Source organism: Promicromonospora thailandica, assembly GCF_024171955.1.
GTDB lineage: Bacteria > Actinomycetota > Actinomycetes > Actinomycetales > Cellulomonadaceae > Promicromonospora > Promicromonospora thailandica.
The window spans coordinates 282,165-396,119 of record NZ_JAMTCS010000001.1; the positions used below are offsets into that span (position 1 = coordinate 282,165).

At 73.0% G+C, this 113,955-nt stretch carries 104 protein-coding genes, 1 other RNA gene and 2 pseudogenes (2 of these 107 running past the window's edge); 33 read left to right on the plus strand and 74 right to left on the minus strand.

The annotated features are described in order from the left end of the window. The 14 genes from APR03_RS01345 to APR03_RS01410 all read right to left on the minus strand — a co-directional run. Positions 1 to 22 carry the 5' portion of a hypothetical protein gene (locus tag APR03_RS01345; protein WP_253832004.1) on the minus strand. The gene continues 353 nt to the left of window position 1, outside the view, so the window shows 22 of its 375 coding nt (coding positions 1–22); its start codon is at positions 20 to 22; the stop codon falls past the left edge of the window. A 485-nt stretch (positions 23 to 507) separates the two neighbouring features. Further along, entirely contained in the window at positions 508 to 912 is a 405-nt protein-coding gene (locus APR03_RS01350) for a RidA family protein (RefSeq protein WP_253832006.1), read from the minus strand. Between the two features lie 44 nt (positions 913 to 956). Next, positions 957 to 2,153, minus strand: coding sequence for a type III PLP-dependent enzyme domain-containing protein (locus tag APR03_RS01355; protein WP_253832008.1), 1,197 nt, complete (start codon positions 2,151 to 2,153; stop codon positions 957 to 959). 17 nt (positions 2,154 to 2,170) lie between these two features. Next, positions 2,171 to 3,952: a beta-N-acetylhexosaminidase gene (locus APR03_RS01360; protein WP_253832010.1), complete on the minus strand. Its 1,782-nt coding sequence runs from the start codon at positions 3,950 to 3,952 to the stop codon at positions 2,171 to 2,173. Positions 3,953 to 4,114: 162 nt separating this feature from the next. Then, complete coding sequence (locus APR03_RS01365; protein WP_253832012.1) at positions 4,115 to 4,801, minus strand: hypothetical protein; 687 nt, start codon at positions 4,799 to 4,801, stop codon at positions 4,115 to 4,117. A 56-nt stretch (positions 4,802 to 4,857) separates the two neighbouring features. After that, entirely contained in the window at positions 4,858 to 6,513 is a 1,656-nt protein-coding gene (locus APR03_RS01370; protein ID WP_253832014.1) for an alpha/beta hydrolase, read from the minus strand. Positions 6,514 to 6,680: 167 nt separating this feature from the next. Beyond that, positions 6,681 to 7,049, minus strand: a transfer-messenger RNA (tmRNA) gene (gene ssrA / locus APR03_RS01375). Between the two features lie 104 nt (positions 7,050 to 7,153). Further along, a complete protein-coding gene (gene smpB, locus APR03_RS01380) occupies positions 7,154 to 7,636 on the minus strand; it encodes an SsrA-binding protein SmpB (RefSeq protein ID WP_253832016.1) in 483 nt (160 codons plus the stop codon). A 142-nt stretch (positions 7,637 to 7,778) separates the two neighbouring features. After that, positions 7,779 to 9,161 (minus strand): M23 family metallopeptidase, encoded by a 1,383-nt coding sequence (locus tag APR03_RS01385; protein WP_253832018.1) that lies wholly within the window; start codon positions 9,159 to 9,161, stop codon positions 7,779 to 7,781. Then, the gene (gene ftsX, locus APR03_RS01390; RefSeq protein ID WP_253832020.1) at positions 9,161 to 10,075 is read right to left on the minus strand and encodes a permease-like cell division protein FtsX; all 915 of its coding nucleotides are present in this window, start codon (positions 10,073 to 10,075) and stop codon (positions 9,161 to 9,163) included. The genes APR03_RS01385 and ftsX overlap by 1 nt, the downstream gene beginning before the upstream one ends. 1 nt (position 10,076) lies before the next feature. Continuing rightward, positions 10,077 to 10,853: a cell division ATP-binding protein FtsE gene (gene ftsE / locus APR03_RS01395; protein ID WP_253832022.1), complete on the minus strand. Its 777-nt coding sequence runs from the start codon at positions 10,851 to 10,853 to the stop codon at positions 10,077 to 10,079. 145 nt (positions 10,854 to 10,998) lie between these two features. After that, positions 10,999 to 12,108: a peptide chain release factor 2 gene (gene prfB / locus APR03_RS01400; protein WP_253832024.1), complete on the minus strand. Its 1,110-nt coding sequence runs from the start codon at positions 12,106 to 12,108 to the stop codon at positions 10,999 to 11,001. Positions 12,109 to 12,185: 77 nt separating this feature from the next. Then, on the minus strand, positions 12,186 to 12,575 hold the full coding sequence (locus APR03_RS01405) for an ankyrin repeat domain-containing protein (RefSeq protein WP_253832026.1): 390 nt from the start codon (positions 12,573 to 12,575) through the stop codon (positions 12,186 to 12,188). Between the two features lie 118 nt (positions 12,576 to 12,693). After that, positions 12,694 to 13,104: a hypothetical protein gene (locus APR03_RS01410; RefSeq protein ID WP_253832028.1), complete on the minus strand. Its 411-nt coding sequence runs from the start codon at positions 13,102 to 13,104 to the stop codon at positions 12,694 to 12,696. Between the two features lie 266 nt (positions 13,105 to 13,370). Between APR03_RS01410 and APR03_RS01415 the strand changes: the two genes are divergently transcribed. Then, on the plus strand, positions 13,371 to 14,702 hold the full coding sequence (locus tag APR03_RS01415) for a glycoside hydrolase family 10 protein (RefSeq protein ID WP_253832031.1): 1,332 nt from the start codon (positions 13,371 to 13,373) through the stop codon (positions 14,700 to 14,702). 75 nt (positions 14,703 to 14,777) lie between these two features. On the opposite strand, the gene APR03_RS01420 is transcribed toward APR03_RS01415, so the two are convergent. The 6 genes and pseudogenes from APR03_RS01420 to APR03_RS01445 all read right to left on the minus strand — a co-directional run. After that, complete coding sequence (locus APR03_RS01420) at positions 14,778 to 15,215, minus strand: pilus assembly protein (RefSeq protein WP_253832032.1); 438 nt, start codon at positions 15,213 to 15,215, stop codon at positions 14,778 to 14,780. Further along, positions 15,212 to 15,607: a TadE/TadG family type IV pilus assembly protein gene (locus tag APR03_RS01425; protein WP_253832034.1), complete on the minus strand. Its 396-nt coding sequence runs from the start codon at positions 15,605 to 15,607 to the stop codon at positions 15,212 to 15,214. The genes APR03_RS01420 and APR03_RS01425 overlap by 4 nt, the downstream gene beginning before the upstream one ends. Continuing rightward, on the minus strand, positions 15,604 to 15,801 hold the full coding sequence (locus APR03_RS01430; protein ID WP_253832036.1) for a hypothetical protein: 198 nt from the start codon (positions 15,799 to 15,801) through the stop codon (positions 15,604 to 15,606). Before APR03_RS01430 ends, APR03_RS01425 begins: the two co-directional genes overlap by 4 nt. A gap of 40 nt (positions 15,802 to 15,841) precedes the next feature. Then, positions 15,842 to 16,759 (minus strand): type II secretion system F family protein, encoded by a 918-nt coding sequence (locus tag APR03_RS01435; RefSeq protein ID WP_253832038.1) that lies wholly within the window; start codon positions 16,757 to 16,759, stop codon positions 15,842 to 15,844. Continuing rightward, positions 16,756 to 17,613 carry a type II secretion system F family protein gene (locus APR03_RS01440; protein WP_253832040.1) on the minus strand — a complete coding sequence of 286 codons (858 nt, stop codon included), beginning with the start codon at positions 17,611 to 17,613 and terminating at the stop codon, positions 16,756 to 16,758. The genes APR03_RS01435 and APR03_RS01440 overlap by 4 nt, the downstream gene beginning before the upstream one ends. A gap of 509 nt (positions 17,614 to 18,122) precedes the next feature. Next, positions 18,123 to 19,361, minus strand: a pseudogene (locus APR03_RS01445) (TadA family conjugal transfer-associated ATPase); the annotation flags it as partial. Between the two features lie 177 nt (positions 19,362 to 19,538). Between APR03_RS01445 and APR03_RS01450 the strand changes: the two are divergent. Then, positions 19,539 to 20,795 (plus strand): pyridoxal phosphate-dependent aminotransferase, encoded by a 1,257-nt coding sequence (locus APR03_RS01450; protein ID WP_253832042.1) that lies wholly within the window; start codon positions 19,539 to 19,541, stop codon positions 20,793 to 20,795. Between the two features lie 4 nt (positions 20,796 to 20,799). Here APR03_RS01450 and APR03_RS01455 read toward each other — a convergent pair whose 3' ends face one another. Continuing rightward, positions 20,800 to 21,420, minus strand: coding sequence for a LysE/ArgO family amino acid transporter (locus tag APR03_RS01455; RefSeq protein ID WP_253832044.1), 621 nt, complete (start codon positions 21,418 to 21,420; stop codon positions 20,800 to 20,802). Between the two features lie 90 nt (positions 21,421 to 21,510). On the opposite strand from APR03_RS01455, the gene APR03_RS01460 reads away from it, so the two are divergent. Further along, on the plus strand, positions 21,511 to 22,419 hold the full coding sequence (locus APR03_RS01460; RefSeq protein WP_253832045.1) for a LysR family transcriptional regulator ArgP: 909 nt from the start codon (positions 21,511 to 21,513) through the stop codon (positions 22,417 to 22,419). A gap of 97 nt (positions 22,420 to 22,516) precedes the next feature. Further along, on the plus strand, positions 22,517 to 23,122 hold the full coding sequence (locus APR03_RS01465) for a LysE/ArgO family amino acid transporter (protein WP_253832047.1): 606 nt from the start codon (positions 22,517 to 22,519) through the stop codon (positions 23,120 to 23,122). A gap of 109 nt (positions 23,123 to 23,231) precedes the next feature. Here the strand turns inward: APR03_RS01465 and APR03_RS01470 are convergent, their stop codons facing one another. The 4 genes from APR03_RS01470 to APR03_RS01485 all read right to left on the minus strand — a co-directional run bounded on the left by APR03_RS01470 (position 23,232) and on the right by APR03_RS01485 (position 29,650). Continuing rightward, positions 23,232 to 24,659, minus strand: coding sequence for an LCP family protein (locus APR03_RS01470; RefSeq protein ID WP_253832049.1), 1,428 nt, complete (start codon positions 24,657 to 24,659; stop codon positions 23,232 to 23,234). A 116-nt stretch (positions 24,660 to 24,775) separates the two neighbouring features. After that, positions 24,776 to 26,020, minus strand: coding sequence for an LCP family protein (locus APR03_RS01475; protein ID WP_253832051.1), 1,245 nt, complete (start codon positions 26,018 to 26,020; stop codon positions 24,776 to 24,778). Positions 26,021 to 26,073: 53 nt separating this feature from the next. Then, the gene (locus tag APR03_RS01480; RefSeq protein ID WP_253832053.1) at positions 26,074 to 28,329 is read right to left on the minus strand and encodes an esterase-like activity of phytase family protein; all 2,256 of its coding nucleotides are present in this window, start codon (positions 28,327 to 28,329) and stop codon (positions 26,074 to 26,076) included. 64 nt (positions 28,330 to 28,393) lie between these two features. Continuing rightward, entirely contained in the window at positions 28,394 to 29,650 is a 1,257-nt protein-coding gene (locus APR03_RS01485; protein ID WP_253832055.1) for a multidrug effflux MFS transporter, read from the minus strand. Between the two features lie 122 nt (positions 29,651 to 29,772). Between APR03_RS01485 and APR03_RS01490 the strand changes: the two genes are divergently transcribed. Continuing rightward, the gene (locus tag APR03_RS01490; protein WP_253832057.1) at positions 29,773 to 30,528 is read left to right on the plus strand and encodes an SOS response-associated peptidase; all 756 of its coding nucleotides are present in this window, start codon (positions 29,773 to 29,775) and stop codon (positions 30,526 to 30,528) included. Between the two features lie 69 nt (positions 30,529 to 30,597). Continuing rightward, positions 30,598 to 31,665: a PDDEXK nuclease domain-containing protein gene (locus APR03_RS01495; protein WP_253832059.1), complete on the plus strand. Its 1,068-nt coding sequence runs from the start codon at positions 30,598 to 30,600 to the stop codon at positions 31,663 to 31,665. Here the strand turns inward: APR03_RS01495 and APR03_RS01500 are convergent. Beyond that, a complete protein-coding gene (locus APR03_RS01500; protein WP_253832060.1) occupies positions 31,662 to 32,333 on the minus strand; it encodes an HAD family hydrolase in 672 nt (223 codons plus the stop codon). The two genes, APR03_RS01495 and APR03_RS01500, sit on opposite strands and share 4 nt — an antisense overlap. Before the next feature lie 164 nt (positions 32,334 to 32,497). Between APR03_RS01500 and APR03_RS01505 the strand changes: the two genes are divergently transcribed. The 3 genes from APR03_RS01505 to APR03_RS01515 all read left to right on the plus strand — a co-directional run bounded on the left by APR03_RS01505 (position 32,498) and on the right by APR03_RS01515 (position 35,031). Continuing rightward, positions 32,498 to 33,745, plus strand: a complete 1,248-nt coding sequence (locus APR03_RS01505) for a hypothetical protein (RefSeq protein ID WP_253832061.1) — start codon at positions 32,498 to 32,500, stop codon at positions 33,743 to 33,745. A 6-nt stretch (positions 33,746 to 33,751) separates the two neighbouring features. Beyond that, complete coding sequence (locus tag APR03_RS01510) at positions 33,752 to 34,189, plus strand: lysyl oxidase family protein (protein ID WP_275977015.1); 438 nt, start codon at positions 33,752 to 33,754, stop codon at positions 34,187 to 34,189. 65 nt (positions 34,190 to 34,254) lie between these two features. Beyond that, positions 34,255 to 35,031, plus strand: a complete 777-nt coding sequence (locus APR03_RS01515; protein WP_253832063.1) for a crotonase/enoyl-CoA hydratase family protein — start codon at positions 34,255 to 34,257, stop codon at positions 35,029 to 35,031. A 10-nt stretch (positions 35,032 to 35,041) separates the two neighbouring features. Here the strand turns inward: APR03_RS01515 and APR03_RS25125 are convergent, their stop codons facing one another. From APR03_RS25125 to APR03_RS01530, 3 genes are all read right to left on the minus strand, one after another. Further along, entirely contained in the window at positions 35,042 to 36,109 is a 1,068-nt protein-coding gene (locus tag APR03_RS25125; protein WP_253832064.1) for an adenylate/guanylate cyclase domain-containing protein, read from the minus strand. A gap of 57 nt (positions 36,110 to 36,166) precedes the next feature. Continuing rightward, positions 36,167 to 36,463 (minus strand): hypothetical protein, encoded by a 297-nt coding sequence (locus tag APR03_RS01525; RefSeq protein ID WP_253832065.1) that lies wholly within the window; start codon positions 36,461 to 36,463, stop codon positions 36,167 to 36,169. Between the two features lie 165 nt (positions 36,464 to 36,628). Continuing rightward, on the minus strand, positions 36,629 to 37,471 hold the full coding sequence (locus APR03_RS01530) for a biotin--[acetyl-CoA-carboxylase] ligase (RefSeq protein ID WP_253832066.1): 843 nt from the start codon (positions 37,469 to 37,471) through the stop codon (positions 36,629 to 36,631). 120 nt (positions 37,472 to 37,591) lie between these two features. Here APR03_RS01530 and APR03_RS01535 point away from each other — a divergent pair, with 120 nt between their 5' ends. The 5 genes from APR03_RS01535 (at position 37,592) to APR03_RS01555 (ending at position 42,972) form a co-directional block, all read left to right on the plus strand. After that, positions 37,592 to 39,190 (plus strand): acyl-CoA carboxylase subunit beta, encoded by a 1,599-nt coding sequence (locus APR03_RS01535; RefSeq protein ID WP_253832067.1) that lies wholly within the window; start codon positions 37,592 to 37,594, stop codon positions 39,188 to 39,190. 28 nt (positions 39,191 to 39,218) lie between these two features. Beyond that, positions 39,219 to 39,743, plus strand: coding sequence for a hypothetical protein (locus APR03_RS01540; RefSeq protein WP_253832068.1), 525 nt, complete (start codon positions 39,219 to 39,221; stop codon positions 39,741 to 39,743). Further along, a complete protein-coding gene (locus APR03_RS01545; RefSeq protein ID WP_253832069.1) occupies positions 39,740 to 39,979 on the plus strand; it encodes an acyl-CoA carboxylase epsilon subunit in 240 nt (79 codons plus the stop codon). Before APR03_RS01540 ends, APR03_RS01545 begins: the two co-directional genes overlap by 4 nt. 48 nt (positions 39,980 to 40,027) lie before the next feature. Then, positions 40,028 to 41,728 (plus strand): DUF885 domain-containing protein, encoded by a 1,701-nt coding sequence (locus tag APR03_RS01550; RefSeq protein ID WP_253832070.1) that lies wholly within the window; start codon positions 40,028 to 40,030, stop codon positions 41,726 to 41,728. 197 nt (positions 41,729 to 41,925) lie between these two features. Continuing rightward, on the plus strand, positions 41,926 to 42,972 hold the full coding sequence (locus APR03_RS01555) for a putative endonuclease domain-containing protein (protein WP_253832071.1): 1,047 nt from the start codon (positions 41,926 to 41,928) through the stop codon (positions 42,970 to 42,972). Here the strand turns inward: APR03_RS01555 and APR03_RS01560 are convergent. Further along, on the minus strand, positions 42,969 to 43,637 hold the full coding sequence (locus APR03_RS01560) for a Maf family protein (RefSeq protein WP_253832072.1): 669 nt from the start codon (positions 43,635 to 43,637) through the stop codon (positions 42,969 to 42,971). The genes APR03_RS01555 and APR03_RS01560 overlap by 4 nt on opposite strands. A 349-nt stretch (positions 43,638 to 43,986) precedes the next feature. Between APR03_RS01560 and APR03_RS01565 the strand changes: the two genes are divergently transcribed. The 4 genes from APR03_RS01565 (at position 43,987) to APR03_RS01580 (ending at position 49,022) form a co-directional block, all read left to right on the plus strand. Then, the gene (locus APR03_RS01565; protein ID WP_372494727.1) at positions 43,987 to 45,789 is read left to right on the plus strand and encodes an acetyl/propionyl/methylcrotonyl-CoA carboxylase subunit alpha; all 1,803 of its coding nucleotides are present in this window, start codon (positions 43,987 to 43,989) and stop codon (positions 45,787 to 45,789) included. A 45-nt stretch (positions 45,790 to 45,834) separates the two neighbouring features. Then, entirely contained in the window at positions 45,835 to 46,335 is a 501-nt protein-coding gene (locus APR03_RS01570; protein WP_253832073.1) for an NUDIX domain-containing protein, read from the plus strand. Between the two features lie 127 nt (positions 46,336 to 46,462). Continuing rightward, positions 46,463 to 48,535 carry an acyltransferase family protein gene (locus tag APR03_RS25130; protein WP_253832074.1) on the plus strand — a complete coding sequence of 691 codons (2,073 nt, stop codon included), beginning with the start codon at positions 46,463 to 46,465 and terminating at the stop codon, positions 48,533 to 48,535. A 22-nt stretch (positions 48,536 to 48,557) separates the two neighbouring features. Further along, complete coding sequence (locus tag APR03_RS01580) at positions 48,558 to 49,022, plus strand: hypothetical protein (RefSeq protein WP_253832075.1); 465 nt, start codon at positions 48,558 to 48,560, stop codon at positions 49,020 to 49,022. 10 nt (positions 49,023 to 49,032) lie between these two features. Here APR03_RS01580 and APR03_RS01585 read toward each other — a convergent pair whose 3' ends face one another. Beyond that, positions 49,033 to 50,571 (minus strand): NAD(P)H-quinone dehydrogenase, encoded by a 1,539-nt coding sequence (locus APR03_RS01585; protein ID WP_253832076.1) that lies wholly within the window; start codon positions 50,569 to 50,571, stop codon positions 49,033 to 49,035. 88 nt (positions 50,572 to 50,659) lie between these two features. Here APR03_RS01585 and APR03_RS01590 point away from each other — a divergent pair, with 88 nt between their 5' ends. Together APR03_RS01590 and APR03_RS01595 are read left to right on the plus strand one after the other, a co-directional pair. After that, a complete protein-coding gene (locus APR03_RS01590; RefSeq protein WP_253832077.1) occupies positions 50,660 to 51,499 on the plus strand; it encodes a purine-nucleoside phosphorylase in 840 nt (279 codons plus the stop codon). Then, a complete protein-coding gene (locus tag APR03_RS01595) occupies positions 51,499 to 53,280 on the plus strand; it encodes a phospho-sugar mutase (RefSeq protein WP_372494729.1) in 1,782 nt (593 codons plus the stop codon). The genes APR03_RS01590 and APR03_RS01595 overlap by 1 nt, the downstream gene beginning before the upstream one ends. Before the next feature lie 12 nt (positions 53,281 to 53,292). Here the strand turns inward: APR03_RS01595 and APR03_RS01600 are convergent, their stop codons facing one another. Next, positions 53,293 to 54,354, minus strand: coding sequence for an LCP family protein (locus tag APR03_RS01600; RefSeq protein ID WP_253832078.1), 1,062 nt, complete (start codon positions 54,352 to 54,354; stop codon positions 53,293 to 53,295). Between the two features lie 118 nt (positions 54,355 to 54,472). On the opposite strand from APR03_RS01600, the gene rfbA reads away from it, so the two are divergent. Beyond that, positions 54,473 to 55,336 carry a glucose-1-phosphate thymidylyltransferase RfbA gene (gene rfbA / locus APR03_RS01605; protein WP_253832079.1) on the plus strand — a complete coding sequence of 288 codons (864 nt, stop codon included), beginning with the start codon at positions 54,473 to 54,475 and terminating at the stop codon, positions 55,334 to 55,336. Between the two features lie 13 nt (positions 55,337 to 55,349). Here the strand turns inward: rfbA and rfbD are convergent, their stop codons facing one another. Continuing rightward, positions 55,350 to 56,255, minus strand: coding sequence for a dTDP-4-dehydrorhamnose reductase (gene rfbD / locus APR03_RS01610; protein WP_308216417.1), 906 nt, complete (start codon positions 56,253 to 56,255; stop codon positions 55,350 to 55,352). Between the two features lie 41 nt (positions 56,256 to 56,296). Between rfbD and APR03_RS01615 the strand changes: the two genes are divergently transcribed. Continuing rightward, positions 56,297 to 56,917 carry a dTDP-4-dehydrorhamnose 3,5-epimerase family protein gene (locus tag APR03_RS01615; protein WP_253832080.1) on the plus strand — a complete coding sequence of 207 codons (621 nt, stop codon included), beginning with the start codon at positions 56,297 to 56,299 and terminating at the stop codon, positions 56,915 to 56,917. 63 nt (positions 56,918 to 56,980) lie between these two features. On the opposite strand, the gene rfbB is transcribed toward APR03_RS01615, so the two are convergent. Next, the gene (gene rfbB, locus APR03_RS01620; RefSeq protein WP_253832081.1) at positions 56,981 to 57,976 is read right to left on the minus strand and encodes a dTDP-glucose 4,6-dehydratase; all 996 of its coding nucleotides are present in this window, start codon (positions 57,974 to 57,976) and stop codon (positions 56,981 to 56,983) included. 3 nt (positions 57,977 to 57,979) lie between these two features. Beyond that, positions 57,980 to 59,146, minus strand: a complete 1,167-nt coding sequence (locus tag APR03_RS01625) for a nucleotide sugar dehydrogenase (protein WP_253832082.1) — start codon at positions 59,144 to 59,146, stop codon at positions 57,980 to 57,982. Between the two features lie 171 nt (positions 59,147 to 59,317). Between APR03_RS01625 and APR03_RS01630 the strand changes: the two genes are divergently transcribed. Then, positions 59,318 to 60,130 (plus strand): siderophore-interacting protein, encoded by an 813-nt coding sequence (locus APR03_RS01630; protein ID WP_253832083.1) that lies wholly within the window; start codon positions 59,318 to 59,320, stop codon positions 60,128 to 60,130. Positions 60,131 to 60,214: 84 nt separating this feature from the next. On the opposite strand, the pseudogene APR03_RS25510 reads toward APR03_RS01630, so the two are convergent. Further along, positions 60,215 to 60,754 (minus strand): annotated as a pseudogene (locus tag APR03_RS25510) (DUF402 domain-containing protein); the annotation flags it as partial. Positions 60,755 to 60,892: 138 nt separating this feature from the next. Here APR03_RS25510 and APR03_RS01635 point away from each other — a divergent pair. Then, entirely contained in the window at positions 60,893 to 63,613 is a 2,721-nt protein-coding gene (locus APR03_RS01635) for a glycosyltransferase (RefSeq protein WP_253832084.1), read from the plus strand. A 72-nt stretch (positions 63,614 to 63,685) separates the two neighbouring features. On the opposite strand, the gene deoC is transcribed toward APR03_RS01635, so the two are convergent. The 12 genes from deoC to APR03_RS01695 all read right to left on the minus strand — a co-directional run bounded on the left by deoC (position 63,686) and on the right by APR03_RS01695 (position 76,770). Continuing rightward, complete coding sequence (gene deoC / locus APR03_RS01640; protein WP_253832085.1) at positions 63,686 to 64,411, minus strand: deoxyribose-phosphate aldolase; 726 nt, start codon at positions 64,409 to 64,411, stop codon at positions 63,686 to 63,688. Continuing rightward, a complete protein-coding gene (locus APR03_RS01645; RefSeq protein ID WP_253832086.1) occupies positions 64,408 to 65,559 on the minus strand; it encodes an adenosine deaminase in 1,152 nt (383 codons plus the stop codon). Before APR03_RS01645 ends, deoC begins: the two co-directional genes overlap by 4 nt. A gap of 48 nt (positions 65,560 to 65,607) precedes the next feature. Continuing rightward, the gene (locus tag APR03_RS01650) at positions 65,608 to 65,817 is read right to left on the minus strand and encodes a hypothetical protein (protein WP_253832087.1); all 210 of its coding nucleotides are present in this window, start codon (positions 65,815 to 65,817) and stop codon (positions 65,608 to 65,610) included. Positions 65,818 to 65,841: 24 nt separating this feature from the next. After that, on the minus strand, positions 65,842 to 66,759 hold the full coding sequence (locus APR03_RS01655) for a hypothetical protein (RefSeq protein WP_253832089.1): 918 nt from the start codon (positions 66,757 to 66,759) through the stop codon (positions 65,842 to 65,844). Positions 66,760 to 66,844: 85 nt separating this feature from the next. Further along, complete coding sequence (locus APR03_RS01660) at positions 66,845 to 68,242, minus strand: thymidine phosphorylase (RefSeq protein ID WP_253832091.1); 1,398 nt, start codon at positions 68,240 to 68,242, stop codon at positions 66,845 to 66,847. After that, positions 68,239 to 68,667, minus strand: a complete 429-nt coding sequence (locus APR03_RS01665) for a cytidine deaminase (RefSeq protein ID WP_253832093.1) — start codon at positions 68,665 to 68,667, stop codon at positions 68,239 to 68,241. Before APR03_RS01665 ends, APR03_RS01660 begins: the two co-directional genes overlap by 4 nt. Positions 68,668 to 68,678: 11 nt before the next feature. Further along, positions 68,679 to 69,977 (minus strand): ABC transporter permease, encoded by a 1,299-nt coding sequence (locus tag APR03_RS01670; protein ID WP_253832095.1) that lies wholly within the window; start codon positions 69,975 to 69,977, stop codon positions 68,679 to 68,681. Beyond that, positions 69,974 to 71,326 (minus strand): ABC transporter permease, encoded by a 1,353-nt coding sequence (locus APR03_RS01675; protein WP_253832097.1) that lies wholly within the window; start codon positions 71,324 to 71,326, stop codon positions 69,974 to 69,976. The genes APR03_RS01670 and APR03_RS01675 overlap by 4 nt, the downstream gene beginning before the upstream one ends. Next, positions 71,323 to 72,849, minus strand: a complete 1,527-nt coding sequence (locus APR03_RS01680; protein WP_253832099.1) for an ABC transporter ATP-binding protein — start codon at positions 72,847 to 72,849, stop codon at positions 71,323 to 71,325. The genes APR03_RS01675 and APR03_RS01680 overlap by 4 nt, the downstream gene beginning before the upstream one ends. A gap of 133 nt (positions 72,850 to 72,982) precedes the next feature. Next, on the minus strand, positions 72,983 to 74,065 hold the full coding sequence (locus tag APR03_RS01685; RefSeq protein WP_253832101.1) for a BMP family lipoprotein: 1,083 nt from the start codon (positions 74,063 to 74,065) through the stop codon (positions 72,983 to 72,985). A 174-nt stretch (positions 74,066 to 74,239) separates the two neighbouring features. After that, the gene (locus APR03_RS01690; RefSeq protein WP_253832103.1) at positions 74,240 to 75,478 is read right to left on the minus strand and encodes an amidohydrolase; all 1,239 of its coding nucleotides are present in this window, start codon (positions 75,476 to 75,478) and stop codon (positions 74,240 to 74,242) included. Positions 75,479 to 75,636: 158 nt separating this feature from the next. Further along, the gene (locus APR03_RS01695) at positions 75,637 to 76,770 is read right to left on the minus strand and encodes a mannose-1-phosphate guanylyltransferase (protein WP_253832105.1); all 1,134 of its coding nucleotides are present in this window, start codon (positions 76,768 to 76,770) and stop codon (positions 75,637 to 75,639) included. 269 nt (positions 76,771 to 77,039) lie between these two features. On the opposite strand from APR03_RS01695, the gene sdhC reads away from it, so the two are divergent. From sdhC to APR03_RS01715, 4 genes are all read left to right on the plus strand, one after another. Next, positions 77,040 to 77,423 carry a succinate dehydrogenase, cytochrome b556 subunit gene (gene sdhC / locus APR03_RS01700; protein WP_171105088.1) on the plus strand — a complete coding sequence of 128 codons (384 nt, stop codon included), beginning with the start codon at positions 77,040 to 77,042 and terminating at the stop codon, positions 77,421 to 77,423. Continuing rightward, positions 77,423 to 77,887 (plus strand): succinate dehydrogenase hydrophobic membrane anchor subunit, encoded by a 465-nt coding sequence (locus tag APR03_RS01705; RefSeq protein WP_253832107.1) that lies wholly within the window; start codon positions 77,423 to 77,425, stop codon positions 77,885 to 77,887. The genes sdhC and APR03_RS01705 overlap by 1 nt, the downstream gene beginning before the upstream one ends. A gap of 73 nt (positions 77,888 to 77,960) precedes the next feature. Further along, positions 77,961 to 79,793: a succinate dehydrogenase flavoprotein subunit gene (gene sdhA, locus APR03_RS01710; protein ID WP_253832109.1), complete on the plus strand. Its 1,833-nt coding sequence runs from the start codon at positions 77,961 to 77,963 to the stop codon at positions 79,791 to 79,793. Next, a complete protein-coding gene (locus APR03_RS01715) occupies positions 79,793 to 80,548 on the plus strand; it encodes a succinate dehydrogenase iron-sulfur subunit (protein WP_253832111.1) in 756 nt (251 codons plus the stop codon). Before sdhA ends, APR03_RS01715 begins: the two co-directional genes overlap by 1 nt. Positions 80,549 to 80,651: 103 nt before the next feature. Here the strand turns inward: APR03_RS01715 and APR03_RS01720 are convergent, their stop codons facing one another. The 7 genes from APR03_RS01720 to sigE are packed head-to-tail and all read right to left on the minus strand — an operon-like array spanning position 80,652 to position 86,500. Continuing rightward, positions 80,652 to 81,530: a YihY/virulence factor BrkB family protein gene (locus APR03_RS01720; RefSeq protein ID WP_253832114.1), complete on the minus strand. Its 879-nt coding sequence runs from the start codon at positions 81,528 to 81,530 to the stop codon at positions 80,652 to 80,654. 48 nt (positions 81,531 to 81,578) lie between these two features. Then, positions 81,579 to 82,115, minus strand: coding sequence for a 2'-5' RNA ligase family protein (locus APR03_RS01725; protein WP_253832116.1), 537 nt, complete (start codon positions 82,113 to 82,115; stop codon positions 81,579 to 81,581). Beyond that, positions 82,112 to 83,185 (minus strand): tryptophan--tRNA ligase, encoded by a 1,074-nt coding sequence (trpS, locus tag APR03_RS01730; protein WP_275976943.1) that lies wholly within the window; start codon positions 83,183 to 83,185, stop codon positions 82,112 to 82,114. The genes APR03_RS01725 and trpS overlap by 4 nt, the downstream gene beginning before the upstream one ends. 40 nt (positions 83,186 to 83,225) lie before the next feature. Continuing rightward, entirely contained in the window at positions 83,226 to 83,579 is a 354-nt protein-coding gene (locus APR03_RS01735) for a twin-arginine translocase TatA/TatE family subunit (RefSeq protein WP_253832118.1), read from the minus strand. 55 nt (positions 83,580 to 83,634) lie between these two features. Continuing rightward, the gene (locus tag APR03_RS01740) at positions 83,635 to 85,011 is read right to left on the minus strand and encodes a S1C family serine protease (protein ID WP_253832120.1); all 1,377 of its coding nucleotides are present in this window, start codon (positions 85,009 to 85,011) and stop codon (positions 83,635 to 83,637) included. Continuing rightward, positions 85,008 to 85,970 (minus strand): anti-sigma factor, encoded by a 963-nt coding sequence (locus APR03_RS01745; protein ID WP_253832122.1) that lies wholly within the window; start codon positions 85,968 to 85,970, stop codon positions 85,008 to 85,010. The genes APR03_RS01740 and APR03_RS01745 overlap by 4 nt, the downstream gene beginning before the upstream one ends. Next, positions 85,970 to 86,500 (minus strand): RNA polymerase sigma factor SigE, encoded by a 531-nt coding sequence (gene sigE / locus APR03_RS01750; protein WP_253832681.1) that lies wholly within the window; start codon positions 86,498 to 86,500, stop codon positions 85,970 to 85,972. The genes APR03_RS01745 and sigE overlap by 1 nt, the downstream gene beginning before the upstream one ends. 245 nt (positions 86,501 to 86,745) lie before the next feature. On the opposite strand from sigE, the gene APR03_RS01755 reads away from it, so the two are divergent. Continuing rightward, positions 86,746 to 87,318, plus strand: a complete 573-nt coding sequence (locus APR03_RS01755) for an O-methyltransferase (protein ID WP_308216418.1) — start codon at positions 86,746 to 86,748, stop codon at positions 87,316 to 87,318. Between the two features lie 117 nt (positions 87,319 to 87,435). Here the strand turns inward: APR03_RS01755 and APR03_RS01760 are convergent, their stop codons facing one another. The 4 genes from APR03_RS01760 to dapE all read right to left on the minus strand — a co-directional run bounded on the left by APR03_RS01760 (position 87,436) and on the right by dapE (position 90,632). After that, positions 87,436 to 87,603, minus strand: coding sequence for a DUF3117 domain-containing protein (locus tag APR03_RS01760; RefSeq protein ID WP_119138860.1), 168 nt, complete (start codon positions 87,601 to 87,603; stop codon positions 87,436 to 87,438). 119 nt (positions 87,604 to 87,722) lie between these two features. Beyond that, positions 87,723 to 88,640 (minus strand): dihydropteroate synthase, encoded by a 918-nt coding sequence (gene folP, locus APR03_RS01765; RefSeq protein ID WP_253832124.1) that lies wholly within the window; start codon positions 88,638 to 88,640, stop codon positions 87,723 to 87,725. After that, on the minus strand, positions 88,641 to 89,495 hold the full coding sequence (locus tag APR03_RS01770) for an LOG family protein (RefSeq protein ID WP_253832126.1): 855 nt from the start codon (positions 89,493 to 89,495) through the stop codon (positions 88,641 to 88,643). 9 nt (positions 89,496 to 89,504) lie between these two features. Further along, positions 89,505 to 90,632 (minus strand): succinyl-diaminopimelate desuccinylase, encoded by a 1,128-nt coding sequence (dapE, locus tag APR03_RS01775; protein WP_253832128.1) that lies wholly within the window; start codon positions 90,630 to 90,632, stop codon positions 89,505 to 89,507. A gap of 42 nt (positions 90,633 to 90,674) precedes the next feature. Here dapE and dapD point away from each other — a divergent pair, with 42 nt between their 5' ends. Together dapD and APR03_RS01785 are read left to right on the plus strand one after the other, a co-directional pair. Next, positions 90,675 to 91,622 carry a 2,3,4,5-tetrahydropyridine-2,6-dicarboxylate N-succinyltransferase gene (gene dapD / locus APR03_RS01780; RefSeq protein ID WP_253832130.1) on the plus strand — a complete coding sequence of 316 codons (948 nt, stop codon included), beginning with the start codon at positions 90,675 to 90,677 and terminating at the stop codon, positions 91,620 to 91,622. Positions 91,623 to 91,681: 59 nt separating this feature from the next. Then, positions 91,682 to 92,638 (plus strand): hypothetical protein, encoded by a 957-nt coding sequence (locus tag APR03_RS01785; RefSeq protein WP_253832132.1) that lies wholly within the window; start codon positions 91,682 to 91,684, stop codon positions 92,636 to 92,638. 47 nt (positions 92,639 to 92,685) lie between these two features. Here the strand turns inward: APR03_RS01785 and APR03_RS01790 are convergent, their stop codons facing one another. From APR03_RS01790 to APR03_RS01810, 5 genes are all read right to left on the minus strand, one after another. Next, positions 92,686 to 94,503, minus strand: coding sequence for an ABC transporter ATP-binding protein (locus APR03_RS01790; RefSeq protein ID WP_253832133.1), 1,818 nt, complete (start codon positions 94,501 to 94,503; stop codon positions 92,686 to 92,688). A gap of 2 nt (positions 94,504 to 94,505) precedes the next feature. Further along, positions 94,506 to 95,504 (minus strand): ABC transporter permease, encoded by a 999-nt coding sequence (locus tag APR03_RS01795; protein WP_253832136.1) that lies wholly within the window; start codon positions 95,502 to 95,504, stop codon positions 94,506 to 94,508. 27 nt (positions 95,505 to 95,531) lie between these two features. Then, entirely contained in the window at positions 95,532 to 97,052 is a 1,521-nt protein-coding gene (locus APR03_RS01800) for an ABC transporter permease (protein WP_253832139.1), read from the minus strand. A gap of 195 nt (positions 97,053 to 97,247) precedes the next feature. After that, on the minus strand, positions 97,248 to 99,062 hold the full coding sequence (locus APR03_RS01805; RefSeq protein ID WP_253832141.1) for an ABC transporter family substrate-binding protein: 1,815 nt from the start codon (positions 99,060 to 99,062) through the stop codon (positions 97,248 to 97,250). A 232-nt stretch (positions 99,063 to 99,294) separates the two neighbouring features. Continuing rightward, positions 99,295 to 99,735 (minus strand): cold-shock protein, encoded by a 441-nt coding sequence (locus APR03_RS01810; RefSeq protein ID WP_253832143.1) that lies wholly within the window; start codon positions 99,733 to 99,735, stop codon positions 99,295 to 99,297. A 106-nt stretch (positions 99,736 to 99,841) separates the two neighbouring features. On the opposite strand from APR03_RS01810, the gene APR03_RS01815 reads away from it, so the two are divergent. After that, positions 99,842 to 100,375 carry a GNAT family N-acetyltransferase gene (locus tag APR03_RS01815; RefSeq protein ID WP_253832145.1) on the plus strand — a complete coding sequence of 178 codons (534 nt, stop codon included), beginning with the start codon at positions 99,842 to 99,844 and terminating at the stop codon, positions 100,373 to 100,375. Here the strand turns inward: APR03_RS01815 and APR03_RS01820 are convergent. The 8 genes from APR03_RS01820 to APR03_RS01855 all read right to left on the minus strand — a co-directional run bounded on the left by APR03_RS01820 (position 100,357) and on the right by APR03_RS01855 (position 110,596). After that, entirely contained in the window at positions 100,357 to 101,145 is a 789-nt protein-coding gene (locus tag APR03_RS01820) for a GNAT family N-acetyltransferase (RefSeq protein WP_253832147.1), read from the minus strand. The two genes, APR03_RS01815 and APR03_RS01820, sit on opposite strands and share 19 nt — an antisense overlap. A 52-nt stretch (positions 101,146 to 101,197) precedes the next feature. Then, a complete protein-coding gene (locus APR03_RS01825; RefSeq protein ID WP_253832149.1) occupies positions 101,198 to 103,027 on the minus strand; it encodes a BCCT family transporter in 1,830 nt (609 codons plus the stop codon). 136 nt (positions 103,028 to 103,163) lie between these two features. Further along, positions 103,164 to 104,036: a carbohydrate ABC transporter permease gene (locus tag APR03_RS01830; RefSeq protein WP_253832151.1), complete on the minus strand. Its 873-nt coding sequence runs from the start codon at positions 104,034 to 104,036 to the stop codon at positions 103,164 to 103,166. Further along, entirely contained in the window at positions 104,026 to 104,916 is an 891-nt protein-coding gene (locus tag APR03_RS01835) for a carbohydrate ABC transporter permease (RefSeq protein ID WP_253832153.1), read from the minus strand. Before APR03_RS01835 ends, APR03_RS01830 begins: the two co-directional genes overlap by 11 nt. 3 nt (positions 104,917 to 104,919) lie before the next feature. Next, positions 104,920 to 106,233 carry an ABC transporter substrate-binding protein gene (locus APR03_RS01840; RefSeq protein ID WP_253832155.1) on the minus strand — a complete coding sequence of 438 codons (1,314 nt, stop codon included), beginning with the start codon at positions 106,231 to 106,233 and terminating at the stop codon, positions 104,920 to 104,922. 31 nt (positions 106,234 to 106,264) lie between these two features. Further along, positions 106,265 to 107,887, minus strand: coding sequence for an FAD-dependent oxidoreductase (locus tag APR03_RS01845; protein ID WP_253832157.1), 1,623 nt, complete (start codon positions 107,885 to 107,887; stop codon positions 106,265 to 106,267). 52 nt (positions 107,888 to 107,939) lie between these two features. Then, positions 107,940 to 109,022, minus strand: a complete 1,083-nt coding sequence (locus APR03_RS01850) for a LacI family DNA-binding transcriptional regulator (protein ID WP_253832159.1) — start codon at positions 109,020 to 109,022, stop codon at positions 107,940 to 107,942. Between the two features lie 176 nt (positions 109,023 to 109,198). After that, positions 109,199 to 110,596, minus strand: coding sequence for a threonine/serine exporter family protein (locus APR03_RS01855; RefSeq protein ID WP_253832161.1), 1,398 nt, complete (start codon positions 110,594 to 110,596; stop codon positions 109,199 to 109,201). Between the two features lie 128 nt (positions 110,597 to 110,724). On the opposite strand from APR03_RS01855, the gene APR03_RS01860 reads away from it, so the two are divergent. Beyond that, a complete protein-coding gene (locus APR03_RS01860) occupies positions 110,725 to 111,549 on the plus strand; it encodes a phosphotransferase (RefSeq protein WP_253832163.1) in 825 nt (274 codons plus the stop codon). A 10-nt stretch (positions 111,550 to 111,559) separates the two neighbouring features. Here APR03_RS01860 and APR03_RS01865 read toward each other — a convergent pair whose 3' ends face one another. Beyond that, a complete protein-coding gene (locus APR03_RS01865; RefSeq protein WP_253832165.1) occupies positions 111,560 to 113,335 on the minus strand; it encodes a copper resistance CopC/CopD family protein in 1,776 nt (591 codons plus the stop codon). After that, positions 113,332 to 113,955: the 3' portion of a YcnI family copper-binding membrane protein gene (locus APR03_RS01870; protein WP_253832167.1), read on the minus strand. 93 nt of this gene lie beyond the right edge of the window; only the last 624 of its 717 coding nucleotides appear in the window; its start codon lies off the right edge, out of view — the gene reads right to left on this strand; its stop codon occupies positions 113,332 to 113,334. Before APR03_RS01870 ends, APR03_RS01865 begins: the two co-directional genes overlap by 4 nt.

The window sequence follows — 113,955 nt, forward strand, 5'->3', positions numbered from 1 at the left end:
TGCCTTTCTTGGACAGCCTCATGCCACACCTTTCGCACGTCGAACATGGTTAGGAACACGGTACGAAGACCACTGAAACATGGATCCCGAGCCGCTTGTGGAGAACGTTAGCGGCCCTGCGCAATCCGGACAACCCCCACACTCAGATCGTCTCCGCCTTATTTCGCCTTTCTGAAATCAGCTCTGCCACTGGTGGTCGGATGCGGCGAACCGGATCGGGGCTACAGGATGCCGTGACAGAGCATGTCGAAGCTGGAGCGGCCGCACATCTGCCGCTTGATCGTCATGGCCCAAGTGTTGACGCCCTCGCTGCGCCCCTGTGTGGCGCTCAGAGTCGGCCCGGCCACGACGACGTTAATGGGCCTTGTGCCAACCCGCGGGCGAAGGAACGCAAACACCGCAGGTCAGGAGCGCGGGACGGGTGGTGCCGCCTGCTAGCGTTCTGGCTTGGGCGTCGCCGGGTGGGGCGAGCGGAGAAACGTCAGCCTCAAAGGTGAGACAAAGCCGTCAGTCGGCGATCGCGAGGGCGTCGATCTCCACCAGCATCTCCTCGCGCGGCAGGCCCGTGAAGACGGTGGTCCTGCTCGGCAGCACGCCGCCGGGGCAGTGCTTCGTGACGAACTTGCCGTACGCCTCGTTCATGACGGCGAAGTCCTCGCGCTTGGTCAGGTAGACCCGCAGCATCACGACGTCGTCGAACGTGGCGCCGCCGGCCTCGACGATCGCCCGGACGTTTTCCAGCGTGCGGGTCGTCTGCGCCGCGACGTCGCCGGGGTACAGGTACTCCCCTGACGCCGGGTCCACGGGCCCCTGCCCCGACACCTGCACGAACGGGCCCTTGCGCACACCCTGGTGGAACGTGTGCGCGGGCGCGGGGGCGTCGGGGGTGGAAATGGCGGTCTTGGTGGTCATCGGTTCTCCTTGCTCGGGGTCGTGCGGTGGGTCGGTACTGCCGGTCAGAAGTCGAGCGCGACCTGCTCGACGACGTCGTCGCCGCGGGTCACCAGGGCGGTCCGGTACTTGTCGAGCGTGGTGCACGGGTGCGAGATGCCGAACCCGATCACGTCACCGGGCTGGAGCACGCCGTCGGACGCCGCGTCGAGGGACAGGTAGGCGTGCTGGTCGTTGAGCGCGGTCACCCGCACGCCGGTGAGCTCGCGGTACGCGCCGAGCCGGCCCGCGGCGTCCAGGGTCCGGGCGACGAGCGGCGTCGGCAGGTCGATGTCGAACGAGACGTCGCGGCGTCCCAGGGCCACGATGACGAGGCCGGGCTCCGGCGCGGAGAGCACCGTGGCCCACACCCGGATCGCGGGACGCAGGGCCTCGGCTCCGAGCCGCGTCCACGGGTCGGCGTGCAGGTAGTGACCGTGGTCGTGCGTCACGTACGCGCCGGACCGCAGCACCGCCCGGGTCGGCACGTCGGCGCCCGCGGCGTCCCGCAGCGGTGCGCCGAGGTGCCGCGCGACGACGTCGGCGAACGCGCTGCCGCCCGCGCTCAGCACGAGCGGGCCGTCCACGAGCCCGGCCACGCCCAGCCCCGTCTCCCGCAGCTCGTCGCACCATCGGCCGACGGCGGCCAGCTCCTCCTCGCTGGTTCCGCTCGCCACCGGGCCCTCGTAGCCGGCCACGCCCACGAGCCGCAGCCCGGCGTCGTGCACCCGGCCGGCGAGCGCCACGACGTCGGCCCGGGTCCGCAGGCCGGTGCGGCCGCCCGGGACGCCCAGCTCGACGAGCACCCCGAGGCGCGCGACGACCTCGGGAGCCGCCCCGGCGAAGCCGGTGACGAGCAGGTCCAGCCCGCGGTCGGAGTCGACGTAGACCCACACCTCGTCGAGGGTCCCGGACCCGTCGAGCGCCGAGCGCAGCCATGCGATGTCGCGGGGGTCCACGATCTCGTTCGCGAGGAAGACGCGCGGGACGCCCCAGCCGGCCACGGACCGCAGCTGGCCCGGGGTGGCCACGGTGGCACCCCAGACGCCCACCGCGGACTGCCGCTCCCACACCCGGCGCGCCATGTGCGTCTTGACGTGCGGGGCGTGCTCCACGCCCGCGGCTGCGAAGGCTCCCGCAACCGTCGTGATGTTGTGCTCCAGCGCCGCCTCGTCGAGCGTCAGCAGGGGCCAGAGGAACGTGGGGTCGTCGATGCGCAGCACGTCTCCATCCTGCCTTGTCAGCGACCCTGCTCGCACACCCCGGAACCGTCGGCCGGGGTGCGCTCCGGCAGGTTCTCCGCGCCGCCGTCCTCCCGCCAGCCGCCCATCCCCGCCCAGCCGCCCGCGACGGTCTCGGCGGCCAGGTCGCGGGGGTAGCCCTGGACGCCGGGCCGCGTCTGCCACGGGTGAGGACCGGCGAGGGGCCGGTACTCGACGCCGTACGCGTCCAGGCGCGGCAGGTGGCAGGCCTCCAGGCGCTCCAGGAACTCCTTCGACGCGGCGCTGCCGGGCTCCCGGTCGGCCGCGGGCGACCACGCGACCTCCGCGAAGGCGGCCAGGCGCGGGAAGGTCGCGTAGTCGACGCGCCGCGCGCTGTCGAGGTGCTCGCTCCACACCTGCGCCTGGACGCCCAGCAGCCGGCCCGGCGTCCGCCCGCTGTCCGGGACCGTCAGCGCGGCCGGGAACGGGTCGAAGCCGTACACGTCCTCGACCGTGCGCAGGAAGCCGACCGAGATCGGCTCCGCGGGGTGGTCGCCCGCGCGGTGGTCGAGATAGACGGCCTGCTCGGGCGCCATGACCACGTCGTGCCCGGCCGCGAGCGCCGCGGCGCCCTGGGCGTGCCCGCGCCAGGACGTGACGACGACGTCGCGGGGCAGCAGGGGTGAGACGGCCTCGTCCCAGACGACGGCGCGGCGGCCGGCGTCGGACACGTGCCGGGCGAGCCGGGCGACGAACCAGCCGTGGAGCTGGGCGACGTCGGGCTCGCCGTCCTCGGTGAGCAGGCCGAGCGTGCGGGCGCGGTCGACGATCCGGGGCGAGTCGCGCCAGAGCGTGGTCGGTACCTCGTCGCCGCCCAGGCCGATCCAGGGGGTGTCGAAGACGTCGAGGACCTCGTCCAGCACGTGCCGGAAGAAGGCGAGCGACCCCTCGGAGGGGTCGAGCACGTCCTGGCTGATGCCCCAGGTGGTGCGGACCTCCTGGCGGGCCTTGCGCGTGCCGAGCTCGGGGTAGGCGGCCACGGCGGCCTCGACGTGCCCGGGCACGTCGATCTCGGGCACCACGGTGATGCCGCGGTCGCGGGCGTAGGCGACGATCTCGCGCAGGTCGTCCTGCGTGTAGAAGCCGCCGTGCGGGCGGCCGTCGCGGGAGCCGGTACGCCAGGTGCCGACGGTGGACTCGCGGCGCCAGGCGCCGGTGCGGGTCAGCTCGGGGTAGCGGTGCACCTGCACGCGCCAGCCCTGGTCGTCGGTGAGGTGGAGCTGCAGCACGTTGAGCCGGTGCGCGGCGGCCAGGTCGACGAACCGGAGCACGTCGTGCTTGGGCAGGAAGTGGCGGGCGACGTCGAGCAGCACGCCGCGCCACTCGAACCGCGGGTGGTCCTCGATCCGGACCGCGGGGAGGGTGGGCGCGGCTGCCGCGCCGGACCGGGCCGTGGACGCGCGGCGGTACGCGTCCGGGCCGGCGAGCTGGCGCAGGGTCTGCGCCGCGGCGTGCGCGCCGGCGAGGTCGGCGGCCGCGATCCGCACCGCGGCGCCGTGGGTCTCCGCGCCGACCTCGAGGCGGTAGCCACCGGCGGCCAGGCTCTCGTCGAGCGCGAGGACGACGTCGGCCGCCGGGCCGGCCACGGGCACCAGGTCGATGCCGAACGCCTCCTCGGTGACGTGGCGCCACCAGCGCGCGGCGGGTCGCAGGTCCGGGTCGGCCAGCACGGTCGCGCCGTCGGCGAGCCGCACCGGTGCACCGCCGGCCTGCGTCGTCGCAGGTTCGGGGACGAGTCCGGGTCCGTGGGGGTGAAGCACGGCTGCCACACTAGCGGCCGGCGCCGCGCCTGACCGTGTCCGGCCTGCGTGACGCGTCAGATCCAGCCGTGCTCCGCCGCGATCCGGGCTGCCTCGTGGCGGTTGGCGTCGCGGATGAGACGCTCGTCGTCGGCGAGCGCCGCGGGCCGCCTGCCCGCCCGGTCAGTTCCCGACACCGTCGAGCAGCCAGTGGTAACGCAGGCGCAGGGCCCGCTCCGTGCTGGCCGCGGCCGCGGCCAGCGTGAGACCGATGTTGAGCCAGAAGGGCAGCGCGACGGGCGACGTGAACGTCCCGACCCGCGCGGCGACCGGCGGCAGCCCCGTGACCACCTCTACCAGCTGCGGCACGACCAGCAGCACCGACACGATCAGCACGACGACCGAGCACGCGCTGACCACGCGGCTGATCCCCGGCCTCTCCCGGTCGAGCCGGGCCCGGCGCCCCTCGGCCGACGCCGGGTCCGGCACCAGCTGGTGCGCGGTCCCGGCGTCGGTCACGTAGTGGCAGCGCCGGAGGCCGAAGGTCGTCGCGACCACCTCGATGGTGCCGCCCTCGACCGGGAACGCCGCGGGGAGCCGCGACGCGGCCCGGTGCCGCCCGTCGACGTACAGGTCGGCGCGGCCGTCGCTGTCGTCCGCCGACATCCCCTGCAGGTAGTGCACGTCGACGGTGTAGGTCACGCCACCGCCGTCCGCCCGCACGAGCTCCAGGTGGAGCAGCGCCCTGCTGAGGAGCTGCCACCAGCGGAACGGCTTGAGCGGGTGACCGTCGCCGGGCTTGACCCGCCGGGCCGCGCGCCGCATCGTCCAGCTCGTGCGGCGCCCCTCGGGCGTACCGTCCCTGCCCATGCCGTCCTCCTGTGTGCTGTCGAACCGGTGTCGTCGAACCGATGCTGCCTGCGCGGTCAGGATGCCCGGCAGGACGTGTCGCGTGCCGGCAGCTCGCCGTCCACGAGGTAGCGGGTGCCGATGTTCAGCGCGCAGGCGTTGCCGCCCAGCACGTAGACCCCGTGGCCGCTCCCGTCGACGGTCACCAGCCGGGACCGGTCACCGAGCTTCTCCCGCAGGAGCTGCCCGCCGGCGAGCGGCGTGACCGGGTCGCGGCGATTCTGCAGGATGAGCACGTCGCCCGGACCCTCGTCGCTGATCTGGACCGGCCCCTCGGCCGGCTCGGGCCAGTACGCGCACGGGAGCATGTTGGCCGCCGCCGCGCCGAACAGCGGGAACTTCTTGCGGTCCTCGGCCACCGCCGCGCGGTAGACGTCCACGTCCTCCTCCCAGTCGCTGTCGTTGCAGGTCGAGGCGAGGAACACCGACAGGGCGTTGGAGAGCGGGTGCACGGCAGCGTTCGTGGTGTCGCGCGCCGCCTGCTCCGCCGGTGCCGCACCGCCGGGCACCAGCGCGGGCAGCACCTCGGCGTCCAGCAGGTCGCGGGCCGCGGCGCCGTCGCCGTCGCGCAGCCACTGCCAGGTCTGCGCCGTGCGGCCGTACGTGCGCTCGCTGTAGAGGCCGCCGAAGATCACCTGCCGGAACAGGCCGCCGTCCACCCCCTCGACGGGGTGTCCGTCCAGGCGCTCCGCCGTCTCGAAGTACGTCGCGCGCACCTGCGCCGGCGTGCGGCCCAGGCCGTAGGCGTCGTGCCGCTGCGCGGCCCACCGCGCGAAGTCACCGAACGTCTGCTCCATCCCCAGCGCGAAGCGCCGCAGGCCCTCCCGGTTCAGGTGCGAGTCGCCGACGTTGCTGTCGAGCACCACCCGGTCCACCGTGTCGGGGAACATCGACACGTAGGCCGCGCCCAGCGCCGTGCCGTACGAGTACCCGAGGAAGCTGGCCTTCTCCTCGCCCAGCGCGGCACGGATGCTGTCCAGGTCACGCGCCGTGTTCGCCGTCGAGAGGTGGTAGAGCCCGCCGTTGTCGTCGTTGCGGGCGCACTGCTCGGCCGCCTCGCGGACCACCTCGGCCCGCTCGAGCACCGCCGCGTCGTCCACCGCGTACGGCGGGACGTTGCCGTAGTAGGCGCTGTCCGCCGGGAACTGGCAGTCCACCCGCGTCGAGTGGCCGACACCGCGGGTGTCCATGCCGATGAGGTCGTAGGCGCGCAGCACGCTGTCGGGCAGGCCCTGGGACTCCAGCAGCGTCGACTGGGTCAGCCCGGAGCCGCCCGGCCCGCCGGGGTTGAGCAGCAGGATGCCGCGCCGGGCGGCGGGGTCGGTGCTGGCCAGGCGCGAGATCATGAGATCGGTGCGTGCACCGTCCGGCTCGGCGTAGTCGAGCGGCACGGAGACCGTCGCGCAGTCCAGCGTGGTCGGCAGCGCCTCCGCGACGACGTCCGCGGGGCACTCGCCCCACTCGACCGAGGGCTGGGACGCCGGCTGAGCCGTGGCGACGCCCGTACCCGGTGCGGCGTCGGCGTCCTGCACGTCGGCCGCGGCCGGGACGGCGAGCGTGCCGGCCAGCCCCAGGACGGCGAACAGCGCCACGGCGCGGCCCGGTGCGCGGCGTGGCCGTCCGGGGCGGTGGGACGGTCGCGACGGTGCGGTGCTGAGCTGTTCTCGGTTCATGACACCAGCCTCGGGTTCCGGGTGGGGCTACCGACAGTGCCGACGGTCATCGATCCCCGTGAGAAGCGCACGACCGACCGGTGACAGGTGTCATGCCCGTCCCGGGCGGGTCGGGCGTCGGACACAGCACAGCGCCGTGACCCCGAGGGGCCACGGCGCTGCGTGAAGGGTGGAGCTGCCGGGAATCGAACCCGGGTCCGGTATCGGTTTTCGAGGACTTCTCCGGGCGCAGTCTGCTATGGATTTTCTCGGCCCCCGCGCTCGCGCAGACACGTTCGCGGACAGGCCCAGTCACCTGAGAGTCCCCGCAGCCCCGATGACGAGGGCTACGAGCAGTGGCTTTCTAGATGACGCGGGTTACCGGAGCGAAAGCAGACTCCGGGCCCACGGACTTCGGGCTCGCTCAGGCGGCGAGGGCGAAGTCGTTGCGCGAGTTATCGGCAACTATTGGTTTACAGGCATCGTTAACGAGATAAGCCTGCATCCTCGGCCCGCTTCTCCTCGAAGCACGACCACCGTCGAAACCGATCAGCCCCTATGGTGTTGTCAACCAGCTCCGGCCGGGCCCTTCGCCCGCCCGGAGTGCACCCAGTCTAGGGGATCAACACCCTGACCGGGAACGTTATTTCCGCGACAGGGCTCAGCCGAGCATCTCCTTGTGCCGGATCGCCCGCTGCGCCTCGCGCATGTCCTGCTTCTCGCGCAGGGTCTGCCGCTTGTCGTACTCCTTCTTGCCTCGGGCGAGCGCGATCTCGACCTTGGCCCGCCCGTCCAGGAAGTACAGCCGCAGCGGCACGAGGGTGTGCCCCTTCTCGCGCGACTTCGACTCCAGCCGCTCGATCTCGTGGCGGTGCAGCAGCAGCTTGCGACGCCGGCGCGGCGCGTGGTTGTTCCACGTGCCCTGGAAGTACGCCGGGATGTGCACGTTCTCCAGCCACGCCTCGCCACGGTCGATCGCGGCGTAGCCGTCCGTGAGCGACGCGCGTCCCATCCGCAGCGCCTTGACCTCGGTGCCCGACAGCACGAGCCCGGCCTCGAAGACGTCCTCGATCACGTAGTCATGACGGGCCTTCTTGTTGTTCGCCACGATCTTGCGCGGATCGTCCACGTTCTTCTTGGCCATGGTCTCCCTCCGGGGTACTCGCTCCTCGGCGTGCCCCGTGCAGGCAGCGCGACGTCCCAGTTTACGCGCCGGACCATGGCGGACCAGGCTTTAACGGGCCGCGTTCGCTCAGGGCCGTCGCCAGTTCCTCAGGGCCAGTTCCTCAGAGCCAGGTCATCGGGTCCACGGTCGAGCCGTTCACGTACAGCTCGAAGTGGAGGTGGCAGGCCGTGGACGTGCCGGTGGTGCCCGAGTACCCGATCACCTGGCCCCGCGAGACGTGCTGGCCCGAGGAGACCGCGAACGACGTGAGGTGGTTCGCGCTCGACATGACGCTCGTACCGCTGGACGTGTACCCGTGGTCGATGAGCACCTGGTTGCCCAGTCCCGCGAGGGTGCGCGCGTAGAGCACGGTGCCGTCGGCGGCGGCCAGGATCGGCGTGCCGCAGTACGCCCGGAAGTCGGTGCCGGCGTGCAGCCGCGAGTAGTTGAGCACCGGGTGGAACCGCATCCCGTACGACGAGGTGATGTACGGGTTCGCCGTCGGATAGCTGAGGAACGACAGCGTGCCGCCGCCCGACCCCCCGGACGAGCCGCCCGAGCTCCCGCCGGACGACCCGCCCGATCCGCCCGACGACCCGCCGGACGCCGCCTCCCGCTCGGCCCGCTCGCGGGCCAGCCGCTCGTCCCGCTCCTTCTGCTGGGCGATGATGCCCTTCAGGTCCGCCTCGATCGAGCTGAGCTCCTGCTCGTTGTCCCGCATGCTCGCCAGTGCGGCGTCCTTGCGCCGTTCGATGCGGGCCTTGAGCCGCTCCTGCTCGGCGATGAGCCGCTCGATCTCCGCCTTGCGCTCGACGGCGGCCTGCTTGGCCTGTTCCTTCGAGCGCACGTTCTCGTCGGCCAGGCGCTTGAGCTCCGTGACCACCTCGCGGATCGCCGTGAGCCGGGCCTGCAGGTTGCGGGCGGTCGCCTCGGCGTCCTGCAGCTCGGCGAGCGTACGCGCCCGGATGCGCGCGGCCGACGACGACACGGAGTAGCCGTCGATGAACTCCTCGGTGCTCTCCGCGCCGGTCACCAGGCCGATCGTCGACCCGGTGCCGGCACCGCGCAGCTCCTCGCGCGCCATCTGCGCGATGTCCTCGCGCGCGCCGTCGACCTTCCCCGCGCCCGCCTGGAGCTGCTGGCTGACCTTGGCCTCCTCCACCTGGGCGTCGGCGAGCCGCTGGGCCAGGATCGCGGCCTCCCGCTCGGCGCGCTCGAGCTCGGCCTCGGCGACGGCCAGCTCCGCCTCCGCCACGGGCAGCCGCCCCTCGACCTTGTCGAGCGCCAGCACCGCGTCGGCCAGCTGGGCGTCCGTGTGCTCCAGCTCGGACTCCAGGCCCTCGCGCTCCCGCTCCTTGGCCGCTTGCGCGCGCTCGGCGGCGGCGCGGCGGTCGTCGAGGTCGTCGGCATGGACGGCGGCCGAGCCGCCCACGAGCAGCAGCAGGGCGAGCGCCGCGGCCAGCGGGCCGCGCGCGCGGGTCAGGGGGTGTCGGTGCGCAGTCATCAGATCCTCGTGTACCGGTTCAGGGTGAAGAAGGACGAGAGCGCGGCCAGCGCGACGGCGACGACCACGAGCAGGGGCGCGACGCGGAACACGTCCACCTCGGAGACGTACGCGACCCAGTCGACCGACCGCTCCAGCCAGTCGGTGACCATGAAGCGCACCGCGAGCCACAGCCCGCCGCCTGCCAGGAGCGACCCGAGCACGGCGGCCAGGGCGCCCTCCAGCAGGAAGGGCAGCTGGATGAACAGGTTGGACGCGCCCACCAGGCGCATGATCTCGGTCTCCTTGCGGCGGGAGACCGCGCTCAGCCGGATGGTGGTGGTGATGAGCAGCACCGCGGCGAGGAGCATGACGCCGGCCAGCCCGGCCGCGAGCAGGGTGGCGACGTTGAGGGTGCGGAACAGCGGCTCGAACACGGCGCGCTGGTCGGCGACGACCTCGACGCCGTCGCGCCCGGACAGCACGTCGCTGACGACGGCGACCTGCTCGGCGTCGGTCAGCTTGAGCCGCAGCGAGGCCTGCATGTCCTCCTCGGTGAGCTGCGTGCCCTGGAAACCGTCCGGGTAGCGCTCCTCGAAGGCGGCGAACGCCTGCTGCTTCGACTCGAACCACACCTTGCTGACCTCGCCGGACAGCTCGGTGCGGATCACCTCGCGCAGCGCCTCGATCTGGTCCTCGGTGGCCTCGCCGCCCGCGCACGACGGCGCCGCCGTCGTGCCCTGCGGGCAGAGGAACACGGAGACCTCGACCTTGTCGTACCAGTCGTCCTTGAGCTTGCCGATCTGGGCCTGGAGCAGAGCGCCCGCGCCCACGAACGTCAGGGACACGAACGTCACGAGCACCACGGCCACGACCATGGTGGTGTTCCGGCGCAGGCCCGAGAAGACCTCGCCGAGCACGAACTGGAAGCGCACGTCACGACCCCCGGACCGGCTGGGCGGGCACGCGGGTCCCGCTGCCCGGGGCGTCGAGCACGGGGGACGCCCCGACGTCGGGCAGGATCGCCTCCCGCTCGCCGTACCCGCCGCGCGCCTCGTCGCGCACGACGACGCCGTCCGACAGCTCCACCACGCGGCGGCGCATCTCGTTGACGATCTCGTCGTCGTGCGTGGCCATGACGACCGTGGTGCCGGTGCGGTTGATGCGGTCCAGCAGGCGCATGATGCCGAGCGAGGTGGTGGGGTCGAGGTTGCCCGTGGGCTCGTCGGCGAGCAGGATCTGCGGCCGGTTCACGATGGCGCGCGCGATGGCGGCGCGCTGCTGCTCACCGCCCGAGAGCTCGGTGGGCATCCGCTTGCCCTTGCCGGCCAGGCCGACCATCTCCAGCACCTCGGGCACGGTGTCCCGGATGACGTGCCGCGGCTTGCCGATCACCTGCAGGGCGAACGCCACGTTCTCGTGCACGGTCTTGTTCTGCAGCAGCCGGAAGTCCTGGAACACCACACCGAGCTGGCGGCGCAGGGTCGGCACGCGCCACCCGGACAGGTTGGCGACGTCCCGGCCAGCCACGTACACGCGGCCGCGCGTGGGCCGCTGCTCCCGCAGCACCAGCGACAGGAACGTCGACTTGCCCGAGCCCGAGGCCCCCACGAGGAACACGAACTCGCCACGCTCGACGTCCACGGAGACCCGGTCGAGGGCAGGTCGGGCGCCTCGCGCATAGACCTTCGACACGTTCTCGAACCTGATCACGTGGCCGACACTAGGGGTGACATCACCTGGCGTGTCGGGCAGACACGCCGGGGAACATCACCGTGCCACGCAAAGAACGGCCTGGAAATCAGCCAATACAGGCACTAACAAGGGCAATTCGACCGGAGTTCGTCGCCGGCAACGATCAGCTTCCCGAGCCGCCGCGACGCCAGCGGATGCCGGCCTCGATGAAGTCGTCGATGGCGCCGTCGAACACGGCCTGCGGGTTGCCCGACTCGTGCTCGGTGCGCAGGTCCTTGACCATCTGGTACGGCTGCAGCACGTACGAGCGCATCTGGTCGCCCCAGCTGGCCTTGATGTCGCCCGCCATCTCCTTCTTCTTCGCGGCCTCCTCGGCCTTGCGCAGCAGGAGCAGGCGCGACTGCAGCACGCGGTAGGCGGCCGCACGGTTCTGGATCTGCGACTTCTCGTTCTGCATCGCGACGACGACGCCCGTGGGGATGTGCGTCATGCGGACGGCGGAGTCCGTGGTGTTGACCGACTGACCACCCGGGCCCGAGGACCGGTACACGTCGATCTTGAGCTCCGACTCCGGGATCTCGATGTGATCGGTCTGCTCGATGAGCGGGATCACCTCGACCGCGGCGAACGACGTCTGCCGACGGCCCTGGTTGTCGAACGGCGAGATGCGCACCAGGCGGTGGGTGCCCGCCTCGACCGACAGGGTGCCGAATGCGTACGGCGCGTTGACCTCGAACGTCGCCGACTTCAGGCCCGCCTCCTCCGCGTAGGAGGTGTCGCCCACCTTGGTGGGGTACCCGTGCCGCTCGGCCCAGCGCAGGTACATGCGCATGAGCATCTCCGCGAAGTCGGCGGCGTCCACGCCGCCCGCACCCGCGCGGATGGTGACGACGGCCTCGCGGGCGTCGTACTCGCCGTTCAGCAGGGTGCGGACCTCGAGCGCGTCGAGGTCCTTGCGGATCTTGGCGACCTCCTCCTCGGCCTCGGTGAGCGAGTCGGCGTCGTCCATCTCCTGGCCCAGCTCGACGAGCGTCTCGACGTCGTCGATGCGGGCCCCGAGCTTCTCGACGCGGCTCAGCTCGGCCTGGGCGGCCGACAGAGCGGAGGTGACCTTCTGGCCCTCCTCCGGGTCGTCCCACAGGTTCGGCGCGGACGCCTGCTCCGACAGCTCGGCGATCTTCGCCTCGAGCACGGTGCGGTCGCTCACGGCCTCGATGGACTCGAGGGTGGCGCGAAGCGCCTTGATCTCTGCGGGGAAGTCGTTGGTTGCCACGATGTTCAAGGTTACCCGCGCACGGCGGTGCCCGACGCCGGGACACCCGGCCGGGCGCCCCGCACGGGTGCCGCCGGTCAGGCCCCGCCCGGCTCCGGGAGCTCGCGGCCGAACATCTGCGCCGTCGCGCGGGCGCTGGGCGTGCCCGCCTCGGGGTCGGCGCCGTGCTCGAGCAGCGCCCGCACCACGTCGGCGGAGTCCTTGAAGACGGCACCCGCGAGCGGCGACTGGTGGCGACCGTTGAGCCGGTTCACGTCGGCGCCGCGCTCCGCGAGGCCCGCCGTCAGGGCGGCGTGCCCGTGGTACGCCGCCAGCATCAGCAGGGTGTTGCCCGCCTCGTCGGCCAGGTCGACCGGCAGACCGGCGTCCACCAGGTCCAGCAGCACGTCGCCGCCGTGCCGGGCCAGGTCGAAGATCTGCTCCGGCTCCAGGCGCGTGCCGCCCTGCTCGCTACCGCTCTCGCTCATGCCCCCAACCTAGGTGCTCCCACCCCGGCCCCACACCTCGAGGTCGGTCCGCCGTCGCGAGATCGGTCCAGGCCTGTGCCGATCTCGAGACGACGGACCGACCTCGGCGCGCGACCGTTCACCAGGCACGGGCCGTCGCCGACGCGCTCAGCGGGATGCCGGCCCGGAAGGCGTCCGTGAACCAGCGCAGCAGCGGCGGCCGGGACACCCCGGTGAGCACGACACGCGCCGAGCGCCCGTCGGGCGACGACGCCTCCGCGACCGCCACCGGCAGGCCGGGCGGGTGCTCGGCGAGGTAGCGCTCGACGGCGGCGCGCACCTCGGCGTCGGACAACGTGAGCGGCGCGCCCTCGGCCGGCGTACCGCCGCCCGCGTAGAAGTCGTCCGGCGAGATCGCGTCCGCGGCGTCGGCGGCAGCGAGGTCCGCGACGTCGTACAGGGCCTTGCGGTCGAGGTGCACCGCGCTCGCGGAGGCGACGACGGCGACCAGCATGAGCGCGAACGCCACGAACGCGGCGGTCAGGAGCATGATCCGGCCGGCCTCGGGGTCTCCCCCACGTGCTGCGCCGCGTGTTCGGACGTTTCCGCAGGTGGGTGGGGTTGTGGGCCGGTCGACGAAGGTCACCGGACCAGTCTGCGGCCGAAGACGACGGTCCGCCCGGGCTGTTCCGGCTCCTGTGGAGAACTTCTTCGAAAACGTTTAGCGAAAACCCTTGACACTGTCGGGTCGGCTTCGAAATCCTTTTCGACGCACGGCGGGCCAACGACGGCCCGTCACGAGAGAGAGGATCGACGATGACCCGAACTCGCACCTCACAGCACTCCCGGCGCTCACTCCGCGCCATCTCGTTCGGCACCCTGGCTGCGGTGGTTCTCACCTCAGCGGTCTCGGTCGGCGTCGCGGCGACGTCCGCCCAGGCCGCCGGCAGCACGCTGCAGGCGGCGGCCGCCGAGTCCGGCCGGTACTTCGGTACCGCGATCGCGGCGAACAAGCTGTCCGACTCGCAGTACACGACCATCGCGAACCGTGAGTTCAACATGGTCACGGCCGAGAACGAGATGAAGCTCGACGCCACCGAGCCGAACCAGAACCAGTTCAACTTCACGAACGGCGACCGGATCGTCAGCTGGGCGCGCAGCAACGGCAAGCAGGTGCGCGGGCACACGCTGGCCTGGCACTCGCAGCAGCCGGGCTGGATGCAGAACATGAGCGGCACGGCCCTGCGCAACGCGATGCTCAACCACGTGACCCAGGTCGCCACCCACTACCGGGGCCAGATCCACTCCTGGGACGTGGTGAACGAGGCCTTCGCCGACGGCTCGTCCGGTGCCCGCCGCGACTCGAACCTGCAGCGCACCGGCAACGACTGGATCGAGGCGGCCTTCCGCGCCGCCCGGGCCGCCGACCCGAACGCCAAGCTCTGCTACAACGACTACAACACCGACAACTGGTCCCACGCCAAGACCCAGGCCGTGTACAACATGGTGCGCGACTTCAAGTCGCGCGGGGTGCCGATCGACTGCGTGGGCTTCCAGGCCCACTTCAACAGCGGCAACCCGGTGCCCAGCAACTACCACACCACGCTCGGCAACTTCGCGGCGCTCGGGGTCGACGTCCAGATCACCGAGCTCGACATCGCCGGCTCCGGCACGTCGCAGGCGGAGCAGTACCGCGGCATCATGCAGGCCTGCCTGGCCGTCGCGCGCTGCACCGGCGTCAGCGTCTGGGGCGTCCGCGACAGCGACTCCTGGCGGGCCGGGGACACGCCGCTGCTCTTCGACGGCAACGGCAACAAGAAGCTCGCCTACAACTACACGCTCGACGCGCTGAACGCCGGGGGCAACGGCGGCAACCCGGGCGCCGGCGACTGCACCGTCACCGTGACCCGTGCCGAGGAGTGGAACGACCGGTTCAACGTCACCTTCGCGGTCTCGGGCACGTCGTCCTGGCGCGTGTCCATCGGGCTGCAGGGCGGGCAGAGCCTGCAGAACTCGTGGAACGCCGCGATCTCCGGCACCTCGGGGACGCTGACCGCGACACCGAACGGCAACGGCAACTCGTTCGGCATCACGCTCTACAAGAACGGCAGCACGGGTCTGCCGAGCGCCACCTGCTCGACCACCTGACCCCCACCCGCTGAGTGCTGGACATCCGCCCTCCCGCCACGCGCAGGAGGGCGGATGTCCAGCACTCACCCGGGTTCAGGGGCGGGGTTCGACGTAGGCGTCCAGCGGCGCGGTGCGGGACGCCTCGACCGGCACCGCCAGCGGCAGCCAACGCTCCAGAGCCTCGGGCACCAGGGGCAACGACACCTCCACGCGGACGACGGCCCCCACCGTGCCGCCCGGCTTCAGGCAGGGCGCCGCGGAGCACTCCAGGGTGAGCGTGCCGTCCTCCCGCGCGAAGCCCTGGTCCGCGAGGGCGATCCCCACCGCGAGGTCGGCCCGGGCCGCACCCGTCGCCGACGACTCGGCGGACACCATCGCCCGCACCGCCTCCCGTGCCGCCCCCTCGGCGGCGAACGCCCCCGCCTGCACGCGGCCGAGCGTGACCACGAGGTAGACCAGCGGGACCAGCAGGATCAGCGTCGCGCCGAGGAACTCGACCATGGCGGACCCGCGCTCGTCCGCCGCGCTCACTGTTCTTCCAGGGCATGGCCTCGCACCGTCAGCGCCCCGGCCGGCCCCAGCAGGCCGACGACGGGCAGCGGCGCACGCACCGTCACCTGCGCCACCGCGACGCCGTCGAGCACGGTGCGCCCGGCGGTCACGTCGCGGGCGTACGCACCGGTCAGCGCCTCGGTCAGGAGAGCCCGGGTCCGGACCGCACCGTCGGCCGGGCCACGGTCCGCGCGCGCGGCCACACGGGCGCCCTCGGCCGCCGCGTCCGTCGCGAGCGACCGCACGTGCACCGCGAGCGCCACCTGCACCACACCGAGGAACAGCGCCAGGACCAGTACGGACACCAGGAGGAACTCGACCGCGGCGGAACCGTCCTGCGACGCGCCCGGCGCGCGGCGCGATCGGCTCACCCCTGACCCGTGACGCTGCTGATCGCCTGCCGGAAGGCGTTCTCCAGGAGTGGTCCGGCGACGGCCCAGAGCGCGACGACGAGACCCGCGGTCATCAACGTGACGAGCACCCAGCCGGGCACGTCGCCGCGCTCGTCCGGTCCCTCGCTCGGGTCCTGGTCGGGGGTGGGGTCGGGCGTGTTGTCATGGCGCATGGCGCTTCCTTTCGTCGGCCGTGCCGTCCGGCGGGCCGTCTCAGAGCCCGATCCGCAGGGTGGCCAGGCTGGGGAACACTGCGAAGACGACCGTCACGGGCAGGCAGAGGAACACCACCGGGACCATCATCAGGATCTCCTTGCGGCCGCCTGCTTCCAGGAGCGCGCGACGTCCGGCCTCGCGGACGTCGCCGGCCTGCGCGCGCAGGACGGCGGCCAGCGGCGTGCCGTGCTCCAGCGCGACGACGATTCCCTCGGCGAACCGCGTCAGGGGCGGCAGCCCGGTGCGGTCGGCGAGTGCCGTGAGCGCGGCCGACACCGTCGCACCCGCGCGGACCTCGGCCACCAGGCGCCGGATCTCGCCGGCGAGGTCCCCGCGCGCGGTGGCCGCGACGCGTTCGAGCGCGGCGGGCGGGCTCTCTCCCGCGGCGACCGCGAGGGCGAGCAGCTCGGCGACGGTCGGGAGCTCGGCGAGCAGCCGTTCCTCCCGGCGCCGGACCCGTGCCGTGAGCGCCTGGTCGCAGGCCACGTAGCCGCAGGCACCGGAGAGGACCACCAGGGCGGCGAGCGGCACCGCCGCCGCCCCGCGGGTCGCGGCCAGGAGCAGGGCCGTCCCGAGCCCGACGGCGAGCCCGGCGACCGTCCAGACGATCTGCCGGGCCCGGAAGTGGTCCACGGTCTCCGCGGAGCCGGCGCGGTCGAGCCGCCGCCGGACGTCCTCTGCCGGTGAGCCGAACCGCGCGAGCCGGGCGCCGACGTCGTGCAGACCCAGCAGGCGGACCACCGTGGACGCCCGGCCGTCCTCGCGCAGCAGGGTCGACGTCGCGTCGCGCGGGCGGAGGTAGGGCGCGAGCCGTTCGTCGAGCGTGACGGCGCGGGCCCGCAGCCGGGACAGCACGACCAGGAGGCCGACGGCGACACCGAGCCCGGACAGCGCGCCCGCGGCCCACCCGCTCATCGCAGCACCCGGCGCTCGGCGGGCAGACGCCCGATGCGGAGCATCACGCGGTAGGCGACCAGGGCGCACGCGCCGCCCACCACGAGCACCGCGATGCCGGCGGGCGTGTCGTAGGCCGCGGCCGTGCCCGGCCGCGTGCACAGGAGCGCCAGCACCACCCACGGCCCGGCGACGGCCACCCGGGCCCCGTTCACGGTCCAGCTCTGCCGGGCCTCCAGCTCGCCGCGGGTCGCGGCGTCCTCCCGGAGGAACCCGCTGAGCGTGCGCAGGAGCCTGCCCAGGTCCTGGCCGCCGACCTCGCGCGTGAGGCGCAGCGCCTCGACGATGCGGTCGGCGACCGGGTCGGCCAGACGTTCCTTGAGGGCGTCGAGGGCGTCCCCGAACCGCCCGTCGGTCCGGTAGTCGTGGGCGAAGCGCGCGAAGGGCTCGCGCAGCTCCGCCGGGCCGCGCCGGCCGAGCAGTGCCAGCGCCTCGGGCAGGGACAACCCGGCCCGCACGCCGGACGCGAGATGGTCCACCACCTCGGGCCACACCTCCCGCAACGCCCGACGGCGGCGCCGGGCGCGGGCGCGCACCAGGACGACCGGCCCGGGCGCGGCGAGCAGCGCGAAGCAGCAGGCGATGGCGGGCGAGCGGGTCAGCGCGAGGCCCAGCAGCAGCGTCACGGTGCCGAGTGCGACGCAGGAGCCCACGAGCATCGCGGGAGTCACCGTCGGGGCGCCGGCCTGGACGAGGAGGTCGCGCGTGCGCATCTGCCACGTCACGCGACCGGCAGGTCGTGGCGTGGGTGCCCAGAACGACCACCAGACGCAGAACGCGCCGGCTCCCAGGAGCAGGCCGAGGGCGACGCCCATCAGCGGGCCGCCCCTGCGCCCGCGTCCGTGCCCGTCCCTGCGCCCGTCCCCGCGCCGGGCCCTGCGTCCGTCCCTGCGTCCGTCCACGGCCCGGCCCCCGTCCACCGCTCCGCACCCGACCACGGCCCAGCGGCTGCACGGGGCGCGATCCCTGCCCAGGGACCGGTCGTCGCCCCGTGCGCGGCGGCGGGCGGCACGGCGGCGGGCTCGGCGGCGGCCGGCTCTGCGGGCGCCGGCTCTGCGGCAGCGGGCAGCACGGCGGCGGGCTCCGCGGCAGCGGGCGGCACGGCAGCGGGCTCCGCCGCGGCCGGCTCCACGGCAGCGGGCCACACCGGCGAGCCGCCCGGCACCGTCCCCTTCCCGCGCGATCCGGCCGGGCCACCCGGGACAACCGCTGCGGCCAGACCGGCCAGACCGGCCGGACCAGCCGGCACGGCCGGCCGGACCGGGCCACCCCACCCGGCCGGGCCGGCCGGGTCCGCGCCGCCCGCCAGGACCGGAACACCCCGCCCCGCGAGCAGCGCCCGTACGTCGAACCCCGCCCGCTCGAACCGGTCCTCCCCCGGTGGCATGCCGTCCCCGCGCCGCAGGTCCCCGTCGGGCGACCGGTCGTAGATCCCGGCGGTCTCGATACGTCCTTCCTCGACCCGGCCGGTCACCGCGACGATCTCCCGCACCTGCCGCCGCACCACGCCGTCCGCCGAACGGCTCAGGCCGAGGTGCACCACGAGGTCCACGGCCGACGCGACGGTCGGCACCACGAACCGGTCCGAGACGTTCTCGCCGGCCAGCAGCGGCAGCGTCGTCATCTTGGCCACGGCCTCACGCGCGGTGTTGGCGTGCAGCGTGCACATGCCGGGCACGCCGCTGTTCAGCGCGATGAGCAGGTCGAACGCCTCGGCCTCACGGACCTCGCCGATCACCAGCCGGTCGGGACGCATCCGCAGCGCCTCCTTGACCAGCCGCCGCAGGGGCACCTCGCCCGTGCCCTCCAGGCTCGGCGGCCGCGTCTGCAGCGCCACGTGGTCGCGGACCGGCAGGCGCAGCTCCCAGACCTCCTCGGCCGAGATGACCCGCTCCGTGCCCGGGATCGACCCGGCGAGGGCGTTGAGCATCGTCGTCTTGCCGGCCTGGGTCTGGCCGGACACGAGCACGTTGAGGCCCGCTCGCACCGCGGCGTCGAGGAAGGCCGCCGCCTGGGCGGTCAGCGACCCGAGCCGCACAATGTCCGCGAGCGAGTGCGCGCGCACCACGTGCTTGCGGATGTTCACCGCCATCTCGCCCCCGGTCATCTCGGGGATCACGACGTGCAGCCGCTCCCCGCCCGGCAGGCGCGCGTCGACGAACGGGCTCGACAGGTCGAGGCGGCGACCGGAGGTCTTGAGCATGCGTTCCACCAGGTCGCGCACCTGCTCGCGGGTGAGCACGGTGCTCGTCAGCTCCGCGGCGCCCCGCCGCGCGACGTACACGTGGGTCGGGGCGTTGAGCCAGATCTCCTCGATCTCCGGGTCGTCGAGGTACGGCTGCAGCGGCCCGAAGCCGCCGACGGCGTCGCTCACCGCCCGGGCCGCCGCCTCCGGGTCCGCGAGCGGCGGTACCACGCCCGCGCTCGCCCGCGTCGCGTAGTCGCCCACCGCGTCCGTCACGAGGCTCGACAGCCCCGCCCGGTCACCCACCGGGTCCAGCCCCCTGCGCCGCACCAGCTCGCGCACCTCGTGCTCGAGGATGCGCGCCCCCTCATCGCCCATGGCCGACAACGCTAGAGCCAAATGTTCACCCGCGCAGGCCACCCTGTGGATAACTTTCCCCACGAGGCAGGGTTATCCACCGAATCCACAGCGTTGTCCACAAAAGCGCAGGTCAACCGGGTTGCCCGGGATGTCGGGACCCGGTCGCGTGTGGGAGGCGGTGGCTATGGTCGTCCCATGGAAGACTCCCCCGCACCCCGCACCGACCCGGCAGGCCGCGGCCCCGACCGCTGGCAGCACACCGCGAGCGCCGCCGGTCTGCTGGCCGACGACGGCAGCGTCGCCGTGACGATCTTCGCCGAGATGTCGGCCCTCGCCGTGCGCACCGGTGCGATCAACCTCGGCCAGGGTTTCCCCGACGTCGACGGCCCGGAGTACGTCAAGCAGGCGGCGGTCCGCGCGATCGAGGAGGGCCGCAACCAGTACGCCCCGGGCGACGGCGTGCCCGAGCTGCGTCGTGCGGTGGCCGCGCACCAGAAGCGGCACTACGGCCTCGACGTCGACCCGGACACCGAGGTGCTGGTGACCACGGGGGCCACCGAGGCGCTCACGGCGTCGATCCTGGCGCTGACCCGGCCCGGTGACGAGGTGCTCACGCTGGAGCCGTTCTACGACTCGCACGCGGCGGCGATCGGCATGTCGGGCGCCACCCACGTGACCGCGCCCCTCGTGCCCGGACCGGACGGCTTCCGCCTCGACGTCGAGGCGCTGCGGGCCGCCGCCTCGCCGCGGCTGCGGATGATCGTGCTCAACTCGCCGCACAACCCCACGGGCACGGTGCTCACGCCCGGTGAGCTGGCGGCCGTCGCCGCGGTGGCCCGCGAGCGGGACGCGATCGTCGTGACCGACGAGGTCTACGAGCACCTCACCTTCGGCGCGGAGCACGTCCCGATGGCCACGCTGCCCGGCATGGCGGAGCGGACGCTGACCATCTCGTCTTCGGGCAAGACGTTCTCGTTCACCGGCTGGAAGGTGGGCTGGGTGCACGGTCCCGCCACCCTGGTCACGGCGGTGCGCACCGTCAAGCAGTTCCTCACCTACACCTCGGGCGCACCGTTCCAGCCCGCGATCGCCCTCGCCCTGGACGACGACGAGACGCCGCGCGCCCTCGCCGCGTCGCTGGCCGAACGCCGCGACCTGCTGTGCGCGGGCCTGGAGGCCGCCGGGTTCACGGTCACGCGCCCGGCCGGCACGTACTTCGTGATGGCCGATGCCACGGAGCTCCTGCCCCGCCTCGGCCTGCGCGACGGGGTGGAGCTGTGCCGCAGGCTGCCCGAGCTCGCGGGCGTCGTGGCCATCCCCGCCACGGCCTTCTGCCGCGCGGGTTCTCCGACTGCGCGGGCCCTGGCGAACCACGTGCGCCTCACGTTCGTCAAGCGTGAGGACGTGCTGCGCGAGGCGGTCACGCGGCTCGCGGCGCTGCGGCAGGCGTGACGGGTCAGCCGCCGGCCAGGAGCGAGACGGCCACCGCGAGCATGATCAGGGCGATCACGCCGTCCAGCACTCGCCACGCGCCAGGGCGCCGCAGCACGGGGGCCAGCAGGCGCGCGCCGTAGGCGAGCCCGGCGAACCACGCGACGCTGGACGCCATGGCGCCCGCGGCGAACCACCACCGGGCGTCGCCGTAGGTCGCGGCGACCGACCCCTGCAGCACCACGGTGTCGAGGTACACGTGGGGGTTGAGCCAGGTCAGCGCGAGCGCCGTGAGCACCACCGGCTTGAGGCGGCGGCCGGGCCGGTCGCCGAGGTCGCCGTCCTGCGCCGCGGTCAGCGCGGCGGCGCCCCGCACGGCTCGCCACGCGGCCATGGCGCCGTACCCGAGCACGACGGCGGCGCCCAGCCAGCGCACGACGACGACGGCGTCGGGCCAGCGCTCGACGAGCGGACCGAACCCGGCAGCACCCGCGGCGTACAGAGCCACGTCGGACACCGCGCAGATGCCGGCCACGACGCCCACGTGCTCACGGCGCAGGCCCTGACGGAGCACGAACGCGTTCTGGGCTCCGATGGCGACGATGAGCGAGAGACCGAACCCGAGTCCGGCGAGCAGGGTGAGCATGTCCGCCACGCTAGGCAGGCCACCGACCTGAAGACCAGTTCATGTTTCTACGTCGGCCTAAGCAGAACTGAAGATGGTAGACACTGGGGCATGCGATGGGACTCCCGACAGCTCGAGGCACTGGCCGCCGTCGTCGCCGAAGGGTCGTTCGACGCCGCGGCCCGGGTGCTGCACGTGACGCCGTCGGCCGTCAGCCAGCGCATCCGGTCGCTGGAGAGCGCGGCCGGCAGCGTGCTGGTGCGGCGCGCCCGGCCCGTCGTGGCCACGGCGTCCGGCCAGACGCTGCTGCGCCTGGCGCGGCAGACCGAGCTGCTCGGCGCGGAGGTGGCCGCCGAGCTCGGGGCCGACGACGCTGCCCCGCACCGGTCCGGCGGTTTCGTCACCGTGCCCCTGGCGGTCAGCGCCGACTCGCTGGCCACGTGGGTGCTGCCCGCCCTGGCCCAGGTCGAGGGCGTCACGTTCGACCTGCACCGCGCCGACGACAGCCGCACCGCGGACCTGCTCCGCGAGGGTGTGGTGATGGCCGCCGTGACCTCACAGACCGCCCAGGTGCAAGGCTGCCGCAGCACCCCGCTGGGCATCATGCGCTACCGCCCCGCGTGCACCCGGGCCTTCGCGCGGCGCTGGTTCCCGCACGGGCCCACGCCCGCCGCCCTGGGACGGGCGCCCGTGGTGGTCTTCGACCGGGCCGACGACCTGCAGGACACCTACCTGCGCGAACGGGCGCCGTCCGCCCGCCCGCCGCGGCACCACGTACCGAGCACCGTCGAGTACGAGGAGATGATCCGCCTCGGACTGGGCTGGGGCATGCTGCTGGAGCGGCCGTCCGTGGGCGGGCTCCCGGACGACGGTGGAGACCGCGGGATCACGCCCCTGGAGCCGCGCAAGGTACTCGACATCACGCTGCACCTGCAGCAGTGGAAGCTGCGCTCCGCGGTGCTCGACCGAGTGGCCCACGCGCTGCGAAAAGAAGCAACACGGGAACTGCTTCCGGCGTGAAATCTGGACGTACCCCCATCATTAACCCTGATCCAGTCGTTCTGCACTTCCGAATCATGAACCGGACATCCGCTGCCCGACTTCTTACCGTTCGAGCATGCTTTCCGCGCTCGCCGGCATGGCTTTCGGTCTGTCGCTCATCGTCGCAGTGGGGGCACAGAACATCTTCGTGCTCCGTCAGGGCCTGCGCCGCGAACACGTGGGGCTGGTCGCCGGGATCTGCGCGGTCAGCGACTTCGTGCTCATCTCCGCGGGGGTCGGCGGGCTGGGCTCGCTGATCCAGAGCGCGCCCCTCGTGGTCGAGATCGCCCGGTGGGCTGGAGCCGTCGTGGTGCTGGCGTACGGCGCCATGGCCGCCACCCGCGCGGTGCGGGGTCAGCGCGTGGTGATGGGCCGGCACAGCGTCACCAACCGGACCGTCCGCGCCGCCGTGGCCACCACGCTCGCCCTGACCTGGCTCAACCCGCACGTGTACCTCGACACCGTGGTGCTGGTGGGCGGGCTCGCCGCCACGCACGGCGACGACCGTTGGTGGTTCGGCCTCGGCGCCTGCGTGGCGAGCACGGTCTGGTTCGTCGCGCTGGGCTACGGCGCCCGGTACCTGGCGCCGCTCCTGGAGCGGCCGGGCGCCTGGCGGGTGCTGGACAGCGTCGTCGCGGTCACCATGGTGCTGGTCGCGGCGTCCCTGATCCTGTCGGCCTGACCGCCCTCTGCGCCTGACCCGCTGAGCCTCCCCTTCGAGACCGAGGTTGCTTCTCTTTCAGGCGGCTGAAAGAGAAGCAACCTCGGTCTCGAAGGGGATCGGGGGCGGGTCAGGCGCAGACGCCGTCGAGCAGGACCTCGGGGCTCGGGCTCGGCTTGGGGGTCGTGGGCTGGTCGCCAGTCGTGGCGGTCTCGCCGCCAGCGGTCTCGCCGCCAGCGGTCTCGCCACCCCCGGTCTCGCCACCCCCGGTCTCGCCACCGCCGGTCTCGCCACCGCCGGTCTCGCCGGAGCCGTCCGGGGTCGTGGGGTCACCGCTGGCGTCAGCCCCGGTGTCAGAGTAGCCCGCACCGCCGCTCGCGCTGGGCGCGCCGGACGGCTCGGCGTCGGGCAGCACGACCTTCTCCGGCGGCTGGTCCGCGGCCATGCGCTGGAAGATCTCGGTGGCCTCCGGCGACCAGCCGAGCCCGCCCACGCCGTTCTCCTCGGTGTCGTAGACCGGCACCTTGGTCATGATGATGTTGCGCTTCTCGATCTCCCGCAGCGACCACGCCAGGCCCGCGACCTTGCCCGGGTCGGCGATGTCGGGGTCGGCGCTCAGCGAGCCGAGGGCCGCGTTGATCAGGCGGAACGTCTTGGTCGGGTCGGCGAGCGTCTCGGCGGACAGGATCTGGCGCAGGGTCGCGTTGATGAAGGCCTGCTGCCGCTCGATGCGGGTCAGGTCGCTGCCCATCTCGAGCCCCATGCCCGTGCCCTTGCGCACGCGCAGGAACTGGATGGCCGTCTTGCCGTCGAGCCGGTTCTCGCCCGCGGGCAGGTCGATGCGTGCCGACCGCGGGTCGCCGTGCAGCGCCTCGGGCAGGCACATCTTCACGCCGCCGACGGCGTCGACGACGTCGATCACGCCGTTCATCTTCACGACGGCGTGGTTGGTCACGGTCACGCCCGTGATCGCGTTGACCGTGTTGATCGTGCACGCGGCGGCGTGCATGAGCGAGGTGTCACCGCTGCCCACCTCGAACGAGGCGTTGAACTTGTCGCGGTACGGCTGGGTCTGGCTGCCGTCGGGCAGCTGGCACGACGGGATGTCCACGAACGTGTCGCGCGGCAGCGACACGATCTCGATCCACTTCCGGTCCGCCGAGATGTGCACCAGCATCGTCGTGTCCGACCGCATGCCGCTGACGGTGCCGCCGATGTCGGCGTTCGAGCCGTCGCGGATGTCGGTGCCCATGAGGAGCAGGTTGACCGGCGTGCCCTTGAACGGGTCGGACGGGTCCTTGGGCTTCACCTGCTCCGCGACCAGGCCGTCCAGGTCCTGCACCTCGATCTGCGAGATCGCGGTGTGGTACGCCGTCGCCACCGCCGCCGACCCGAACGCCATCGCCCCGACGACGGTCATCGTCACGCCGCGGAACACGAGCGTCTTGCGCCAGCTACGGACGTGACGCGGCTGCCTCCGGCCCGACCGGGCATGCCGTGGAACGCCGCGCAGCACCTCACCGACAGGTCGAACCGCCGTCCAGAAGTCACTCGCCACGCACCGGAGACTAGAGCCTCGGTGCGACATTCGTGTAAATAAGTCGCCCGCTCTCAGGTGACATCCAGGCGGTACCGTGGCCGGTCAGGCGTCCTGCGGCGCTCCGGCCAGCGGATTCAGTCCACGCAGACGCCCGGCAGCAGCGAGGGTGAAGACGACGGGTCCGGCGTGCGCGACGGCGTCGTCCCACCCTCCCCCGGGGACGAGCCCGACGACGAACCCGGGGACGAACCCGGGGACGAACCCGGGGACGATGCCGACGGCGCACCCGACGACGAGCCCGCGGACGGCTCCGGCGTCCCCGGCGGCGCCTCGTCGGCCGCGATGCGCGCCCAGATCGCGTCGGCCTCCTGCGTCCAGACCACCCGGTTCGCGTCGGACGGCGCGGCCACCACGGGCAGCTCCGTGAACACGATCCGGGCGGGGTCGATGTTCCGGATGCTGAACGCGAGGCCCGCGAGCGCCGTCGGGTCGGCCAGGCCCGGGTCGGCGGAGATGGCGCCCAGCACGGCCTGGACGGTGCGGTAGAGGCGCGGCGAGTCCGTGACGACGTTCTGGGCGAGCACCTGGCGCACGAGCGCGTCGACGAAGGCCTGCTGCCGGGTGATCCGGGTGAGGTCGCTGCCCTGGTCCAGGCCCAGTCCGGTGCCGTGCCGCGCCCGGAGGAACCCGATCGCCTGCCGTCCGTCGAGGGTCTGCTCGCCGGCGGGCAGCTCGAAGCGTCCGTAGTCGGGGTCCTGGACCAGGGGTTCGGGCAGGCACATGCGCACGCCGCCGAGGGCGTCGACGACGTCGACCACGCCGTCCATCTTGACGACCATGTGGTTGGTGACCGGCACGTTCGTCAGGGTCTGCACCGTGGAGATGGTGCAGGCGGCGGCGTAGGTGAGGTCTTCGGTGGCGCCGCCGCCGATGGTGAAGGCGCTGTTGAACATGCCGTACCGGTCGCCCGACTCGGAGCCGTCGGGCAGCTCGCAGGACGGGATGTCGACGAGCGAGTCGCGCGGGATCGAGACGACCTCGATGCGGGAGCGGTCGCCGGAGACGTGCACGAGCATCGTGGTGTCGGAGCGCATGCCGCCGTCGCCCTCGCCTGCGATCTCGGTGTTCTCGCCGCCGCGCAGGTCGGTGCCCATGACGAGGATGTTGAGGCTGCGCCCGGTGAACGGGTCGTCGGGGTCGGCGGACGGCGTCGGGCCGCCGCGGACGAGGCCCGAGACGTCGCTGACGCCGATCTGCCCCCGCAGGTCGAGGTAGGCCGCCGCCCCGCCCGCTGCCACGAGGGCCAGCGCGCCGACGACGAAGAGCGCCGCAGCCCGTGCGACGCGATGACTGCGCTGGTGACGAAGGTGCCGGGGCACATGCGGAGCATAGGCACGTGCCCCGGCACGGGGCTCGTTAAGTCACCCGGGACTCACCCGGCCGCGGTGGCGCCCAGGTCCGGGTTGTCCGAGAAGAACCCGTCCAGGCCCGCGTGAAGGAACACGCGGATCTCCCCCACGAGGTCGCCGGGCTCGTCCGGGTCGGACGACGAGCGGAACTCGGCGGGCAGGAACTGGTTCTCCCGCCGGAAGGTCCACGCGTGCACGTCCAGGCCGGCCCGGTGCGCGTCACGGATCACCTGGCTCGGCCGCCCGAGGGTGCCGTCGGCGTCGCGCGGGATCAGCACGTTCTTCTCTGCACCGATGCCGTCCGCATAGCGCGCGATGTCGCGCAGCCCGTTGCGGGTGACGAGGTCGGCGTAGGTGCGCGGGTCGCCGTCGGCCACGAGGTCGTAGGGTGCGCCGCTGCTGCTGACGAGCTGGGCGAGGCGCACGTCGGTGAGCCGGTCGAGCTCCCGCAGGTTGCCGACCTCGAAGGACTGGACGATCACGGGCGCCTGCCGGTGGTCGAGGCCGTTGCGTCGCAGCTCGCGCACCAGCGGCTCCTCCAGCGACAGACCGACCGAGTCGAAGTAGGTCGGGTGCTTGGTCTCGGGGTAGACGCCCACGGGCGCGCCGTCGCACGTGCGGCTGTTCCGGGCCAGGTCGAGCACCTCGTCCAGCGTGGGCACCTGGTAGAGGCCGTCGAACGCGGTGTTCTGCGGGCGCACCTGCGGCAGGCGCTCGGTGGCGCGCAGGGTGCGCAGCTCGGCGAGCGTGAAGTCCTCGGTGAACCAGCCCGTGACCGGGGCACCGTCGATGGTCTTGGTGGTGCGGCGCCCGGCGAACTCGGGGTGCGCGGCGACGTCCGTGGTCCCGCTGATCTCGTTCTCGTGCCGGGCCACGAGCACGCCGTCCCTGGTGGAGACCACGTCGGGCTCGATGTAGTCCGCGCACTGGTTGATGGCCGTCTCGTACGCGGCGAGCGTGTGCTCGGGCCGGTACCCGGAGGCGCCACGGTGCCCGACGACGGTCACTCCGTCGTCGGTCACGCGCTTCCTGGTCAGGTCGACCAGCGCCATCTCGGTGTCGTCCGGGGTGCCGGTGACGCGCGCGTCGTTGCCCGGGTAGTTGTTGTCGTTGCCGATCAGCAGGGTGTCCTCGTCGACGAACAGGACCGTCTCGAAGGACTGCACGGGCAGGCTGAACGTGTCGCCCAGGCCGTAGCCCTCGCCCGCGTCGATGCCCCGCGGGTTGTCGATGCGCAGCGTGTCCACGACGAGCTCCTTGCGCACGTAGCCGTCGCGGTCGCGCTCACCCAGGTCGATCTCGTAGACGCGCTTGGTGACCGCCTGGTCACCTTCGAAGTCGTCGCGCTCGATGAGCAGCATCGAGTCGCGGCCCGTCGCGAACGCGTCCCCGATCACGTTCGCCACCTGGTCCGTCTGGTACGCCCAGCGCCTGCCGGTGTACTCGCCGCGGCGGGTGTCGAACTGGTAGATCCAGCGGCGGCGCGCGTCGGCGTCGTCGGCCAGGGCGCCCTCGACCACCGGGTAGAGGTAGCGTCCGCTGCCCGCCATGGCCTCGAAGCCGCGGCTGCTGCCGACGTTCGTGGTCTCGCCGGGCTCGAGGTACGGGTTGCCGGGCGACCTGCCGTCGGGGAACTCGTACGGGGCCTCCAGCAGCGTGCCGTCGGCGCCGAAGTGCAGCAGGAACGGGCCGAACTCCTCGCCCACCCAGAACGTGCCGTCGGCGGCGCGCACGAGGGACTCGATGTCGAAGTCGGCACCCGTGAGCAGCCGGTCGGTGGTGCCCTCGTGGACGATGTCGAAGTCGAGCACGTCGTTGCGGTCGTTGTACTCGACGACGTCGAGCACCTCGATCTCGCCGGAGCCCGAGCCGCGGCGGCCCGTGTCCCAGTGCGGGCGCACCAGGTAGCTGCGCAGCAGGAAGTCGGCGGAGTTGCCCTTGGCGCCGAAGCCGTTGTCGGGCTGGGCCCAGAACGTGCCGTCGTGGTTGTCGACCATCGCGGAGAAGCCGGGGATCACCTGGCCGTCCCAGGGTCCCTGGCGCCCGTTGGCGGGGCTCGCCTGGGCGCCCGACGGCGGCCCGTCGGCCAGGAAGTCCGCCGACAGGGTGGCGCGGCCGGCGAGGCTCGCGGCCAGGTAGGTGCCGGGGTGCTTTCCGGGCGCGTGCTGCTCAGGTGCCGGGCGCGGCCCGGCGACGGCGGCCGCGGCGGGCAGCAGCAGCGACGCCGCCGCCGTGGCGGCCACCACGCGGGCGAGGCGGGAACGCAGGGGTGTGCTCATGGGAGCGAGCCAAGTGGGCGCACGGGAAGTCCCGGTGAACCGTCGGCCACCTCCCGGTGAACTCTCAGACGGGCATGTGCCAGCCGCCGCGCCGGAAGGCCGGCGTCGCGACGGCCAGGACGCCGATCGCCAGCACGACCGCCGCGAGCATCACCAGGGCCATCGCCACGGCGTCGCCGCCGAGGAAGCCGCCCAGCGAGCTCACCGAGCCCGCCACGAGGGACTGGATCGCGCCGATCATGGCCGCGGCGGTGCCCGCGATCTCACCGTGCCGCGACAGGGCCATGGCCGAGGCATTGGCCGGGACGAGCCCCTGGAAGGCGAGCACGCACCACAGGGCCACCAGCAGTCCGATCAGCCCGCCCGCTCCGGTCAGCACCACGACCAGCAGGACGACGACGAGCACCGCCTGGGCGACCACGCCGAACCGCAGCAGCCGCACCGGCGCGACCCTGCGCACCAGCGCCGCGTTGACCTGCGCCGACAGCACGAGCCCGATGCCGTTGACGGCGAACAGCAGCGCGAACTGCCCCTCGCTGAGCCCGAACTCCTGCTGGAAGATGATGGGCGAGCCCACCACGTAGCTCATGAGCACACCGAAGCCCAGCCCGGGGATCACGGCCAGGGCGACGAAGTGCTTGTCGCGCAGCAGCTTCCCGTACCCGCCCGCCACGGTGCGCACGCCGCCGGTCAGACGACGGCGCGGCGGGTGCGTCTCGGGCATCTTCAGGAGCACCACGAGCACCAGCGCGGCGCCCATGACGGCCAGCACGGCGAAGACCCAGCGCCACGTCGCGTGCGCCAGCACGAACGAGCCCAGCGTCGGCGCGAACATCGGCGCCACGCCGATCACGAGCATGAGCCGCGACAGGATGCGGGCCGCCTCCGCGCCGACGAACCGGTCCCGCACCACGGCGACCGAGGCCACGCCGGCCGCCGCGTTGAAGAAGCCCTGCGCGAGCCGCAGGCCGATCAGCACCGGCATGCTCGTCACGACCGCGCAGAGCAGCGAGATGACGACGTGCAGCGCGAGGCCCACGAGCAGCGGGGCGCGGCGCCCGAACCGGTCCGACAGCGGGCCGATGACGAGCTGGCCGACGCCACCGCCGATGAGCATGCACGACACGGTGAGCTGCGCCAGCGCCTCGGTGGAGCCCAGGTCGAGGGCCACCTGCGGCAGCGCGGGCAGGTACATGTCGACGGTGAAGGCGGGCAGCGCCGACAGCGCCCCGAGCATGAGGACCCACTTGACGGTGGACCGGGAGGACGCGCGGCGTGCGGGCACGGCTGAGGAGACGCCCGACGGCGCAGCGGATGGCATGGGCACGATGCTATCGAATCGATACGACGCTGAGAAGTGGTGGACGCGGACCGGACCCGGGACGGCCGTGTGATCTCGCTCTCCGGCCCCGGTGTGTCAGTGGCTCGGTGCATGCTGGTCCCATGTGCGGACGCTTCGCCTCCTTCACCCAGGACCAGGACCTCGCCGACGAGCTCGCGATCGCGGAGATCGCCGACGACGCGCGGCTCCTGCCGCCGTCGTGGAACGTGGCGCCCACCGATCCCGTGCGGGTCGTCGTGGAGCGGGCGGCCCGCGGAAGCTCCGACGTCACGCGGTCGATGCGCGTCGCCCGCTGGGGCCTGGTGCCGTCCTGGGCCAAGGACCCGGGCGTGGGTGCACGCATGATCAACGCCCGCTCCGAGACCTTGCTCGACAAGCCGGCGTTCGCCAAGCCCTTCGCGGCCCGGCGGTGCCTCGTGCTCGCGGACGGGTACTACGAGTGGCGCAAGCTGGGACCGGCCGCACCCGGTTCGAAGAAGGTCGCGAAGCAGCCCTACTGGATCCACCCGGCGGGGTCCGGCGTCGCGGCGCTCGCCGGGCTGTACGAGTTCTGGCGCAACCCGGCCGCGAGCGAGACCGACCCCGACCGCTGGCTGGTGTCCACCACCGTGGTCACCCGGGCCGCCTCCGAGGCGATGACCGCGATCCACGACCGCATGCCGCTGGTGCTCCCACCCAGCGCCTGGGACCAGTGGCTCGACCCGTCGGTCACCGATGCGTCGGACCTGCTCGAGATCGACAACGCGCCGCTCACGACCCGCCCGGTGCGCGACGCCGTCGGGTCCGTGCGGAACGACGGGCCGGAGCTCATCGAGGAGGACCCGGCCCCGCGCGACCCGCAGCCGGTGCTGCTCTGAGGCTGACCACTTTCCCGCTCATGACACATTCGAGTCGCGGATGGCACCGTTCCTCTACACACTTGGTCGGTGACGACCGAGATCGACGTTCCCGATCGACCCGACGGCTACGCGACCTTCATCGCAGATCTGAAGCGGCGGGTCCGCGGCACCCAGCTTCGCGCCGTCCGCGCGGCGAACACCGAGGTGCTCCGGTTGTACTGGTCGGTCGGTCGCGACATCCTCGACCGACAACGCGACGAGGGCTGGGGCGCCAAGGTCGTAGGCCAGATATCCGCAGATCTGCGACGCGAGTTTCCTGGTCAGCGAGGCTGGTCGCCCCGCAGCCTGCACTACATGCGCAAGCTGGCTGACGCGTGGCCGCTGGAGGAGGAATTCGTGCAGCAAGCTGCTGCACACATTCCGTGGGGGCATGTGATGGTTCTCCTCGACAGGCTCGAGGACCGTGCGGAGCGCGAGTGGTACGCGACCGAGGCAGCCCGATACGGGTGGTCTCGCGCAAGCCTCGAGTTCGAGATCAAGACCGATCTCAGAGGTCGCCAGGGTTCGGCCCCCTCCAACTTCACCGCGACGCTGGAGGACTTCGACTCCGACCTCGCTCGGCAAGCAGTCAAGGACCGGTACGTCTTCGAGCACCTGGATCCCCGCGAGCATCGCGCCGAACGTGATCGCGAGCAGGTGCTCACGGACCGCATCCAGGACACACTGCTGGAGCTGGGCCGAGACATGGCGTTCGTCGGACGCCAGTACCGGATCGAGGTGGGCGGAGACGAGTTCTTCGTCGACCTGCTCTTCTTCCACGTGACGCAGCTCCGCTACGTCGTCGTCGAGCTCAAGGTCGGCAAGTTCCAGCCTTCCCATATAGGGCAGATCGGCACCTATGTCGCCATGGTCGACGGCTTGGTGCGAAACCCTCAGGTGCACGCGAAGACGGTGGGGATCCTGCTGTGCACGGAACGCAACGAGGCCACGCTGGACTTCGCTCTCGCCGGGACGGCATCGCCGGTTGCCGTGGCTCTCTACGAAGGGCTGACCGCCCAGGAGCGAGCCGCGCTGCCGAAGCCCGGCGAGCTGGAGGCCGTCATCGGGGAGGAGATGCGCGCGCACGCGCCGGAGACCGTCCGACCGGTTCGCTAACGCGGCAGCCGCAGCTCCGTGAGGGTCCGGATCCGGTGCTCGACCTCCGGGTGCCGGTCCGCGCGGTCGAGCAGCACGGCGCCCAGACCCGCGTCCAGCGGGCCCAGGTAGTCCTTCTGCACGTCGTCGCCCACCATCAGCACCGTGTCCGGCGCGACGCCGAGGATGTCGCACGCTCCGGAGTACGCGCGCGGGTCGGGCTTGCCTGCGGGCAGGTCACTCGAGGCCACCACCATGTCGATGTGCCCCGCCAGGCCGGTGCGCTCGAGCTTCAGGCGTTGGTGCGCCCCGTCGCCGTTCGTGAGCAGGGCGACGACGAGCCCGGCGTCCCGGACCCGCCGCAGGGTCGGTCCGGCGTCGTCGAAGGCCCGCCACGCCCGCTCGTAGCGGGACAGGTAGCCGGCGAAGAGCTCGTCGGCCTCGGCGTCGGTGGCGTCGGCCCCCAGGAACTCCCGCACGCGAACCCGCCGCTGGTCCAGGAACGTGATCTCTCGCCGCTGGTAGCGGGCGTACGCCTCCTCGGAGACCGCGCCCCACGCGGCGACCAGCTCGTCCGGGTCGTCGAGGTCCAGACCCAGCTCGGGGAACCAGTCCAGGAGCGCCGCCCGGGAGGCACCCTCCTGGTCCACGAGCGTGTCGTCGAGATCGAAGAGAACGACTTTCAGCACGCTCGCATCGTGTCACACGCAGGCTGGGGCCCTTCGCGGCGTCCCGATGTCCGGGCGCGCCCCTCTTGAGGGGTGAGCCGGAAACCGTCCGACAACGTTCCGGTCGCCCCACCCGTCCTGACTGATGACAGCACCCTGTCCCTACCCGTCTGGGGGATTGATCCATGACCGCACGACCATCGCTCCGCCCGTCTCCACGCCTGCTCACCATGGGGGCGGCCGCCGCGCTCGTCGTCGGGCTGCTCGGCCAGGGCGGCGCCGCCGACGTCGCCTCGGCGTCACCCGCCGCGGCCGAGCGCGTCGAGTCCACGCACCGGCCAGCCCAGCCGCGCGGGCTCCGGGTCGCGCCCGCGGCCGAGACCGTCACCGCGTACGCCTACGACGGCTACGTCTACCTGGACTCGCCCGCCTGGCTCGCCGCGTACGGCGAGGGGTACGAGTTCCGCGCCCAGCGCGCCAAGCCCTCCGCCCCCGTGACCCTGACCAAGACGGTCATCCGCGGCACGAAGCGCACCACCACGAAGGCGCCCGCGTCGATCGTCGACGGCTTCGACGGGTTCAAGAAGGGCCTCACCGTGCAGGTCGCGACGGCCAAGGGCAAGGTGCTGGCCAAGGAGACACGCACGTTCTGCCTGGGCGGGTCGGAGCGGCAGCGCGTCGAGCCGACCGGCCGCACCGAGCCGATCTACCCCGAGTTCTGCGGCGGGAGCTGGTTCACGAAGTCCACCGTGTTCGGTGTCGAGCAAGGGTGGGCCGCGCGGATCGACGGGTACTTCGAGGTGGAGACCACCCAGAAGAACCTCGTGCTGACCATGAGCATCAGCGAGCCGGTCGCGACGTTCCTCGGCATCCCCGCCGGCAACCGCACGCTGACGCAGAAGGTCACCGTCGAGGACGAGTGCGAGCTGTTCGAGTGCGGTGAGGTCGGCGAGCAGCTCATGGGTACGGCGTCCGAGGGCTTCAGCACCCAGGCGGAGGACGCCCTCACCGACCGGGCGCAGGGCCTGCGGACGCAGGGCGGCCACGCCGCCCACGCCGAGGGCTCGGGCTCGGACCGGCGCGTGAACCTGTTCACGCTGCGCGACGGCGGGCAGCACGGCGACCACCCGGCGCTCGGCCAGGCGGGGTCGAAGCCCTCGTCGAAGCGGCCTGCCCGCGACACGCTGCCCGACCTCGTCTCGGCGCCCGCGTGGCAGATCGGCGTGGAGGTCGACGAGGCCGGGACCGACCGCCTCGCCTTCAACGCGAACGAGTGGAACGCGGGACCGGCGCCGCTCGTGGTCGAGGGCTACCGCAAGGGCGCCAAGGAGGTCATGGACGGCTACCAGTTCTTCTACCGCAACGGCAAGGAGGTGGGCAGCACCCGGGCCGGCACGATGGAGTACCACGCCGCCCCTGAGCACGACCACTAGCACTTCCTGGACTTCGCGAAGTACGAGCTGATCAAGCCGGACGGCACGCTGGTGACCACGAGCGGCAAGCAGTCGTGGTGCCTTGCGCCGACCGACCCGGTGGACCTGTCGGTGCGCGGAGCGGCCTGGCGCCCGGAGGCCACGGGCCTCGACAGCACGTGCGGCGACCGCTCGGCCCTGTGGATGCGGGAGGTGCTGCCCGTCGGCTGGGGCGACACCTACAACCAGAGCCAGACGCAGGCGTTCGACCTGACCAAGGTCCCGAACGGCACCTACCGGATCCGGATCACGGCCAACCCGAACGGCACGCTGCGCGAGGTCACCCGGTCCAACAACATCAGCCTGCGCACGGTCGTCCTGGGCGGCAAGCCGGGCGCGCGCACCGTGAAGGTGCCGCCGTACGAGGGCGTGGACACCGAGCTGCCGCTCGGCGGCGAGCGCTAGGCGCACCGCGCCGGCGCCCGGGACCACGTGTGCCCGGGCGCCGGCCCGCTGCATAGGCTGCGCCCATGACCGCCAGCCCCGCCCCGGCCGTCCCGGCCGGGCGCCACATCACCTGCAGCGTCTCGGACGGCATCGCCGACGTCCGCCTGGACCGCCCCGACAAGCTCAACGCGCTGTCGCTCGACATGCTCCGGGAGCTGCGGTCGACGGCCCGCCGGCTGCGGCACGAGCCCGGTCTGCGGGCCGTCGTCGTCTCCGGGAACGGCCGGTCCTTCTGCGCCGGGCTCGACCTGGGCGCGGCCGCACGGAACCCGGCGGCCGTGGCCCGCGCGTTCGTGCCGACGCCGCGCGGCACCAATCTCTTCCAGGAGGCCTGCTGGGCGTGGCGGCGGCTGCCGGTCCCGGTGATCGCCGCCGTCCACGGGCACGTGATCGGCGCGGGCGTGCAGATCGCCCTGGCGGCGGACCTGCGGCTCACCACCCCCGACGCCCGCTGGTCGGTCAAGGAGGTCGAGCGCGGTCTGGTGCCCGACATGTCGGGGATCCGCGCGCTCACCCAGCTCGTCGGCATCGAGACGGCCAAGCGCCTCACCCTCACCGCCGACGAGGTCACGGGAGCCGACGCCGCCCGGCTCGGCCTGGCCGGGACCGTCACCGACACGCCGCGCGAGGAGGCGTTCGTCCTCGCCGCACGGATAGCCGAGCACCGGCCTGCGGCCGTCGCCGCCGCGAAGCGCCTGTTCGACCGGCACTGGTCGGCGGGCGACCTGCGGACCTTCGCGGCCGAGCGCCGCGCGCAGCTCCGGCTGCTGCCGGGCGCGATGCGGAGCCTGAAGCGCTGACCGCGGGCGCTCAGCCCTGGTACGCGCGCTGCAGACGCACCGGGGACATCGGCCCGATGCCCGGGACGTCCCGGACCGGCTGCGCCGTGAGGGCGTAGCGGGAGCTCGTGGCGAGCTGCGCCGCCGTCTCCTCGTCGACCAGCACCGTCGAGGGATCGGCCTGCTCGGTGAGGCGCGAGGCCAGGTTCACCGTGGGGCCGAAGATGTCGCCGAACCGCGACAGCACCCGGCCCCAGACCAGCCCCACGCGGACCGGGATCTCGGGGTCGCCGGGCTCCGCCGTACCGAGCGCCTCGCCCGAGGTCTCGGCCAGGCCCAGCGCCACCTCCGCGCCCGTGGCGAGGTCGTCGGTCACGAAGAGGACCGCGTCGCCGATGGTCTTCACCACGCGGCCGCCCGCGTTGACGATGACGTCGCGCGCGCCGGCCTCGAACCGCTGCACGAACTCCGCCAGCTCCTCCGAGCCCAGCCCCGCCGTGCGCTTGGTGAACGACACGATGTCCGCGAAGCCGACCCCCCGGACCAGCGGGAGCTGGTGGCTGTCGTTGCGGTCGTCGCCCCGCGATCCGGCGAACTCGATGGCCATGCGCCCGGTGAGCGCGGCGAGCTGCCGCCGCCACGCGTGCTCGAGCTGCCCCAGCAGGGTCTCGGTCATCTCCGGGAGCCGGTCGAGCGCGAGCAGCCGCGCCGAGGTCTCGTCCAGGTCGTACCGCCGGGCCAGGTGCTCCACCAGGGCCTCGACCTGCCAGAGGGCGAGCCGGTCGGCGGTGTGCCCGACGGACCGGACGAAGGTCATCTGCGCCCGCTCGTCCATCTGCTCGGCGTCGAAGAGCGCCGCAGCGTCCTTGAGCGCCTCCACGTCGGCATCGGTGAACCACGTCTCCGTGGGATGGGTGACGGGCAGGCCGATCCAGCGCCAGTACCGGGTGACGAACTGCTTGTCGAGCCCGGTGAGCTCCAGCACCTGCGACAGGGTGTACCGGCGGTGCCCGCCGAGCAGCGTCTCGTCGAGGCGTGCGGCGGTGTCGGCCCCCGGCGCGTCGTGGTGGGCCGGAGAGGTCTCGGAGTTGTGGAGCACGTCACCACTGTAGGCGGGTACGCCAGGTGTCCCGCGCCGTCTCGGCACGAGGACGGGTCAGTCCCAGAACGTCAGCACGAGCGGGATGCCCGTGAGCACGACCAGCATGCCCACCACGGCGACGACGTTCCACAGGCCGAGCCGCACGCCACGGACGCCGTCGTCGCGGTAGAGCAGCACCCAGACCACGAGGAGCCAGGCGACGACGGCGGCGATCAGCCCCGTGGTCGGCGTCCCCTCGCTCTGCACGAACCCCCGGTCCAGCCGGACGGTGCTGATGAGGTAGACCGTGACGACCGCGGCGGCACACACGATCGCCTTGGCCACGGTGACCGTGGCCCGACCTGCGTCCATCGGCGTCTCCTGACCGTCGCGTGCCGCCATCGGCTCTCGCCTGCCTGTTCCGCTGTCGCCTGCGGCGGACATTACCGCAGGCCACCAGGCTTCCGGCAGAGAATTCCGCGGAGTTCACCCCGGCTCGGGCCGGGGTTCACCCGGCCAGGGGACGGCCGGCAGGGCTCAGCGCAGGTGCCAGACGTCGCCCGCGGTCACCGTGCGCTCCTGGCCCGCCGCCGGGCCGGCGTCCTGGCGCACCACCAGCGCGCCCGAGCCGTCCAGGCCCACGGCCTCGCCCTCCACGACCCCCGCACCCCCGGCCAGCTCGGCACGCACCCGGGTGCCCAGCGTCGCCGACACCGCGGTGTACTCGGCAAGCAGTCCTGCGGCGGCGGCGTCGCCGTCGGCCCGCTCCCAGCGCCGCACCACGGCGTGCACCTCGCCGAGCAGGCGCACCAGCACGTCGGTGCGGTCGGGGCGCGGGTAGCCCGCGAGCGCCAGCGAGGTCGCGGTCGGCACGGGCAGCTCCTGCGCGGACTGCGACACGTTGAGGCCGATGCCGAGCACGACGGCGGACGGCTCGGTGCCGTCCGCCGCGGGGACGACCTCCGCGAGGATCCCGGCGACCTTGCGGTACAGGCCGAGGCCCGCGACGGTGTCGACGGCGGGCAGCAGCACGTCGTTGGGCCACTTCACGGCGGCGGTGACCCCGCCGTCCGACACCGTGCGGACGACGGCGAGCCCGGCGAGCAGCGGGAGCCAGCCGAGCGCGCCCGGCGGGACGCGCGGGCGGAGCAGCACGGAGACGGTGAGCCCGGCGCGGGCGGGGGTCTCCCAGCTGCGACCGGCGCGGCCGCGGCCGGCGGTCTGGTGCTCGGCCACGAGGGCGGACGGCGCGGGCCACGCGGCAGGGTCGGCGCGCACGGCGGCAGCGAGCTCCGTGTTGGTGGACGGCGAGGTCTCGACGACCTCCACGCGGGCGAAGCCGGGGACCGCGAGCCGGTCGAGGTACAGGGACTGGTGCACCACCCCATCCTGGCCCCTGCGGGACCGCCCCGCCCTTGGAGGAAACCCACAATCCGGCCGCACGACCCGCTGGACGCTCACGCATCGAGCGGGAGGCATCCGACAACTAGGCTCGGGGTTGTGAACGACGCCACCACCACCCTCGCCGGCACGCGCGCCAAGCTCGACGACCTCGAGGCCCGCCGGGCGGCCGCCATCGACGTCCCCGAGGAGACGGCCCGCGAGAAGCAGCACAAGCGGGGCAAGAAGACCGCCCGGGAACGCATCGAGGCGCTGCTGGACGAGGGCAGCTTCACCGAGCTGGACGCCCTGGCCAAGCACCGCAGCCGCAACTTCGGCCTGGACAAGAAGCGGATCGCCGGCGACGGCGTCGTGACCGGGTACGGCACGATCGACGGCCGGCAGGTCTGCGTCTACTCGCAGGACTTCACGGTGTTCGGCGGGAGCCTCGGCGAGGTGCACGGCCAGAAGATCACCAAGGTGCAGGACCTCGCGCTGCGCACCGGCGTGCCCCTGATCGGCATCAGCGACGGCGGCGGCGCGCGCATCCAGGAGGGTGTCGCCGCGCTGACGCAGTTCGCGGAGATGTTCCGCCGCAACGTCGCGGCGTCCGGCGTGATCCCGCAGATCTCGCTGATCCTCGGCCCGAGCGCGGGCGGCGCGGTGTACTCGCCGGCCCTGACGGACTTCATCGTCATGGCCGACCAGACCTCCAACATGTTCATCACCGGTCCGGACGTGATCCGCACGGTGACGGGCGAGGACGTCGACTTCGAGACCCTGGGCGGCGCCCGGACCCACAACTCGAGGTCCGGCGTGGCGCACTACATGGGCAGCGACGAGGACGACGCGCTCGACTACGTGCGGCACCTGGTGAGCTACCTGCCGCAGAACAACCTCTCGGACGCGCCGGCCTTCCCGCCGGAGGACGACACGGTGCTCGAGGTGACGCCCGAGGACGAGGCGCTCGACGCGCTGATCCCGGACAGCGACAACCAGCCGTACGACATGCGGGAGGCCGTCGAGGCGGTGCTGGACCCGGAGTCGTTCCTGGAGGTCCAGCCGATGTTCGCCACGAACGTGCTGATCGGGTTCGGGCACGTGGAGGGCCAGTCGGTCGGCATCATCGCGAACCAGCCGCAGTCCATGGCGGGCACGCTCGACATCGACGCGGCCGAGAAGGCGGCGCGGTTCGTGCGCACGTGCGACGCGTTCAACATCCCGGTGCTGACCTTCGTGGACGTGCCCGGCTTCCTGCCCGGCGTGGGTCAGGAGCACCAGGGCATCATCCGCCGCGGCGCCAAGCTCATCTACGCGTACGCCGAGGCCACGGTGCCGCTGGTCACGATCATCACGCGCAAGGCGTACGGCGGCGCGTACATCGTCATGGGCTCCAAGCAGCTCGGCGCCGACGTGAACCTGGCCTGGCCCACGGCCCAGATCGCCGTCATGGGCGCGAGCGGCGCGGTGAACATCCTGCAGCGCGGCGCGCTGAAGGCGGTCCAGGAGGCCGGCGGCGACGTCGAGGCGGAGCGCGCCCGGCTGACCGCCGAGTACGAGGACGCCATCGTGAACCCGTGGGACGCCGCCGAGCGCGGGTACGTCGACGCGGTGATCCGCCCGTCCGAGACCCGGGTGCAGGTGGTGCGCGCCCTGCGCGCGCTGCGCACCAAGCGATCTACGCTTCCTCCGAAGAAGCACGGCAACATCCCGCTGTGACCAGCGGGAGGACCGGAGGACGAACCAGATGAGTCACGAGGACGCCACCCACGGCCCGGCGCCGATGGGCCGCGTCGACCCGGAGCCGATGCACCAGGCGGTGGACGCGCTGGCCGCCGCGCTGCACGACTACGTGGGGACGGCCGTGGGCGTCCGCGCCGAGTTCGGCGCCGCGGAGGCGGACGAGGACCCGCGCGTGCTGGCCCTGGAGTCGAAGGTGGGTCACCTCAACGCCGCCCTGTTCGACGCCCTGCACGGCTCGCTCGGCATGCACCCGGACCTCACGTCGTCCGTGTGGGAGCCGGGTCCCGAGGACGACGTCGAGGACGTCGAGGAGCCCGAGCCGGAAGGCGCCGAGGCGTTCTACCTGGGCTTCGTCGTGGCCGCCCGCGAGGGCGGCGATGCGTCCCTGGACGGCGTGATCGACCTGCTCGACGCGGCGGGCGAGTCCGTGGCGACGGCCCTGACCGACGGCGGGTACGACATCGCCGAGTGGGCGGCCTCGCGCGGCGAGGCCCCCGGCTTCGGCTTCTACGAGGAGGACGACGAATGAGCCCCCAGGTGCGCGTGGTGCGCGGCCAGCCCGACGACGTCGAGGTGGCCGCCCTGGTCGCAGGCCTCGCGGCCGTGGCCGCCGCAGGCCCGGAGCCGGACGACGCCGCCCCGCTCGACGAGTGGACCAACCGGGCCCGCTCGCTGCGCGGCAACGGTGCGGCCACGGCCAAGAACTTCGGCGGACGCGCGGGGCGGCACAACGCCGACGCGTGGCGCTGGAGCCTGCGTTCCTGACCCGATATTCGGGGGTCTGCCCGCGGGTCCGGTCGTAGGCTCCCCCTCATGACCTCCCCCACACGTACCCCGACGGCGATCGACGCCGTCGCGGACGACTACGTCACCCGGATCGCCGAGCTCGACCCGATGGCCGCGACGGGCATGGGCCTGCCCGGGCACGACCACGAGCTGACCGACCTCTCCCCCGCGGGTCATGACGCGCGGGCCCAGGCGGGCCGCGAGGTGCTGGCGAAGCTGGACGGGCTGGAGCCCGCCGACGACGTCGACCGGGTCACCCTGTCCGCGATGCGCGAGCGCATCGGCCTCGAGCTGGAGCTGCACGAGGCCGGCGAGGACCTGCGCAACCTCGACAACATCGAGTCGCCGGTGCAGCAGCTGCGCGACGTCTTCGACATGATGCCCACCGGCTCGGTGGAGGCGTGGGAGAACATCGCGGCACGGCTCAACGGCCTGCCGGGTGCGATCGACGGGTACATCGAGTCGCTGACGGCCGCGGCCGCACGGGGCGACGTCGCCGCCGTCCGCCAGGTGCGCGAGGCCCTCGGCCAGGCCCGCGAGCTGGCCGGTGGCAGCTCGTTCTTCACCTCGTTCGTCCAGGGCCCGGAGGTCGACGCGGTGCTGGACGAGTCCGCGTCCTGCAGCCTCGTGCGCAAGGATCTCGAGCACGGGGCGGCGGCAGCCCGCGCGGCCTACGGGAAGCTCGCGGACTTCCTGGAGCGCGACCTGGCGCCGCGGGCCCCGGAGGCCGACGCCGTCGGCCGCGACCGGTACGCCCTGTGGTCGCGGTACTTCCTGGGCGCGACGGTGGACCTCGAGGAGACCTACCAGTGGGGCCTGGAGGAGCTCGCCCGGATCGTCGCCGAGCAGGAGGAGGTCGCCGCGCAGATCGTCGGCCCCGGTGCCACGGTCGAGCAGGCCGTGGCCGCGCTCGACGCCGACCCCGCGCGCAAGGTGCTCGGCACCGACGCGCTCAAGGCCTGGATGCAGGAGACGTCGGACGCCGCGATCACCGCGCTGGACGGCACCCACTTCGACATCCCGGAGCCGGTGCTCGACCTGGAGTGCATGATCGCGCCGACGCACTCGGGCGTCATCTACTACACCCCGCCGAGTGACGACTGGGCCCGGCCGGGCCGCATGTGGTGGGCCGTGCCCGAGGGCGTCACGGAGTTCAACACCTGGCGCGAGAAGACGACCGTGTTCCACGAGGGCGTGCCCGGCCACCACCTGCAGTGCGGCCAGGCCGTGTTCGCCCGGGACACCCTGAACAGCTGGCGCCGGCTGGCCTGCTGGGTCTCGGGGCACGGGGAGGGCTGGGCCCTGTACGCCGAGCGCCTCATGGCCGATTTGGGCTACATGGACGACCCGGGCGACCGCCTCGGCATGCTCGACGCCCAGCGGCTGCGCGCCGCCCGCGTGGTGTTCGACATCGGCGTGCACCTGGGCCTGCCCGCCCCCGAACAGTGGGGCGGCGGCACCTGGACCGCCGAGAAGGGCTGGCCGTTCCTCCTGGCCAACGTGAACATGGCCGAGGAGTTCGTGCGCTTCGAGTTCAACCGGTACCTCGGCTGGCCGGGGCAGGCGCCGTCGTACAAGGTGGGGCAGCGCCTCTGGGAGCAGACCCGTGACGCCGCCCGCACCGCCGCCGCCTCCCGCGGCGAGGAGTTCGACGCCAAGGCGTTCCACGCCCGGGCCCTGAACCTGGGCTCGGTGGGCCTGGACACCCTCCGCGAGGCCCTGGCCTGACAGAGGTTGTCGCCCCTGCCAGGCTTTGAGAACGACCTCCGGGACAGTTTTGGCCTGTTTCCGGTCCCGGAGGTCGTTCTCAAAGACCACACATCCCGGCGACGTTGCGTCGACCACAGGTGGCGGTCGCGGAAGGTTGTGCACAGGATCGGACCGGCGCGCCGCCGGGTCGGGCGGTCCTCCGGTCTGATGGGCGCATGCGACCGACGTTCCAGATTCCTCACCTGCTCCTCCTCGACGCCGCGGGCCAGGAAGGCCTCGTCAGCAAGGCCCAGTGCGACGCCGTTGGCGTCGACAAGCGACATGTCTCCCAGCTCGTCCAGCAGCGCCGGTGGAGCCGCGTGACCCGCGGTGTCTACGACACCGACCCGGTGCCGGTGGCGCAGCGCCGGCGCCCCGACTACCACGAGCACGTCCGGCGGCGGATCGCCTGGACGGCACTCCTCGCCTATGACGACGCCGTCGCCACCGGCAGCTGTGCGCTCGCCCTCTACGGCGTCTCGGGACTGCCCCGTGTCTTCCTGCCTGAGGTGGCTCTCCCCGGCGGTGCCGGCGCACCCGGCCGCGGCGGCATCGTGGTGCGCCAGTACCGCCCGTTCCCCACGCAGGGCCTCAAGGGGCGCACCGTGGCGCAGCTGGTGCCCGCGCTGGCCCAGGCGGTACCCACCCTGCCCCGGGACAACGCGGTGGCGGTGCTGAGCAGCTGCCTGCACGAGGGGTACATCGACCACCAGGGCCTGGCCCACGTGCACGACCTCGTGCGCGGTCGACGCGGTGCGGCGCGCTGCCACTCCTGGTTCGGCCTCGCCGACGGGCGCGACGAGTCGGCCGCCGAGACGTTCGCGCGCCTGTCCTGCCTGGACCACCACGTGCCGCCGGACGGGCAGCAGGTCGACGTGTTCCGTGACGGGGTGTTCCTGGCCCGGGTCGACCTGGTCTACCGACTGCCGGACGGTCGCTGGGTCCTGGTCGAGATCGACGGGATCGAGTTCCACGGGCGCCCAGGAGCTCTCGCCCGTGACGCCAGGCGGCAGAACGACCTGGTCGGCACCGACCAGGTGGTGGTCCTGCGCTATGCGGCCTCCGAGAACGACCGGCCGGGCGGAGTCGGCCGACAGATCGCAGAGCGCCTCAGGATGCTCGGCTGGGAACCGGGGCACGCCCTCGCCGTCGACGAATCGATCGACCTGGGCTCGCCGGTTCGACGCCCCGCACGAGTCTCGTCCGTCCGCGCGACGCGCTAGACGGTGCGGAGGGTGCGCCACGGGATGTTGAGGTCGGCGAACAGCTCGCGCAGGAGCGGGAGGCTGATGCCGACCACGCCGTGGTGGTCGCCCTCGATGCGGTCGATGTACGGGCCGCCCAGGCCGTCGATCGTGAAGGCACCCGCGACGTGCAGCGGTTCCTCGGTGGCGACGTAGGACTCGATCTCGTCGTCGTCGATGTCGGCGAACCAGACGGTGGTCGAGCTGGTCGAGCCCAGGGTCCCGCCCGTGCCGCCCGCGGCGTCGTCGCGCAGGTCCACCACCCAGTGTCCCGTGTGCAGCACGCCCTTGGTGCCGCGCATGGAGCGCCAGCGTTCGCGGGCCGTCGCGGCGTCGGCGGGCTTGCCCACGACGGCGCCGTCGATCTCGAGCATCGAGTCGCACCCGACGACGATCACGTCGGCGGGCGCCTCGGCGTCGTCCTCCGCCCAGGACTCCTCGAGGCGGGACGCCACCTCTTCGGCCTTGGCCTGGGCCAGGACCAGGACGGCGTCGGCGGGGTCGAGGTCGCCGAACCGGTCGGCGGCGTCGGCGAGGACCTTGTCCTCGTCCACGCCGGACACCACGACGTCAGGGGTGATCCCGGCGGACCGCAGCGTGGCGAGTCGGGCGGGAGACTGGGAGGCGAGGACCAGGCGTGGCACCGCGCAACAGTAACGAGAACAGCCCCTGCGGAAACAGAAAAATCGCGGATCCACCGAAAGTGACCCCGATCACCCACCCGCCTGGCCCACCCGGGCAGATCCCGCAGGATCTTTGAGAACGACCTGCGGGACAGATATGGCCCTGTTTCCGTCCCTCAGGTCGTTCTCGAACGCGAGGCGGCGTGTTTGGCCAGTAGCGACAACGGGCGGGGGCGACGTGCTGTCCCGGGCCGCTCGCCATGTCCGAACCCTCCAAACGGCACCTGCCGGGGTTGGTCTGGTCTCCAGACTTTCTCGCTGGTACCCGGGGGCGGTACTGGCGCCGCGTACCACCGGGTTACGGTGAGCCGTGCCCAGTTCCAGCCTGCCCCGAACCATCTCGAAGGTGCTCATCGCCAACCGTGGTGAGATCGCCGTGCGCGTGGCCCGTGGATGTGCCGACGCGGGGCTGCTTTCCGTCGCCGTCTATGCCGACCAGGACCGGGAGTCCCTGCACGTGCGCCTCGCCGACGAGGCGTTCGCGCTCGGCGGCGCCCGCGCGGCGGACACCTACCTGGACCCCGCCAAGCTGCTCGACGTGGCCCGCCGGTCCGGCGCCGACGCCGTGCACCCGGGCTACGGGTTCCTGTCGGAGAACGCGGAGTTCGCGCAGGCCGTCATCGACGCCGGGCTGGTGTGGATCGGGCCGCCGCCGTCGGCCATCGAGGCGCTGGGCGACAAGGTGAGCGCGCGGCACATCGCGCAGCGCGCGGGCGCACCGCTCGTTCCCGGCACACCCGACCCGGTCCAGGACGCCGCCGAGGTGCGCGCCTTCGCCGAGGAGCACGGGCTGCCCATCGCCATCAAGGCGGCGTTCGGCGGCGGCGGCCGCGGCCTCAAGGTCGCCCGCACGTTCGACGAGATCGAGGAGCTCTACGAGTCCGCCGTGCGCGAGGCCGTGGCGGCGTTCGGCCGGGGCGAGTGCTTCGTGGAGCGCTACCTGGACAAGCCGCGCCACGTGGAGACCCAGTGCCTCGCCGACACGCACGGCAACGTCGTGGTGGTGTCCACCCGCGACTGCTCCCTGCAGCGCCGCCACCAGAAGCTGGTCGAGGAGGCACCCGCGCCGTTCCTCACGCCCGAGCAGGAGAAGTCCCTGTACACGGCGTCGGAGGCGATCCTGCGCGAGGCCGGGTACGTCGGCGCGGGCACGTGCGAGTTCCTCGTGGGCCTGGACGGCACCATCTCGTTCCTCGAGGTGAACACGCGTCTGCAGGTCGAGCACCCGGTGACCGAGGAGGTCACGGGCATCGACCTGGTCCGCGAGCAGCTCCGGATCGCCGCGGGCGAGCCGCTGGGCTACGGCACCACGGTGGTGCGGGGGCACTCGATCGAGTTCCGCATCAACGGCGAGGACCCGGCCGCGAACTTCCTGCCGGCACCGGGCCGCCTGAACACCGTCACCTGGCCGTCGGGCCCGGGCGTGCGTGTCGACACCGGCGTGGTCGCGGGCGACACCGTCTCCGGCGCCTTCGACTCGATGATCGCCAAGCTGATCGTCACGGGCGCCACGCGTGCCCAGGCCGTCGAGCGGGCACGCCGCGCGCTGCGCGAGCTCGTGGTCGAGGGCATCCCCACGGTGGTGCCGTTCCACAAGGCGGTGCTCGACGCCGACGCGTTCGTGCCGGCGGACGGCTCGCCGTTCCGCGTGCACACCCGCTGGATCGAGACCGAGTTCACCGACGAGCTCAAGGCGCTCGCCCCGGCCCCCGCCCCGGCGGTCGAGGACGAGCCCGAGGAGGTCACGGCCGAGCGCGTCGTCGTCGAGGTGGGCGGACGGCGCCTGGAGGTCGTGCTGCCCGCGGGTCTCGGCGTGGCGGCGGGCCGGGCCCGCACCGCGAACGCCCGGCGGCCGGCGCGGCGCAGCACCACGACCAGGACGTCGGGCGGCTCGGCCGGCACCACGCTGGCCTCCCCCATGCAGGGCACCATCGTCAAGGTCGCGGTCGAGGAGGGTGCGCAGGTGGCCGAGGGCGACCTCGTCGTCGTGCTCGAGGCCATGAAGATGGAGCAGCCCATCCTGGCGCACCGCGCGGGCACCGTGCGGTCGCTGACGGCGGCCCCGGGCGCAGGCGTGACAGCGGGGGCGGCGCTCTGCGAGATCGTCGACTGACCGTCCCCGCAGACATGTCCCGGCCCGACCTGACAGACTGACGCCGTGCCGAACCCCACGCTGCCCCCGTCCGACCTGCACCGGCACGACGGCGACGGCTGGGTCACGTGCGGCGACCACCGGCACTGGGGCCTGTTCGGCGCCGCCGGCCTGCTGCTCGTGCGCCGGGACGACGACGGCGCGCCCGCCGACCTGGTGCTCCAGCACCGCGCCCTGTGGTCGCACATGGGTGGCACGTGGGGCATCCCGGGCGGTGCGCTCGCCCCGGACGAGAAGCCCGTGGCGGGTGCCCTGCGGGAGGCCGCCGAGGAGGCCGCGATCGACCCGGCGGCCGTGCACGTCGTCGGGACGCACGTGCTGGAGCACCCGGCGTGGTCGTACACGACCGTCGTGGCCGACGTCGTCCCCGGGTTCCACGTCGAGCCTCGTGCGGCTGACCCGGAGAGCCTGGAGGTCCGCTGGGTGAGCCTGCGCGACGTCGGCGGGCTGACCCTGCTGCCCGCGTTCGGCGAGGCGCTCCCCCGGCTGCTCGATCTGCTCGGCTGACCCGGTCCACGGCGGTCCTTTCGGTTTCTGACCTGCGATAAGACCTGCGTACCGTGACCGGACCGCAACCCGATTTCATCCGCTGAACCGCCCCACGGGCACCGCCCACGGCACGAGAATGTGAGACGTGCCCCCTTCTCCTGCCGGCGTCGCTCAGCGTCCCGGTGCACGGCTCCCCGAGATCCACGGCCTCCGGGGGCTCGCCCTCGTGCTGGTCGTCCTGTTCCACCTGTTCGGCGGCGGACGGGTCTCGGGCGGTGTCGACGTGTTCCTCGTGGTCTCCGGCTTCCTGGTGACCCGCTCGCTCGTGCGCCGGGCCGACGACGGCTCCCTCCGCCTCGGTGCCGTCTGGGCCCGCAACGCGGCACGTCTGGCGCCGTCCGCCCTCCTGGTGCTGGCCGCCGTCGCGGGCGGCGCGTGGCTGCTGCTGCCGGAGTCGCGCTGGGAGAGCGTCTGGCGCCAGGTCGTGGCGAGCGCGCTGTACGTCGAGAACTGGGACCTGGTGGCCAACGAGCTGAGCTACGGCGCGGCCGGGCCGGCGGCGAGCCCGCTGCAGCACTTCTGGTCGCTCTCCGTCCAGGGACAGTTCCTGCTGGTGTGGCCGGTGCTCGCGCTGCTCGTCGGCGTCCTGGCGCGGCGTGCCCGGGTGCGGGTCCGCACCGTGCTGCTGCCGCTCGTCGCGCTCGCCACGGTGGCGTCGTTCGCCTACGCGGTGCACCTGACGGCCGTGCAGCAGCCCGTGGCCTACTTCCACACGGCCACCCGGTTCTGGGAGCTCGGCGCGGGCGCGCTGCTCGGGCTGGTCCCGCTCGGCGTGCCCGGGCGGCTCCGTGCCCTCGGCTCCTGGCTGGGTCTCGGCCTCGTGGTCGCCTCGGGCTTCGTGCTCGACGGCGGCGCCCTGTTCCCGGGCCCGTGGACGCTCTGGCCGGTCGCCGGGGCCCTGCTGGTGATCGCGGGCGCCGGGACGCCGTCGGCGTGGGGACCGCGCGGCACGCTCGCCCTCGCCCCGCTGCGGTTCCTCGCCGACATCTCCTACGAGCTGTACCTGTGGCACTGGCCCGTGCTGATCTTCCTCATGGCGCTCACCGACGTGTCCGCCGTCGGCTGGCGCGAGGCCGCGCTGGTGCTCACCGTCTCCGTGCTCCTGGCCTGGCTCACCCAGCGCCTCGTGGCCCGGCCCGCCGCGCGCGCCGTGCCCCGCACGCTCCGGCCGCGCCGCGCCGTGGGCGCGCTCGCCGCCGCCACGGCGGCCACCGCCCTCGTCGTGGGTCCGGTGCTCGCCCTCCAGGCCGAACTCCGGCAGCAGACGGCGCAGGCCGCCGCGGAGTTCGGCGTCGTGGACACCCTGCACCCCGGCGCGTCGGCGCTCGGCACGGCCGAGATCGTGCCGGCCGCCGACCTGCGTCCCGCGCTGGACGCCGCGCAGGCCGACAAGGGCCCGTTCTTCACCGACGACCGGTGCGTGCAGGAGCACGGCACCGGCCCAGGCCTGGGGGAGGCGCTCTGGTGCGACCTGCACGCCCCCGAGCACCCCACCGCGACCGTGCTGCTGGCCGGCGGCTCCCACACGTACCAGTGGGCCGACACGTTCCTGCAGATCGCCCGGGACAACGACTGGCGGCTCGTGCTCGCGGGCAAGGGCCAGTGCCGGGTCAAGCACGTTCCGGACGCCGAGCACGGCTGCCTGGTGTGGGGCGACAACGTGATCGAGCTCGCCACGCAGCTGCGGCCGGACGCGATGGTCGTGGACGGCACCCACACGCACTACGACGGCGAGCTGGAGGACATCCCCGCCGAGCAGGTCGCCGCGTGGCAGCTCCTCGACCAGGCAGGGGTCCGGCTGATCGGCCTGCGGGACAACCCGCGCGGCGGCAGCGAGCCCCTGGTCCGCGACTGCCTGGCGGAGCACGGCGTCACCACGTCCCTGTGCGACGTGACCATGTCGCAGGTGTTCCCGCCGGTCTCCCCCGTGCTGACGACGCCCGGCGTGCCCGACTCGATGGTGCACGTGGACCTCACCGAGTGGTACTGCCGCGCGGAGGAGGACCGCTGCCCCGCGGTGATCGGCAACGTGCTCGTCTACCGGGACAGCAGCCACCTCACCAACACGTTCCTCCGGTCGATGCAGCCGATGCTCGCCGAGGCGCTCGCCGCGCAGGCGCCGTGGCTCTTCCCGGTGGAGCCGGCCAGCCGGCCCTGACTCGCTGCTATAGGGTCGATTCGTGCATATCCGGATCGCTCCCGAAGAGGTGCTGGCCCTGGCGCGGATCGCCGGGCAGGCGCCGCCCGTCATCAGCTCCGTCGTCGGCGACCGGGACGTGATCCGCGTGGTCGCGGACCTGCGCCGCCTGGAGACGCTGCCCGGCCCGCTCCGCCTGGCCGTGAAGATCGCGCCGATCGTGCGGGCCGACGTGCGCCTGGCCACGTTCGAGCGCGGCGTCGCCACGCTCGCGGTCGAGGTGAACGCCGCGGGCCTGCCGGCCCACCGCCTGCTCAGCCTGGCCGCCGCGCCGATCGAGCAGGAGGTCGCCAAGCAGGGCCTGCCGCCGGGGGTCGTCGACGTGCAGCCCGACGCGCGGATCGCCGTCGACGTCGAGCGCCTCCTGGAGGCCAAGGTGCCCGGCCTGACCGTCACGGGCGCGCGCGTCGAGGACGGTCAGATCGTCCTCGACGCGTCCGTCGCGTAGCCGGCGGGGCTTACCTGCCCACCCGCGCGTCCAGCACGCGGGCGCCCTCCCCGATCGAGCCGGACAGCGACGGGTAGATCGTGAACGCCGAGGCCACGTTCTCGACGGTGAGCCGGTGCTGCACCGCGAGCGTGATCGGGAAGATCAGCTCGGACGCGCGCGGCGCCACGACCACGCCGCCCAGCACCACGCCCGCCTCGGGGTGGGCGAACAGCTTCACGAACCCGTCGCGGATGCCGAGCATCTTGGCGCGCGGGTTGCGGGCCAGCGGCAGCGTCGTCGTGATGTAGCGCGAGCTCTGCGCGCGCAGCTTCTCCTCGCTGTAGCCGACGGTCGCGATCTCGGGTGCGGTGAAGATGTTCGACGCGACGGTGCGCAGCGCGAGCGGCTGGACGGCGTCGCCCAGCGCGTGCGCCACGGCGATGCGCCCCTGCATGGCCGCGACCGACGCGAGCGGCAGCACACCCGTGCAGTCGCCGGACGCGTAGATGCCGCGCACGGACGTGCGGGAGACCCGGTCGACGACGACGTGCCCCGACTCGGACAGCCGCACGCCGGCCTCCTCCAGCCCCAGGCCGGACGTCGCGGGCACGCCGCCGACCGCGACCAGCACGTGCGACCCGTGGACCACGCGGCCGTCGGCCAGCGTGACCTCGACGCCGTCGTCCGTGCGCACCGCGGCCGCCGCGCGCGAACGCGACAGCACCGTCATCCCGCGGGACCGGAACACGCCCTCCAGGAGCTCGGCGGCGTCCTCGTCCTCGCCCGGCAGCACCCGGTCACGGCTGGAGACCAGCACGACGTCCGAGCCGAGCGCGTTGTACGCCCCCGCGAACTCGGCGCCGGTGACGCCGGAGCCCACCACGATGAGCCGTTCGGGCAGCTCCCGCAGGTTGTACATCTGCGTCCAGGTGAGGATGCGCTCGCCGTCGGGCACCGCCGTCGGCAGCGTGCGCGGGGTGGCGCCGAGCGCGAGCAGGATCGAGTCCGCCTCGAGCGTCTCGGTGCCGCCGTCGGGCAGCTCCGCCACGACGCGCGCGGGGCCGTCGAGGCGTCCCCGGCCGGCGACGATCCGGATGCCCTCGCGCTCCAGGCGGCCCCGGATGTCGGAGCTCTGCGCCCGCGCCAGCGCGAGCACGCGCTTGTTCACGGCCTGCAGGTCCACGAGGTGCTTGCGCTTCTCGGCCGACGACGCCGCGGCCTCCACGGCCGACCCGCCCAGCCCGGGCGCCGAGTACGCGGACACCACGGGGATGCCGCCGGTGGCCAGCGACACGTCGACGTCGGACAGCGGGTCCACGACGTCGCCGGGCATCCGGATGCCCAGCTCGGGCGCGCGGTCGGCGATGGTCATCCACTCGGCGGTGGCGATGAGGGTCTTGGACGGCACCACGTCGGTCAGCACGGCGGCGCCGCCCAGGCCCTGCTGCTCCACCACGGTCACCTGCGCGCCGTGGCTGCGGGCCACCAGCGCCGCCTCGTATCCGCCGGGGCCACCTCCCACGACGACGACATGGGGCGGGACGGCTGCGGGATCGAGGGGGGTCACGACCCCATTCTCGCATCGCCGGCGGATGTCACGAAGTCGCGGGGGCCGTGGGCGCGTGCCACGGGGAAAGTGGCGATAACCTCGGACCATGAGCACGGAGCCAGACCTGGACGACCCGACGACCGACCCCTTCGACGTGGCCGCGGCCGCCGCCGAGTACATCGCCGCGAAGACCGGGGTGTCGGGGCACGACGTCGCCCTCGTGCTCGGGTCCGGCTGGGGCGGTGCGGCGGAGCTGATCGGTGACGTCGTCGCCGAGATCCCCACCGCGGACATCCCCGGCTTCGTGAAGCCCGCCGTCGAGGGCCACCGGTCCACGACCCGGTCGATCCGCATCGAGCGGCCCGACGGCGCCGTGCGGCACGCGCTGGTGCTCGGCTCCCGCACCCACCTCTACGAGGGCCGCGGCGTCCGCCGGGTGGCCCACGGCGTGCGCACCGCCGCCGCCGCGGGCTGCGAGACCGTCATCCTGACCAACGGCTGCGGCAGCGTGCACATCGGCTGGCGCCCGGGTCAGGTCGTGCTCCTCAAGGACCACCTGAACCTCACGGGGCAGACGCCGCTGGAGGGCGCCAAGTTCGCCGACATGACGAACATCTACACGCCGCGCCTGCGCGAGATCGCCCGGAGCGTCGACCCCGACCTGCCCGAGGGCGTGTACGCGCAGTTCCACGGCCCGCAGTACGAGACCCCGGCCGAGGTGAAGATGGCGAGCCTCCTGGGCGCCGACCTCGTCGGCATGTCCACGGCGGTCGAGGCGGTCGCCGCCCGGCACAGCCGCATGGACGTGCTCGGCATCTCGCTGGCCACCAACCTCGCGGCGGGCATCAGCCCCACGCCGCTGGCCCACGAGGAGGTCCTCGAGGCGGGCCGCCAGGCCGGACCCCGCATCAGCGACCTGCTCGCCAAGATCGTCAAGCAGATCTGATGGCCGAGCCCACCCCGCAGACCGCCACCGGGACCCTGTCGGCCCCGGACCTCGTCGCCCGCGCCGAGGCCTGGATGGCCGCGGACGTCGACCCGTCCGACGTCGACGAGCTGCGCTCCCTGGTCGAGCGGACGTCCGACCCCCACGCGGGCGAGGCCGCGCTCGCCGAGCTCGCCGACCGGTTCGCGGGCCCGCTGGAGTTCGGCACGGCCGGGCTCCGGGGCGCGATGGCCGCCGGCCCCAACCGGATGAACCGCGCCGTGGTGACCGCCGCGGCGGCCGGCCTGGGCTCGTTCCTCGCCGCCGAGGTCAAGGGCACCCCGCGCGTCGTGGTCGGCTTCGACGCCCGGTACCGGTCCGCCGAGTTCGCCCGGGACACCGCGGCCGTGCTCACCGCCGCGGGCGCCGAGGTGCTGCTCCTGCCGGCCCCCGGCCCCACGCCCGTGCTGGCGTTCGCCGTCCGCCACCTCGAGGCCGACGCGGGCGTCATGGTCACCGCGAGCCACAACCCCGCGGCGGACAACGGCTACAAGGTGTACCTGGGCGGCCGGGTGGTCACCGACGCCGGGCAGGGCGCGCAGATCGTGCCGCCCTACGACGCCCTGATCGCCGGGGAGATCGCGCTCGTGCGCTCCGCGAAGGACGTGCCGCGCGCCGAGTCCGGCTGGACCGTGCTGGGCCCGGAGATCACCGACGCGTACCACGCGGCCGTCTCCGGCCTGCACGACGGCGCTACGGGCACCCGCCTGCGCATCGTCACCACGTCGCTGCACGGGGTGGGCGGCGCGGCCGTCGCCCGTGTGCTGGCCGAGGCCGGCTTCACCGACGTGGTGCCCGTCGAGGAGCAGGCCGCACCCGACCCGGACTTCCCGACCGTCGCTTTCCCCAACCCGGAGGAGCCCGGCGCGATCGACATGGCGCTCGCGCTGGCCCAGGACTCCCGCGCGGACCTGGTGATCGCCAACGACCCCGACGCGGACCGCTGCGCCGTGGCCGTGCTCGACCCGCAGTACGGCACCTACCAGGGTGCCGAGACGGCGTCGTCGCAGGGCTGGCGCATGCTGCACGGCGACGAGGTGGGCATGCTGCTCGGCTGGGACGCGGCCGAGCGCGCCGCGGCCGCCGGCACCGGCGGCACCCTGGCCTGCTCGATCGTGTCGTCCCGGGCCCTGGCGGCGATCGCGGGCGCGCACGGCCTGGAGCACGCGACGACGCTCACGGGCTTCAAGTGGATCTCCCGCACCCCGGGCCTCGTGTTCGGGTACGAGGAGGCCCTCGGCTACTGCGTGGACCCCGCGCACGTCCGGGACAAGGACGGGCTGTCCGCGGCCGTGGCGGTGGCGCAGCTCGCGCGGCGGCTCGCCGCGCAGGGCCGCACCCTCCTGGACCTGCTCGACGACGTCGCGCGCGCGTGCGGGCTGCACGTGACCGGACAGGTGTCGGCGCGGTTCGACGACCTGACCAGGATCGCGGAGACGATGGCCGCCCTGCGCACGGCCCCGCCGTCGGCCCTCGCGGGCTCGCCGGTGGACTCGGTCCGCGACCTCGCTGAGGGCCTGGACGGGCTGCCGCCGACCGACGGCGTGGTGCTGCTGACCGCGGACGACACCCGCGTCATCGTGCGGCCCAGCGGTACGGAGCCCAAGGTGAAGTGCTACCTCGAGGTAGTTTCCGCGGTCGCGCCCGACGCGTCCGCGGCCGACCTCGCCGAGGCGCGCGTCGCCGCGCGCGAGCGGCTGGACCGGGTGGGCGCGGACGTGCGGGCGGCCCTGGGCCTCTGAGGGGCCCTCGCGCTACCTGACGACCGGCGGCAGCAGGTCGATGCCGTCGGTCGTCCCCGCGAGGTAGTCGGGGAGCCGGTCCTCGGCCACGGCCCGCATGAGGGGGTCGAACGCCTCCCGGTCGAGCCGCACGATGGACTGGCCGTCGGCGCTGCGGCCCGTGCCCGCGTAGGGCGCCGTCAGGAACGTGATGTCGGCGGTGGTCAGGTCGCGCGCGCTGACCGCGATCTCGAGCATCTTGTCGATGGTGAGCCCCTCGTCGACGGCCACGGACCCGAGCGCCTCCTCGAGGAAGCGCGACGTCCGGAGCAGGTCGCTCTTGTCCGAGGTGGCCTTGGTCGCGATCGCCCGCATCCAGGCCTGCTGGCGCTGCACGCGCCCGAAGTCGCCGTTGGCCAGGGCGTACCGCTCGCGCGTGAAGTCGAGCGCCTCCTGACCGGTCATGTGCCGCAGCTCTGAGCCGCCGCCCGCGCGGGGCACCTCGATCTCGACGCCACCGAGCGTGTCGGTGAGGCTCGTGAAGGACTCGAAGTCGCTGACCGCGAAGTGGTCGATGCGCACGCCCGTCAGGTTCTCCACCGTCTCGATCATGAGCGGGGGCCCGCCGTACGAGAAGGCCGCGTTGATCTTCGCCTCGCCGTAGCCGGGGATCTGCACCCAGGTGTCGCGCGGGATCGAGATCGCCGCGGCCGACTTCCGGTCGGCGGACAGGTGCAGCAGCAGGATGGCGTCGGTGCGCTGGGCGCCGAACTCCCACGCGGTGGGGTCGCCCGCCGAGATGCGGCTGTCGGAGCCGAGGGCAAGCACGTTCACGGGGGCCGCCACGCCCTCGACCGGGGCCGGCGCGGGCCGCGCCGCGTCGTCGAGCTCGTCGAAGGGGTCCGCGATCTTCTCGATCTTCTCGTTCAGCGAGATCCGGTAGCCGTAGAAGGCCATGGCCCCGCTGGCACCGACGAGCACGACGGCGCCCGCGACGATCGCCGCGACGACCTTCCGGCTCCGGCGGCGGCGTGCCGGACGGGTCGGGGGTCCGGGTGCGGCCGCGGTGAGCAGCTCGTCGATCGGTGCATGCATATCCACGTAACTACCGGTCCGGAGGCCGCCGCCGCATCACCCTCAGAAAGACATCACCCCAGGTTCACCCGCATCCCACCGGGAGCCAGGGGCACCTCGCCGTGGCAGGATCCGGCACATGCGCGGAATCATTCTCGCCGGCGGGTCGGGCACGCGCCTGCACCCCATCACCCAGGGCATCAGCAAGCAGCTCGTCCCGGTCTACGACAAGCCGATGATCTACTACCCGCTGTCCACGCTGCTCCTGGCCGGCATCCGCGACGTGCTCGTCATCACCACGCCGCAGGACGCCGACCAGTTCCGCCGGCTGCTCGGCGACGGCTCCCGGTTCGGCATCTCGATCAGCTACACCACGCAGCCCTCGCCGGACGGGCTGGCGCAGGCGTTCGTGCTGGGCGCGGACTTCATCGGCGACGACTCCGTGGCGCTCGTGCTGGGCGACAACATCTTCTACGGCCCCGGCCTGGGCACTCAGCTCACCCGCTACGCGGACCTCGACGGCGGCGCCGTCTTCGCCTACCGCGTGGCCGACCCGTCCGCGTACGGCGTGGTCGAGTTCGACGAGCGGGGCCGGGCCCTCTCCCTCGAGGAGAAGCCCGCGCACCCCCGGTCCCGGTACGCCGTGCCCGGGCTGTACTTCTACGACAACGACGTGGTCGGCATCGCGAAGGGCCTGCGGCCGTCCGCGCGCGGCGAGTACGAGATCACCGACGTCAACACCGAGTACCTGCGCCAGGGCCGCCTCCAGGTCGAGGTGCTGCCCCGCGGCACGGCCTGGCTCGACACCGGGACGTTCGACTCGCTGCTCGAGGCCTCCGACTACGTACGCACCATCGAGCGCCGACAGGGCCTCAAGATCGGCGCCCCCGAGGAGGTGGCCTGGCGCCGCGGCTTCCTGTCCGACGACGACCTGCGCACCCGGGCGGAGCAGCTCACCAAGTCGGGCTACGGCAGCTATCTGCTGGGCCTGCTGGACGACTGAGCGCCCCGGGCGGTCACCCGGCGCCCAGCACCGCCGGCGCCGCCGCCCGCCAGCGCTCCGCCCAGTCGCCGATCGGCTCGACGCCGGCCGCCCGCAGGCGGTCGTGGCCCAGCACGGAGTACGCCGGGCGCGGTGCGGGCAGCCGGTACTCGGCGCTCGTCGTCGTGTCGACGGGTGTGGCATGGCCGGCGGCCGCCACCACCTCGCGGGCGAAGCCCCACCACGTCACCTGGCCCGAGGACGTGCCGTGGTAGACGCCGCCCGGCGCGTCCGCGGCGACGAGGCGCACGATCAGGTCCGCGAGGTCGGCCGTCCAGGTGGGCTGGCCGGTCTGGTCGTCGACGACGCTCAGCCGGTCCCGCTCGCCCGCGACGCGCGCGATGGTGCGGGGGAAGCACCTGCCGCCCGCGCCGTACAGCCAGGCCGTGCGCACGACGAGCGCGTCGGGGGCCTCCGCGCGGACGGCCCACTCGCCCGCCGCCTTCGTGCGGCCGTACGCGGAGCCCGGGCGCACCGGCGCGTCCTCGGCGTACGGCTCGGTCGCGTCGCCGTCGAACACGTAGTCGGTGGAGACGTGCACCAGCCGCGCCCCGGCGGCCGCGGCGGCGCGCGCGAGGTTCGCCGCGCCGGTCGCGTTGACGGCGAACGCGTCGGCCTCGTGCGACTCGGCGGCGTCCACGGCCGTCCACGCGGCGCAGTTGACGACGACGTCGTGGCCGGCCACCGCGGCGAGCGCCGCCGCGGCGTCGGTGACGTCCAGCGTCTCGCGGCCGGCTCCGGTCACGTGGTGCCCGGCGGCGGTGGCCGCGGGCACGAGGTCCTGCCCGAGCATGCCCGCGGCCCCGACGACCAGCCAGCGCTGCCCGCCCGTGCCACCGGCGTCCGCCTCGGTCTGCTTGGTCACTCCGGCTCCGGCCACCCTAGGATCTTAGGGCCACACCCCTTTCCCCGAGGAGCCTCATGACGTACCGCGAGCTGGCCGTGCCCGGAGCCTTCGAGATCACGCCCCAGCAGCACGAGGACCCCCGCGGCGTCTTCCTGGAGGCGTTCCGGGCGGGCGCGTTCGCCGACGCCGTCGGGCACGCGTTCGACCTGCAGCAGGTCAACTGCTCCGTGTCGGCGGCGGGGGTGCTGCGCGGCATCCACTTCGCCGACGTGCCGCCGAGCCAGGCCAAGTACGTGATGTGCGCCCGCGGGGCCGTGCTGGACGTGGTCGTGGACATCCGGGTGGGTTCGCCGACCTTCGGCGTGTGGGACGCGGTGCTGCTGGACGACGTCGACCGCCGGGCCGTCTACCTGTCCGAGGGTCTGGGGCACGCGTTCCTGTCGTTGGAGGACGGCTCGACCGTGCTGTACCTGTGCTCGGCCGGGTACGCGCCGGGCCGCGAGCACGGCATCCACCCCCTGGACGAGGAGCTGGGCATCGAGTGGCCCGACACCGCGCGGGACGGCAGCCCGCTGACGCCGCTGCTGTCGGACAAGGACGCGGCGGCCCCGACGCTGGCCGAGGCACGGTCGCAGGGCCTCCTGCCCACCCTGGACGAGGTCCGCACGTACGTCACGTCCCTCCCCGCCCGCTGAGTGCGGGATGTTCGCCCTTCTGGCACACCACGAAGGGCGAACATCCCGCACTCAGCGAGGGGGCTACTGGTTGGTGCGGGCGTACCTGGCCTCCGTAGCGGCCTTGGCCGGGCGCCACCAGGGCTCGTGGGCCCGGTACCAGGCCACCGTGGCCTCCAGGCCCTCGCGGAAGTCGGTGTACCGCGGCGCCCAGCCCAGCTCGGTGCGCAGGCGGCTCGCGTCGATCGCGTAGCGCAGGTCGTGCCCGGGCCGGTCGGACACGTGGTCGAAGTCGTCCGGGTCGCGCCCGAAGATCTCCAGGAGGGTGCGCACCACGTCGAGGTTGCTGGCCTCGCCGTCGGCCCCGATGAGGTAGGTCTCCCCCACCTGGCCCTTCTCGACCACGTGCCAGACGGCGGTGTTGTGGTCCTCGACGTGGATCCAGTCGCGCACGTTCGCCCCGGCGCCGTACAGCCGGGGCCGCACGCCGTCGATCAGGTTGGTGATCTGGCGCGGGATGAACTTCTCGATGTGCTGGTACGGCCCGTAGTTGTTGGAGCAGTTCGAGAGGGTGGCCCGCACGCCGAAGGAGCGCACCCAGGCCCGGACCAGCAGGTCGGAGCCCGCCTTCGTGGCCGAGTAGGGCGACGAGGGGTTGTAGGGCGTGCCGGGCGTGAACCGCTCGGGGCTGTCGAGGGGCAGGTCGCCGTACACCTCGTCCGTCGAGATGTGGTGGAACCGCACGTCGTGCCTGCGCACCGCCTCCAGCAGCGTGAACGTACCCACCAGGTTGGTCTGCACGAACGGCGTGGGGTCGGCGAGCGAGTTGTCGTTGTGGGACTCGGCGGCGAAGTGCACCACCAGGTCCGACTCCCCCACGAGGCGGTCCACGAGGGGGCCGTCGGTGATCGACCCCTCGACCAGCTCCACGCGGTCGGCGACGCCGTCGAGCGAGGCGCGGTCACCGGCGTAGGTGAGCGCGTCGAGCACGGTGACGCGCGCGTCGGGCCGGTCGCGCACGGTCTGGTGCACGAAGTTCGCCCCGATGAAGCCGGCGCCGCCGGTGACCAGTACCCGCATCGCTCAGTCCCGTCCGTAGATGTCGCGGGTGTAGACCTTGTCCGCCACGTCGTCCAGCGCCTCGGTGCGCCGGTTGGCGATGATCACGTCGGCCCGCTCCTTGAGCTCGTCCAGGTCGCGCACCACCTCGGAGTGGAAGAACTCGTCCTCCTCCAGCGTGGGCTCGTACACGATGACCTCGACGCCCTTGGCCTTGATGCGCTTCATGATGCCCTGGATGCTGGAGGCCCGGAAGTTGTCCGACCCGGACTTCATGACCAGCCGGTACACGCCCACGGTCCGCGGCTCGCGCCGCAGGATGTCGGCCGCGACGAAGTCCTTGCGCGTCGTGTTCGCGTCGACCACGGCGTTGATCAGGTTCTGCGGCACGTCCGCATAGTTGGCCAGGAGCTGCTTGGTGTCCTTGGGCAGGCAGTAGCCGCCGTAGCCGAAGGACGGGTTGTTGTAGTGCGACCCGATCCGCGGGTCCAGGCCCACGCCCTCGATGATCTGGGCCGTGTCCAGGCCTCGCGTCACGGCGTACGTGTCGAGCTCGTTGAAGTAGGCGACGCGCAGCGCGAGGTACGTGTTGGCGAAGAGCTTGATCGCCTCGGCCTCGGTGGGATCGGTCAGGAGCACCGGGACGTCCTTGGTGATCGCGCCTTCCAGCAGCAGGTCCGCGAACCGCTTGCCTCGGTCCGACCGGTCGCCCACCACGATCCGCGACGGGTGCAGGTTGTCGTACAGCGCCCGCCCCTCGCGCAGGAACTCCGGGGAGAACAGGACGGCGGCCTCGGGGTGCTCCTCGCGCAGCCGCTCGGTGAAGCCCACCGGCACGGTCGACTTGATCACGATCGTCGCCTCGGGAGCCCGGGCGAGCACGTCGTCGATCACCGCCTCGACGGACGAGGTGTCGAAGAAGTTGGTGAGCTCGTCGTAGTTCGTGGGCGTCGCCACGATCACCACCGACGCCCCCGCGTACGCCTCGTCACGGTCCAGCGTCGCGGTCAGGTGCAGCGGCCGCTCCCGCAGGTACTCCTCGAGCTCGTCGTCCACGATCGGCGACCGGCCGGCGTTGACGAGCTCGACCTTGGCCGGGTCGATGTCCAGCGCCCACACGTCGTGGTTCTGCGCCAGCAGCACCGCATTCGACAGGCCGACATAACCCGTGCCGGCAACAGCGATCTTCACGACGGGACTCCTGACACGAAGGACTCGATGGACACGACGGACTCGATGACGCCCATGCTAGAGCGCGCGGGGCCGCCGTCCGCGCGATTCGCCCGCCGGCCGGCACGGACCACCCGGGTGACGCACGCCACAGCGGCGCCCGGGCCGACCCGAAGTTAGGCTGGCCTCACCATGCAGACCACCCAGGCGCAGACTCTCCCGGCAGTCCCCGCAAGGCCCCGCAAGGGCGTCCGCACGACGGCGACCGTGACCGCTGTCCGGTCCCTCACGCCGCACACGATCCGCGTGACGCTGGGCGGCGAGGCACTGGCCGGCGCCGACCCCACGCCGTTCACCGACCGGTACGTCAAGCTGGTCATGGCCGAGCCGGCGGAGTCGGAGGGCCGCCCCGTGCTGCGTACCTACACGATCCGCCGCGTGACCGCCGACGGCTGGGACATCGACGTCGTCACGCACGGCGACGAGGGCTACGGCGGCCCCTGGGCGCAGCGCGTACGCCCCGGCGACGAGGTCTCCTTCGTGGGCCCCGGCGGCGACTACGCGCCGTCCCCGGACGCCCCGTGGCACCTCCTGGTCGGCGACGAGTCCGCGCTCCCCGCCGTCGTCGCCGCGTGCGAGGCCCTGCCTGACGGCGCCGTGGCGTACGTCTTCGCGGAGGTCGCCGACGCGTCGGAGGAGCAGGAGATCGTCAGCGCCGCCGACGTCCACGTCACCTGGGTGCACCGGTCGGCAGGGGCGAGCCTGGTCGACGTCGTGCAGGCCGCCGCGCTGCCCGACGGTGTGCCGCACACGTTCCTGCACGGCGAGGCCGGCTGTGTCCGCGACCTGCGCCGGTGGGCGCGCGCCACGCTCGGCGTGCCGCGCGAGCTGCTCTCGGCCTCGGGCTACTGGCGCCGCGGCCGGGACGACGAGCACTGGCGTGCCGAGAAGGCCGAGTGGCGCGCTGCCGTGGAGCAGGACGACCTGGTCCTCAGCGCGCGCTGAGCCGGTCGAGCACGCCGTCGAGCACCGCGAACCAGCGGCGCGCGGTCGCGCGGTCGCGCGGTCGTACGGCGCCTCCCCCGCGCTCACCGTGGCGAGCAGGGCGTCGGCGTCGCCACGCACCTGGGCCACCACGGACGCCGGGTACCCGTAGCGCACCGTGTGCTCGGCGAACTCGTCCTCGTCGTCGACCAGCGTCTCGCCGCGGCGCCGCGCGCGTTCGGTGCCCGGCTCGTTCGCGATCACGTCCAGGTCCATGTCGACCGCCGAGACCTCGAAGGCGGGTCCGCGGCCCGCGGGGGCCGCACGCCACTCGGGCACCGTGGTGAGGTCGATGTAGAGCCACTCGCCGTGCGGGTGGTCGCGGTGGAAGTCGGCGATCCACCCGTACTCACCCACCAGGAGCAGTCCGGAGAACCGCGTCCGGAACCGCCGCCCCGGCCGGCTGAACGAGGTGCCGACGTCGTAGCCGAGCCACACGCCGTGCTCGTCGGTGCCGAGGTACGCCCCGTCGTAACGCCAGTGCGGCGTGCCGTCCCACTTGCGCATGCGCACGCCCACGAGCGTGCCGGGCACGGACGGCAACGACGGTGATACGCCCTGGTCAGCGGGTTGTTGCGCAGACATGTCGGGCAGCCTACCCACACGTCCCCGGCCGTAACCCGGGGGCACTACGCTCTGGCCACCGCCGTCGACCGGACGCGCCCCGGCGCACCCCGGGACGGCGGTGTCCGCCGTGCCCGCCCACCCCCACGAGGAGCGTCCATGTCCCCTGAAAGCCGCCGTCTCGCCGAGTCCGGCGAGACTGCGCACCGGGTCCCCACCGCCGACGAGATGATCGCCGAGGCGCTGCTGACCGCAGCCGCGGACCCCCTCCGCAACCCCCATCCCGACCACCCGGGCCCGGTACCCGAGGCCCGCCCCCTGCCCACCCCCGACCAGGAGACCTGGGCCGCTGCCAAGGAGGCGAACCGGCAGCCCCGCGAGGTGTGGTCGGCCCCCGACCGCGCGGCGGACCGCCCGTTCCAGGAGCGGCCCGAGCCCACGTCGGGCGACGCGGTGCTCACCACCGCCCTGCGCCGCGGGCTCCCGCTCGACGAGGCCGTGACCACCTCGGTGCGCGGCGCCCGGCGCCTGGACACCGCACAGTGGCGGTCGCTGTGCCACTCCCTCATGGCGCACCCCGAGACCCGGCGCGCGGGAACCGCCGGCGCCGCGCTGGTCGCCCAGCGAGCCGGCCTGCGCGAGCTCGCGTGGGACCTGCTGCGCAGCCTCGACCCCGCCGACGCCGCCCGCCTCGCCCCCGCCGAGTACCTCCGGGCGGGCATCGCGATGGCCGACGCCGCCGCCGCGCGGACCGCCACCGCCTGGGTGCGCGACGGCGCGGTGACCGACGCCGCCGCGCTGCTCGAGCTCGCGAAGCTGCTGTTCGTCACGGACGAGCCCGGCCCCGCCGCCGAGGCCCTGGAGGCGGCCCGCCGCGGCACGGGCCTGACCGCGGAGATTCGCGCGTCGGTCGACCACCTCGCGCCCTGGGTCGAGAAGGCGCTGCGGCCCGCCGCTCCCACGCACGTGCCCGCGGGACACGTCTCGTTCGCCGTGCTCGACTACAAGGCGCCCGACGAGCACGTCTCGTCCAGCAACATCGGCGACACGGTGCAGACGGTCGCGAGCCTGGGCCACCTGCTCCGGCACGAGGGCCTGCGCCTGCACGGCGACGACGCCGTGACCGGCCCGGTGCGCCGCCTCGCAGGCCGCGTGCGCCCCGACCACGTGGTGCCTGGACCGGGTGCGGACGTGCACCTCACGCTGGTCCAGCGCGACATGTCCCGCCTGGACGCGGTGCCGCCCGGCACGTGGATGCTCGCGTTCGGCTGGTACATGCACAGCCAGTTCGACCTGCGCTTCGACTTCCCGTTCCACGAGAACCTGCTGCCGCTGTTCGTGTCCTTCCACGTGAACAAGCACGCGATCCTGACGCCCGCCGCCGTCGACTACCTGCGCGCCCACGGCCCGGTCGGGTGCCGGGACTGGACCACCGTGCACCTGCTGCTCAACGCGGGCGTGCCCGCGTTCTTCAGCGGCTGCCTCACCACCACCGTCGACACCGTGTTCCCGGACGCCGCCCCCGCGCCGGCCGGTGCGCCTGCCGTGTACGTGGACACGCCGGTGCCGGACCACGAGAGCGACGCGGAGCACGTGACCCACCTGCACCCCTCGGTGCGGCACGCGTCGTTCGACGAGAACGTGCGGCACGCCGTCGGCCTGCTGGACGACTACCGCGGCCGGTACTCCCGCGTGGTCACCTCCCGGCTGCACGCCTACCTGCCCTCGTGGGCGGTCGGGGCCGACGTGGACTTCCGGCCCCGGAACGACGCCGACATCCGGTTCGCGGGCCTGCTCGACGCCGACGAGGCGGGACGCCGCGCCATGCAGGAGCGGATCCGGGCGCTCGTCGCCCCGGCCATGGCCCGCATCCTCGCGGGGGCCGCCCGCGAGGAGGTCTACGCCACGTGGCGCGCCACCGTCGCGGACGAGGTGGCCCGCGCGCGGGCGGTGCACGACGCCCCGGTGGCGCCGCCGTCCGGCACGTGCGAGGTCTCCGAGATCGTCACGGCCGTCCGCGCCACGCGTGTGGTGGTCGAGGCGGCCGCGGCGCGGCCGGGCGCCGACGCCGTGCACGTGGCCGTGGCGCTCGACGGGAACCTGCGCGCGCAGATGGAGGTGGTCGTGGCCGGCGTGGTGCGGCACACCGCCCGGCCGGTGCGGGTGGTCGCCCTGACCCGCGACCACACGCCCGCGGACCACGACCGGCTGGCCGCGCTGTTCCCCGAGGTCACGTTCGAGTGGTACGCGTGCGACGGGATCGGGTACGGGGCGGTGCTCGGCATGCTCCGGCACATCACGGTCGCCACGATGGACCGGCTGCTGCTCCCGGAGCTGCTGCCGCACCTCGACCGGGTGGTCTACCACGACCTGGACGCGCTGGCCGTGACCGACCTGGCCGAGCTGTACGACCTCGACCTCGGCGGCGCACCGCTGGCCGCCCGGCCGTCGATCTCGTACAACTACCGGCACGGGATCGGCAACGTCATCCGGTCCACCCGCCTCCTGGCGCACGACGCCGGCGCGGCCCGCGACCTGGTGCGCACCATGACGCAGCGGCACCGGTACGGGTACCGGGGCTTCAACGCCGGCATCCTGGTGCTCGACCTGGCCGCCCTGCGGGCCGACCGGTTCACGCACGAGTTCGTGCCGTACGCCGAGCGGTACGGGCTCAACGACCAGGACGTGCTCAACGCGTACGCCGGGTCGCGCTACCTGCCGCTGCCCGCCCGCTGGAACGCGTGGCCCACGCAGGAGGTCGTGACGGAGCCGGGACTGATCCACTGGGCGGGCCCGGTCAAGCCGTGGCACGACGACCAGTACGTGCTCCTCAAGGAGCACTGGCAGGACACGGAGGCCTGGCTGACCGCCCGCCGCTGACCGTACCCGTTGAGTGCGGGATCTTCGCCCTCCGGAGCGCCGGCAGAGGGCGAAGATCCCGCACTCAACGGGTCAGTAGGTGTCCGTGGTGGGGACGGACGGCGCGGCGGCGTCGCACCCGGCCAGCACCGAGGCCGTGCCCGACAGGCCCAGGCGCGTGGCGCCCGCCCCGATCATCGCGAGCGCGGTGTCCAGGTCGCGGATGCCGCCGGAGGCCTTGACCCCCAGCCGGCCCCCGCCCGCCGCGCCCACCGTCTGCGCCATGAGGGACACGGCGTGCACCGACGCGCCCCCGGCGGGGTGGAAGCCCGTGGACGTCTTCACGAAGTCGGCGCCCGCGGCCTCGGCGGCCCGGCACGCGCCCACGATCTGCTCGTCGGTCAGCGCGGCCGACTCGATGATCACCTTGAGCACCCGGTCCTCGGGCACGGCCGCGCGGACCGCCGCGATGTCGGCCTGCACCACGTCGAACCGGCCCGAGCGGGCCGTCCCTACGTCGATCACCATGTCGACCTCGTCGGCGTCGTCCGCGACGGAACGGGCCGCCTCGAACGCCTTGACGTCGGTCATGTGCTTGCCCGAGGGGAAGCCGCACACGGTGGCCACGGCGAGCCGCCCCGCGGCGACCTCGACCGCGAGGGAGACGAACGACGGGGACACGCACACCGAGAACACCCCGAGCTGCGCGCCCTCCTCCACGAGGGTCGCGACGTCGGCCGCGGTCGCCTCGGGCTTGAGCAGCGTGTGGTCCACGTACGCGGCGAGGGCCGCCTTGTCGCGGGGCAGGTCAGCGGTCATACGAGGGCACCTTCGACTTTCTGGAATCCGGGCAGGACGACCTGCTCCACGAGGTCACGACGCTCGTCGTGGTGCATGAAGGCACCCCACGCGGCGGTGACGGTCACGTCGACGAGGTCGTCGAGCGTCCAGCCCGCCTCGTCGACGAGCAGCATCATCTCGTGCGTCATCGACGTACGGGACATCAGGCGGTTGTCCGTGTTCAGCGTCACGGCGAAGTCCAGCTCCTTGAGCCGGGTGATCGGGTGCTTCGCGATCGAGGGGGCGACGCCGGTCTGCAGGTTCGACACCGGGCACAGCTCCAGCGGGATCTGGTGGTCGCGCACCCAGTGCGCGAGGCGCCCCAGGTCGGCGGCGCCGCCCTGCCCGTCGTCGGACAGGGCGCCGTCGCCCAGGTCGCCGTGCGGCACGAACGCGATGTCCTCGATGATCCGGGCGCCGTGGCCCAGCCGGTCGGCCTGGCCGAGGTGCACGGCCTGCGCGATCGAGTCCACGCCCGCCGCCTCGCCCGCGTGCACCGTCACCGGCACGTCGTGCTCGGCCAGGAAGCGCCAGACCGGGAGGTGGCGCGACGGCGGGAACCCGTCCTCCGGGCCGGCGATGTCGAAGCCCACGACACCCCGGTCCCGGTGGGCGACGGCGAGCTCCGCGATCTCCTGCCAGCGGTCCGCGTGCCGCATCGCGCCCACGACCTGACCCACCCGGATGAGGTGGCCCTCGGCGGCAGCGGCCGCGATGCCGTCGTCGATCCCGGCCTGCACGGCCTCGACCGCCTCGTCGAGGGACAGGCCGCCCGCGAGGTGCTGCTCCGGCGCCCAGCGCTGCTCGGCGTACACGACGCCGTCGGCGGCCAGGTCCAGCACGGCCTCCCGGGCCACGCGGGCCAGGTTGTCCGCCGTCTGCATGACGGCGATCGTGTGCGAGAAGGTCTCGAGGTAGCGGACGAGCGTGCCGGAGTCGGCCGCGTCGCGGAACCAGCGGGCGAGGGAGTCGGTGTCGGCGGCGGGCAGGGGGTGCCCTGCCGCGTCGGCGAGCTCGAGGACGGTCTGCGGTCGCAGGCCGCCGTCGAGGTGGTCGTGGAGCACGACCTTGGGCAGGGCGCGGATCAGCGCCTCGCCGGGGCGGGCCCCGGGGTCTTGCGTGGTCATGCTGACAACCTACCGTCCGCCGCCGACACTCCCCCGCTCAGCCGTCGCTCAGTCGGGTCCGGCCGCCTCGTCGGGGTCGTCCGCCTGGACGTCGAGCGCCTGCTCCACGACGTCCGCCTCGTCGGCGTCCCCGTCGGCGTCCGGGCGCGGGGCGTCCGGCACGTACTCGTCGGGCTCGTGCGTGGTGTCGACCTCCGCGTCCCGGGGCGGGTCCAGCCCTGCGTCCTGCCAGGAGTCGGGTCCGGGGAGCGTGCTCATGCGAACCTCCTCGTCGGTCGTCCGTCAGTCCGTCTCCATCGTCTCCCCGGCCGCTCCCGCCCGCCACCGGCCCGGCCGCTCGGGCAGCAGCGCCCAGACCACGTGCGGCCAGCCGCCGAACGCCGCCGTCAGCGCCTTGCGCACCCGCGCGGCGGTCCGGTCCGCGGTGGACGGCGACAGGGTCGCGCCCGGCGGCGGCACCGGCGGCGGGTCGAGCAGCGCGGCCACGGGGACGGTGTGCAGCCCCGCGCCGGATGGTTCGTACAGCACCGCGCTGCCGCCGGAGCCCGCGCCGTCCGCCAGGGTGAGGAGCACCACGTGCCGGGGCACCGCGGCCTCCCAGCCCCCGGTGACGTCGCCGCCCGTGTACAGCGGGACGGGCACGCCCGCGCGCGCCGCGGCGACCGCCGTCTCCAGCACGGCGCGCGGCCCGGCCACCCGGTGCACGTACCGGACGCCGCCGTAGCTGGCGAACCGCGCGGCGCCCCACGGCGGCGTGCCGTACGAGCGCGGCCAGCCCGCAGGCCCCAGGGCGCGCCGGTTGGTCGCGGCGTGGACCGCGCGCTGCAGCCGCGCGAAGCCGTCGGCCGGGTCGCCGGACGCGAGCCGGAGCGCGGCCCGTGGGTCGCCGGCCAGCCCGAGCATGGCGAGCACGGCGGCGCCGCACGTCGTCTCGTCGATCTGCACGGCGGCCGCGGTCGCGCCGTCGAGCGACGGCAGGTTCAGCCGCCGCGGGAAGCCGACCGTGCCGGTGCCACGCTCGCGCGCCAGCGGGTCCAGCACGGACCGCCGGGCCCGGTTGCCGGCCACCTCCAGGCGGTGCCGGACGTCGTCGGGCACCGGGGGCCGCTCGAACCGCCCCGGCGGGGGCGGGGCGGGCACGGGTCCGGTGAATGCGCGCACGGCGCCGAGCAGGGACGAAAGGCGCAATGTCGACGGCACGTCGCCAGGCTATGCCGGGTCGGCGCGACTCGCCGGTTCGCCACGCTGGACGGCCGGCGTCGTCCGGCGGCGGTGAACGCGCAGGTCAGACGATACGGTCGAGCACCACCGGGCGGTCGTGCACCAGGCCGGCGCCGGCCAGGGCGCCCGCGCCGCCGTCGATGCTCGCGAGCGCGCCTGCCGCACCCGCGAAGATGCCCTCCAGCACGGTCTCGGCGCTCTCGTGCCGCACCTCCCAGGCCCCGGCGAGCGCCTCGCGCGCCCGCTCGAACCGCTCGGGGGTGTCGGTGTGCAGGGTCAGCACCGGCTGGCCCTCGGCCACCCGCCCACCGGGCTTGACGTGGATCTCGATGCCGGCCGCCGCCTGCACCGCGTCCTCCTTGCGGGCCCGGCCGGCGCCCAGCCGGCGCACCGCCACGCCGACGGCGTACGCGTCGAGCGAGGTCAGCACGCCGGAGCGCGGCGCCACCAGGGTCTCGGTCTCCTTCGCGACCGGCAGCGGCGCGTCGACGTCGCCGCCCTGGGCCGCGATCATCGCGCGCCACCGGTCCATGGCCCGGCCGTCGGCCAGCGCGGCGCGCACGTCCGCCTCGGGGGTGGGGCGGCCCGCGGCGTCGAGCATCTCGACGGCCAGCGCCACCGTGAGGTCGACGACGTCCGCCGGCCCGCCGCCCGCCAGCACCTCGAGCGACTCGCGCACCTCCAGCGCGTTGCCCGCGGTGAGGCCGAGCGGCACGGACATGTCCGTGAGCAGGGCGACGGTGCGCACGCCGGCGTCGGTACCGAGGTCGACCATGGTGCGGGCGAGCTCGCGCGCGCTGTCCAGGTCCTTCATGAACGCGCCCGAGCCCACCTTGACGTCGAGCACCAGGGCGCCCGTGCCCTCGGCGATCTTCTTGGACATGATCGAGCTCGCGATGAGCGGGATCGCCTCGACCGTGGCGGTGACGTCCCGCAGCGCGTAGAGCTTCTTGTCGGCCGGCGCCAGGCCCGCGCCCGCGGCGCAGACCACCGCGCCCACGGACTCGAGCTGCCCCATCATCTCGTCGTTGGTCAGGGACGCACGCCAGCCCGGGATGGACTCCAGCTTGTCGAGCGTGCCGCCGGTGTGGCCCAGGCCGCGGCCCGAGAGCTGCGGCACGGCCACGTCGAAGGTCGCGACGAGGGGCGCCAGCGGCAGGGTGATCTTGTCCCCCACGCCGCCGGTCGAGTGCTTGTCCGCCGTGGGCCGCGAGAGCCCGGCGAACGACATGCGCTCGCCCGACGCGATCATCGCGTGCGTCCACCGGGAGATCTCGGGCCGGGTCATGCCGTTGAGCAGGATCGCCATGGTCATGGCGGCCATCTGCTCGTCGGCCACCGCACCACGCGTGTAGGCGTCGATCAGCCAGTCGATCTGCGCGTCGCTCAGGGACTCCGTGTTGTCGCGCTTGGTCCGGATGATGTCGACGGCGTCGAACGGCTCGGTCGCCTGCTCGGTCATGATGCTGCCTCCCGCACGTGGTCCAGGTTGCCCGGCCCGAAGGCCTGCGGCAGTACTTCGGTCATCGGCAGGACACCCTGGGGCGTGTCCACCAGCAGGTCGGGCCCGCCGTGCTCCCACAGGAGCTGGCGGCACCGACCGCACGGCATGATCGTCTCGCCGAGCACGTTCACGCAGGTGAACGATGCCAGCTGCCCCCCGCCCGACATCACCAGCGCGCTGATCAGCGAGCACTCGGCGCAGAGCGTGACGCCGTAGGCGGCGTTCTCGATGTTCGCCCCGGTGAGCAGGCGTCCGTCGGTGGCGTACGCCGCCGCACCGACCTTGAAGTCGGAGTACGGCGCGTACGCCTTGCCGACCGCCTCCCGGGCAGCGGCCCGCAGGCCGTCCCAGTCCACGGTGTCGTGGGAGTCCTCGGTGTTCACGGTCCCCATCCTCAGCCCTTGACGTACGGCTCGCCCGACGCGGCCGGCGGCCGCGACCGGCCCACCAGGCCGGCCACGGCGAGCAGCGTGACGACGTACGGGACCATGAGCATGAACTGGCTGGGCACGGGCGAGCCCACCACGGACAGCACGTTCTGCAGGTTGGACGCGAAGCCGAACAGCAGGCCGGCGAACGCCGCGCGCACCGGGTCCCACTTGCCGAAGATCACCGCGGCGAGCGCGATGTAGCCCGCGCCGCCGGTCATGTTCTCGCCGAACTGGCTGAGCTGCACGGTCGTGTAGAACGCGCCGCCGAGCCCCGCGACGGCGCCCGCGACGAGCACCGCGTTGTAGCGGGTGCGCACCACGTCGATGCCGACGGTGTCGGCCGCCTTCGGGTGCTCGCCCACGGCCCGCAGCCGCAGGCCCCACCGCGTGCGGTTCAGCGCGAACCAGACGGCGGGCACGGCCAGGAACATGAGGTAGATGAGCAGCGGCTGCCGGAACAGCACGGGGCCGAGCACCGGGATGTCCGACAGCACCGGGATCGGCACGGCCGTGAACCGGGTGGTCGAGTTCAGCGTCTCCGCCGAGGGCACGAGCACCTGCGAGTACAGGAAGCTCGTCAGGCCCACGACGAGCACGTTCAGCACCACACCGACGATCACCTGGTTGACGTGGTAGGTGATCGCGAAGAGGCCGAGCACCAGCGACACGAGCGCACCGGCCAGCAGTGCGGCCGCGAGGCCCGCCACGGCGCTGTCCGTGATCGACGAGACGACGGCGGCGGTGAACGCAGCGCCCAGGAGCTGGGCCTCGATCGCGATGTTGACCACGCCCGCACGCTCGCCGATGACACCGCCCAGCGCGCCGTAGACGAACGGCACCGACCACAGCACGGCGCCGCCGAGCAGGCCGACGATCGACAGGTCGCGCGGGCTGCCCGCGCCGGCCCAGGCCAGGAAGCCCGTCAGCGCGGCGGCCGAGTACACGACCACGAGCCACGTCGGGGTGCGCCGGCGGCGCGCGGTGAGCACGGCGGCCACGGCCGTTACCGCGAGCAGCACGACGGCGCACACCCAGGCGAGCGGCGCCGAGGGCAGCACGACGACCGGGATCTGGAAGAAGTCGCTGCGCTGGGACAGCAGGAAGCGCGTGTCCCCCGAGTGCGGCACCGCGACGAGCAGGAGCGCGTACAGCAGGGTCACCGTGGCCAGCACGCCCGCGGTCTTCCACGACACGAGCGTCACGGTCCGTGTCGTCTCCGAGAGCGGCGCGTCCAGCTGGGTGGTCTTGTGGTCGGCGCTCACGCGGCCGCCTCCTTCCGGTTCCGGGCGGCCCTGGCCTTCTTCGGGGCACGACGGCGGGCCGGGTCCGGCAGCCGGAAGATGGCCCGGACCAGCGGCGGCGCCGCGATGAACAGTACGATCAGCGACTGCACCACGAGCACGATGTCGCTCGGGACGCCCTCGGCTGCCTGCATGGTGGAGCCGCCGGCCTTGAAGGCGCCGAACAGGATGCCCGCGGCGAGCACGCCCCACGGGCTCGACCCGCCGAGCAGGGCGACGGTGATGGCGTCGAACCCGATCCCGGCGTCGATGTCCGAGCTGAAGCCCGTGGTGACACCGCCGAGCACCTGCGACGCGCCGGCCAGGCCGACGAGGCCACCGGCCACGAGCATCGAGCTCACGGTGGCCCGGCCGGTGTCGATGCCCGCCACGCGCGCGGCGCGCGGGTTCTCGCCCACCGCACGGAACGCGAAGCCCGCCGCGGACCGGTTGAGCAGCCACCACACGCCCACGACGGCGAGCAGCGCGAGGATGAAGCCCCAGGTCAGGTTGAACCGCTCGCCCAGCAGGGGCGGCAGCTGCGCGGACGGCGGGGTCGGCGGCGTCTTCGGGTTGGAGGAGCCGGGGGCCTGCAGCAGCCCCGGCGTCGCCAGGAAGTACGAGATCAGGTAGAACGCCACGTAGTTGAGCATGATCGTGACGATCACCTCGTGGGCTCCGGTACGGGCCTTGAGCAGGCCCGCGAGGCCCGCCCAGAGCGCGCCCGCCGCGATGCCGGCCACGAGGGCCAGGACCAGGTGCAGCGGGAACGGCACACCGCTCACGCCGAAGCCCACCCAGCCCGCGGCGGCCGCCGCCACGAGCATCTGCCCCTGGCCACCGATGTTGAACAGGCCCGCACGGAAGGCGAGCGCCACGCCCAGACCCGCCGCGATGAGCGGGGTGGCGTAGCTCAGCGTCTCGGTCAGGGGCCGCAGGGCCGTGGCGACGTCCGGCGCCTGCAGGTTCACCACGGAGCCGCGGAACAGCGCCGCGTACGCCCCGCCGACGGCCTGGCCGAGCGCGACGAAGGTGTCGCCGGGCCGCGCGAAGAAGTACGTCGAGGCCGCCTTCACCTCCTCGTCGGTGAAGGCGATCATGATGGATCCCGCGACGATCGCGAGCAGCACGGCGCCCACCGACACCGTCCACGGGCTGGTCATCGTCTGCTGCAGGGCCTTGGCCAGGCGGGTCTGCGTGTCGGCGGCGTCGTCGCCCACGGGCCCGGTGGCCGCGCGGGCCCGCTCCTGCTCCAGCTCCTCGGCTGTGCCGGGGTCGAGCTCCGGCTCCTGCCCGGGGTCCGTCCCCGGGCTCGACTCGGGCGTGCTCACGCCGTCACCTCACCTTTCGCGTCTTCCGGCGAGATACCCGCCATCATCAGGCCCAGCACGTCGCGGGGTGTGTCCGCGGGCACGATGCCCACGACCTTGCCGCGGTACATCACCATGATGCGGTCGGCGAGCGCGACCGCCTCGTCCAGCTCGGTGGACACCACCACGACGGGCACGCCGGCGTCGCGCGTGGCGATGATCCGCTTGTGGATGAACTCGATGGAACCCACGTCCACGCCGCGCGTCGGCTGCGCGGCGACGAACAGCCGCAGGTCGCGGGACATCTCGCGCGCGACCACGACCTTCTGCTGGTTGCCGCCCGAGAGCCGCCCCACCGGGGTGGCGATGCCCTGGGCACGGACGTCGAACTCGGCGATCTTCTCCCGGGCGAACCGGTCGCGGAAGGCGAGCTGGAGCGCTCCGCGCCGCACGAAGGGCGGCCCGTCGGAGCGGTCGAGCATGAGGTTCTCCGCGATGGTGAACTCGCCGACCAGGCCGTCGTGCGTGCGGTCCTCGGGCACGAAGCCGACGCCCTCGTCGAGGATGCGGCGCACCGAGCGCCCCACCAGCTCCTTGCCGTCCAGGGTGATGCTGCCGGTGACATCGCCCTCCAGGCCGATCAGGGCCTCGGTGAGCTCGGTCTGGCCGTTGCCCTGCACGCCCGCGACGGCGAGCACCTCGCCGCCGGACACCTCGAAGCTCACGCCGTCGACCACGACGGTGCCGGCCTCGTCGGTGACCACCAGGTCGGTGACGCGCAGCCCGTTGTCCCGCAGCGTCGGCGCGTCCTTGTGCACGGTGAGCTCGACGGCGCGCCCCACCATGAGGGAGGCGAGCTCGGCGTCCGACGCCGTGGGGCTCGCCTCGCCCACGACCTTGCCGTGGCGGATCACGGTGATGCGGTCGGCGACCTCGCGCACCTCGCGCAGCTTGTGGGTGATGAAGACGATCGCGGCGCCCTCGTCGCGCAGCTGCCGCATGATCGCCATGAGCTCGTCGGTCTCCTGCGGCGTGAGCACCGCCGTCGGCTCGTCGAAGACCAGCACGTCGGCGTTGCGCGAGAGCGCCTTGATGATCTCGACACGCTGCTGCACGCCCACGGGAAGGTCCTCGACGACGGCGTCGGGGTCCACGTGGAAACCGAAGCGTGCGGAGATCTCGCGCACCTGGGCGCGCGCCGCGTCCAGGTCGAGACGGCCGCCGCCGCGGGTCTGCTCGTGCCCGAGCATGACGTTCTCGGCCACGGTGAAGACCGGTACGAGCATGAAGTGCTGGTGCACCATGCCGATGCCCGCGGCCATGGCGTCGCCGGGGCCGGCGAAGCGCTGGACCTCGTCGTCCAGCAGGATGTCGCCCTCCTCGGCCTCGTACAGGCCGTACAGGACGTTCATCAGGGTGGACTTGCCCGCCCCGTTCTCGCCCAGGAGGCAGTGGATCTCGCCCGGTTCGACGACCAGGTCGATGTGATCGTTCGCGACGAGCGCGCCGAAGCGCTTGGTGATGCCGCGCAGCTCGAGCCGCATTGGAATCCTTCCCGAAAAGGGGGTCCTGCTCATGACAGGTCCCGGGGCACACGGCGCGTGCCGTGCCCCCCGGGACCATCTTGCGTCACGTCTCGGTCATCCGACCGACCGGCCGCACGGGCCGTGAGACGGATCACTGGGCGAGGTAGGACTCCACCTCGACGTCGCCCGCGATGATCGACTCCTTGAGGTCCTGGACCTCGGTCCAGAGCGCCGGGTCGACCTTGTCCTCGAAGTTGTGCAGCGGGGCGATGTCCACGCCGCCGTTCTCGAGCGTACCCACGTACGGCGTCGGGTCGAACTCGTCGTTGCCCGAGGAGAGCACGGCCTCCTTCGTGGAGACGTCCATGCCCTTGAGGATGGAGGTCAGCACGATGTCCTGGGTGGTCGGGTCCGACTCGTAGAAGTCGGCGTCCACACCGATCAGGGCGACGTCCTCGCCGGAGTCCTCGATCGCGTCGATCGCGGACTGGTAGATCGGTCCGCCGACGGGCAGGATCACGTCGACACCCTGGTCGAGCACGTTCTGCGCCGTCTGCTTCGCCGCGGGGTCGGCCGCGAAGCCGCCCGTGAACGAGCCCTTCTCGCCGTCCCAGCCGACGAGCTCGACGTTCTCGCCCTTGGTCTCGTTGTAGTAGTCGATGCCCTGCTTGAAGCCGTCCATGAAGATGGTGACGGTCGGGAAGTCCATGCCGCCGAAGGTGCCGACCTTGCCGGCCTCCGAGTAGCCCGCGGCGAGGTAGCCCGCGAGGAACGCGCCCTGCGCCGTGTCGTAGAGGAGCGGCTTGATGTTGTCCGCGTCGGCCTGGCCGTCGAAGTCCGCGTCGGCCGCGTCGTCGATGATGATGTAGTCGATGTCCGGGTTGGCGGTCGCCGACTCGATGGTGGTGGCGGAGAGCGCGAAGCCGACCGTGACGATCGCGTCGCAGCTCTCGGCCACGAGCGACTCCACGTTGCCCTTGAAGTCGTTCTCGGACGCCGACTGCACGTCGACCAGCTCGGTGTCGAGCTCCTGGGCCGCCGCGTCAGCGCCCTCGAAGCTGAGCTGGTTGAAGCTCTTGTCGTCGAAGCCACCGGCGTCCGACACGATGCAGGGCTTGAAGTCACTGGCGGCAGCCGAACCGTCACCGGTCGACTCGGTGGGGGCCTCGCCGCATGCCGCGAGCGCGAGCGCCGCTGCTCCCGCAAGCGCGGTAAGCCGAACAGCCTTCTTCACTGGTGCTCCTTCGATGATCCTGAGGGGCCCATCCAAACAGATCTGGGCCCTATACCGCACCGAGGGTAGCCAGCGCATCCCGCGTTTCGCGTTTCGAGACGGTAACCGGAGTAAGTCGTTACCGAAGCGTCATCGACAGGAACATCTCTGCGTCAGCGTGGAGGCGGCCCCGCGTCAGCGCGCCGCGAACTGGGCGAGGGCCCGCACACCCACGCCGATCGCCCGCTCGTCGACCACGAGGTCGCCCTGGTGCAGGTCGTACGTGCGGCCGCCCGGGGTGCGCACGCCGAGCCGTGCCATCGTGCCGGGGACCTTGCGCAGGTACCACGCGAAGTCCTCGCCGCCCATCGACTGCTCGGTGAGCTGCACGGCCTCGGGGCCGACGGCGTCGCGCACCGCGTCCTCGAGGTCGCACGTGGCCTCGGTCTGGTTCTCGACCGGCGGCACTCCGTGCGTGACCGTCACGGAGACGTTGACCTGGTAGGGGGCGACGACCTGCTCGACCGCCTCGCGCACGATCTCGCCCGCCTTCTCCCAGGCGCGCACGTCGAGGCAGCGCAGCGTGCCCTTGAGCACGCCCGTGGACGGGATCGCGTTGGGGGTCGAGCCCGCCTGGACCGCACCCCAGGTGAGGTTCACGCCGGAGCGCGGGTCGAGGCGCCGGCCGAGCACGGCGGGGGTCTGGGTGATGACCTGGCCGAGCGCGAAGACGACGTCCCCGGTCAAGTGCGGGCGCGAGGTGTGCCCGCCGGGCGACGTGATCGTCACGATCACGGAGTCGCTCGCCGACGTGATGGGGCCGATCCGGGTGCCGACGTGGCCGACGTCGAACTTCGGGTCGCAGTGCAGCGCCGCGATGCGGTCCACGCCGTCCAGCTCGGACGTGCGGTTGATGATGTCCTCCGCGCCGCCGGGGAAGACCTCCTCGGCCGGCTGGAAGAACAAGCGCACGCCGCGGCGCAGTCGTCCCTCCTCGTGCAGCCGGGCCAGCACGAGGCCGGCGCCCAGCACCACGGTGGTGTGCACGTCGTGCCCGCACGCGTGCGCGACGCCCGGCCGGGTCGAGGCGAACTCCACGCCGCTGGTCTCCTGGAGCGGCAGCGCGTCGAGGTCGGCGCGCAAGCCCACCCGGCCCTCGCCGGCCGGACCGTGGTCGGGGCCGATGTCGCACACCAGGCCGGAGCCGATGGGCAGCAGGCGCGGCTCGAGGCCCGCGGCCCGGAGCCGGTCGGCGACGGCCTGCGTGGTGCGGGTCTCCTTGCGGGACAGCTCGGGGTGCGCGTGGACCTCGCGGCGGAACGCGACCAGCTCGGCGTCCAGGCCCTCGGCCAGCTCGCCCACGCGGGCGGCGAGGGCGGCGAGGGCGGCGACGACGTCCGTCGCGTTGCCGCCCGGCACGTCTCCGACAGGCATCTCATCGTTCGAAACGATCAGATCGAAATCGGCGAGACTGACGGGCGGCTGGGTGGGGTTCACCACTTCAAAATAGCGCTGTCCGGCCCGCGAGACACGGCCTGGGCGCAGATGTCCCACCATGCGGACAGATCGTGCCGAGCGGGGCCGGGGTGCCCTCAGAGGAGGTCGTCGCGGCCGCGCTCCCGCACCGCCGCCACGACGTCCTTGACCTGCTGCGCGCGGGCACGCGTGGTGACCAGCAGCGCGTCGGGCGTGTCGACGACGACGACGTCGTCCAGCCCCAGCACCGTGACCAGCCGGCCCGACGCCGGCACCACCACCGAGCCGGCGCTCTCGATGCGCAGCACGTCGCCGGGGTCCCCCAGCACCTTGGCGCCGCGATCGTCGTCCGACGGCAGGAGGACCGCCAGCGAGTTGTAGTCCCCGACGTCGTCCCACCCGAACGTCCCGGGCACGACGGCGACGCCGCCCGCCGCCGCCACGGGCTCTGCCACGGCGTGGTCGATCGCGATCTTCTCCAGGCCCGGCCACTCCTGGTCGAGCACCGCGGCACGACGTGGCGTGTCCCAGGCGTCGGCGACCCGGCGGAGCGCGTCGTGCAGCTCCGGCCGCTGCTCGGCCAGGTGCCCCAGCAGCACGGACGTGCACGCGACGAACATGCCCGCGTTCCAGCGGTACTCGCCGGAGGCGAGGTACGCGCGCGCGGTCGCGGCGTCCGGCTTCTCCGTGAAGCCCCGCACGTGCAGCGTGTGCGGCGCGCCCTCGACGCCCAGCGGCTCGCCCGAGCGCACGTACCCGAACGCGGTCGACGGACGGGACGCCGCGATGCCGACCGTCGTGACATATCCCGCACGCGCGGCCGCGACCGCCTCGCGGACGGCGAGCTGGAACGCCCGCGTACCGCTGATCACGTGGTCGGCGGCGAACGAGCCGATGACCACGTCGCCGTGCCGCCGCTCCAGCACGGCCGCCGCCAGCCCGATCGCCGCCATCGACTCGCGCGGGGCCGGCTCGGCCAGGATCGCGTCGTCGGACAGGCCCGGGAGCTGGGCCCGGCAGGCCGCCACGTGCTGCTCGCCCGTGACCAGCACGACGCCGTCCGGCCCGGCCAGGGGCCGCAGTCGGCGCTCGGTGGCCTGGAGCAGGGACTCGCCCGCACCCACCAGGTCGTGCAGGAACTTGGGCTCCCCGCCGCGCGAGAGCGGCCAGAGCCGGGTACCCGACCCACCGGCGGGTACCACTGCGAAGAAGTCGTCGATCGGGGACGATAGGTCGGCGGCCGAAGTCATGCCCCGCAGGATGTCAGCCGGACCACGTTCCCGCAGCCAGATGTCGCAAGAATCCGGGCAAACCCTGGCCGATCCCAGGGGCGGGTCCGGGCGGCAACGCACGAGCAACCTGACGGGTGCCCGAAACGGCGACATCTCCCCTGTGGGATCAGTCACAAAGGCCGCGTCCAGGAGCCTGACAGGGCTGTCGGGCGACGGTCGAGGCGACCAGTTGTCATTACAGTGGGGACCAGCCACCCCCAGCCGGACAGCCATAGGAGGCTCCCGAAGTGCCCACCGCACCAGCAGGCACGTTGTACCGCGGCCGAGAAGGCATGTGGTCGTGGGTCGCGCACCGCGTGACCGGCGTGCTCATCTTCTTCTTCTTGCTCGTGCACGTGCTCGACACCGCGCTGGTCCGCGTGTCCCCCGAGGCGTACAACGCAGCGATCGGCACGTACCAGACCCCGATCATGGGCCTCGGCGAGGCCGGCCTCGTCGCCGCGATCGTCTTCCACGCCTTCAACGGCATCCGCATCCTCCTGGTGGACTTCTGGGCCCAGGGCCCGCGCTACCAGAAGGTCATGCTCTGGGTGGTCGTCGGGCTGTTCGTCGTCACCATGGCGGGCTTCCTGCCCCGCCACCTCGTCAACGTCTTCACCGGGGGGCACTGATGACTCACGGAACCGCCGCGGTCGCGAAGGTCGACTCCCCGCGCTCCCCGTACGCACGCCGCAAGACGACGCGCGGCAACTACGAGCTGTACTCCTGGGTGTTCATGCGGGCGTCCGGCGTGGTGCTGCTCGTGCTCATCTTCGGCCACCTCTTCGTGAACCTCATGGTCGGCGAGGGCGTGCACGCCATCGACTTCGGCTTCGTGGCCGGCAAGTGGGCCAGCCCCATGTGGCAGGTCTGGGACCTCCTCATGCTGTGGCTCGCGATGATCCACGGCACCAACGGCGTGCGCACCATCATCAACGACTACGCCACGCGGGACGTGACCCGTGGCGTGCTCAAGGGCCTGCTCTACCTGGCGTTCGCCGTCGTGGTCGTGCTCGGCACCCTGGTGATCTTCACGTTCGACGCCTGCCCGCCGGGGTCCCCCGCGGAGCTCCTGCCGTCGTTCTGCACGGCGTAGCACCGCACGGCGTAGCACCAGCACTCCCCCAGCCCCACACTCCGAACCTCATCAGCAGGAGGCATCGAGCCCGATGCAGACCCATCAGTACGACGTCGTGATCGTCGGCGCGGGTGGCGCAGGCATGCGCGCCGCTCTCGAGTCGTCGAAGGAGGCCCGCACCGCGGTGATCTCCAAGCTGTACCCCACCCGTTCCCACACCGGTGCCGCCCAGGGCGGCATGGCCGCGGCCCTCGCCAACGTCGAGGACGACAACTGGGAGTGGCACACCTTCGACACCGTCAAGGGCGGCGACTACCTCGTCGACCAGGACGCGGCCGAGATCCTCGCGAAGGAGGCCATCGAGTCGGTCCTCGACCTGGAGCGGATGGGCCTCCCGTTCAACCGCACGCCCGAGGGCAAGATCGACCAGCGCCGGTTCGGCGGCCACACGCGTGACCACGGCCAGTCCGCCGTGCGCCGCGCGTGCTACGCCGCGGACCGCACCGGCCACATGATCCTCCAGACGCTCTACCAGAACTGCGTCAAGCAGGACGTCGAGTTCTTCAACGAGTTCTACGTGCTGGACCTCATCACCGACCACGACCTCACCACCGAGGAGATCGCGGCGGGCGAGGAGGTCAACGCGACCGGCGTCGTCGCCTACGACCTCGCCACCGGCGAGATCCACGTGTTCCAGGCCAAGGCGATCATCTTCGCCACCGGCGGGGCGGGCAAGATCTTCAAGACCACCTCCAACGCGCACACCCTCACGGGCGACGGCATGGCGCTGGCGTACCGGCGCGGCCTGCCGCTGGAGGACATGGAGTTCTTCCAGTTCCACCCGACAGGCCTCGCGGGCCTGGGCATCCTCCTGTCGGAGGCCGCCCGCGGCGAGGGCGGCATCCTGCGCAACTCCGAGGGCGAGCGCTTCATGGAGCGCTACGCCCCCACCATCAAGGACCTCGCGCCGCGCGACATCGTGGCCCGGTCGATGGCGAACGAGGTGCGCGAGGGCCGTGGCGCCGGCCCGAACAAGGACTACGTGCTGCTCGACCTGACGCACCTGGAGCCGGCGCACATCGACGCCAAGCTCCCGGACATCACCGAGTTCGCGCGCACCTACCTCGGCATCGAGCCCTACACCGAGCCGGTGCCCGTGTACCCGACCGCGCACTACGCCATGGGTGGCGTGCCGACGAACGTGCAGGGCGAGGTGCTGCGCGACGGCGTCAACGTCGTCAAGGGCCTGTACGCCGCCGGCGAGGTCGCGTGCGTGTCCGTGCACGGCTCGAACCGCCTGGGCACCAACTCGCTGCTCGACATCAACGTGTTCGGCAAGCGCTCGGGCCGCGCGGCCGCCGCGTACGCGAAGACGGCGTCGTTCCACGAGCTGCCCGCGGACCCGGCGGCCCGCGTGGTGGCCCAGCTCGACGAGATGCGCAACCGGCCGGACGGCGAGCGGGTGGCCGACATCCGCAAGGCGCTCCAGGACACCATGGACCTCAACGCCCAGGTGTTCCGCACGGGCGAGTCGCTGAACCAGGCCCTGGCCGACATCCGCGAGCTGCAGAAGCGCTACCGCAACGCGTCGGTGCAGGACAAGGGCAAGCTGTTCAACACGGACCTGCTGGAGGCCATCGAGCTGGGCTTCCTGCTCGACATCGCCGAGGTCACCGTGGTCGCCGCGATCAACCGCAAGGAGTCGCGCGGCGGTCACTACCGGGAGGACTTCCCGGACCGCGACGACACGAACTACATGCTGCACACGATGGCCTACCGCCGGCCGCCCGAGGCATCGGACAAGGCGGAGGGCCACGTCAAGGGCTTCTTCGACCACGTCGAGGAGTTCGACGGCTACAAGGTCGTCCTGGGCTCCAAGCCCGTCATCCAGACCCGGTACGAGCCGATGGAGCGTAAGTACTGATGACCGCCACACTCGAGGCCCCGGCCCCCGCCGCGGGCGAGATCCCGTCGTTCACCGTCACCCTGCGGGTCCGCCGGTTCAACCCGGAGGTGTCCGACGAGGCCACCTGGCAGGACTTCACCGTCGAGGCGCACGGCACCGACCGCATCCTCGACGCGCTGCACAAGATCAAGTGGGACGAGGACGGCTCGCTCACGTTCCGCCGGTCCTGTGCGCACGGCGTGTGCGGCTCGGACGCCATGCGGATCAACGGCCGCAACCGCCTGGCCTGCAAGACGCTCCTGAAGGACGTCAACCCCGACAAGCCGATCACGGTCGAGCCCATCAAGGGCCTGCCGGTCGTGAAGGACCTCGTGGTCGACATGGAGCCGTTCTTCGCCTCCTACCGCGAGATCATGCCGTTCCTCATCACCACGGGGAACGAGCCGTCCAAGGAGCGCTACCAGTCCCCCGAGGACCGCGCGCGGTTCGACGACACCACCAAGTGCATCCTGTGCGCCGCCTGCACGTCGTCCTGCCCGGTGTTCTGGACGGACGGCCAGTACTTCGGCCCGGCCGCCATCGTCAACGCGCACCGGTTCATCTTCGACAGCCGCGACGAGGGTGGCTCGCAGCGCCTGGAGATCCTCAACGACAAGGAGGGCGTGTGGCGCTGCCGCACGACCTTCAACTGCACCGAGGCCTGCCCCCGCGGCATCGAGGTCACGAAGGCGATCCAGGAGGTCAAGCGCGCGATGATCACCCGCGCCTTCTGACCCTCTCCGCCGAAGTAGAACCAGGGCGAAGTAGAACTGCAGCGAGATAGAACCCCAGCGCGAGCACGGTTCTATCTCGCTGCAGTTCTACTTCGCCCTGGTTCTATCTCGGCGGGGCCGGGGGGTCTGCCATCCAGGCGCTCGTCATCAGCAGCACGCGGGCCAGGAGGTTGACCAGCACGAGGATCGTGACGACCACCGCGAAGGACGCCAGCAGCGCGTTGCGGGCCGCGGCCCCGGTCACCAGCTCCGTACCCAGGTAGCGCAGCGCGCCGGCGACGACGCCGACCACGAGCGATCCGATCACGAGGTCCCGCGGCACGGGCCGCACGTTCCCCACCCAGCGCACGACGGCGGCCACGACCGCCGCGTCCAGCAGCAGGGTCACGAGCGCGCCGCCGGCCCGCACCGCGAACGCCACCGCGCCGCCGGCCAGGCCCAGCGACTCCAGCACCCACGGCACGGCCACCGACACCAGCACGCTCGCCCCCGCCGTGACCAGCACGCCGACGCCCAGGAGCACGAAGCCGAGGAGCTGCCGCAGCCGCTCCGTGGCGATGTTCCCGGGGGTGTCCGTCTCGCCGAACATCGCCCGCACCGAGCTGCGCAGCGCGCCCATGAAGTTGGTCGCGGACCACAGCAGCACCAGCGCCGCGACGACCGAGGTCCAGCTCAGGCCCGTGGAGATCACCAGGTCGGCCGGTGACAGCACCCCGCCGTCGCCCGTGTCCACCAGCCCGGGCACCCACGTGTCGATCTGGTCCAACACCGCCACCCGCAGGTCGGCGTCCCCGCCGAGCACGCGCACGAACGTCGTGTACCCGATCGCCAGGGACGCGAAGAGCGAGAAGAGCGCCGCATAGGCCATGCCGCCGCTGAGCACGGCGCCGTTCGCCGTGCCGAACCGGTCCAGCGCGCGGGCGGCGCGCGTCCCCTGCCAGCGCTCCCAGGCCGCCCTGCCGAGCTCGATCAGCCGCTTCATCGCGCCGAGCCTACGGGCAACGGGTGACACCCACCCGGCGGGACCGCCTCAGCCGAGCGGGAACGCCGCCTGCGGTCGCCAGATGCCGTCGTCGCCGTGCTCGTACTGGTAGAACCGGTCCACCTCGAACTCCGCGGAGTAGTCCGCCATCGCCTCGAACGCCTTGTCGAGTGCCGCATCAGGCACCTCGTGGGCGATCGTCACGTGCGGGTGGTAGTTGAACCGGAGCTCCCCGTCCAGGACGCCCGACCGCACGGCCGACTCGAGCTGCTCGCACTCGGCGATGCCCTGCGCCAGGGCCACGAACACCACCGGCGAGATCGGCCGGAACGTCGCCGTGCCGCGCAGCTGCACGGTGAAGGACGGCGCCCCGGCGGCCACCGCCGCCAGGTGCGCCCGTGCCTCGTCGAGCTGCTCGACGTCGAGCAGCGTGGGCCCCAGCAGCGTGATGTGCGGCGGGATGAACCGCGCGAGCGGGTCGTCCGCCGCCGTCCGCGCCGCGCTCAGCTCCGCGGCGTACGGCTCCGGGATCTCGATCGCGATCCCGATGCGGATCTGGCCGGGTCCCCGTTCAGGGAGGTTCACCGCTCGCCTCGGGAGGGCAGCAGCCCGAAGCGCTCGTACAGCCGGTCCAGCACGGGCCGGGCGATGGCCCGCGCCCGGTCGGCGCCGTCGGCCAGCACCTTGTCGAGCTGGGCGGGGTCCGCCAGGTAGGTGTTCGCGCGGGCCTGGAACGGCTCGAGGAACGCGACGACGGCGTCGGCCAGGTCCACCTTGAGGTAGCCGTAGCCGCGACCGTCGTACTCCTGCGCGATCGAGTCGACGTCGCGCCCCGTGACCGCCGAGAAGATGGTCAGCAGGTTGGAGATGCCGGGCTTGGCGACCGGGTCGAACCGCACGCCGTAGGACTCGTCGGCGTCGGTCACGGCCGACTTGATGGCCTTGACGGCCTTCTTCGGGTCCTCCAGCAGCCAGACGACGCCCTTGCCGCCCGTGCTGGACTTGCTCATCTTCGCGCTCGGGTCCTGGAGGTCCTGGATCTTCGCGACCGCCTTGACGATGTGCGCGTCCGGGACGACGGCGGTGCCCTCGCCGAAGCGGGTGTTCAGCCGGCCCGCGAGGTCGCGGGTGAGCTCCAGGTGCTGGCGCTGGTCCTCGCCCACGGGCACCAGGGCCGCGTCGTAGAGCAGGATGTCGGCCGCCATCAGCACCGGATAGGTGAACAGGCCGACCGTGGTGCCGTCGTTGCCCTGCTTCGCCGACTTGTCCTTGAACTGCGTCATCCGGCTCGCCTCGCCGAACCCCGTCTGGCAGCTCAGGAGCCAGGCGAGCTCGGCGTGCGCCGCGACGTGGGACTGCACGAACAGGATCGACCGCTCGGGGTCGATACCCCCGGCCAGGTACTGCGCGGCCGTGCGGCGGGTGCGCTCGCGCAGCAGGGCCGGGTCCGGGTTCACCGTGAGGGCGTGCAGGTCGACCACGCAGTAGAGCGCGTCGTAGGAGTCCTGCAGCGCGATCCATTGCGACAGGGCGCCGATGTAGTTGCCCAGGTGCAGGGAACCGTCGGTGGGCTGCATCCCGGAGAAGATGCGCCGGGGGGTAGAACGGTCGGCGCCGGCTGCCGTGCCGACCGCGGTCGGGGATTCGGTGGACATGCCCAACATTCTGGCAGGTCCATGCGCGCTCACCGAATCGTCAGGTCGCCTCGTCGTCGTACGGCGCCTTCCCGGGTTCCGCGGGCGCCGCGGGCGTCCCGTTCCGCCCCGCGGACGCGGGTCGTGAGTACGGTGCCGGGCTGTCGTCCAGCAGCGCGTCCCGCACGATCTTGCGCGGGTCGTACTGGCGCGGGTCGAGCTTGGACCAGTCGACGTCGCTGAACTCCGGCCCGAGCTCGTCGTCGACCCGGGCCTTGGCCGTCTGCAGCAGGTCCCGCCCGCGCCGCACGAGGGACCCGAGCTGCTCGGCGTAGCCGGGCAGCCGCTCCGGGCCGATGACGAGCATCGCGACCACGATGATGATCACGAACTCCCAGCCGTTGATGCCGAACACGGTCAGAGCCTACTCGTGTCGCCGGAACCCCCGGCGAACGTCCGATGAACCCGGCTCACTGCCCGCTCGACCGTTCCTCGAGGACGATGCGCACCTCGCGCTCGTCGCCGTCCGAACGCACCTGCAGCGTGACCGGGTCGCCCGGGGCCTTGGCGCGGATGGCCACGATGAGCTCGTCGGCCACCGACACGGGACGGCCGTCGATCGACAGGATCACGTCGCCGGGCCGCACGCCCGCCTGGTCGGCGGGGCCGCCGGGCGTGACGGCCGGCGTGCCCTGCTGCGGCCCTTCCGCGACGCGGACGCCCTCGCCCTGGTAGGTGGGGTCCAGGAGCACGCCGATGACGGGGAACGTGGCCGTACCCGTCTCGATGAGCTGCTCGGCCGTGTGCCGCGCCTGGTTCGACGGGATGGCGAAGCCGAGCCCGATGTTGCCCGTGGCGGTGGTGGTGCCGGGGCCCTGCGCGATGGCGGAGTTGATGCCGATCACCTCGCCCGCGGTGTTGACCAGCGGGCCGCCCGAGTTGCCGGGGTTGATCGCGGCGTCGGTCTGGATCGCGTCGATGAAGGCCGCCGCGGCGGCCTCGCCCGCCTTCACGGGGCGGTGCAGCGCGCTGACGATGCCCGTGGTGACGGTGGCCTCCAGGCCCAGCGGGGACCCGACGGCGAGCACCGAGTCGCCCACGACGACGTCGTCGGAGTCGCCCAGCACCAGCGGCTCCAGGCCGGTCTCGTCCACGCGGATCACCGCGAGGTCGTAGTCCGGCGTGGCACCGACCAGCTCGGCGGGCTGCTCGTGCCCGTCGGCGAACGTGACGGTCACGTCCGCCCCGTTCGCCGCCTCGGCGACCACGTGGTTGTTGGTGAGGATGTACCCCTCGGCCTTCAGGATCATCCCGGACCCGGTGGCGACGCCCTGGTCGGCCCGCACCTCGATCGAGACGACGCTCGGCAGCGCGGCCGCGGCGATGGCCGCGACCGAGCCCTCGGGCCGGTCCACGTGGGTGGCGCCGGCCGCGGGCTCGGGCAGCGCGGCGTCCGCGGGGCGCGCCGTCGGCCCGCCGTCCAGCAGCGCGTAGGTACCCGCCCCGCCGCCGGCACCCGCGACCAGGCCCAGCAGCAGCACGGCGACGGCGGAGCGCGCGCCGAGGCGGCCGCGCCGGGCGCGCGGTGCGCTCTGCCCGGACGGGGTCCGCTCCGGCTGCTGCGGATCCGCGGCCGCGTCGTCGGACGGCGTCCCGCTCGCCCCCGCCGGCGGTGTGGTCAGGTGCACCGTCGTCAGCGGCACCGTCGTCATGGCGCCGGCCGCCGGGAGCTCCTCCGTGGCGCGCTCCGGCGCGCCCTCGGGGGCGTGCGGTCCGTTCGTGGTCGGTGTCGCGGGGGGCACTGCTGCTCGCGGCGTGGGCGGCGCGAACGGGTTCTCGTCGGTCATGGGCTCTCGATGGCTCCTGTCACGGTGTGCCACCCGCGGGCGATGCGGGGCAGGACCCCGGCATCGTAGCCATGCTCACCGAACGACGCCACGAGCTCGCTCAGCACCTCCTCGGGTGCCTCGGCCACGACGTCCACCACCATGTCCTGCGACTGCCACGCCACGTGGACGGGATCGGTCGCGAGCACCTGGACGCCGTCGGCCGTCGTGGTGCCCTCCTGGGCGAGCTGGCCGGCGCGCTCCCGGACCACGGCGTGGCCCGACGGGCCGGTCAGGTCGATCTCCAGCGTCTGGCCGCGCTCACCCACGAGACGCATGGCCGTGACGGTGTAGCCGTCGGGGAGCTCGGCGGGCGCCACCCAGCCGTGGTCCTCGACCCAGTCGAGCGCCGCGGCCGTGCGGCCGCCGGGCGCGCCGTCGAGCGTGGCCAGCACGTCCTGGCCGGCCGCCGCCTGGCTCGTGCCGGTGCGGCCCAGCATGGTCATGCTCGTCTGCGCGGAGAGCTGCGGCGACACCACCGGCACGTCGCCCAGGGTGAACAGCGCGAGCCCCAGCACGCCGACGCCGCCGACGCCGAGTGCCGTGATCCGGGCGGTCCGCCGGCGCCGGGCCGGGCGGTCGATGCGGCCGTCGAAGGCATCCCGGCCGGAGAACGACCCCGAGAACGACGCCGCCTGCCACGACTGGGCGGACAGGGGGTCCGGGCCCAGGAGCGGGCGCCGCAGCGGGTCCTCGTCCGTGGGCGGGATGCTGGCCTGGAGCGCCATGAGCCGCGCCGTGAGCGCCGGGTCGGGCACCACGTCGGCCGCGGACGACAGCGCGCGCCGCGCCGCGCGGGCCGTGTCCAGCTCGCGTGCGCACAGGCGGCAGGTGGTCACGTGGGACAGCGCCTTCTCGGTGTCCGCGGGCGAGAGCTGCCCGTCGGCCAGGGCGCTGATGAGGTCGCCGAGGTGGGCCATCAGGCACCCCCGCGGGTCGGTGCCAGGTGCTCCAGCGCGTCGCGGAGCTGGGCCCGGGCCCGGTGGATCCGCGAGCGCACCGTGCCGAGCTTCACGCCCAGCGTCACGGCAATCTCCTCGTAGCTCAGGCCCTCGATGTCGCACAGCACGACGGCGGCGCGGTACTCGGGACGCAGGGCGTCGAGCGCCTTCTGCACGTCCTGGTCGAGGTTGGCGTGCTCGTACCCGCGCTCCGGCCGGCCGAAGTCGCCGGTGTCGGCGACGTGGCCGTCGTCGTCGCCCATCGCCTCCATGCGGATGCGCTTCTTGCGGCGCGCGCCGTCGAGGAACAGGTTGGTGGTGATGCGGTGCAGCCAGCCCTCGAACGTGCCCGGCGTGTAGCTGGACAGGGACCGGAACACCCGGATGAACGTCTCCTGCGTGAGGTCCTCCGCGTCCTGCTTGTTGCCCGTCAGGCGGTAGGCGAGGCGGTAGACGCGCGCGGAGTGCTCCCGCACGATCTCCTCCCACGTGGGCGGCTGCCAGGGCATGTCGGCGGCGCCGGTCCCGGTGGGGGCCGGCGCGCCTGCGTCTGCTGCGCGAGTACTCACAGAAGTCATCGTCCTCTCAACGCACGTGTCGGCCCAGTCGTTCCCACGGGCTGTACCCTGACGCCGCACGTGACGCACACATCTGGACAGGTCCAGCGGAGGAAGCCATCAGCACAGCGGAGCCGTCCGGCCACGGCAGGGTCGCGGCCTGGGTCTACAGCGAGGCCTTCGTCCCCGAGGACGAGGTGCTCCTGCGCGCCCGCGAGCGGGCCTCGGAGCTCGGAACGCCGGCCGTGCTGCCGGGCGTGGGCGCGGTGCTGCGGGTGCTGGCGGCGGCCACGGGCGCGCGTGCGGTGGTGGAGGTCGGCACGGGGGCCGGCGTCGCGGCGCTCTGGCTGCTGCGGGGCATGCCGCTGGACGGCCAGCTCACGACCATCGACCGCGAGGTGGAGCACCAGCGGGCCGCCCGCGTCGCGTTCGCCGAGGACGGCGTGGCGCCGCAGCGCACCCGGATCATCCCCGGGCGGCCCGGGGACGTGCTGCCCCGGCTGGCCGACGGCGCGTACGACCTGGTGCTCGTGGCGAGCGACCCGCTGGCCTACCCCGAGTACGTGGACGAGGCCCTGCGGCTGCTGCGGCCGGGCGGTGTGCTGGCCGTCGACGGCGCGCTGCTGCGCGACCGGGTGGCGGACCCGGCCCGCCGCGACGAGCTCACCACCGTGGTGCGGGAGGTGGGCCGGACGCTGCGCAACGACGAACGGGTACTGCCTGCCATGCTGCCGAGCGGGGACGGGCTGCTGCTGGCCGTCCGGCGCTGAACCGCGCCCGGGCCTGCTCGCGCGGCGGACCGCCGGGGCACGAGACGGCGGCGGGTCTGGTCGCGGGACTACGGGTATCGCCGTGGGTGTCGCCGTGGGTGTCTCAGGACCGGGAGATCAGGCGACGACGGTCTGGAGAGCGTCGCCGAGCTCGCTCGCCTCGGTCGCGTTGAGCTCGACGACGAGCCGGCCGCCGCCCTCGAGCGGTACGCGCATGACGATGCCGCGCCCCTCCTTGGTGACCTCGAGCGGTCCGTCACCCGTCCGCGGCTTCATCGCAGCCATGTGTGGCTCTCCCATTCCGTTGTCCGGTGTGTAGCAGCATTCATGTTCCCGGCGAACGCCGAGGGCACGGACCCATTCTAGTTCAACTGCCGCCCCTTGATTTCCACCTGCGGCGCGCGTCAGGCCAGGCCACGCAGCGCGGCGGCCGGCGGGGCCTCGTCCCGCACGGCCGCCACGAGGTCCAGCACCCGGCGCGTCGCCCGCACGTCGTGCGCGCGGAACACCCGCGCGCCGAGCCACGCCGCCACGGCGGTCGCGGCGAGGGTGCCCTCCAGCCGTTCCTCCGGCGGCAGGTCGAGCGTCTCCCCCACGAAGTCCTTGCGGGACAGCGCCATGAGCAGGGGGAAGCCCAGCCCGGCCAGCGCGCCGGTGCGGCGCAGCAGCTCCAGGGAGTGCCAGGTGTTCTTGCCGAAGTCGTGCGTCGGGTCCACGAGCACCGACTCCCGCGGCACGCCGCACGCCACGGCGCGCTCCGCGCTGCGCCGCAGGGTCGCGACCACGTCGCGCAGCAGCCCGTCGGGGCCGGGGTACTCGACCCGGTACGGGTCGGTGCGCGGCACCGCCCCGCCCGTGTGCGAGCAGACGACGCCGACGCCGGCCGCGCCCGCCACCTCCACCAGCTCCGGGTCGTGCCCGGCCCAGGTGTCGTTGATCAGGTCCGCGCCCGCGTCGATCGCCGCCCGCGCCACGCCCGCGCGCCACGTGTCGACCGAGACCAGCAGGTCCGGCACCGCCGCGCGGACCGCCGCCACGAACGGGACCACGCGGCGGATCTCCTCCGCCTCGTCGACCGGCTCGCCGGTGCCGGCCCGCACGCCGCCGACGTCGAGGATCTCGGCACCGTCGGCGTACGCCCGTTCGGCGACCGCGAGCGCGGCGGCGTCGTCGGGCACGCGGGCGGGGGCGTAGAACGAGTCGGTGGTGCGGTTGAGCACCGCCATCACCACGGGGCGCACGGCGCCGCCGTCCCGGCCCACCTCCCGCCCGCGCAGCACCAGCGGCGCGGACGGCCGCGGGACGGCGTCCGGGTGGTCCACCTACGCGCCGCCCAGGGTGCTCGGCAGCCACAGGCCCGAGGCGCCCGTGGTCTCGGTGGCCTGCTCCGCGGCGGCCGCGGCCTGGAGGGCCGCCTGCTCGGCCGCGATCTGGTGCGCCCGCTCGACCACGTGGTGCACCGCCTCGGCGGGGTCGTCGGTGAGGTAGATGATGTCGAGGTCCGCCTCGCTGATGGTGCCGTGCTCGAGCACGCTGCTGCGGAGCCAGTCCATGAGGCCGCCCCAGTAGCTCTTCCCCACGAGGACGAGCGGGAACTGCGTGACCTTGTGGGTCTGCACGAGCGTGACCGCCTCGAACAGCTCGTCGAACGTGCCGAAGCCGCCGGGCATGACGATGAAGCCCTGCGCGTACTTGAGGAACATCGTCTTGCGCGCGAAGAAGTAGCGGAAGTTGATGCCGAGGTTGACGTACTGGTTGACGCCCTGCTCGAAGGGCAGCTCGATGCCGAGGCCCACGGACGTGCCGCCCGCCTCCGCGGCACCCTTGTTGGCCGCCTCCATGATCCCGGGACCGCCGCCCGTGATGACGGCGTAGCCCGCCTCGACCAGCATCCGGCCGACCTCCTGGCCCGCCCGGTAGTCGGGGTGGTCGGGCTTGGTCCGGGCCGAGCCGAACACGGAGACGGCGGGCCCCAGCTCCGCGAGGGCGCCGAACCCCTCCACGAACTCGCTCTGGATGCGCATGACCCGCCAGGGGTCGCTGTGCAGCCAGTCGGTGTCCTGGTCGGAGGCCAGCAGCCGCTGGTCCGTGGTGGTCTTCGGGATCTGGTTCCCGCGCAGGAGCACCGGACCGCGGCGGTACCCGCGGCCGGTCTCCGGGAGGCCTTCGTCACTCATGAGCCCACGCTATCCGCCGAGCAGCCAGGCGCGCAGCGCGTCGCGGCACTGCGCGAGCTGCGCCACGGGCAGCCGCTCGTCGTCCTTGTGGGCCAGCAGGGGGTCACCGGGGCCGAAGTTCACGGCGGGCACCCCGAGCTCGGCGAACCGTGCGACGTCGGTCCAGCCGTACTTCGGGGCCGGGGCGCCGCCCGTGGTGTCGAGCACCGAGCGCACGAACCGGGCGGCCAGCGGGTCGTCCAGGCCGGGGCGGGCGCCGCCCGCGGCGTCGGTCACCACGACGTCGAAGCCCTCGAAGACCTGCCGCAGGTGCGCCTCGGCCTCCTGCGTGGTGCGGGACGGCGCGAACCGGTAGTTCACCTCGATCGTGCACGCGTCGGGGATGACGTTGCCCGCGATGCCGCCCTCGATCCGCACGGCGTTCAGGCCCTCCCGGTAGACCAGGCCGTCGACCTCGACCTCGCGCGGCTCGTAGGCCGCGAGCCGGGCGAGCACGGGCGCGGCGGCGTGGATGGCGTTCTCGCCGGTCCACGCGCGCGCCGAGTGGGCCGCGACGCCCCGGGTGCGCACCTCGACGCGCATGGTGCCGTTGCAGCCGCCCTCGATCCCGGCGTTCGAGGGCTCGCCCAGGATCGCGAAGTCGCCGCGCAGCAGGTCCGGGTGGTTCCGGGCCAGGCGGCCGAGGCCGTTCAGGGCCGAGTCGACCTCCTCGTGGTCGTAGAAGATCCACGTGAGGTCGTGCGCCGGCGCGCTGCCCGGCGCCCCGAGCTCCGCCGCCAGCGCGAGGGCGACGGCCACCCCGCCCAGCATGTCGACGGTGCCGCGGCCCCACAGCACGGCGTCGGTGCCGGTGCCGTCCAGGCGCGTGGGCAGGTTGTCCGCGACGGGCACGGTGTCGATGTGGCCGGCGACGACCACGCGCCGGTCCCGGCCCAGGTCCGTGCGGGCGACCAGGGCGTCGCCGTCGCGCACCACGTCGAGGTGCGGCAGGCCGCGCAGGAGGGCCTCGATCGCGTCCGCCAGGGCCTTCTCCGAGCCGCTCACGGACGGGATGTCGCACAGCGCGCGCGTGAGGGCCACGAGATCGGCGTCGGGGCCGGTCGGGTCGGGCAGGGCGGGGGCGGTCACGGTGTCCACAGGGCAACCCTAGGCGCTGGTCACGCCGGTTAGGCTGGGCGCATGACGACCGCATGGGGCTTCGGCCTGGCCACGATCGCCGACGACGGCACCACTCTCGACACCTGGTACCCCGCCCCGGCCCTCGGTGACGCCCCGGCCGGCGTCACGCCGCCCGGGTCCCTGTCCGCGCTCGCCGGCACCGACGACGTGCGGCGCGTCCGGCACGAGGTCGTGACCACGCAGATCGACCTCGCCGACCCGCCGAAGGACGCGTCCGACGCATACCTGCGCCTGCACCTGCTGTCGACCCGCCTCGTGCGGCCGCACGGCCTGAGCCTCGACGGCATCTTCGGCGTGCTGGCCAACGTGGTCTGGACCAGCGCCGGCCCGTGCGCCGTCGAGGGCTTCGAGGAGACCCGGCTGCGCCTGCGCGCCCGCGGCCCGGTGACGGTCTACGGCGTCGACAAGTTCCCGCGCATGGTCGACTACGTGCTCCCGTCGGGCGTCCGCGTCGCCGACGCCGACCGCGTGCGCCTCGGCGCGCACCTGGCCCCCGGCACCACGGTGATGCACGAGGGATTCGTGAACTACAACGCAGGCACGCTCGGGGCGTCCATGGTCGAGGGCCGGATCTCCGCGGGCGTCACCGTGGGCGACGGCTCCGACGTCGGGGGCGGTGCGTCGATCATGGGCACCCTGTCGGGCGGCGGCAAGGAGGTCGTGTCCCTCGGCGAGCGGTGCCTGCTCGGTGCGAACGCGGGCCTCGGTATCCCGCTCGGCGACGACTGCGTGGTCGAGGCGGGCCTCTACGTGACCGCGGGCACCAAGGTCACCATCCTGGGCGCGGCCGTCGACCCGACCGGCGACGGCACCGCGGCCGTGAAGGCGCGCGAGCTCGCGGGGCGCAGCAACCTGCTGTTCCGCCGGAACTCGACCACGGGCACCGTCGAGGTGCTCGACCGCACCGGCGTGGGGATCGAGCTGAACGAGGCGCTGCACGCCAACTGATCCCGCCCGATCCAACACGCTGACCCACCGCACGACGCCCCGCACCTCAGGGAGCACGCATGGCACTCCTGGCGGCCGGCCCGCCGGCCCCCACCCCTGCCGCGCCGCGACGCCCGGTCCGGCGCGCCCTCAAGTACCTCGTCGCCATCGGCTCGGTGTGCGCGGTCGCGACGGTGGGCGTCGTCGTCGGCCTCAACCGGCTGAGCGGCGGCGGGCCCGTCACCGAGCGCTGCACCGCGGAGCTGGACGGTTCGGACTGGTTCCTCTCGCCCGACCAGGCGGACAACGCCGCGCTCGTGGCGGGCACGGCGGTCGCGCGCGGCCTACCCGCGCGGGCCACGACGATCGGCCTGGCCACGGCACTGCAGGAGTCGAAGCTCATCAACATCGACCACGGCGACCGGGACTCGGTGGGCCTGTTCCAGCAGCGGCCCTCGCAGGGCTGGGGCACGGCCGAGCAGATCATGGACCCGGTGTACTCGACCAACGCGTTCTACGACGTGCTCGTGAAGGTCGAGGGGTACGAGGACATGGCGGTGACCGACGCCGCGCAGACCGTCCAGCGCTCGGCCTACCCGCAGGCGTACGCGCAGCACGAGATGCGGTCGCGGGCCTGGGCGTCCGCGCTGACCGGCAACTCGCGCGGCGTGCTGTCGTGCGAGCTGGGTCCCGTTGCGGACGCCGACCAGAAGGCGCCGGACGCCGCGCGTGACGTGGTGGCCGGCCGCCTGGGGCGGGACCTCGGCCTGGCACCCGCGACCGCGCAGGCCGACACGAGCCGGCAGGACCCCGCGTCGTCGACGGTGACGGTGGACGCGACGCCGCTGTCCCCGGACGACCCGGAGCGCGGCGCGTGGGCCACGGCCCAGTGGGCGGTGGCGACGGCGCAGGCCACGCAGGCCGTCGAGGTGCGCGTGAGCGACCAGGTGTGGCTCCGGGACGAGGCGGGCTGGCTGCCGGCGGACTCCCGGCTGGCCCCCGGCGAGGTCCGCATCACGGTGGACGTCGCCGAGTAGCCCGCCGCCCCCGCCGAGGTGGTCACCGGGGCGGGGGCGGACCGGGGTCAGCTGCCGCCGTCGGCCATGAAGCCGCCCAGGCCCGACGCGTTGCCGCCCTCGTCCCGGGTCGGGTACGGACGCTCGTAGTCGTCCTCGACGTGCAGCTCGGTGACCTCGTCGCCGAGCTGGGCCAGCAGCGCGTGCCGGGCCTCACGACGCCGGCGCTGCTCCAGGGGCTCGGGCACGGGGGCCGCCGCGATGAGCCGCTGCGTGTACTCCTCGCGGGGGTGGTGCAGCACCTCCTCGCGCGGGCCCTGCTCCACGATGCGGCCGTTCTGCAGCACCACCACGCGGTGGGCCAGCAGGTCGATCACGGCGAGGTCGTGGCTCACGAACAGGCACGCGAACTTGTACCGCTCCTGCAGCGCCGTGAACATCTTGAGCACGTTGGCCTGCACCGACACGTCCAGGGCCGACGTCGGCTCGTCGGCCACCAGCAGCTCGGGGTCGAGCGTGAGGGCGCGGGCGATGCTGACGCGCTGCCGCTGGCCGCCCGAGAGCTCGTGCGGGTAGCGGTTGTAGGCGTTGCGCGGCAGCTCGACGGCGTCGAGCAGCTCGAGCACGCGACGGCGGCGCGACTTGTCGTCGCCCTCCTGGTGCACCACGAGCGGCTCCGCGATGACGTCGCCGATGGGCAGGCGGGGGTTCAGCGAGGACGCCGGGTCCTGGAAGACGACGCCGATGCGCCGGCGCAGCGCCTTGAGGTCCTTGCCCTTCATCCGGCGGAAGTCGCTGCCGAGGATCGACACCGACCCGGACGCGGCGGGGATGAGCCCGAGCGCGCACTTCGCGATGGTCGACTTGCCCGAGCCCGACTCGCCCACGAGGCCGACGATCTCGCCCTGCGCCACGGACAGCGAGACGTCGTCGACGGCGCGGAAGGTCGGCTTGCCGACGCGGCGGTACTCGATGACGAGGTTGCTCAGGTCGAGCGCCGGCAGGTCGTCGGGGGTGGCGGTCACGGCGGCGACGTCGCCGAACTGGCCCGGCCCCGCGCCCAGGTGCGGCACGGCCGCCAGCAGGCGCTTGGTGTACTCGTGGCGGGGGTGGTTGAGCACCTGGTCCGCGGTGCCGGTCTCCACGAGGTCGCCCTTGAGCATGACGGCGACGCGGTCGGCCATGTCCGCCACGACGCCCATGTTGTGGGTGATCAGCAGGATGCCGGTGTTCAGCTTGTCCTTGAGCGAGCGCAGCAGGTCGAGGATCTCGGCCTGCACCGTGACGTCGAGCGCCGTGGTGGGCTCGTCGGCGATGATCACCTTCGGGTCGCACGCGATGGCCATGGCGATGACCACACGCTGGCGCTGACCGCCCGAGAGCTCGTGCGGGTACTGCTTGAGGCGACGCTCCGGCTCGGGGATGCCCACCATGGCGAGCAGGTCGGCCGCCCGGGCCATGGCCTGCTTGCCGTACGCGATGCCGTGCAGCTGGAGGCCCTCGGTGAGCTGGTCGCCGATTGTGAGCACCGGGTTGAGCGCCGTCATCGGCTCCTGGAACACCATGGCGACGTCGTTGCCGCGCATGTCGCGCAGCGCCTTGCCGTCCAGGGCGCCCACCACCTTGTCGCCCACGCGCACCGTGCCGCCGACGCGCGCGTTGCGCGGCAGCAGGCCCAGCGCCGTCATGGACGTGACGGACTTGCCCGAGCCGGACTCGCCCACGAGCGCGACCACCTCGCCGGGGCGCACCTCCAGGTCGATGCCCTTGACGGCGTGGACGTCGCCGAACTCGGTCTTGAACGTGACGTCGAGGCCCTCGAAGGAGAGGACCGCGTCGCCGGTCGCGGAGGCCGGACCGGGCGTGCTGATGTCGAGAGTGGTCATGCTCAGTCCTTGGTCCGGTTCTGGCGGGGGTCGAAGGCGTCACGCAGGCCGTCACCGATGAAGTTCACGCACAGGGCGATGGTGAGGATCATGATGCCGGGCCACCAGAACAGCCACGGCCGGGTGGAGAACGCGGCCTGGTAGTCGTGGATGAGGGTGCCGAGCGAGGTGTCCGGCGGCTGCACGCCGAAGCCGAGGTAGCTCAGCGACGTCTCCAGCAGGATCGCGCTCGAGATGGAGAGCGTCGCGGACACGATGATCACGCCCACGGCGCTGGGCAGCACGTGCCGGGTGATGATGCGCCAGGCGCCCGTGCCCACGGCCCGCGCGGCCAGCACGAAGTCCCGCTCGCGCAGCGAGAGCACCTCGCCGCGCACCAGGCGGGCGAGGCTCGTCCAGGTGACGAGGCCGAGCACGAGGGCCAGGCCCCAGATGCCGGAGTCGCCGGCCATCCGGCCGAGCACCGCGGCGACGGCGAGCAGCGGGATGATGATGAACACGTCGGTGACGCGCATGAGCACCGACTCGACCCAGCCGCGGTAGAAGCCGGCGAGGGCACCGACGACGGTACCGACGATGGTCGAGACGATCCCGACGGAGAACGCGATGATGAGCGAGAACTGCGTGCCCCGCATCACCAGGGCGAAGTAGTCCTTGCCGCCCGTGTCCTGGCCGAACGGGTACTCCCACGTGGGCGCGCCGTCGCCGATCTTGTCGTACTGCAGCGTGTAGTCCTTGGGCCACCAGCCGGGGATCGGGCCCACGCCGATGGACGTGAAGGCCACGACGACGAGCAGGCCGAGCACGATCATCGACGTGATGGCACCCCGGTGCCGGAAGAACCGGCGGGCCACGAGCTGGCCCTGGCTGTAGGACTTGTCCTCGGTGGGCAGCGGCGCGGCGGACCCGCCGGCCGCGAGGCCGACGGCGTCCGTGCCCGACGCCGAGATCTGCGGCTCGTAGTCCTCGCCGCCCGGGTTGCTGTTCCTGATGTCACTCATGTGTGTGTCTCCTGCCGTGGCCCGCGCTCAGCGCCGGATCCGGGGGTCGAGGGCCGCGTACGCGAGGTCTGCCACGAGGTTCATCACCACGGCGGCGATGCCCGTGACGAGGAAGAACGCCATGACGGGCGCCGGGTCGACCGCGTTGAGGCCGTCCTGGAACAGGGCGCCCATGCCCTTCCAGCCGAACACCTGCTCGGTGATGACCGCGCCACCGATGAGCGCCGCGAAGTCGAACGCGACGATCGTCGTGATGGGGATCAGCGCGTTGCGGAACGCGTGCTTGACGATGACCTCGCGCTCCGACAGCCCCTTGGACCGGGCGGTGCGCACGTAGTCCTGGTTCAGTGTCTCCAGCATCGACGAGCGCGTGTAGCGCGAGTGCGTCGCCACCGAGACGAGGGTGAGCAGCACCGTGGGCAGCAGGATCTGCGTGCCCATGTCGAGCACCTGCTCCCAGAAGTCACCGGTGAAGTTCGGCGTCTGCGAGCCGATGGTCGAGATGGGCCGCGACTTGATGCCCAGGAAGCTCGACCAGTTCGCGATGAGGATGTCGGCCACGACCAGGATGCTGGTGATGACGCCCGTGATGCCGGTGACGAGCATCGCCTGCCGCCGCGCGAACCCGCCCCAGGCGGCGCCGATGCCGGCCGAGACGAGCAGCGTGAGCACGAACAGCCCGGCGAGCAGCAGCCACGACGGCTGGTTCACGAGCAGCGGCGCGAACGCGAGGTAGGCGACGGTACCGACCACGGAGGTGGTGAGCGCCGCGTACAGCACGCGCCGGTTGCGCAGGCCGGCCACCAGGGCCGTGACCAGCACGCCTGCGGCCGCCGAGACCAGGAGCACGCCGCCCAGGCCGAACGTCGGGTTGCGCCACCAGTCGAGCGCGTTGAACACGAACAGCACGACCGCGACGAACGCGAAGGCGCCGACCCCGGTGACCAGGCGCCGTCGCCTGGTACCGCCGAGCACGGCCTGGAGCACGAAGCCCACCACCAGCGCGGCGACCACGATGGTGGTCGGTGCGTACTGGCCCACCGCGATCCAGTTGTTGTACTGGATGGCCGCGAACTCCTTGAGCAGCGTCGCCGCCCAGAACACCGGCAGCGAGAAGAAGAGGAACGCGCTGAACGTGACCACGTAGTCGAAGCCGGAGTACTGGCGGATGGCCGTGAGGATGCCCAGCGCCACACCGACGACGATGGCGAGCAGCGTGGCGAGCGTGATGAGCCGCAGCGACGATGCCGCGGCCTGCTGCGTGAGTCCCAGCACGTCGACGCCGTTGATCGTCACGCCGAGGTCGCAGCTGCCGGTGAAGCATCCGGCGACACCCGTGAGCCAGTCCCAGTACCGCTCGAACGGGTTGTCGTCGAGCCGCAGCAGCTCGGCCCGCTGGGCCATGAGCTGCTCGCGGTTCTGCGCGTTCGACTCGCGCAGGTCCTTGAGCGGATCTCCTGAGTTGATGACCAGGATGAACATGAGGAACGAGGCGCCCAGCAGGACGAGCGCCGAGACGCCGATGCGCCGGAGGATGAACTTGAGCACGGGTTGGCCCTTCGAGGCGGACGCAGCACGGCGTCTGCTGAGAGGAATGCGATCAGTGGGTCACTGTAGGGCAAAGGATGAAAAGTGCCGCCATCGCCGCAGCCCGGAGCAAGAAATTATCCGGAGGGGCGCGGACAGCCCTGCGGGGAAGGGAACAGGCGCTCCCTTCCCCGCAGGTCCTGCTTCAGGCTCGCGTCAGGAGGCGCGGGCCCACTGCTCGGCGTTCCAGACGATGCCGCTCTGCGCGGCGGTCGGACGCACGTTCTCCACGCTGGAGCTGCTCGCGATGACGCCCGGGTGGGCGAACAGCGGGATACCGAACAGGGTGTCCCACAGCTGCTTCTCGATCACGACGACCTGCTCGGCGTGCACCGCCTCGTCCGTGGTGCCGGCCAGGGTCTTCCAGGCCTCGTCCACGGTCTCGTCGGAGTACTTGCCGTAGTTCTGCGGCTGGTCCGTCGCGTAGATGTTCTGGCCCGAGGCGATCTGGCCCGAGCCGGCCCACGCGAAGAGCGCGACCTCGTAGTCACCGTTCGGCAGGTCCTTGTCGAAGAAGTCCTCCGCGGCGGAGTCCTCGACGTCGAAGCCGACCTGGTCGCACGAGGACTTGATGGCCTCGACCTCGGCGGCACGGCGCGGGTTCGGGGCGGCGTAGCCGATCCGGACCTTGGTGCCCTCCTCGAGGCCGGCGGCCTCGAACTTCTCCTTGGCGGCGTCGAGGTCGACCTCGTCGTAGCGGCCGTCGTAGGACTGCGAGACGACGTCCTCGTAGTTCTCCTGGAACGGGAAGACCTCGCGGGCGTTCATGACGACGGCCTCGGGGTCGATCGGCTGGATCAGGTCGTCCACGATCTTCTGGCGCGGCACGCAGAGCGCGAACGCCTCACGGGCCTCCAGGCTGTCGGAGAAGATGCCCGAGCCGAAGTTGAAGTCCAGGTGCTCCCAGGTCAGCGTCGGGCTGCTCTCGACCGTGACGGCGTCGCCGAGCTGCTCGAGCTGCTGCACCGTGTCGACCGTGGGGCCGTTCGGGTTGATCGCGTCGAGGTCACCGTTGGCGAGGGCCTGGATCTGGGCGTCGGCCGCGACGAAGCGGAACGTCAGCTCCTTGGTGGCCGCCGGGGTGCCCCAGTACTGCTCGTTCGCCTCGAGGGTGATGTACTGGCCGGCCTGCCAGCCGTCGGCCTTGAAGTTGTACGGGCCGGTGACCGGGGTCAGGGCCGGGTCCGGGACCTGGCCCGGCTGCGACAGCCAGCCCTCGTTCCAGAACTCGGCGGCCTTCTTCAGGACGCCCATGTCGAGGTCCTGGATCGCCGCGACGAGCTCCTCGGTGGAGACGCCGGCCTGCTCGGCCACGACGTGGGCCGGGAACGGCGAGCTGATCTGGATCTTCCAGTCGGCGTAGACCGTCTCGTAGTCGTAGGTGAACGTCTTGGCGTCCGGCGAGTCGGCCTGCGGGCCCTCGGGCACGTAGTCACCCAGGGTCAGACCCGAGATGTGGTTGAACAGCGGGGTCTCCGTGCCGTCCTCGGTGACCTTGCCGTCCTCGGTGATGGCCTGCGCGGCCCAGTCGAGCACGTAGTCCGCGTAGGTGACCGGCGTACCGTCCGACCACACGGCCTCGTCGTTGAGGGTGTACTCGACCTGCAGCGGGTCCTCGGAGACGGCCTCGTAGGTGCCGTACGACTCGTCGGTGCAGATCGAGCCGTCGTCGCCGAAGTACCAGAAGTTGCTGAACAGGCGGTCGGTCACCGCGCTGTTGTACGTGGAGTAGGTCTCCGGGGTGTTCGAGTTGTAGCCGAGGAACTCGTCCTCGACGGACACCTTGATCTCGCCGTCAGCGGTGGCCACGTCACCGAGGTCGGCCTTGCACGGGCCGTCGGCCGCCGCCGAGGTGGCAGTGCTGTCGCCCTCGGCCGGGTCGTCGCTGCCTGCCGGGCTGGTGCACGCCGAGAACAGCAGCGCGCCACTGGCGGCCACTGCGACGGCGGCGCTCAGTCGCCTGATCTTCAATGTTCCTCCTCAGGGGAATGCCGGGGCCGGACAACCGGCACGCGCCACAGCGCGCGACCGGGTGAGACGTCCGTCACCGTCATGGTTTCCGCTCACGCTACTCACGCGTTGGGAGGATTTGCCCAATTCCGCTGTCGGGCGGAACTGATCGTTACCGACCTGATATCGCCCCGTAGCGACATCGTCTCCGGGCAACAAAGGTGGAAACCAGGCGTTAACACCTTGGGTGAAATCACACCCACCCGTGCGAACGCGCCACCGCGACGAAGACCCCGCGCGCGGCGAGCACCTGCTCGGCGGTGAGCGTCGGGACGCCCGCCAGCAGCACCTCGGTCACCTCGGCGGCGAGCTCGCGCTCGGACGGGGCCTCGCCCGCGGGACGCGCGGCGGCGTCGGGCAGCGGCGGCAGGAACGTGGGGACGCCGCCCAGGGCGCCCGGGCTCGCGCCGACGCCGGCCAGGACCGGTGCGGGCGCGACGAGGGTGACCGTGGACGCCTTCAGGCCCCGGTCGCCGTCCTCGACGGTGAAGTCCACGACCGCGCCGACGGCCAGGTGCCGCTTGTCGAACTCGAGGTCGTTCACGTGGATGAACACGTCGTCGCCGCCGGTGTCCGGAGCGACGAACCCGTACCCGCGCACCTCGTCGAACCTGATGACCTTGCCTTGAACCACGACACACACTCCGCCTCGTAAGAATCCCTGCGGATCGAGTGTAGGACGGTTGTCCAACTTCTCGCCGCCGGGCGCGCCCGCCGCGCACCGGCGTTAGCGTTCCTTCATGACGGTCCGCGCGCTCGGCATCCCCGAGGTGCTCCGGCGTGCCGACGAGCTGGCCCGCATCTACCAGCGCGCCTTCGGGTACTCGGACGAGCGGCGCGACCACTTCCGGGACGCTCGGCTCGCCTACCTCCCCCTGTACGACGGCGCACTCGCGCTCGGCGCCTTCGAGGGCGACGACCTGGTGGGGTTCGTCTACGGCTTCGAGTACCAGCCGGGCCACTGGTGGCCGCAGCAGGTGGGACCAGCCCTGGCGGACGCCGGGCACACGCGCTGGACGCAGGACGCCTTCGAGCTCAACGAGCTCGAGGTGCTGCCGGAGCACCAGGGCCGCGGGCACGGGACGGCGCTGCTGCGCGAGCTGCTCGGACAGGTGCCGCACCGGCACACCCTGCTGTCCACCACGGCCGACCCCGCCGACCGGGCCAAGGTGCTCTACCGCCGGATGGGGTTCGTGGACCTCCTGCCCGGCTTCCGCTACGCGGGCGTGACGGAGCCGGCCACGATCATGGGACGTCAGCGCGTCCAGGTGTAGGGCGTCGTGGTGGAGACCATGGCGAAGCCGTACCGCTCCAGGACGGGGCGCGAGTACTCGGTCGAGTCGCTGTGCACCAGCGTCGCCCCGCGGGCCAGCGCCGAACGGGCGCGGGCGGCGGTGAGGGCCCGGTAGATGCCCCGGCCCCGCCACTCCGGCCGGGTGCTGCCGCCCCAGATCCCAGCGAAGTCCGTGCCGGCCACCGGTTCCAGCCGGCCCGCCGAGACCACCCGTCCGGCGGCCTCGGCGACCCACAGCTCCATGCCGTCGTCCAGCGCCTGGCGGCGCAGCACGGCGTTCGCCGTCTCGTCCGACGGCGGGGCGCCGAACACCTCGTCCTGCATCGCGCACATGGCACGCACGTCTGCCTCCGCGGTGACCCGGCGCAGCGTGACGCCGTCGGGCAGCGGCACGTCGACCGCGAGCGCCGCCGCCTCGCCGATCATGATCGACTCCGGCTCGTCGGGCACGAACCCGTGGGTGAGGAGCGCGCCGTGCAGGCCGGGCGCGTGGTCGTGGCCGCGGGTCTTCCACTCGACGCGGGTGATGCCGCCGTCGGCCCGGAAGTGGGCCACGGCGCCGTCGACCAGGTCGCGGACGCCCGCCTCGTCGGCACCGCCCAGGTCGCGGTAGGTGACGAACCCGCGCCCGCCGAGGAAGGTGACCAGCCGCAGGGGGCCGAGGCGGGTGACCGAGACCGCGCCGGGCGTCTCGGCGTCGGTGCGGAGCTGGTCGTCGTAGGCCCGCAGCAGGCGAGAGCTGTCAGTCATGCCCCCACACTCGGCCTCCGTGCGCCGTGGCCACAACGGATTTTGCGCCGGGTCAGTCCGTGCGGGACTCCGAGGTCAGGGGCAGGCCGTTGCCGGGGGTGGCCGGGGTCTCGTCCGAGTCGTCGGCGGTGGCCGCCGACGTGGCGAGCTCGAACGGCTCACCCTCGTGCTTCTCCACCCCGGTGTCGACCGTCTCGGTGAGCACCTGGACCGCCAGTGCCCGCTTGAGCACGAGCGGGTCGTTGGACAGGTCCTTCCAGAGCGCGACGCAGAGGACGAGCATCACCACGACGAACGGCAGGGCCGAGACGATGGTGATGTTCTTCAGGCCGTTGAGGGCGCTGGCGGGGTCGTCGCCTCCGGCGAGCAGCATCGCGGCGGCGACGGCGCCCGTGCTGACACCCCAGAAGATCACCGACTTCTTGCTCGGCTCCTCCGCACCGTTCTCGGACAGGCCGCCCATGATGATCGAGGCCGAGTCCGCGCCCGTGACGAAGAAGATGGCCACGAGCACGACCGCGAGGATCATCAGCGCGAACCCGACCCAGGCGGGCACGGGCAGCGCGCCCAGGGTCTGGAAGAAGATGAGGTCGAAGTTGATGTCGGCCCCGCCCTCGCCGATGGCCGCGAGGGCCGCGCCCATGTCCTGCGCCTGCTCGGCGCGCTCCTGGAGGCCGATGGCGCCGCCCCCGAAGATCGCGAACCAGACCGTCGAGACGACGGACGGCACGAGCAGCACGCCCGTGACGAACTGGCGCACGGTGCGGCCGCGGGAGATGCGGGCGATGAACGGGCCGACGAAGGGCGTCCACGACACCCACCAGGCCCAGTAGAAGATGGTCCAGGAGCCCATCCAGTCGGACAGCGCCTGGTCGCCGGAGGCCGCGGTGCGGGAGGCCATCTCGGGCAGGTCACCCACGAAGGCGCCGAGCGACGCGGGCAGCACGTTGAGGATGAAGAGCGTGGGGCCGCCGATGAACACGATGACGGCGAGCAGCAGCGCGAGCCACATGTTGGCGTTGGAGAGCCACTGGATGCCGCGTTCGATGCCGGACACGGCCGACAGCACGAAGAGGCAGGTCAGGACGGCGATGATGAGCACGAGGGTCACCGTGCCGACGGACTCCATGACGCCCGAGTGCTGGATGCCGCCGCCGATCTGCAGGGCGCCCAGGCCCAGGGAGCAGGCGGAGCCGAACAGCGTGGCGAGGATGGCGAGCACGTTGATGACGCGGCCGCCCGTGCCGTTGACGGCCTTGCGGCCGAACAGCGAGGTGAACATGGAGCTGAACAGCTGCGAGCGCCCCAGGCGGTAGGTGCCGTAGGCCATGCCGAGGCCCACGATGGCGTACATCGCCCAGGGGTAGAGGGTCCAGTGGAACAGGGTCTGGCCCATGGCGGTGGCCGCGGCGGCGGGGGTGGAGCCGTCGACGGTGCCGGGCGGGGGCGCCATGTAGAAGTACAGGGGCTCGCCCACGCCGTAGAACATCAGGCCGATGCCCATGCCGGTGGCGAACATCATCGCGATCCAGGACGGGGTCGAGAACTGCGGCTTCTCGCCGTCCTGCCCCAGGGGGATCCGGCCGAACCGGCCGAGCGCCACGACGACGACGAAGACGGTGAAGACGGTGGCGGCCGTGACGAACAGCCAGCCGAAGTTCTTCAGCACGCCGTTCAGCGCGCTGTCGGCCACCGCGCCGAGGGTGTCGGAGCTGACGAAGCCCCAGACGATGAAGGCGAGCGCGATCAGGCCGGCCACACCGAAGACGACCCGGTCGGTGCCGACCCGGTGGTCCTGCGGGCCGAGGGCGGCCCGCTCGACGCGGTGCGCGGCGCGCTGCACGCGCCCGAGGAGGGTCTTGGTGGTCTCTGAAGTGCTCATCACGACGGCGCTCCCGTCCGCCCGGATCTTCCGGGTGGTCACACGGGGAGCGCCAGGACTCCTTTACACAGGAACGGTCTACAGGCAGCCCTTCACGTTAGCACCACACGCAGTTTCACCCCCGGGCGGGGCGTGGTCACCCCTTGAGGCCGCTGTGCGCGAGGCCCTGCACGAACTGCTTCTGGGCCAGGAGGAACACCACGAGCACGGGCAGCACGGTGAGCGTGGTGGCCGCGAGCTGCACGTTCCACATCGGCCCGCCGTAGGCGTCGACGTACTGGGTGAGCGCCTGGGGCAGCGTGAAGTTCTTCTTGCTGGAGAGGTACACGACGGGCTCGAGGTAGAGGTTCCAGGACTTGAGGAACGTGAAGATCGCCACTGCCCCGAGCGCGGACCGCGACAGGGGCACGGCGATGCGCCAGAACACGCCCCACCGCCCGAGCCCGTCGATGCGTCCCGCCTCCTCCAGCTCGACCGGGAGCCCCAGGAAGAACTGGCGCATGATGAACACGGCCAGCACCGCGGGCGCCCCGAGCACCGGGATGACGATCAGCGGCCAGTGGGTGTCGATGAGGCCGAGGGTGTTGACGATGCGGAACAGCGGCACGATGGTCACCTCGGACGGCACCAGCAGGCCGACGAGCACGAGGACGAAGAGCGCGTTGGCGCCGGGGAACCGGATGCGCGCGAACGCGTAGCCCGCCATCGCCGCCACGAGCATGGTGCCGAGCGTCACGAGCACCGCGATGTACAGCGAGTTCCAGTACTGCTGCGCGAACGGCTGCAGCGTGAAGACCCTGCCGTAGGCGTCCAGGGACGGGTCCTGCGGCCACACGGTGGGCACGCGCCGCAGGATCTCGCTCATCGGCTTGAGGCTGGACGTGGCCATCCACCAGGTGGGGAACACGAACGGCAGGCTCAGCACGGCCAGGAGCAGCACGAGCAGCCAGCGGGTGACGCCGCGCCGGGTGCGGGGCGTGAGCCCTCGGGGTCTCACGTCAGACTTCATGGAACACCCACCTCTTGCGCGACTGCCACTGCAGCAGGGTCAGGACGAGGACGATGAGGAAGAGCAGCACGGCCAGGGCGCTGGCGTAGCCGAACTCGTTGAACCGGAACGCCTGCTGGTACAGGTAGTAGACGAGCACGGTGGTCGAGCTGCCCGGCCCGCCGCCCGTGAGCACGTCGATCTGCGCGAACACCTCGAGCGAGCCGACGATCGTGATGATCGAGACCAGCAGGATGGTCGGGCTGATCAGCGGGAGCGTGATCGAGCGGAACCGGCGCCACGCGCCGGCACCGTCGAGGCGGGCCGCCTCGTGGAGCTCCTCGGGCACGCCCTGCAGCGCGGCGAGGAACAGGATCATGTTGAGCCCGACGTTCTTGAAGACCTGCACGATCACGACGGCGACCAGGGCCGTGGTGGGGTGCCGCAGCCAGTTCGGCCCCTCGATGCCGAGCGCGCCGAGGAAGCCGTTGATGCCGCCGTCGGCCTGGAGCAGGAAGCTCCAGACGATGGTCCACGCGACGAGCGAGACCACGACGGGCGAGAAGAAGAAGGTCCGGAACGTCGTGGTGCCGGGCAGCTTCTGGTCGAGCAGGACGGCGAGCAGCAGCGCCAGCGCGATGTTCACCACGACGAGCCCGACCGAGAACCAGAGGGTCGCCGTCAGGGCGTCCGCCAGGCCGGGGTCGGCCGCCATGCGCTGGTAGTTCTCCGCCCCGACGAACGTGAAGGTGTTCGCCAGGACGTTCCACTCGTGCAGGGAGTACCAGACCACCATGCCGAGCGGCAGCACGACGAAGGCCAGGGACCCCAGCACCACCGGGGCGACCATGGTGTACCCGACGAGCCGGTCGCGGCGTGCCGCCGCCGACGCTGCTGCCACGCCTCAGTCCTCCAGGAGCGGCGTGACCGCCGCGCAGGTGTCGGCCAGCACGGCCTCGACGTCGGCGTCCGGCACCCACAGCGCGTCGAGCTCCGCGCGCACCGTCTCCGACAGCTGGGCGAAGTTCCTGTGCGCCGGCTTGGTCACCGCGTCCTGGACGCCGTCGACGACCACGGCCTCGAGCTGCTCGGCCGACAGGAGCGGGTTGGCGTCGCCGAGGGTCTCGCCGTCGAGCAGGGACTGCCGCGGCGGCGGGAAGTAGGCCGCGAGCCGCTCCGCGTTCTCCGCGTTCGTGAAGTACGCCAGGAAGTCGGCGGCCACGTCCGGGTGCTCCCCCGCGGCGAAGACGCCGACGCCGGCCTGGCCGACGACGTTCTGCGGGCCGGCCGGTCCGGCGGGCAGCGGCACGACGTCCCAGCCGAACGAGCCGTCGAGCGCCGAGGCGCGGCTGATCTGCGTGATCGTCATCGCGGCGTCGCCCGCGAAGAAGTCGGCGGTGGTGCCGGGGCCCGGCATGGCGCCGTCGTCGAACACCGCGTCGTGGAACCATGTGAGGGCGTCCACCATCGCCGGCTCGGTGAAGGTGCACTGCGTCCCGTCCGCGCTCCACGGGGCCGCCTGCCACCCCGACCAGACCGTCGCCAGGTTCTCCCAGGTCTGGTAGTCGAAGTCGCGCACCACCAGGCCCTGCTTGCCGGAGTCCTTCGCGGTGGCCGCCGCGATGTCGCGCGCGGCGTCGAACGTCCACCCGCCGTCGGCCACCAGGTCGGCCGGGTCGGGCTGCCCCGCCGCGGAGATCTGGTCGGTGTTCACGAACACCGCGAACGGGCTGGTCGAGAACGGGTAGGCGTACAGCCCGTCGCCCTCCTCCCACAGCGTGAGGGCGCTGGGCACGAGGTCGTCGAACGCGTAGCCCTCGGTGTCCTCCAGCACGGGCCGCAGGTCCACGAGGGCGCCGCTGGAGACGAACTCCGGGGCGTTGCTCTCGAAGACCCAGGCCAGGTCGGGCGCGTTGCCACCTGCGAGCTGGGTGGTCAGGGCCGTGGTGTAGTCGTCGAACGGGATGGTCTCGAACGTGACGCCGGAGACCAGCTCCGGGTTCTCGGCCACGTACGCGTCGGCGATGGACCGGAACAGCCCGAGCTGGGCCTCGTCGGCCGTCCAGACGGTCATCCGCAGCTCGACGGGCTCGTCGGGGGTGTCGGGCTCGCCCACCGGGGCATCGGCCCCGCTCGCGCAGGCGGTCAGGGCGAGGGCGGTGCCGAGGACGGCGGCGGTTCCCGCCGTCCGGCGGCCTCGGGTGCGGTGTGCAGACATCAGTTCTCCCTTGGACTGATCGGGGGGTGCTTCAGTACGGGTACACGCCGTCGGGCCAGTGCAGCTCGACGCCCGTGGCGACGAGCTCGGCCTGGTAGTCGGCGAGCTGGTCCGGCTCGGACTGCACGGAGTGCGGCGTGCGGCCGGTGGCGAGGCAGTGCGCGGCCAGGTGCCCGGCGGCCTCGCCGACGTTCCACTCCACGGGGTGCAGCCGGTAGCACCCGTTGGTGATGTGCGTGGTGCCGATGTTCTTGTTGCCCGCCAGCAGGTTGGTGGTGCGGCGCGGCAGCAGGGCGCCGAGCGGGATCTCGAACGGGGTGGACGGCACGTCGATGTAGGTGTCGCCGCCCGTGGAGGGGTGCAGGTCGATGCGGTACATGCCCACGCCCACCGAGTCGGCGTACCGGGTGGCGCCCCGGTCGCCGCGCACGGCGTAGGAGACGTCGTTCTCGGTGACCGTGGTGACCGCCCTGATGCGGCGCGACTCCCGGTGGTAGGCGGCCTGCGCCAGCCCGTCCGCGCTGCCCATGACGTCGGGGCGCAGCCGCAGGCCGGGGAACCCGGTGCCGCCGTCGGGCCGCGGCGCCTCGGTCTGCATCCAGTAGAGCATCGAGAGGCTGAGCTGCCGGGCGTCGGCGATCCGGGCCTCCTCCACGTCGCGCGGCACGTCGAGCACGTGGCCCAGGAAGTAGTCGATGCTCGGCCAGTTCACGAGGCACAGGTCGCTCGCGTAGAACCCCGGCGCGTGCAGGTCGCGTGCGGCGATGCGGCGGAACAGCCACAGGTTGCCGTCGCCGGCGTTCTTGGACTGGTCGGCGTCCACCGCGAGCGGGTCGTCCCCCGGGTTCGGCGTGAACGACCGCTTCTCCAGCGCGAGGGTGCGCGGGTTGGGCGCCGTCCACGACAGGAGCTGCTCGCCGCCCCAGGCGGCGGGCGCGTAGGTGCGCCAGAAGTCGTAGCGCTCGGGCCTGTCGATGGTGTGGTCGCCGTCGGTGTGCTCGACGACGAAGCACACGCTCAGGGCCTGGACGTTGTCCGGCTGGGCCTCGTCCGGCGCGCTGGGCTCCCCCGTCTCGTGCCGCGACTCGAACCCGGTGACGTACTCCGTGCCGGTCAGCGGCAGCAGCTCGCCGGTCTCGGTCGCGTCCACCGTGTAGGCCGCCGCGACGGTCACGTCCTCGCCGCCGACGACCGAGCGCAGCGTCACCGACGCGACCCGGTCGCCGTCGGTCGTGGCCGACACAGGACGTACCCGCTCGAGCAGCCGGATGCGGCCCGTGGACCGGTACGGGGCCAGCATCTCCTCGAGCACGCCGACGGCGACGCGCGGCTCGTGGCACAGCTTGGACACCCAGCCGGCGCCCGGGTTGAGCTCCGCCCGGTCCCGCGCCCCGTCGGTCAGCGGGTAGCGACGGCGGTAGACGTCGCGGATGCCCTCGCGCAGCGCGCGGTACCGGGCCGTGACGCCGAACCGTTCGACCCACGGGTGCTCGTCCGGCGGCACGGCCTGCGAGGTGAGCTGCCCGCCGATCCACGGGTGCTCCTCGGTGAGGACGACGCGGGCGCCGCGGTCGGCGGCCGCGAGCGCCGCGGCGATGCCGCCGAGCCCGGCGCCCACCACGAGCACGTCGGTCTGCAGGTCTGGAGAGGTCACGCGAGATCCGTCCTGTCGGGGGTTGCGGTGCGGGGGCGGGTCACCGGTTCGGTCATGGGGCGTCCGGCCCGGGCGCTGCGGCGGCCACCGTGGCGCCCGCCACGTCCGGGCAGACGAGCACCTGGTGCAGCTCGGCGTCGGTCACGGCGGCGGGCCGGCGGCCGTCGCGGTCGCGCCGCGGCTCGTCGTCGGCGACCAGGCGCGAGAGCAGGTACAGGGCGCGGGCGCCCATCTCCTCGCGGGGTACGGAGAAGCCGGACCAGTCCCGGCCGCCGCGGCGCGGGTGGTGCGGCTGCCCGAGGAGCAGCACGGACACGTCGCCGGGCACGCTCCGCCCGCGGCGTTCGAGCTCGTCGGCGAGCTCCTCGGGGTGGTTCTCGGGCGCCACGACGACGGCGGTGAACCGCTGGTCGAGGATCTCGTCCGCGGTGGCGGCGACGTCCTCCAGCTCGACGAAGCGGGTGGTGAGGCCGTGGGTCTTCATGGCGGTGCGGTAGCCCTCGACGCGGTCGAGCGTGGGCTGGTCGGTGCCGCGCAGGCCCACGTACCCGATGCGCCGGTGCCCGTGGGCCACCAGGCGGTCGATCTGCCGCACGGTGCCGCCCACGTAGTCGGCGCCGACGTAGGGCAGGCGGCCGCCGTCGCTGCCGCGCTTGCCGATGAAGACGAACGGGTAGTTGGTGTCGAGCAGGTGCTGCAGCTCGCCGCGGTGCTCGTGCTGGCCGAGCAGCAGGCAGCCGTCGGCCACGCCGAGCCGCTGCCAGCCCTCGCGGGTGAGCCGGCGGCGCCCGTCGGCCACCGGGGCGCTGGTGAACAGGAGGATGTCGACGCCGAGCCGTTCGGCCGCGTGCTCGATCCCGGTGAGGAAGGGGCCGTAGAAGTCGCGGCTGGCGCGCGGGAAGGTGGCCTCGTAGGTGAAGACGCCGAGGATCTGGGCGAGCCCGCCCGCCAGGCGCTGCGCGGCGGGGTTGGCGGTGTAGCCGGTGATGCGGATGGCGTCGAGCACGCGCTGCCGCGTCTCCTCGCTGATCCGCACGCCCGCGGGGGTGCTGCCGTTGAGCACGAAGGAGACGGTGGCCTGGCTGACGCCGGCCATGGCGGCGACGTCGGTCTGGGTGATGCGGCGACGTGGCACGGCTCCTCCTCGAACGCCCGGTCGGGTCATCGTCGACACCGGGAGTCTCCGGGGGCGCGGAGCGCGCGGTCAATCAGATGATGCGCATTATTAGCAACCCGCCCGGTGGCTCCGCAGGCGCGTGACCGCCCCGGGGGCGGTCGGATGGGGCGCATTATCAGCGCCCTCGTGGCCGCTCAGCGGCGGACCCGGGCCCGCGAGCGTGCGACGCCCTCGAGCGTGGCGCGCACCGGCGTGCCGAGGTAGATGCCGAGCGACGCGCCCGCCGCGAGGGCCAGCCCCACCGAGGCCGCCAGGACCAGCGAGCCCGGCCCGCCGCCCGCACCCGCCGCGGGGTCGGCGTGCACCATGCCGAGCAGCCCGTAGAACACCGCGCCGCCGGGCACCAGGGGCACGATCGCCGCCGTCGTCACCGCGACGGACGGGACGTGCAGGTTGTGGGCCACCAGCACGCCGACGAAGCTCGCGACCAGGGCCGCGAGACCGCTCGCCGCGGCCACGTGCAGGCCCGCCGCCGACGCCGCTGCGTACCCCAGGGCCGTGATGCTGCCCAGCAGGGCGCTCACCACGACGATGCGCGCGCCCGCCCCGTTGAACAGGGCGACGGAGACCGCGATGACGACCGCGCCGGCGACCTGGCCGGGCAGCGGGCCGAGCGGGAGCGGGCCGTCCGGCAGCGTCATCCGGTAACCCACCACGCTCCCGAGCTCCAGGCCCGCCAGGATGCCCACCACCAGCCCGAGGGTCTGGAGGGTGAGGTCGAGGATGCGACCCGCCGCGGTGAGGGCGAAGCCGTCGATGGCGTCCTGCGCCGCGCCCACCACGGTCAGGCCCGAGAGCATGAGCACGATCCCGGACGCCACGATGATGGACGGCCGCACCCCGGTGAACGGCTCGACGCCCGCCGCCGCGAGCGCCGACACGGTGACCGCGACGACGGTCGTGACGAAGGCACCGGCGATCTGGCTGAAGAACGAGGGCACGCGCAGCCGGGCGAGCCCCGACTGGGTCGACGCGGCGGCCAGGGCCGCCACGAACGTCAGGGCCACGACCGTCGCGGTGCCGCCGGACAGGATGCCGACGCCGACCGTGAGCAGCGCCCGCGCCACGACGACGACCTGCGGCCGGTACCGGAACGGCACACGGCGGATGGCCCGGAAGCGCGTCCGGGCCTCGGCGAGGTCGAGCCCGCCGTCGATGTCGACCAGCAGCGCCTGGAGCCGCTGCAGCTTGGTGTGGTCGGGTGCGGCCACGCGGACCACCCGCAGCAGGGTGTGCGGCCACCCCTCGCCGCTGCGCTGGTAGGACAGCGCGATCGACGTGTACGTCACGTCCACGTGCACGCCGTGCAGGCCGTACGCCTCCGCGACCCGCGTGACGGCGAGGGTGACCTCGTGGGCGGACGCGCCGACGGCGAACATCTGCTCGCCGACGCGCATGGCGAGGTCGAGGGCGCGCAGCACCATGGCGTCGTCGACGGCAGGCTGTATCTCGGTGTCGGGCACGTCGGCGGGGTCGGCGCGCAGGACGCGGCGCACCGTCGAGTACAGGCTTCGGCGAGGTGGCTGCGGCATCGACCCATTCTGTGCACGACTGCGCGCACGACGCCGCCGCACCGGCCTCCGCCGTCGCCGTCCGGCCCGGAGGGGTTGCCGTCGCCGCCCGGCCCGGCCACGATCGTCGCCTCACGACCGGGGAACACATGACGCGCAGGGAACGCCTGGACCGGTACCTCGCCCGGGCCGCGGAGCGGTTCGGCGTGCGGCCGGACGGTACGCCCGTGGCCGGCGACTTCGACCGGACGCTGGCCGTGCGGGTGTCCGGCGCGGGCGGCGCCGCGTGGCTGCGGGTCACCGCCCAGCCGCCCGCGTGGGCGGCCGGCGACGGCTGGGACGGCATCGCGGCGGCGACCGGCGCGCCCTTCGACCAGATCCCGATGCCCCGGCACCTCGCCACGGCGGAGTGGACCGACGACGGCGACGTCGTCCGCGCCGACCTCGTCACCCACGTCGGCCACCCCGCCGTGACCACCGGACTCGTGCTCCGGCACGACGTCGACCTGCCCGACGCGTGGTGGGCCGCGCTGCGGTCCGGCCTGGAGCCGCTGCGCCGCGTCCGGACCGGACGCGCCGCGCTGACCCCGCAGGCGCTCGCCGACACGCTGCTGGCGACGTTCGGCCTCGTGGTGGACCTGGACCGGGTCCGGTGGGAGACCGCCCACGGCGACCTGCACCTCGGCAACCTCACCGCCCCGGAGCTCACCATCCTGGACTGGGAGACGTGGGGCCGCGCCCCGGCCGGGTACGACGCCGCCGTGCTCGCCTGCTCCGCCGTGCTGCGGCCCACCGTCGCGGACCGGGTCAGGGCCGAGTTCGCCGACGTGCTCGGCACCTACTCGGGCGCCGTCGCGCAGCTCGCGGCCGCGGACCGGTACCTGGCCCTGGTGCGCCTCGGGCGGCACCGGGACGTGGCGCTGCCCCTGCGGCGGCACGCCGAGTCGCTGCTGCGGGACCTGCGACGGGACTGACGCGCGCCCCTCACGGCACGCGGAACGTGACCGTCTGCACCGGGTTGTCGAACTCGGTGGTGCGCAGCGACACGCGTGCCGCCCAGTCCCCCGTGGTCGGCAGCACGACCTCGCCCGCGTACACGCCCGGCGCCCGGGACCCGAGCGGCACCAGACCGAGGTCGACGTCGCCCGACGTCAGGCCGACCTCCGGGGCCGCGTACCCCTCGAACGGCTCGCCCGCCGCGTCCGTCATCGTGACGGTCACCGTGGCCGGGCCGACGGCGGGCGGGTCGAGCGAGACCGCGGCCGTGACGCCGTCGAGCCGCACCGCCTCGGTGACGGCGGCGGCGCTCGGCTGCCCCGCGACGGTCCGGTCCTCCTCGGGGCTGCGGTCCACGAGGAAGCCCGTGACGCCGAGCACGGCGACCAGCACCGCCGCCTCCGCGAGCGCGGTGCGGACCACGAGCCGGGCCGGAGCGGTGCGCTCGCGGGGGCGGCGCGCGGCGCGCAGGCGGGTCAGCAGCCCGTACCGGTTCCACGCGGCCAGCCCGACGGCGACCAGCGCGACGAGCACCTTGACGAGCAGGAGCACGCCGTAGCCGCTCCCGACCAGCGCGGCCCAGCTGCCGGCGACGCGCCAGGCGAGCACCACGCCCGCGACCACGAGCACGGCGAGCACGCCCGCGGCGACGGCGGAGAACCGGCCGAGCACGAGGGCGCCCGCGTCGTCGTGCACGAGGTCGCCGAGCACCAGGACGACGGCGACGAGCCCGCCGAGCCACACGGCCCCGGCGACCAGGTGCAGCACGTCGACGCCGACCACGAGCGCCTCGGGCGAGGCCGCCCGGGTGTGGCCGGTGAACGCGGGGGCGGCGAGCGCGAGCAGGCACCCGGCGAGCACCAGCAGGGTGCGGGTCCGGTCCGGGGCGACGGCGGGGAGCCCGCCGGCGGCCACCGCGAGCCCCAGGGTCACGGCGGCGGGGACGGCGTACTCGGCGGGCGCGAGCGCGCTCCACGTGCCCGCGTCGGCGATCGCGGAGACCGGGACACCGAGCTGGTAGAGCGCGACGACCGGCACAGCCGCCCACCAGCCGAGCGCCGCGACGCCCGCGGCCACGCGGGCGACGCGGCGCAGGCGGGCGCGGGGCCGGTCGGCCACGGTGTCGCGGAGCGCGGCCTCGGCCGCGCCACGGCGGGCGGCCGCGCCGCCCCGCGGACGGGCGCCCGCACCGCCCCGCACACGGGCGCCCGCGCCGCCGCGGGGAACGGCCGGCGCGCCGGGGCGCGGCAGGAGCAGGACCGAGAAGGCCGCGACCCCCGCCGCGACGAGCAGCCCGACGTACCCGGCAGCGCGGACGACGCCGAGCGCCGGCGGTGCCTCGGTCGCCGCGTCGGCCCCCGGCACGTCCACGACGTCGCTCGGCGCCCCGACCGAGAAGCTCAGCGACCCGCCGATCGGGTGACCGTCCTCGGAGACGAGCCGCCACAGGATCACGAGCGTGCCCTCGCCGACCTCCTCGTCGAGCTCGACCACGAGCCGCTCCCCGCGCACAATGGCCGACGCCGCGACCTCCTCCCCCGCCGCGTCGAACACCCGGGTGCCCGAGGGGACGCCGAGCACGGACTCGTCGAACGTGAAGGTGATCCGCTCGGGTGCGGCGTCGAGCACGGCCCCCTGGGCCGGGTCGGACTCCAGGAGCGTGGCGTGCGCCGCCGCCCTGTTCGCGGGGGCGATCAGCAGCGCGCACAGGAGGGTGAGCAGGAGCAGGACGGCGCCGCCGCGCCGGACGTCGACGGCTGTCACGGCTGCCGGTGGCGGCGGATCAGGGCCACCGCACCCGCCAGGGCGCCCGCGGCCAGGACCGCGAGCCCGCTGTAGGTGACCAGGGGGTCACCTTCGCCGGCGGCGTCGGGGGCGGGGACCGGCTCCGGCTCCGTTGCCGGCTCCGACTCCGAGGCCGGCTCGGATCCGGCCGAAGGCTCGGCGGACGCGGCGTCGGCGTCGTCGGCCGACGCCGACGGGCTCGGGTCCCCGCCACCGGTGACGACGACCACGGGTGCGGGACGCTCGAGGTCGGCGTGGTCCTGCGCGTCCTGCGCGACCTCGGTCCACGCCGCCTCGCCCGCCTCGCAGCGCTGCACCACGGGGAACACGAGCGTCGCGCCGGGGTCGTCGGGCAGGCGCACGGAGAGCTCGACGGCGGCGTGCTCGCCGTCGGGCAGGGGTTCGTCCGCGGTCCACGTCAGGGCGTCCCCGGACCGGTCCACCGTCCAGCCGTCCGCGTCGCGGGCGGTGACGTCCGCGACGCCCTCGGGCAGGCGGACCGACATCGCAGTGGTCGCCGAGCCGGCGCACCCGTGCGGCACCTCGACCCGGAGCACGGCGGTCGCCCCCGCGGCGGTGGTCGACGGTGTGATGGTCAC

Bases quoted from the DNA above. Each gene is read 5' to 3' on its own strand.
- APR03_RS01350 (WP_253832006.1), bottom strand. From the start codon at position 912: ATGACCACCAAGACCGCCATTTCCACCCCCGACGCCCCCGCGCCCGCG.
- APR03_RS01365 (WP_253832012.1), bottom strand. From the start codon at position 4,801: ATGGGCAGGGACGGTACGCCCGAGGGGCGCCGCACGAGCTGGACGATG.
- APR03_RS01370 (WP_253832014.1), bottom strand. From the start codon at position 6,513: ATGAACCGAGAACAGCTCAGCACCGCACCGTCGCGACCGTCCCACCGC.
- smpB (WP_253832016.1), bottom strand. From the start codon at position 7,636: ATGGCCAAGAAGAACGTGGACGATCCGCGCAAGATCGTGGCGAACAAC.
- APR03_RS01385 (WP_253832018.1), bottom strand. From the start codon at position 9,161: ATGACTGCGCACCGACACCCCCTGACCCGCGCGCGCGGCCCGCTGGCC.
- APR03_RS01405 (WP_253832026.1), bottom strand. From the start codon at position 12,575: ATGAGCGAGAGCGGTAGCGAGCAGGGCGGCACGCGCCTGGAGCCGGAG.
- APR03_RS01410 (WP_253832028.1), bottom strand. From the start codon at position 13,104: ATGCTCCTGACCGCCGCGTTCGTGGCGTTCGCGCTCATGCTGGTCGCC.
- APR03_RS01415 (WP_253832031.1), top strand. From the start codon at position 13,371: ATGACCCGAACTCGCACCTCACAGCACTCCCGGCGCTCACTCCGCGCC.
- APR03_RS01430 (WP_253832036.1), bottom strand. From the start codon at position 15,801: ATGCGCCATGACAACACGCCCGACCCCACCCCCGACCAGGACCCGAGC.
- APR03_RS01435 (WP_253832038.1), bottom strand. From the start codon at position 16,759: ATGAGCGGGTGGGCCGCGGGCGCGCTGTCCGGGCTCGGTGTCGCCGTC.
- APR03_RS01440 (WP_253832040.1), bottom strand. From the start codon at position 17,613: ATGGGCGTCGCCCTCGGCCTGCTCCTGGGAGCCGGCGCGTTCTGCGTC.
- APR03_RS01450 (WP_253832042.1), top strand. From the start codon at position 19,539: ATGGAAGACTCCCCCGCACCCCGCACCGACCCGGCAGGCCGCGGCCCC.
- APR03_RS01455 (WP_253832044.1), bottom strand. From the start codon at position 21,420: ATGCTCACCCTGCTCGCCGGACTCGGGTTCGGTCTCTCGCTCATCGTC.
- APR03_RS01460 (WP_253832045.1), top strand. From the start codon at position 21,511: ATGCGATGGGACTCCCGACAGCTCGAGGCACTGGCCGCCGTCGTCGCC.
- APR03_RS01465 (WP_253832047.1), top strand. From the start codon at position 22,517: ATGCTTTCCGCGCTCGCCGGCATGGCTTTCGGTCTGTCGCTCATCGTC.
- APR03_RS01480 (WP_253832053.1), bottom strand. From the start codon at position 28,329: ATGAGCACACCCCTGCGTTCCCGCCTCGCCCGCGTGGTGGCCGCCACG.
- APR03_RS01485 (WP_253832055.1), bottom strand. From the start codon at position 29,650: ATGCCATCCGCTGCGCCGTCGGGCGTCTCCTCAGCCGTGCCCGCACGC.
- APR03_RS01490 (WP_253832057.1), top strand. From the start codon at position 29,773: ATGTGCGGACGCTTCGCCTCCTTCACCCAGGACCAGGACCTCGCCGAC.
- APR03_RS01505 (WP_253832061.1), top strand. From the start codon at position 32,498: ATGACCGCACGACCATCGCTCCGCCCGTCTCCACGCCTGCTCACCATG.
- APR03_RS01515 (WP_253832063.1), top strand. From the start codon at position 34,255: ATGACCGCCAGCCCCGCCCCGGCCGTCCCGGCCGGGCGCCACATCACC.
- APR03_RS01525 (WP_253832065.1), bottom strand. From the start codon at position 36,463: ATGGACGCAGGTCGGGCCACGGTCACCGTGGCCAAGGCGATCGTGTGT.
- APR03_RS01540 (WP_253832068.1), top strand. From the start codon at position 39,219: ATGAGTCACGAGGACGCCACCCACGGCCCGGCGCCGATGGGCCGCGTC.
- APR03_RS01545 (WP_253832069.1), top strand. From the start codon at position 39,740: ATGAGCCCCCAGGTGCGCGTGGTGCGCGGCCAGCCCGACGACGTCGAG.
- APR03_RS01550 (WP_253832070.1), top strand. From the start codon at position 40,028: ATGACCTCCCCCACACGTACCCCGACGGCGATCGACGCCGTCGCGGAC.
- APR03_RS01555 (WP_253832071.1), top strand. From the start codon at position 41,926: ATGCGACCGACGTTCCAGATTCCTCACCTGCTCCTCCTCGACGCCGCG.
- APR03_RS01590 (WP_253832077.1), top strand. From the start codon at position 50,660: ATGAGCACGGAGCCAGACCTGGACGACCCGACGACCGACCCCTTCGAC.
- APR03_RS01595 (WP_372494729.1), top strand. From the start codon at position 51,499: ATGGCCGAGCCCACCCCGCAGACCGCCACCGGGACCCTGTCGGCCCCG.
- APR03_RS01600 (WP_253832078.1), bottom strand. From the start codon at position 54,354: ATGCATGCACCGATCGACGAGCTGCTCACCGCGGCCGCACCCGGACCC.
- rfbA (WP_253832079.1), top strand. From the start codon at position 54,473: ATGCGCGGAATCATTCTCGCCGGCGGGTCGGGCACGCGCCTGCACCCC.
- APR03_RS01615 (WP_253832080.1), top strand. From the start codon at position 56,297: ATGACGTACCGCGAGCTGGCCGTGCCCGGAGCCTTCGAGATCACGCCC.
- rfbB (WP_253832081.1), bottom strand. From the start codon at position 57,976: ATGCGGGTACTGGTCACCGGCGGCGCCGGCTTCATCGGGGCGAACTTC.
- APR03_RS01630 (WP_253832083.1), top strand. From the start codon at position 59,318: ATGCAGACCACCCAGGCGCAGACTCTCCCGGCAGTCCCCGCAAGGCCC.
- APR03_RS01635 (WP_253832084.1), top strand. From the start codon at position 60,893: ATGTCCCCTGAAAGCCGCCGTCTCGCCGAGTCCGGCGAGACTGCGCAC.
- deoC (WP_253832085.1), bottom strand. From the start codon at position 64,411: ATGACCGCTGACCTGCCCCGCGACAAGGCGGCCCTCGCCGCGTACGTG.
- APR03_RS01645 (WP_253832086.1), bottom strand. From the start codon at position 65,559: ATGACCACGCAAGACCCCGGGGCCCGCCCCGGCGAGGCGCTGATCCGC.
- APR03_RS01650 (WP_253832087.1), bottom strand. From the start codon at position 65,817: ATGAGCACGCTCCCCGGACCCGACTCCTGGCAGGACGCAGGGCTGGAC.
- APR03_RS01660 (WP_253832091.1), bottom strand. From the start codon at position 68,242: ATGACCGAGCAGGCGACCGAGCCGTTCGACGCCGTCGACATCATCCGG.
- APR03_RS01680 (WP_253832099.1), bottom strand. From the start codon at position 72,849: ATGCGGCTCGAGCTGCGCGGCATCACCAAGCGCTTCGGCGCGCTCGTC.
- APR03_RS01690 (WP_253832103.1), bottom strand. From the start codon at position 75,478: ATGCCTGTCGGAGACGTGCCGGGCGGCAACGCGACGGACGTCGTCGCC.
- APR03_RS01695 (WP_253832105.1), bottom strand. From the start codon at position 76,770: ATGACTTCGGCCGCCGACCTATCGTCCCCGATCGACGACTTCTTCGCA.
- APR03_RS01705 (WP_253832107.1), top strand. From the start codon at position 77,423: ATGACTCACGGAACCGCCGCGGTCGCGAAGGTCGACTCCCCGCGCTCC.
- sdhA (WP_253832109.1), top strand. From the start codon at position 77,961: ATGCAGACCCATCAGTACGACGTCGTGATCGTCGGCGCGGGTGGCGCA.
- APR03_RS01715 (WP_253832111.1), top strand. From the start codon at position 79,793: ATGACCGCCACACTCGAGGCCCCGGCCCCCGCCGCGGGCGAGATCCCG.
- APR03_RS01720 (WP_253832114.1), bottom strand. From the start codon at position 81,530: ATGAAGCGGCTGATCGAGCTCGGCAGGGCGGCCTGGGAGCGCTGGCAG.
- trpS (WP_275976943.1), bottom strand. From the start codon at position 83,185: ATGTCCACCGAATCCCCGACCGCGGTCGGCACGGCAGCCGGCGCCGAC.
- APR03_RS01740 (WP_253832120.1), bottom strand. From the start codon at position 85,011: ATGACCGACGAGAACCCGTTCGCGCCGCCCACGCCGCGAGCAGCAGTG.
- APR03_RS01745 (WP_253832122.1), bottom strand. From the start codon at position 85,970: ATGGCCCACCTCGGCGACCTCATCAGCGCCCTGGCCGACGGGCAGCTC.
- sigE (WP_253832681.1), bottom strand. From the start codon at position 86,500: ATGCCCTGGCAGCCGCCCACGTGGGAGGAGATCGTGCGGGAGCACTCC.
- APR03_RS01760 (WP_119138860.1), bottom strand. From the start codon at position 87,603: ATGGCTGCGATGAAGCCGCGGACGGGTGACGGACCGCTCGAGGTCACC.
- APR03_RS01770 (WP_253832126.1), bottom strand. From the start codon at position 89,495: ATGAGTGACGAAGGCCTCCCGGAGACCGGCCGCGGGTACCGCCGCGGT.
- dapD (WP_253832130.1), top strand. From the start codon at position 90,675: ATGACGACCGCATGGGGCTTCGGCCTGGCCACGATCGCCGACGACGGC.
- APR03_RS01785 (WP_253832132.1), top strand. From the start codon at position 91,682: ATGGCACTCCTGGCGGCCGGCCCGCCGGCCCCCACCCCTGCCGCGCCG.
- APR03_RS01790 (WP_253832133.1), bottom strand. From the start codon at position 94,503: ATGACCACTCTCGACATCAGCACGCCCGGTCCGGCCTCCGCGACCGGC.
- APR03_RS01795 (WP_253832136.1), bottom strand. From the start codon at position 95,504: ATGAGTGACATCAGGAACAGCAACCCGGGCGGCGAGGACTACGAGCCG.
- APR03_RS01815 (WP_253832145.1), top strand. From the start codon at position 99,842: ATGACGGTCCGCGCGCTCGGCATCCCCGAGGTGCTCCGGCGTGCCGAC.
- APR03_RS01820 (WP_253832147.1), bottom strand. From the start codon at position 101,145: ATGACTGACAGCTCTCGCCTGCTGCGGGCCTACGACGACCAGCTCCGC.
- APR03_RS01825 (WP_253832149.1), bottom strand. From the start codon at position 103,027: ATGAGCACTTCAGAGACCACCAAGACCCTCCTCGGGCGCGTGCAGCGC.
- APR03_RS01830 (WP_253832151.1), bottom strand. From the start codon at position 104,036: ATGAAGTCTGACGTGAGACCCCGAGGGCTCACGCCCCGCACCCGGCGC.
- APR03_RS01840 (WP_253832155.1), bottom strand. From the start codon at position 106,233: ATGTCTGCACACCGCACCCGAGGCCGCCGGACGGCGGGAACCGCCGCC.
- APR03_RS01855 (WP_253832161.1), bottom strand. From the start codon at position 110,596: ATGCCGCAGCCACCTCGCCGAAGCCTGTACTCGACGGTGCGCCGCGTC.
- APR03_RS01860 (WP_253832163.1), top strand. From the start codon at position 110,725: ATGACGCGCAGGGAACGCCTGGACCGGTACCTCGCCCGGGCCGCGGAG.